This window comes from Variovorax gracilis, from assembly GCF_030317115.1.
GTDB lineage: Bacteria > Pseudomonadota > Gammaproteobacteria > Burkholderiales > Burkholderiaceae_C > Variovorax > Variovorax gracilis.
The window spans coordinates 1-84812 of the sequence record NZ_JASZYF010000025.1 but is presented as its reverse complement, the minus strand read 5'-3'; the positions used below and the strand labels follow the sequence as shown (position 1 = coordinate 84812).

Here is an 84812-nt window from a genome sequence, read left to right as displayed (position 1 = left end):
GCACCGTCGCAATCGCCGCCGTCAGCGTCGTCTTGCCATGGTCCACGTGACCAATCGTGCCCACGTTCACGTGCGGCTTCGTACGGGTGAATTTTCCTTTTGCCATTTTCTCGACTCCGAAAAATAACTAGATCAACACACTGACATGGGGTTGCAACCTGCCGATTGCAACCCCAAAACTGGTGCCCATTGCGGGAATCGGACCCGCGACCTCTCCCTTACCAAGGGAGTGCTCTACCACTGAGCCAAATGGGCGACATATCTAAAACCAACTGCGCCGAGCGCTGACGTGGACCTCTGGAGCGGGAGACGGGAATCGAACCCGCGTCATTAGCTTGGAAGGCTAGGGTTCTACCATTGAACTACTCCCGCATTGCGACACAACCAAACCGGATCAAACCTCCAGATCGGGCCGTACCGCAGCACGGTCAGAGCCTTTCGCTTTCGCCTCGGGCCCACAACATTCAAGCGCTCTGCAAAATCCATTCATCGCTGGTGGAGAGGGCTGGATTCGAACCAGCGTACTCGTAAGAGGGCAGATTTACAGTCTGCTGCCATTAACCACTCGGCCACCTCTCCAGCGAACCTCGGAATATAGCACGGTTTACCCGGGTGTGTCGATCGCACCCCCGGCAACTTGTGCCGCACCGCAGCAACTTCGCGACTGCCCCGATGGGCCTGGCCACTCAAAAGATGCGTTTTCTCCGAGCCCAAGATTCTCGCATGAAATCAAGCACTTACTCCGCAGGCTCAGGAACGTCCCGCCTCCCGCCAAGCCCGGGCCTGCCCGAAGTGGCCGCAGCCGATGAACGGCACCGGCGGGCGCAGCGCGGACAGCGGTGACGGGTGATTCGACATCAGCACCTTGTGACGATTCGTGTCGATCAGTGCCCGCTTGCTCTGCGCGTGCGCGCCCCACAGCATGAAGACGACGGCCCGTTCGCCATCGGCCACACGGCGGATCACAGCGTCGGTCAGTACTTCCCAACCGCGCCCGGCGTGGCTGGCCGCCTGCCCTTCCTCCACGGTCAGGCAGGTGTTGAGAAGCAGCACGCCATGGGTTGCCCACTTGACCAGACTGCCGCCAGGGTTCGGAAACGTCGGCGGTGGCGTGCCCAGGTCGCGCTCCAGTTCCTTGAAGATGTTGCGCAGCGACGGCGGCAGCGCCACGCCCGGCGCCACCGAGAAAGCGAGCCCTTCGGCCTGCCCGCGCCCGTGGTACGGGTCCTGCCCGAGGATCACGACGCGAACCTCTTCCGGCGGCGTCAGTTCGAGCGCTCGCAGCGGCTGCGGCGGAAAGATCGCCGCTCCATCGTCCAGCCTCTCGCGCAGAAAGCCCTGCAGCCTCTGGCCGACGGCACCGCCGAAGAACTCGTCCACCAGCGGCTGCCACCCTGGCGCGACCGGCCAATTGGCAGGGTCGCTGCTCGCCAGCTGATCCCCCGCGCTCATCGGAACAAGGTGGCGAGCGCTTCGCCCGGTTCGTCGGCGCGCATGAAGGCCTCGCCGACCAGGAAGGCATGAATCCCCGCGGCACGCAGCTTTGCGACGTCTTCGCGGGTCGTGATGCCCGATTCGGTCACCAGCAGGCGATCCGGAGGCACCTGCGCCAGCAGGTCGATCGTCGTCTGCATCGACACCTCGAAGGTCCGCAGGTTGCGGTTGTTGACGCCGACGAGAGGCGTCTTGAGCTTCAGCGCGCGCTCGAGTTCGGCGCCGTCGTGCACCTCGACCAGCACCGCCATGCCGAGCCCTGCTGCAATCGCTTCGAACTCGCGCATCTGCGCGTCGTCCAGGCAGGCGGCGATCAGCAGGATGGCATCGGCGCCCATCGAGCGCGATTCGTAGACCTGGTAGGCGTCGACGATGAAATCCTTGCGCAGCACCGGCAGGTCGCAGGAGGCGCGCGCCTGCTTGAGATAGTCGACGCCGCCCTGGAAGAACTGCCTGTCGGTCAGCACTGAAAGGCAGGCCGCGCTCACCGTGCCATCGCCTTCCGCGTAGCTCTGGGCGATGTCCGCCGGGATGAACTCCGCGCGCAGCACGCCCTTGCTCGGGCTGGCCTTCTTGACCTCGGCAATGACCGCTGCGGCGCCGGCAGCAATCTTCGCGCGCAGGGCGCCGGTGAAATCGCGCGTGAGCACGCGGCTTTCGGCATCGAAGCGAACGGCTTCGAGGGGCGACTTCTTTTTGGCCGCCGCGATTTCCTCGCGTTTGACGGCCACGATTTTCTCGAGGATGTCCGACATGTTTCTTTTCTCCCTACGCCTGGGCAGCCGCCGTGGCGGCGATCAGTTCGGCCAGCTTGGCCTTGGCCGCGCCCGATTCGAGCGCCGCGCGCGCGCGCTCGACGCCCGCTGCGATCGAATCGCACACATTGGCCGCATACAGCGCGGCACCGGCATTGAGCAGCACGATGTCCCGCGCCGGGCCCGGCCGGTTGTCGAGCACGTCCATCAGCATCGCCTTCGACTGCTCCGGCGTCTCCACCCGCAACGTGCGATTGCTCGACATCGCGAAGCCGAAATCCTCCGGATGCAGCTCGTACTCGCGCACCTCGCCGTCCTTGAGCTCGCCGACCATGGTGGCCGCGCCGAGCGAGATCTCGTCCATGCCGTCGCGCCCGTAGACGACCAGCGCATGCTCCGCGCCCAGCCGCTGAAGCGCCCGCACCTGGATGCCCACGAGGTCGGCGTGGAACACGCCCATCAGGATGTTGGGCGCCCCGGCCGGATTGGTCAGCGGGCCCAGGATGTTGAAGATGGTCTTGATGCCGAGTTCCTTGCGAACCGGCGCGACGTTCTTCATCGCCGGATGGTGATTCGGCGCGAACATGAAGCCGATGCCCACGTCGGCGATGCACTTCGCGATCTGGTCCGGCTTCAGGTTGATGTTGATGCCGAGCGATTCGAGCACGTCTGCGCTGCCGGACTTGCTGCTCACGCTGCGCCCGCCATGCTTGCTGACCTTGGCGCCGGCAGCCGCGACGACGAACATCGAGCAAGTCGAGATGTTGAAGGTGTGCGAACCGTCTCCGCCAGTGCCCACGATGTCGACGAGGTTCGTGGTGTCGGCCACCGGCACCTTGGTCGAGACCTCGCGCATCACCTGCGCGGCGGCGGTGATCTCGCCGATGGTCTCCTTCTTGACGCGCAAGCCGGTGATGAGCGCGGCCATCATCACGGACGAGCATTCGCCGCTCATGATGAGGCGCACGATGTGGAGCATCTCGTCGTGGAAGACCTCGCGGTGTTCGATGGTGCGCTGCAGCGCTTCCTGGGGGGTGATGGCCATGGTGTGTCTCCCTTGGATCAATGGACGGGGGGCGGGGCGAGAGGATTGTCGGCAAGCGCGAGCCCGAAGCCAAAGCCGACGAAGAGGGCGCCGGCGCCGCGCTGCAGCCAGTGCATGCCGCGCTGGACGAGACCGACGCGACGCGCCGTCCAGCCGGCGAGCAGCGCCCATGCCACGTTGACGAAGATCGCGTTGAAGTTGAACAGCACGCCCAGCAGGAAGAAGGCCAGCGGCTTGTTGTCCGTGCCGGGGGCAATGAACTGCGGGACGAAGGCCAGGAAGAACAGCGCCACCTTGGGATTCAGCGCATTGGTCCAGAAGCCTCCGAGAAAGACGCTCTTCATGCCGACCGGGCCCGCCGCATCGGCGCCGGCGACGGCCAGCGCCTGCTCGTCCTTCGAGGCACGCGAAAAAAGCATCCGCACGCCGACCCACAGCAGATAGGCCGCACCCGCCCACTTCAGGACGGTAAACGCGGTCGTCGATGCCGCCATCAGCGCACTCACGCCCAGCGCCGCCGCCGTGATGTGCACGAAGCACCCTGCCGTGATGCCGAAGCCGGCAACGATCCCGGCACGGGTGCCCGAACGCAGCGAGCGGGTCACGATGTAGAGCACGTCGGGGCCCGGCGTGAGGTTCAGCAGCAGCCCGGCCGCGATGAAGAGCAGCAACGAATGGGCATCAGGCATGGAAGAAGCTCCGGATGGCGCCGATGGCGCGCTCGATGCCCTTCGCATCGACGTCCAGATGCGTCGCGAATCGCAGCCGGTAGAGCCCCGTGGCCAGCACGCCGTTCTGCTTCAGGTGCGCCAGCAGCTCGGCGGAACGCGACCGCGCGGCGCCTGCCAGGTCGACGAACAGCAGGTTCGTCTGCGGCGCCTCGACCTTCAATTCGGCAATGCCCGCCAGCCCGTCGGCCAGCCGGCGCGCGAGCGCGTGGTCCTGCGCCAGGCGCTCGACATGGTGTTCCAGCGCGTGCGACGCCGCCGCAGCCAGCACGCCCGCCTGCCGCATGCCCCCGCCTGCCATCTTGCGAATGCGGTGCGCGCGCGCAATGAAGTCGCGCGGCCCGCACAACGCCGAGCCCACCGGTGCGCCGAGGCCCTTGCTGAAGCAGACCGACACGGTGTCGAAGCAGCCGGCGATGCGGCGCGCTTCGGTGCGCGCGTCGCTGCCGCGTTCCGCCGCCTGCGCCACGGCGGCATTGAAGAGCCGCGCGCCATCGAGGTGGCGGCTCAGCCCCTTGCGCTGCGCGAGTTGCGTCGCCTGCTCGACGTAGGCAAAGGGCAGCACCTTGCCGCCCAGCGTGTTCTCCAGCGCGAGCATTCGGGTGCGCGCGAAATGCGCGTCGTCCGGCTTGATGGCGGCTTCGATCTCGTCCAGCGCGAGCGTACCGTCCGGCTGGTGATCCAGCGGCTGCGGCTGCACGCTGCCGAACACCGCCGCGCCGCCGCCTTCCCAGCGGTAGCAATGCGCCATCTGGCCCACGATGAACTCGTCGCCCCGCTGGCAATGCGCAAGGATCGCGCAAAGATTGCTCTGCGTACCGGTGGGCACGAACAGCGCGGCCTCGAAGCCCAGCATCCCGGCGATCTGCTCCTGCAGCGCGTTGACGCTGGGGTCGTCGCCGAACACGTCGTCGCCCAGCGGGGCGGACAGCATGGCATCGCGCATCGCGGCCGTGGGCTGTGTGACGGTATCGCTGCGCAGGTCGACCACGGTCGATGAAGAAGTCGTCATTCGGCTCACCCCAGGAAGTTCCGCAGCATGGCGTGGCCATGCTCGGTGAGGATGGATTCGGGATGGAACTGCACGCCCTCGATGCGCACGGCCTGCTCGAAACCGGTGTGGCGCACGCCCATGATCTCGCCGTCGTAGGTCCATGCGGTGATGGCGAGTTCGCTCGGGCAGGATTCGCGCTCGATCGCGAGCGAGTGATAGCGGTTGACGCAGAACTTCTCCGGCAAGCCGGCGAACACGCCTTCACGCGTGGTCGTGATCTCGCTGGTCTTGCCGTGCATCAACTGCTGTGCGCGAATGATCTTCCCGCCGAAGGCCGCGCCGATCGCCTGGTGCCCCAGGCATACGCCGAGAATGGGCAACCGCCCCGCGAACTCCTGGATGGCCGCGACCGAAACGCCTGCCTCGGCCGGCGAGCAAGGCCCCGGCGAGATGACGAGCCGGCCGACGCCGCCGCCGATGCGCTCCCGGAGCCCTTCGAGCGTGATCTCGTCATTGCGATGCACCTCGACGTCCGCGCCGAGTTCGCCGAAATACTGCACCAGGTTGTAGGTGAAGCTGTCGTAGTTGTCGATCATCAGGAGCTTCATGGTTTGACTCCGATCCGGTGCACGCCCTTGACCACGGGGAACACGTTGAAATTGATGAGCAGGCCGAGCTTGAGCCCCGAGAGCCGCACCGCCGCCTGCGCCCGCGCGCGATGCAGGTCGGTGAGCGCATCGACCGCCTTCACGTCGACGACGACCGACTGCTCGATCACGAAGTCCGCGCGGCCGACCTCGCCGAGCGAGCGTCCCTTGTAGCTGGCCGACACCGGCACGTTGCGCACGAAGCCGATCTCGCGCTCGGCCAGCTCGATCTCCAGCGCGGCGGCGTAGACCTCCTCGGCCAGGCCGATGCCAAGCACCCGCTGCACCTCGACGGCCGCGCCGATGATCTCGTGCGAGAAGTCGTTGTTCTGAATGTCGTCGCTCATAGTGCCCCCATGCTTGCCACTTCGTGTGCTGCGCTGCCCCCCGAGGGGGCGCGAGCTTGCTTGGGACGGCCTGGCGCGGCGCTCATTCCAGGCCCTCCTCGACCAGTTCCGCCGCGCGCAGCAATGCCCGCGCCTTGGCTTCGGTTTCCTTCCACTCGAGTTCGGGCACCGAGTCCGCGACCACGCCGGCTGCCGCCTGCACGTGCAGCATCTGGTCCTTCACGATGCCGGTGCGGATGGCGATCGCCACGTCCATGTCGCCGGCATAGCTGATGTAGCCGCAGGCGCCGCCGTAGAGCCCGCGCTTGGTCGGTTCGAGCTGGTCGATCAGCTCCATCGCGTGCACCTTCGGCGCACCGGTCAGCGTGCCGGCCGGGAAGGTCGCCTTGAGCACGTCGATGGCGGTCATGCCGTCCTTCAGCGTGCCTTCGACATTGCTCACGATGTGCATCACGTGGCTGTAGCGCTCGATGGCGAAGGCTTCCGTCACCTTCACGCTGCCGGTCTTGGCGATCCGGCCGATGTCGTTGCGCGCGAGGTCGATCAGCATCACGTGCTCGGCGCGTTCCTTGGGGTCGTTGATCAGCTCGACCTCCGCCGCCTTGTCGAGCTCGGGCGAGGCGCCGCGCGGGCGCGTGCCGGCCAGCGGGCGGATGGTGATCTTCTGCTCGTCCTCGCCGGTGCGCTCCTGGCGCACGAGAATCTCGGGCGAGGCGCCGACCACGTGGAAGTCGCCCAGGTCGTAGTAGTACATGTACGGCGACGGATTCAGCGAGCGCAGCGCGCGGTACAGCGAGAGCGGCGACTCCGTGTAGCGCTTGCTGATGCGCTGGCCCACCTGCACCTGCATGAAGTCGCCGGCCGCGATCAGTTCCTTGGCGCGCTCGACCGCCGCGAGGTAGTCGGCCTTGGCGAAGCTGCGCTGCGCCGGATGCGCCTGCGTCGGCGCGACGCGCGGCGCGCTCACCGAATACTTGAGCTGGTCGCGCAGCCCGCGCAGGCGGCGCTTGGCGTTGGCATAGGCCTCGGGCTGGCCCGGGTCCGCGTAGACGATCAGGTAGAGCTTGCCCGAGAGGTTGTCGATGACCGCCAGCTCCTCGCACTGCAGCAGCAGGATGTCGGGGCAGCCCAAGGTGTCGGGCGGGCAGCTCTTCTCCAGCTTCTTCTCGATGTGGCGCACGGTGTCGTAGCCGAAGTAGCCGGCCAGGCCGCCGCAGAAGCGCGGCAGGCCCGGACGCAGGGCGACCTTGAAGCGCTGTTGGTAAGCCGCGACGAAATCGAGGGGGTTGCCCTGGACTTTTTCCACGACTTTGCCGTCTGTTACGACCTCCGTGACGGCGTCGGAACCGAAGCCGCTCGCCCGCAAAAGCGTCCGCGCAGGGAGCCCGATGAAGCTGTAGCGGCCGAAGCGTTCGCCACCCACGACCGATTCGAGCAGGAAGCTGTTCTTGCCGCTTTCCTTGGTGTAGGCGAGCTTGAGATAGAGGGAAAGCGGTGTTTCGAGGTCGGCAAAGGCCTCGACCATCAGCGGGATGCGGTTGTAGCCCTGCGCGCTGAGGCTTTTGAATTCGAGTTCAGTGATCACGGGTGGGGTCTCCGTCGGCCAGCAGACGCTCCATGGTCGCTGGCGGGGTCATTCAGGGTGGCCGGTCAGGATGATGACCGAAGGCCGCGGGCGCACGGCGTGCGCCGTGCAATCAAACAGGCAACGTCGATGGCGTGCGCCAAGGCCAGGCTCCCCGGCTGCCTTGACCTGTCTGAATGACGTGATGAATGAACATGGAATGGGGAGTTTAGCCGAGGGACAGAGCATGTACTAAAAGATACATTCGGAACTTTTGGAGCCCACGGAGACTATTTGATGCCCCAGTTCGCCTTGCAGCGCGCAGTCGCGCTGTCCACCCTCGCCCTCGCGTCGCTCGCCGCGTCGGCCGCCCAGATCGACGTCGGCGGCGTGAAACTCGATGACGCCATCGACCTGCGTGGCAGCAAACTGCATCTCAACGGCGCGGGCGTGCGCTACAAGGCCGTCTTCAAGGTCTACACGGCGGGCCTGTACCTCGGCAACAAGGTGGGAAGCACCGAAGAAGTGCTCGGCGCGCCGGGCTCCAAGCGGATGACCATCACCATGCTGCGCGACATCGACGCCAACGAACTGGGCAAGCTCTTCACGCGTGGCGTGGAGGACAACTCGCCCAAGGGCGAGATGTCGCAGCTGATCCCGGGGTTGCTGCGGATGAGCCAGGTGTTCTCCGAGCAGAAGCAACTGAAGGGCGGCGACTCGTTCACCATCGACTGGCTGCCCGGCACCGGCACCGTGATCTCGGTGCGGGGCGTTCCGCAGGGCGATCCGATCAAGGAACAGGCCTTCTTCAACGCGCTCATGCGCATCTGGCTGGGTCCCGCTCCCGCCGATTGGAAGCTCAAGGACGCGTTGCTGGGGAGGTAGGGCTCGCCCCCAGGCTCGCTCACTTCGTGTAGCCGCCCGCCCCCTGTTCGCGAAGGGCCTGCTGGGCGGCCCTTGCTGTCATGACGATTGTCCAGGGTGGGCCAGGTCGGCCAGCGAATCGATGAAGCCGTCCGCGTCGACGTCGCGGATGGGCTCGCCGTGGTTGTAGCCGTAGCTGACGAGGACGACGGGACAGCCGGCGGCGCGGGCGGCCTGGGCGTCGTTGCTGGAGTCGCCGAGCATCAGGGTTCGCGCGGGGCGCGTGCCGAGGGCTTCGCAGGCTTTCAGCAGCGGCAGAGGATCGGGCTTCTTCTTGTCGAAGGCATCGCCGCCGTACATCACCTCGAAGAACTCCGCGAGGCCCTTGGAGGCCAGCAGCGGGCGCGCGAAAGCGGTGGGCTTGTTGGTGAGGCAGGCGAGCCGCAAGCCGCGGGCGCGCAGGGCGGTCAGGCCCTGCACGACGCCGGCGTAGACCTCGGCATGCTGCCCGTTGATGGCCAGGTAGTGATGCTGGTAGCGGGGCCACGCGCGATCGAACCAGGCCTCGCCGTCCTGCGCGGTGCCGCGCACGTGGCGCAGCACCGAATAGATGAGGTGCTCGGAGCCCTTGCCCACCATCGCCTCGACCGTGGCCGCATCGATATGCGGCAGGGCGAGTTCGTCGAGCATGTGGTTGAGGGCAACGACGAAGTCGCCGATGGTGTCGACCATCGTGCCGTCGAGATCGACGATCGCGGCGTCGAAGTTTGAAAGATCCAGGGGCATCCCCCGAGGATAAGCCGCACCGACCGACGCCGGCGCGCGGACCTCAGGCCTCGGTGAGCGACTGGGCCGCGACCACCGCTTCGGTGCGGTTGCGCACGTTCAGCGCCCGGAAGATCGCTGCCAGGTGGATCTTGACCGTGCCTTCGCTGATGCCGAGCGCGCGCCCGATGAGCTTGTTGGGCTTGCCCTGCGACAGCAGTTGCAGCACCTCGACCTGGCGCTCGGTCAGCACATTGCGAAGGTGCTCCAGCGTCTGCGCGGAGGCAGCGGCCGAGCCGCGGTGCGCATCGGCGGCGGCACTGGCATTGGGAATGCCGGCGATCACGCCGGGCGGCAGTGCCGCGAGCATCATCGGCGGCACGTAGACGCCGCCCGCCAGCACCAGCCGCACCGCGGACAGCATGACCTCGGGCGAGTACGCCTTCGGGATGAAGCCGAGCACGCCGCGTTCGAGCGCGCTGCGCATGACGGAGGGGTCCTCGTAGCCCGACAGCACGATGACCGGCACCGCCGGATGCCGGCGGCGGATCTCGTCGATGTGGGCCTGGCCTTCAGCGCCAGGCATGTTCAGGTCGATCACGGCCAGGTCGATGTCGTCGGATGCACCGGCGAGCAGTTCGTCGACGCTCATTGCCAGAACGAACTCGATGTCGGCTTCGAGCTCCGACAGTTTGGCCTTGACCGCCTCGATGACGAGCCGGTGGTCGTCGGCGACCAGGATTTTCATGGCTTACCCCAGCGTCAGAAGTGACTCAGCAGGTTGAAGATACCGGCGAACGCACCGCACATCAAGCAGAAGCGCTCCCCGAACGACATAGCTCCCAAGCGGTATGGCGCGCGCCCGCGCGCGTGGAAAGAATCGATTCCATATCCAAGAAACGACAGGGGGACAAGCATGTGCCATCGAAGAAGGCGCACACACGGGACTCCCGTCGCCACTGAAGCATAGCCGCGAGCGATGCATGGCTCCCCGCATGCTCGACTGCTTCTCCGCGCTGCTGTCGTTCGGCCTCGCGCTGGACGCATCGATCGCCGCCGGCCGGGTCAGCGACTCGTGCGAGGCGGCACAGCGCAAGGCCCGCGCACTGCTCGACGAAGCGCGCGCCGCGGCCCGCAAGCTGGGCAGGCCGGCCGACAAGGTGGAGTCGGCCCTGTTCGCGATGGTCGCCTGGTTCGACGAGATCCTGGCGCGCCACCCCGGTTGCACCGATGCAGTGGCGCCCTTGCAGGTCGCGCTCTTCAACTCGCACAACGCGCAGACCGAGTTCTTCCATCACCTCTCGGCGCTGCAGGCCGGCGACGAGGAAGTCCGCGAGGTCTACTGGCATGCGCTGGTGCTCGGGTTCAAGGGCCAGTACTACTTCGAGAGCGGTGAAGGCGGGGAGCTCGGCAAGCTCAAGGACCTGCACGGGCAGCAGCTCGCGGTGCGACCCGTCGCGATCGAGACGCTCGCGCAGGACCGCATCACGCCGCAGCCCTACGGCGTGCCTGATCCGCCGGGACCGCGCGATCCCCAGTGGCGTCAGCGCGCCCTGTTGCGCACCGGCGGCGCGCTGGCGCTGCTGGTCCCGCTGGCCTATCTGCTGTGGTTCCTGCTGACGCGGCCGGGCGAACCGCAGCCCACGCTGGTGCAGCGCGTCGAGCAGCAGTTCCAGACCTTTGGCTGCTCCGACCTTGCCGTGACCGCGGCCAAGGACGGCGAAGTCCGCGTGAGCGGCTTCGTCTCGCGCCCCGAGGAGGTCGCCAGCGTCGAGCGCGCGGTGAGGGCCGTTCCGGGCGTCGGCACCGTGCGCTTCGACCTCCAGTTGCGCGTGTGGCCGCATTGCGAGGTCGTGGCGATCCTCAAGCCCTACCAGGCGCGCAACCTGGACAAGAAGCTCGGCCTGAAAGTCGCCGCCACCTCCGCGCGCGATGGCCGGCTTCGCGAAGGCGACCCGGTGCGCATCCAGGTCACGAACGCCAATGCCGAGGGCTATCTCTGGGTCGACTACTACACGGCGGATGGCGCGGTGATGCACCTCAATGCCGGCAAGTTGCAGCCCCGCATGCGCGCCGGCGAGACGCTCGAACTCGGCCGCGATATTCCTGCGAGCTGGCTGGTCGCGCCGCCTTTCGGCACCGTGCTGCTCACCGCGCTGTCGTCGCCGATTCCATTCAGCGAGCCCGCGGAAAGGCCGCCCTTCGAACTCGCCTCGGCCTATCTCCAGCGGCTGCGGGAGTCGCTGGCCGTCAGCGAGTTCGGCGCGCGAGTGATCGCCGACTTCGCGTTTCTCGAGACCGTCCCGCGTTGACGATGACCGCCATGACGCAACTGCCCGCCCACTTCTGGCCCTTGCTGGCGCTGTGCCTGCTGGCCTTCCTGAGCCTGTGGTGGTTCGTGCTGGGGTCGAGCCGTTCGGCGCGCCGGCGCATGCTGCGCCTGCGGATCGCGGCGCTGGGCCAGGAGAAGGAAGCGCCGTCGAGACCCGGCGAGTTGCAGCAATCCCTCGCCCAGGCACGCCAGGCGCTCCTGCATGCGCCCGCACCGCCCGTCGTGCGCAATCCCCTCTATGCGATTCCGTGGTTCGTCTTCATCGGCGATGCATCGGCCAATGTCGCGGGCCTGCTCGACGCCGCGGTCGGCTCATCGTCATCGGCACCGTATGCCGAGCGCGACGACGCCTTCTGGCACTGGCGCGGCCTGCCCTCGATGATCGCCATCGAGACGAGCCCCGCGGCGCTCGGCGATCCCGGGGACCCGCACGAACGAAGCCTCTGGTACCGCGCCTTGCTGGAGCTCGCGGAGCGCCGCGAGCGCCTGCCGCTCAACGGCATCGTGGTGTGCGTGGGCGCCTCCACCCTGCTCGGCGGCGCCGCCGAGAGAGAGGCCGTCGCGATGCGCTTGCGCACGCTGGTCCACGAAGCGGCGGAGCACCTGGGACTGCTCCTGCCGGTCTATTTCTTCGTGACCGGCCTGGAGCAACTGAACGGCTACGACGTCGTGCGCGCCGCCCTGCCCGACGAAGTGCTCGCGCAAGCCCTCGGTCACCGCCTGTCCCTCGACGCGGCGCCGCGCATCGGGGCCGGCGCCGAACTCGACGCGCTGTTCGGCGAGATCACGCAGCGTCTCCACGCGCTGCGCATGACACTGCTCCGTGGCGAGCGGGACCCGATTCGCCGGCAGGCCATCCATGTCTTCGTGGAGGAGGTCCGTTCGCTGCAACAAGGTCTGCGCGGGGTGACGCACCGCATCTTCGGCAACGGTCACGGTCCGCACTCGCCGCGCTGGCGCGGCCTCTACCTTACCGCCGCGCCGCACGAAGGCCGTGGCGGCGCCTTCGTGCGCGATCTGTTCGAGCGCTTCCTGCCGGCCGACCAGCCCCTCGCGCGCTCTCGAAACCCGGGTGGCTTGAGCGACAGCTACTTCGGCTCGACGCAGGTGTGAGGCCGATGGGGCCGGGCGCCCCTCATTCGTCGTCACGCACGCGGAACTGGCCCATCAGCGTCTGCTGCACCGCGGGCGGCACCGCCTCGTAGTGGGACAGCGCGATCGTGTAGCGCCCCTGGCCGCTCGTCATGGCGTTCAGGCGCGACTGATAGCTCGACAACTCGGACATCGGCACCTGGCCGCGAATGACCACGGAGCCCGCCGCCATGTTCGACGTGCCGGTGACGAGCCCGCGCCGCGACGAGAGGTCGCCGGTGACGTCGCCGATCGAGCCGTCGGGCGCAGCGATCTCGATTTCCACGATGGGCTCCAGCACGATCGCGCGAGCCTCGCGGATCGCGGCCATGAAGGCCTTGCGGCCCGCCGTGGCGAAAGCGATGTCCTTGCTGTCCACGCTGTGGTGCTTGCCGTCGTGCACCACCACGCGCACATCGACCACCGGGTAGCCCGCGATCGCACCGGTCACCAGCACCTCGCGCACGCCCTTCTCGACCGCCGGTATGAACTGGCCCGGGATCGTCCCGCCCTTGACCGAATCCACGAACTCGAAGCCAGCGCCGCGCGCCAGCGGTTCGATGCGCAGGAAGACCTCGCCGAACTGCCCGGCCCCGCCCGTCTGCTTCTTGTGGCGGTGATGGCCCTCGGCCGGGATGGTGACGGTCTCGCGGTAGGCGATGCGCGGCGGTCGCGTGTTGACTTCGAAGCGGTACACCTCGCGCAGTCTTTCGAGCAGCATGCGCAAGTGCAGTTCGCCCAGCCCGTAGACCACCGACTCGTTGGTCGTGGCCACGTGCTCTACCCTCAGGCATGGGTCTTCACCCACCAGCTTGCCGAGGATCTCCCACATGCGCTGCTCGTCGCCGTGCCGCTTGGGCTCGATGGCCAGCCCGTGCACCGGAATCGGAAAATCCAGCGGCGCGAGATGCACGTGGTCGTCCTCGGCGGCGTCGTGCAGCACGGAGTCGAAGCGGATGTCGTCGACCTTCGCCACCGCCACGATGTCGCCCGGCAGCGCACGCGGCACCTCCACGTGGTCCTTGCCCTGCAGCATGAACAGGTGGCCGACCTTGAAGGGTTTGCGGCCATCGCCGATATAGAGCTGGCTGTCGCGCGTGACCGTGCCCTGGTGCACCCGGAAAATGCCCAGCTTGCCGACATAGGGGTCCACCGTGACCTTGAACACGTGCGCCAGCACGTGCTTCGACGGGTCGGGCGTGGCCTGCATCGGCTTGGCCGCCGCGCCCTCGCCCACCAGGAAGTCCGGCGGGTTGGCTTCGGTGGGGTCGGGCAGCAGCTTGACGATCACGTCCAGCAGTTCCGCCACGCCGGCCCCCGTGCGCGCCGAGACGAAACAGACCGGAATCAGGTGGCCTTCGCGCAGAGCCTGTTCGAGCGGCGCGTGCAGTTCGCCGGGATCGACGTCGCCGTCGTTGAGATAGCGGTCGACAAAAGCCGCATCGACCTCCACCACTTGCTCGACCAGCGCGCGGTGGGCCGCATCGACGCCGCCGATGTCGCACTGCCCCTCGCGGTTGAAGAAGCAGTCGACGACGCGCGCGCCTGCGTCGCCGGGCAGGTTCAGGGGCAGGCATTCGCGGCCGAAGGTGGCCTGGATCTGCTCCAGCAGGCCTGCGAGATCGACACCCTGCGCGTCGATCTTGTTCACGATGATCATGCGGGTGAGGTGCCGCGAGGCGGCGTACTCCATCATGCGCACGGCCATCGGCTCGATGCCGGTGCTGGCATTGACGACGATCGCCGCCGTTTCCACCGCCTCCAGGGCCGGCAGGCTCTGGCCGAGGAAATCGGGGCCGCCGGGGGTGTCGATGAAATGGATCCGCGTGTCGGCGTGCGTCAGGTGCATCACCGAGGCATTGAGCGAATGCTGCATGCGTCGCTCGAGCGGATCATGGTCGCTCACGGTGCTGCCGCGTTCGATGCTGCCCGGCGCACCGATGGCGCCCGACTTGTGCAGCAGCGCTTCAGCAAGGGTGGTCTTGCCCGAGGCTGACGCCCCGACGAGCGCCAGCGTTCTCACCGCTTCCATTTCGGCCGCGAGGCCGTTCGATCGGCTTGCCATGGGTGGTCTCCTTGACGGGCGAATGAGGGTACGGGATTGACCGCCCCGGCGCAAGCCGACGCCTTTGCCGGACAATGACGGCGGTATGCGCACGCAATTCATGGCCGTCAAGATTCCGGTCGCCAAGGACGATGACGACCGCCTCCACCTCCGGGAAGACAAGATCGACCAGGCGCTCCGGAGCAAGAGCCTCGGATCGGTGCTCGGCTGGGGAGACTCTCTCGGCGAAGCTTCTCCCGGCGGCCAGCGCCCGGTGGCCTACACGCGGGTCGACCTCGACGTCGTGGATGTCGGCGCCGCCCGCACGGAACTGCAGGCCGCCCTCGTGGCGATCGGCGTACCCGCCGGCACCGAGATCCACTACGGCATCGAAGGCATCAGCCTGGCGGACATCTACACACCGCCCGGCTGGCAACTCGGACAGCCGGTGGTCCGCCGGCCGCAGCGGCCGCGGGGACGCACGCGCTAGAACCTAGCCGAGCCAGATCGCAACAGCCGTGTAGTTGTCGTACCCGGGCCTGGCGCGCGCCTTGACCTCGGCGTCGATCTTCTCGATCCATTGGTCCGGGCTGCGCGACGTCTGCAGCGCGCCGCGCAGAGATGCATCGCCCAGCACTTCCCAGATGCCGTCGCTGCACAGCAGCAATGCATCGCCGGCGGCGAGCGGCATGCGCTCGGACACCGCGATCTCCAGCATGCCGTCCGCATCGCCCAGGGCCGACAGCAGCAGGTTGCGCTGCGGATGCAGGCGAGCGCCTTCCTCGTCGAGGATGCCGCCGGCAACCATCTGCTGCACCAGGCTGTGGTCGACGGTGCGCGCCTCCAGCGCGCCGCCTCGGAACAGGTAGGCACGGCTGTCGCCGCTGTGGGCCCAGGCAAGTTCCTGGTCGCGCAGGTCGAGCGCAGCCATCACCAGGGTGGAGCGCATGTTCGCCAGGATGCCGCCCTCGGCCTGGCGCGTGACCACATCGCGGTTGGCCTGCTCGAGCAGACGGCGCAGGCAGGCGTTGTCGAGCCCCGGCGCCGCGGCGAAGCCGTCGAGCACGCTGGCGCGCGCGGTCGCAGCGGCCACGTCGCCGCCGCCGTGCCCGCCTGCGCCATCGGCCACCAGGCAGGCGACGAAGCGGCCGTCGCTCCATTGCCCGAACACGTCTTCGTTGTAGGGCCGGCCGCCCTTCTTCGACAAGGTGACGATCTCGATGTCCACTGAAGCCCCCTCACTTCATATGAATATGGTGCCGCTCTGCAGCAGCCACCATCCCGCCGCGATCGCGACGAGCGCCGCGATGGCGGCCGCCGCGATAAGGCGGTTCTTGTGGGTGGAGACAGGCGGCGCCGGGGCCGCCGCCTTGACGCCGCCTTTCGCCTTGGCAGCCATCGGCCGCTTCGTCGCCGGCACCGCTGCCAGCCCGAGTGCCTCGCGCAGCGCCGCCATCGACTGTGGCCGCGCTTCGGGCCGCACGGCGAGCCCCGCATCGATGGCCGCGAGCAGCCGCGGGCTGTAGTGCTGCAGCAGGGCCTCGTTGGTCGCGAGCGGCACATAGGCGTCGCTCAGCAGCCGCGCCACGGAGGGCGGCGGGGCCCGGCCGCACACCGCGACGTGCATCAGCGCCGCCAGCGCATACACGTCCGTCCACGCGCCCTGCGCCATGCCCGGCATGTCGGCGTACTGCTCGATGGGCGCATAGCCGGGCTTCAGGATGACGGTGATGGTCTGCGTCTTGTCGCTGATCACGCGCCTCGCCGCACCGAAGTCGAGCACCACCGGCCGGCCGGAGCCTTCGAGCAGGATGATGTTGTCGGGCGCGATGTCGCGGTGGTAGCACTGGGCCGCATGCATCACGGCCAGCGCCTGCGTCACGCCGTCCATCATGCGCAGCAGCCAGGCCTCCTCGACACCGCCCGGCGTGGCGGCCAGCACCTGCCGCAGCGTGTCGCCACGATAGAACGGCATGACCATATAAGTGGTGCCGCGCTCCTGCCACGACCGGTAGACCTTGAGCAGCGAAGGATGGTCGAACTGGGCCAGCAGGCGCGCCTCCTTGATGAAGCTGCGCATGCCGAGATCGAAGGTTTCGCGATGCCGCTCGGACAGCGGCACGACCGCGCCGTCCAACTGGCGCGCCGACAGCAGGGAGGGGAGGTACTCCTTGATCGCCACCACTCTTTCGAGCGTGGGGTCCCAGGCCTCGTAGACCACGCCGAAACCGCCCTGCCCGACGATGCGGGTCACCTCGAATTCGGCGAGCCGGCTGCCCACCGGCAGGCGGCCGGCTTCGACGTTGTCCATCGCCCTGCGCACGGTCGGCGCGACCGTGGGGGCATCGCTGGCCTTGGCATTCACGACGGCTCCAGACCTTGCGCCGAGGCGCCCGGCGGGTAGCCGAAGAGCGCCTCGAACTGGTCGTCCTGCGGCAGGGCCTGGCTGGCCATGCCGAGCCCGCCTTCCGCCCTTGGATCGGTGAACCACAGGGACTGGCCGACGACCGGCAGCGCGAGCGCGGCCCCGCTGTCCTGGTCCGCGACTCGCACCGCCTGGTTCGCGAACAGTTGGTGCAGCAGCACTTCGAAGGCGATGGCATCGAGGTTCCTGTCCAGCCCCTCCCGTGCGGCCTGGATCGCGACGCCCCACCATTGCCGAACGTCGGCCAGCGCCTCGCCCTTGAGTTCGGAGCGAGGAGCGACGAGTTCCTGCGTCAGCGTGAAGGGAAAGCAGCGCCCCTCGCCGTCGACCGAAGGCATCATCACGCCGACCCACGATGGCCCGCCGATGACGCCGTTGCCGAGCACGAAGCACCAGATCGGCGCTTCGAGATAGCGCTCGGTCCAGTCCTGGTGGGTGACGCGCAGGCGCGCCAGGCCGTGGCGCAACCAGCGCTCCCAGGCGTCGCGGAAATCATCGGGCAGGCGGCGATGCGCGAAGTCGGCCATGCCGGGCAGCTTGCCGAACCAGCCCGGCGCCGCGTCGGAAACGACAGGAGACGACTCGGCGCTCACATGACCTCCGACAAGCCTGATGGAAACATCCAGTTTCCGGCGCGCGGAGGCGCTCGCAAATCTGGCGAATGGCCTAGGACGGAGCGCGCAAAGGGCCTACGCCCGCATGCTGCGAAGCAGCAAGGCGCCTACTTCGCGCACTCCGGCGCGATCGTGTCCAGCGTCGTCGCCAGTTGCTCGACCAGGCGGTCGCTGTAGGTCTTGTCGGGGTGCACGAAATCCATCAGATCCGCGGGGCCATCGAAACGCACCGCGCCCCAATCTGCGAAAGCGACGTTCTGCTCGGCGGCGTAGTTCTTGAGGAGCGCGTCGTAGAGGTCCCGCTCGGTCACATCCTGCTGGCTCAGCAGGCCGCCCACTGCCTGGCGAGCGAAGCCCGTGAGCACCGGCACCCGGCCTTCGGCGCGAAGCTGCGAAATCATGGCGCTGTACGTGCTCAAGAACAGTGGAACGGGAATGCCCTGCCAGGAATCGATGACGCCGTTCTCGATGACCACGTAACGCGCGGTGCGCGGGGCGCCGTCGAAAGTCGGCGCCAGCATGGTGAGCATGGTGCCTGCCACCGCGTGGTCGGCCGTCACCTGCAGGTTGGGGCGAAGGCGCTGGAGCGTCATCGCGGGCGTTTCCTCGGTGCCGTTGCCCGCCATGATCGAATCGCCGTAGAGCTCGACGGTGCAACCCAGGACCTTCGTCGGCGCGGCTGCACCCTCCTGCTTGGTGTCGGTCGCCGGCTTCGAGACGGCTGCTGCGACGGAGCCGGTGTCAGCGCCTCCTTCGCCTCCTCCGCCGCCTCCGCAGGCCGTCAACACGGCCGCGAACAAGATGCTGATGGCCGTTTTCTGGCTCGAATGCTTCAACTGAATGCCTCTTTGGACTAGCTAATGGAAAACTGGGGGTGCGCGGAGGCATGCGCCCAAGGCGCTGCCGCGCAAGGCGCGTGATGGATCAGCAGAGGGGGAGGCGCAGCGTGATGCCCAGGCTGCCCAGCGGCGAAGGTGCCGCGTAGATGCGCCCCTGGTGCTCGCCCGCGATCCGGGCGCACAGCGCGACGCCTGCGAGCGGGAGCGCGTCGCGCCCATGCCGCCGGTTGCTTCTGAAGGCGGACGCCTCGTTGAAGCAGCGCCCGAGACGCCGCTCATGGGCTTCCGGCACGAGATCCATGAAGTTGACGACGGCATGCGGCCCGTCCGCGCGGACCAGCATTTGCAGCGTGCCGCCGGACGGCATCACGCGGCAGGCCAGGTCGACGACCTGGGCGAGCAGCACCCGCAGGCCCGATGGGTCCAGACGCACGTGCAACGGACGGGCGCAAGGCCTCAGCTCCATCGACATACCGGCAGCGCGCAAGCGCTCGCCCAGCGACTCGGACTCCTCGTGCATCACCTGGCAGATGTCTGCCCTGCTGCGGGCGCCCGCTGTCCAGGCGATCGCGGCCGCCTCATCGGGCGACCCGGTGTCCGAGGCCGTGGCACGTTTCCTCAGGAGCCGCCAGAAAACGGCGATCAAGAGCACGGCGACGATCGCCGCGCCAATTCGAACTGGATACATCCCGACGACTCAGAGTTGTTCGCGCAGGTAGCCGGCGATGCGCCGCGCGAGCGCGCGGGTCGCGGCGTCGTAGCCTTCGGTCAGGTCGCCCGCCTGGTCCGCCAGGGTGACGATGCACGGATAGCGGTGCCTCGCGTCGGCCGGGACGCTCCATGCGGTGTCGCCCGACGCGTCGGCGCCGTAGTAGAAGTGACCTCCGGTCAGCCAACCGGGCGCGTCCGGGCTGGCCAGAAGGTACGCGGACGCGTTCATCTTCGGCTCGTAACTCTCCGACCATGCCGAGGACGAGAGGCCCACGCCGCTGAACGCGACATGCAGGACCGCATCGCGCGTCGGCAGCGATCCATAGTCGACCGTGTCCTGCTGGCCCGGCTGGCGAGGGACATCCGCGAGCACGGCAACCTCGAAACCGCTCGCCGCCAGTTCCTGCACGAGCGCGTCGGTCAGCTTCGCCCCAAGCGTCTGGCGAATCGCTTCCATCTGCCGGTCCAAGCGGCGGCCTGTCCGGCGGTCGCCGATCGCCTGGAAGCCTGAAGTGGGGCCGAACGGCGCAGTCAGGGTCCTGTTTTCGACATGGAGGTCGCTGGGGGGCGCAACCTCGATCACGGCAATCCTGCGAATCGGTGTCCTTGGGGGCCGCCCGTCCGGTCCAGGCGGGGCTGCCGCTGCGCTTGCCGCGGAGAACGGCATGAACACCTTCAGCGCCTGAAGCTTGTTTCTTGTTTTGATTTTTCTTCCTCGTACCGCTGAGCTACCTGCACTTCACGAAGAAGTAACAGTGTTTAACAATGTTATTGATTGTAACTATACGGCTTTGCAGGAACGCCGGCCGCAAGCTGAACAGAACCTGATCGCGGGGCGTGCGTCGGCCATCAGCCTCGGTTTCCGTGACAAATCTCACACACTAATTCCCCGTTCTTGGACGGGAATCGGCGGAGCCGGCAATCAGCGGGTGCTGTTTCGCAACGCCGCGACCTGCTCGGCGTACTGGCTTTCGACCCTTTGAAGCCTCGCCTCGCGCGCGGCTTCGTTCACCCAGCGCGCGTTCAGGGCGCTCTGCCGGGCGAGCTGGTATTCGAGGAGGGCGGCCGGCAACAAGGCCTCGTTGTTCGCGGCGACGTAGCCGAGGCCCGCCCGCAGGGACTTCAGCGCCTCGCGCTCGCCGTCGGCGCGCGGGCCGGTCCCCTGGCCGTATTGCACCAGGAAGAGCTGGGCCTTCTTCTGGACGGCGTGCGGAACGCCCTGGCGCACCACGATCTGTGCGGGCGGGGTGGGCGCGGACCGCCAGATGACCTGCAGGCGGTCCGCCTCGAGCGGGAACTGCTGCCGGAAGCGCTCGAAGTCGGTGGTGTTGTTGGTCGCCACGTCCGCATCGCCGTTCGCCACCGCCAGCGCCGTCAACTGGTGGGTACCGATGATCTCGCCGCGGAAACGCGTCTCCATCTCGATGCGGTGGGGCAGGAAGAGCTGGACCTGCGGCAGGATGAAGCCCGACACCGAGCGGCTGTCACCGCGCGCCAGCCGCCATTGCTCCGGGCGCGCCAGCAGGGCGTCGAGGCTGTCGAGCGGGCCGGCCTTGCGCACGAGCAGGATGGCGCGATGCTCGGGCTCGCCCGCATGCCGCTTCACCTGGGCCAGCACGCTCATGCCGCGCCGGGAGACGGCGTCGAGCGCCATCTTGGCGGACAAGAGCGCGATATCCACCTCGTTGCGCTGGATGGCCTGTTCGAGGGATTCGTAGCTGGTCACCGACAGCGCGGCGACCGGTCGCCCGAGCGCGCGGCTCATGTCGGCAAGCACCGGCGCCCACTTGTCGCGCGATTCGACGGCGCCGCCGATGGGCAGCACGCCGAAGCGCAGCGGAACCGGCGAAGCCGGCGCGGCGGCACGGCCGGTCTGCGCCGGGACGGCCCGCCAGCCGAACGCGGCCGCGAGCACGATCAGCCGCCGCCTCAGCACGGATTCAAGGCGCACCGTCGCGCAGCGCCGCCTGCTGGTCGGCGTACGTGGTCTCGATGCGCTGCAGGCGGGCCTGCCGCGCCGCTTCGTTCACCCACTGCGAGGTCATCGCGCTTTGCCGCGCGAGCTGGTAGGCCAGCCTGGCTGCCGGCATCAGCGAGCTGTTGTCGGCGGCGACGAAACCGGCCAGGTCGTGCAGCGACTTCAGCACGGCGCGCTCGCCGTCGCTGCGCGGGCCCTTGCCTCGGGCGTACTCCACGAGAAACGCCTGCACCTGCTTCTGGAAGGCCGGGCCGTAGTCGCGCCGCATCACGATCTGGGCATGCGGGATCAGCTCGGATTCCCAGATCACCTGCAGCCGGTCGGCCTCGGCCGGAAACTGGAGCTTGAAGCGCTCGAAATCGGCGGTGTTGTTGGTCGCCACGTCGGCCTCGCCGTTGGCCACGGCCAGCGCCGTCACCTGATGCGTGCCGACGAGCTCGCTGCGAAAGCGCGTCTCCATCGCGATGTGATTGGGCAGGAAGAGCTGCAACTGCGGCACGATGAAACCCGACACCGAGCGGCTCTCGCCGCGCGCCAGGCGCCATTTCTCCGGCTCGGCGAGCAGGCTCTTCAAGGAGTTGTAAGGGCCCGTCTTTCGCGCCAGCAGCAGGGCGCGGTAGCCGGGCAGGCCGTCGTGGCGGGTGACCTGCGCCACCACCTTCATGCGGCGCAGCGTCACCGCATCGAGCGCCATCTTGCCGGACAGGAAGGCCATGTCGACCTGGTCGCGCTGGATCGCCTGCTCCAGCGCCTCGTACGAGGTGACCGAGAGCATGGTCACCGGGCGGCCGATGGCGCGGCTCATGTCGGCGAGGAGGGGCTCCCAGTCGTTGCGCGATTCGAAGGCGCCGCCCAGCGGAAGGATTCCGAAGCGAAGGGTCCCGGCGCCGACCGTGCTGGAGGCGCCGGCGGTCTGCGCCGTGGCCACCACCTGACAGCCGAGAAGCAATGCCAGCGCGCCGCGCACCGCCAGTCCCCACGCGCACCGCGCCATCGCCCGCCAGCGCCCGGGCCGGATCGCGAAAGGAAGGAGGGAAGCGCCGGAAGCGCGGTGGACAGGAGCCAGCATCCTTTTTTGAAGCGCGTCTGCCAGGAGGCTTATTGGCCCGGGCTGGTCAAACGAGTACTGTCGAGAACACAATTAGAAACCAACTTCAACAATCGTCGTGTCGTTTTTCTCCACCCATGTACTTCGGTCGGTAACGCATCGGCAGGGCCGCTGACCGATCGCACACCGTGTCCATGAACCGGCCCTTCCGCGCCCTTCGCCAACTGGTGCGTCTGACGCTGGCCCAGCAACTCGTCCTGCTGGCCCTGCTGCCGGCGATGGTCGCGACGATGGGCACGATCGCGGTGCTCACGCGGCAGCACCTGGCGAACGTGACCGAACTCATGCGCGCCAACGCACAGACCGTGGCGCTGCAAGTGGCGACGGTGGCGCAGGCCCAGATCCAGCACATGGACCGCCGGGCGCTGCAGCGCACCGCTCAGTCGGGCAGTTACCAGCCGCATGTGCAGCAGGTGCAGATCTGGTCGGACGACGGCGAGATCGTCGCCAACTCGGAGACGACGGACCGCCAGCGTGGCGAGGGCCTGCAGGTGGTGGCGCCGATCATCGGCGACGACGGCAAGCACACGGGCAAGGTGATGGTGGAGATGAGCCTCGACGCCGTGAGCAATGCCAAGAAGGCGGTCTGGTTCAACGTCGTGCTGGTGCTCGGCGCGAGTCTCGTGGGGGTCGGGCTGGCCGGCTGGTGGGCGGCGCGGCGCATCAGCGCACCGATCCGCGCGCTGGGCGAGGCGGTCGACCGGCTCGGCGCCGGCGAGGACGCGCAGGTGAAAGTCCAGGGCACGGCCGAAGTGCGGCGCCTGCAGGACGGCTTCAACCAGGCGGCGCGCGCGCTGTCGGAAAGCCGCAACCTGCTGGAAAGCCGCATCGTCCACGCCACCGCCGAACTCGCGAGCAAGAACCAGCAGCTCGAAGTCGCGAGCCAGGCCAAGACGCGGCTGCTGGCCGCCGCGAGCCACGACCTGCGGCAGCCGCTGCATGCGCTGACGCTGTTTTCCGACGGCCTGGCCAATGGCGAGACCGATCCGGCGCGCCTGCAGCGCATCGGCCACATCCGCGAGTGCGTCGAATCGCTCGACCGGCTGTTCACCGAGCTGCTCAACCTGTCGCAACTCGATGCGGGCGTGCTGCAGCCGCAGTGGGCGGACTTCGCGCTCGACACCCTCTTCGACGAGATCAGCCGCAACTTCCGCGCAGTGGCCGAGCAGCAGAACCTGCGGCTGGTGGTGCGCAAGACCGACGTCTGGGTGCGCTGCGACTACGTGATGCTGTCGCGCATCCTGAACAACCTGGTGTCCAACTCGCTGCGCCACACCGCCGAAGGCGGCGTGCTGGTCGGCGCGCGGCGGCGAGGCAAGGGCATCCGCATCGATGTCTGGGACACCGGCGTCGGCATCGCGGCGCATCACCAGGCGCGGGTGTTCGAGGAGTTCTATCAAGTGGAGCCGCACGGCCGCCAAGGCCGCGATGCGCGCGGCATGGGCCTCGGGCTGGCCACGGTGCAGCGGCTGGCCGCGCTGCTGAACACGCGCGTCGACCTCAGTTCGCGCCTTCACAAGGGCACCTGCGTGCGGGTGACGGTGCGTGGCACCGAGCCCGTGATCGGCCTGCCGCCGCAGCCCATGACCCTGCCCGGCGCCCTGCTCGACGACCACGGCAGCCTGCGCAATGTCCGCGTGCTGGTGATCGACGACGAGCGCACCATCCTCGAAGGGCTGCAGGTCGTGCTCACGAACTGGGGCGCCGAGGTGATGGCCGCGCAGACCCGCGGCGAGGCGCTGGCCCTCGCCGACGCCTGGAGCCGACCGCCCGACGTGGTCGTCAGCGACCTCCTGCTGCAGGGCGGCGACAACGGCCTGGACGTGCTCGCAGCGCTGGAGCGCCATCCGAACGGCATCGGCCCCGGCACCGCCCGCCTGCTCGTGACCGGCGAGACCAAGCCCGACCGCCTGCGCGAAGTGGCGAGCGCGGGCGTGTCGGTGCTCTACAAGCCGGTCTCGCCGAAGATCCTTCGGCAGGCCATCCAGGCCCAACTCGCCGCCGTCCGGGAGCCGGCCCTGTAGGGGATACGACCTCTGACATAGGCCGACAGGCTGCGGCTTCGGCCGCTGCCCTACGGCAACGGGACCGCCCGCTTGCCGACATAAGCCCTCTGCCTTATCGCGCCGCGCAGGCCGCATCCGTACATTGGGTTCTGTCACCCACTGCGGATGCAGTCCATGTTTGCCAACCGATTTCTTCCACTGCTTCGAAGGCAATGCGCCACCCTGGCGATGGGCCTGGCTTGCGCAGTGCTGCCCGGCACCGGCGCGGCGGCGGTGATCAGGGTGCTCATGGCGGACGAAAACGCAGCCCACACGGAATTCGTTCGCCAACTGCGCGAGACGCAGGAAGCGGGCAGCAGCCTGGAACTGATCCACGTCGCTGCCGGCCGGCCGTCCGGCGAGAGCGTCGAGGAGGACCACTCGGCCGGCATGCGCACGCGCGGCGTCAGGCTCGCGCCGACGGACACCCCGATCACGATGGCGGTCGGCGTGGACGCGTCGAGGACGGCGATCGAGCGGCCCGGGCAGGACCCGCTGGTGCTCGCGATGCTGAGCCGGCTCGACTACGAAAGCCTCAAGGACAACCCCGCCCTGCGGCGCCCCGACCGCTGGATCGGCGTGTTGCTGCGCGAGCCCGCCATGGCCGACCAGATCACGCTGATCGATGCCGTCATGCCGCAGCGGCGCAGGCTGGGCGTGGTGGTCACCGCCGAGTCGGAACCGATGATCCGCGAGCTGCGGCGCGCCGCGAACGGCTGGGACCTGCAGGTCGAATACGCGACCGATGCCAAGGCGCTGGCCGCCGCGCTGCGGCGGCTCGTGCCGCGCAGCGATGCATTGATGGTGCTGCCCGACCTGATCGGCGACAGCCAGCCTGCGACGCTCGCCGTGCTGCGCGCCGGTGCCAGCGCCGGCCTGCCGGTGTTCGGCACGAGCGACGGCCTGGTCCGCTCCGGGGGACTCGCGGCAGCGGTGTCCACGCCGGCGCAACTGGCGCAGCAGGCGCGGCTGCTCGGCCTGAAACTGGCCTCCAACACCGCCGCGGGCGGCCTGCTGGTCGAATGCGCAACGCCCTCGACCGTGCGCGTCAACCCCACGGTGGCGCGCGGCCTGGGCATGCGGCTGCCTGAAGAACGAGAACTCACGGAGCGGGTCACCGCGATTCGATGACCGCCCCGACACATCGCCTGATCGCGCCTGCCGTTGCGGCGGTGCGACCGACCCAACCGCCGGCAGCCGCCGACGACCGCGCCCTCGTGGTCGGCGGGAGCCTGCAGCGCGACCTGTTCCGCCTGGGTGTGGTGCCGTGCGCGGCGGTGGCCCTGGCGCTCACCGGCTGGTTCACCAACAGCCGGCTCGACACGCTCGAAGCCGCCTTCGACGCCGAAGGCCAGGCCGTCGCCCGCCAGGTGGCTGCGATGTCCGACCTGAGCCTCTATGCGGGCGACCTGCCCGCGCTGCAGAACGTCGCCAATGCTGCGCTGCGGGGCGGACAGGTCACGCGCGTCGAGATCAGCAACAGCGCCGGCGTCTTCGTGACGGCCGGCCCGAAGACCGCACCGCTCGCCAAGCTGCGCATGTTCACCGCGCCGGTCACGCTGCGCGAAGCCTCGCGCGCCATGGCTTTCGCGCCGGCAGGCTCCACCGCGGCCGGCGAAACGCCCATCGGCCTGGTGCAGACCTTCCGCGACACCACCGCCTACGATCGCGAACGCACGCGCTCGCTGATGGCCGGCATCGGCATCGCGATGATCGCCCTGCTGGTCGCCTGGGCCTGGGTGCGCCATACCGCACGTGCCGTCGCCCAGCCGCTGCGCCGCATCTCGCGCGCCGTGGCCGCCCTGCAGGCGGGCCAGTTCGATGCGCGCTGCAATGTCGTCACGCTGGCCGGGGACGACGGCGACGCCGAACCGGGCGCACGACGCGCCCAGCACGAGCTCGCGAACCTCGCGCACGACATCAACCGCCTGGCCGAGCGCCTGCAGCGCAACCGCCAGATCAGCGAGGAGCGGGTGTGCGAAGCCACCGCCGTGGCGCTGCAGCGAATGGCGGAGGCCGAGCAGGCCGCGTTGTCCCGCGCCCGCTTCCTGGCTGCCGCGAGCCACGACCTGCGCCAGCCGCTGCATGCGATGGGCCTCTTCATCGACGGCCTGCTGCCCACCGCGAGCCCGGCGCAGCGCCCCGCCGTGATGCGCCTGCAGGAGGCCACGGAGTTCATGACCCTGCTGCTCGACGACCTGCTGGAAATCTCGCGGCTCGATGCGCAGGTGCTGACGCCCACCATCTCGGGCGTTTCGCTGGCGACCGTGTTCGACCAGCTCGACGCCCAGCACGCCGCACCGGCCGCCGCCGCGCGCGTTCGCCTGCTTTGGGAAGATCGCGGCCTGGCGGTGCGCACCGACGCCGCGCTGCTGCTGCGCATCATCGGCAACCTGGTCAGCAACGCCATCCGCCACACGCCGGCGGACGGCACGGTGCTGGTGACGGCGCGCCACAGCGGCGACTCCATCCGCATCGAGGTGCGCGACAACGGCGTCGGCATCGCGCCCATCCACCAGGCGCGCATCTTCGAGGAGTTCTACCAGGTCGCGAACACCGAGCGGGACCGTCGCCAGGGCTTCGGCCTCGGCCTGGCGATCTGCGCGCGGATCGCCACGCTCCTCGGCACGCGCATCACCCTTCGCTCCGCGCTGCAGGCGGGCAGCACCTTCGCGATCGAGCTGCCGGCGGCCCATCCGCGCGAGGTGGCGCCGCCCGCGCCGGAGCCGGTGGCGACGGCACCGCTGGCTGGCGTGCGCTGCCTCGTCGTCGACGACGACCCGGCCATCCTCCACGGCAGCCGCACCTTGCTCGAACAATGGGGCTGCCAGGTCGAATGCGCGCCCAGCCGTGCGGAGGCGCTGATCCGGCTCGGTGATGCCGGCTCGCACTTCGACGTGGTGCTGTGCGACCTGCAACTGGCCGGCGACGACGACGGCATGGAAGTCATCGACGCCACGCGCCGGCTCCAGCCCGACGCGTTGGCCGTGCTGGTGTCGGGCGCCACCGGGCCCGAGATCCTGCAGCGCCTGCGCCAGGGCGGCGTGATGCTGCTCACCAAGCCGGTCGCGCCGGCCAAGCTGCGCGCGCTGCTGTCGACCCGGCGGGTCGCGGTTCCGGCCTGAAGGGGCGTCTTCAGTTCACCACGCCGAGGTGAAGGAAGCCGGCGGTGTTCACGTTGCCTCGGGCGCCGACCATGGCTTCGAGCTTGCCCATGCGCATGAAGAAGAAGCCGCCGGGGCCGGCGGAACCGCGCATGCCGAGCGGGCCGATCGCGCCCATGTCATGCAGCGCGAAGTCCGCCGAGGTCTGGGTGCCGGTCTCCGGGGTCGTCGACGTGATCGAGAAGCTCGTCGCAGAAGCGACGACGGTGTCCATGGTGCCGCCCGTCGATCCGCCGACCCCCTTGAATGCGCTCCAGCTCGACGCTTCGGGAAAGCCGATCGAGAAGACCCAGGTGCCCGCGACGGAGTTCGGCGACGAGCCTGCCGAAAGGTACACGTTCTCGCCCTCGACGCGGCCGATCGCGAACCGGCCCTGGAAGGTGCCGTCCGAGCCGGTCAGGTTCCACATGCCGGCCTCGGCGTCGGCGGTGATCGCGCTGACGCTGACGGATGCAACGGGGCACTTCTCCACGCGGTAGATCCCGCTGTCCACGCATTGCGTCATCGTCGTGCCGCCGCCGGAAATGCGGACCTGGCCGATGAAGGAGTCGCGTCCTGTGGGCGTCGAATCGACACGGAAGCGGTTGTACACGCCGTCCAGGTTCGCCTGCGCGGTCACGAGAGCGCGCGAGGCGATGAAGGGGTACGGGGCGTAGCTCACCGGGTTCGAGTTCGGCACCGCCAGCGGCACTGAGCCGACGACCGTGTCATTGAAGGCGAACAGCCCGGACGTGTTCGCCTGCGTGGTGATTCGGCCGCTCCGGACGCCATAGCGGGCCGTCGGCGCCGCGGGCTTGTCCAGCGTGCCCGAGCTCGATCCGCCGGCGTTGTCCGTCACGGTGTAGGTGAGCTGGTCGAAGTCGATCTTGAGCGATTGGCGGGTGCCGTTGGCGGCGAAGAACTTGAAGTCGCCATTTCGGGCGTCCGGCGCAGGCTTCACGTCGCTGCCGCCACCGGACACCGGCGGCAGGGCGCTGCCGCCCCCTCCGCCGCCGCCGCCACAACCCGCCAGGCCAGCCATCAAAACCGCGGCCACCAAGGCCCTCTTCAGATCCTTCATTCAAGCCCTCGCATTTCGTTGTGTGACATCCGAGCGACAGCCGCCCGAAATTTCTCGGCCGAAATGTAGCCTAAACGGATCATTTATGTATCAAGATGTACCTTTATCCCCAAAAAGGGGGGTGTCCGGACCAGCAGCCGTTGCTAGGATTCCACATCTTTTGGAACGGCGGACGCAGCGCACAGGAAGGACGAGGCGGACAAATGGAACCGATGCACTGGCAGTACATGGGCGCGCTCGGCGGCGTGATCGGCATCGGCTGGCTGGTCGTGGTGCCGATGTACCGGGGCTGGAGTCACCTCAACGAAAAGATGACGGGCAGCGTGGAGCAGAGCATCCGCACGGTGGCCGAATGCGAAGGCCGCACGGTCGCGTCCACGGCGACAGTGCCGGGCAAATAGGAACCCGGCAAGACCTCAGGCGGACGCCTGCCCCGCCACCAGCGCGAAGCGCACGGCCTGGGGCTCGACCGCGACCTCATAGCCCAGTCCGTCGGCCAGCGACTGCAGCGCGATGGCATCGATCGCCAACGCGCGTGGCGCCCGGTGCGCGCCGGCCACCGGATCGGCCGCCGACGGCTCGCCCGGCGTGGCCGAGAAGCGCAACCCGTCCGCGCCCTGCGCCTCGACATCGATCGCGCCCACATTCGGCACGCAATCGTGCAGGTAGCCCAGCGCGCCGAGGAACATGTAGCGCAAGGCCGCCGCCGCCGGAAAGTTCGGCTCTCCCTCCTCGGGCGACAGGTCTTCGCCGACGTGGAGTGCGACGCCGTTCAGATCGAAGGCCACGCGCATCAGCCCCGTGCACTGCGCGACGAGCGCGCTGCGGGTGATGCCGTCGTCGTGCGTGGCGAGTTCCCAGTCGCGCAGCGAGCGAACGCCGCTGGCGAGGGCATTGACCTGGTTTTCGATCATCGCGACCCGCTCCGCCCACGCCGGCGCATCGGGATTCTCAGCGGCAGTCACCTGGCGCTTCAGCAGCAGGATGCCCATGCGGATGACCGACACCGGCGCGGCCATGTCATGCCGCAACGCCGGCAGCGCACGCGTCAGCAACTCGTGCCGCACGCCGGCCGCCATCCAACTGCGCGCGCCGGGTGAAGCCTTCATCGGGCAGCGGCCCGCGTCAGGATGCGTTCGAGGACTTCGAAGTCGATCGGCTTTTGCAGGTGGTGGTCGAACAGTCCGGCGCCGCCGCTGGCGTCCTCCGCCGAGTAGCCCGAGATCGCCACCAGCAGCGGCGGTTCGCCCCGTGCGCTGGCGCGAAGTTGCCGCGCCACTTCGGTGCCCGGGAAGTCCGGCAGCGTGAGGTCCACGAGTGCAGCATCGAAGACTTCGCCCGCGGCAACATCCAGGGCCTGCTGACCGGTGTAGGTACAGCGCGCCGTGTGGTCCTGCAGCACGAGGAGCTCCTGCAGCAGATCCGCCGCGGCCTCGTTGTCGTCAACGATCAGAACGTTCACTTCCAAATCTCCCTGAACCAAATTTTCAGAGTATCGGACTGCATCCCGCATGCCCGATGTAGGACACGGTCGCACCCTGCGAGCACTGGCCCCACGTCAGGGCTCCGGCGGCGCCGCCTGCAGCGGCAGCACCACGCGAAACTCGGCGCCCTGGCCCGGCGCGCTCTCGAGACGGATTTCGCCGCCGTGCGAACGCACGATTTCCCGCGTGATGTAGAGGCCGAGCCCGAGGCCGGGCGCGTGCTTGCGGCTGTCGTCCGTGCGCTCGAACTGCTCGAAGATGCGCTCCTGGTCTTCCACCGCGATGCCGATGCCGTTGTCGCGCACGCTCATGTGCGCCGTCTCGCCGACCTGCGCCACCGTGACCTCGATCGGCTTGCCGCCCCCATAGCGCAGCGCGTTCGTCAGCAGGTTGGTGAGCACCTGCTCGATGCGGAAGTCATCCCACACGCCGTCGATGCGCGCGGGCGCCTTCAGCTCGACCATTGAGCCGGCCGCCTCGGCCTGCTGCGCCAGATCCGCGACCACGCCGCGCGCCAGCGCCGCGAGGTCCGTCGGCTTGGGCCGGATCGAAAGCGCGCCCCGCCGCATGCGCGTCACGTCGAGCATGTCGTCGATCAGCCGCACCATGTTCTGGATCTGGCGCTGGTCGCGCTCGATCATCGCGGGCAGCCGCTCCGGCCCGAAAGGCGCCAGGTTGCCCTTGGCGAGATGCAGCTTGCGCACCTGCGTTTCGAGGAACAGCGTGTTGAGCGGCGTGCGCAGTTCGTGCGAGACCATCGACATGAAGTCGTCGCGCATGCGCACGGCGCGCTCCAGCTCCCGCTGCGCGCATTGAAGCTGCTGCACCAGTGCGTCCTGCTGGCGGCTGGCCTCGGCGAGCGCGTCCATCTCGTGCCGCAGCGCCTTGCGGTGGCGATACAGGTCGACGAAGACGCTGACCTTGCTGTTCACCGCGTGCGCGTCCAGCGGCTTCTGCAGGAAGTCGACCGCGCCGCTCTCGTAGCCCTTGAAGGCGTAGTTCATCTCCCGGCCGGCCGCGCTGACGAAGATGATCGGGATGTGCCGCGTGCGCTCGGTGCCGCGCATCATCTCCGCCAGCTCGAAGCCGTTCATCCCCGGCATCTGCACGTCGAGGATCGCGAGCGCGAACTCATGCTCCAGCAGCAAAGCGAGCGCCTGCTCCGCCGACGTCGCCTGAAACACCCGCCGCGCCGGGCCGCGGATCAGCGCCTCCAGTGCCAGCAGGTTCTCCGGCAGGTCGTCGACGATCAGCAACTTGCTTTCGACATCAATGGGCATGGGCGGAGTCCAGTTGCAGAAGGAGCGCGCGAATGTCGCGCAGGGGCAGTACGTGGTCAGGGGAATGGGCGCCGAGCGCGGCGTTCGGCATGGTGGGAATCTCGGCCTCGGTCGGGTCCTGCACGATGGTCAGGCCGCCCGCCTGGTGGATGCGCAGCAGGCCTTCGGCGCCGTCGTCGTTGGCGCCCGTCAGCAGGACGCCCGCGAGCGAAGGCCCGAACGCGTCGGCGGCCGAACTCATCAGCACGTCGATCGCGGGGCGCGAATACAGCACCGGCGGCTCGCAGCTCAGCGAGAAGCACAGATCGCGCTCGATCGACAGGTGGTAGCCCGGCGGCGCGAAGTACAGCGTGCCGGCCTGGACCGGCGCCTTGTCCTCGGCTTCGAACACGGGGATCGGCAGCCGGTGCCTGAAGACTTCCGCCAGCCGGCTCTCGTGGGTCTCGGGCAGGTGGATGACCACCACCACCGGAAGCCGCCACTGCGCGGGCAGGTCGCCGAGCAAGGCGATCAGGGCGTCGACGCCGCCGGCGGACGCGCCGATCACGACCGCCAGTACCTGCCGCCGCGCCATGCCGGGAAACTGCTTCATGTCACCTTCCTGAAAATGCGCTCACCGCGCGACAGCACCTCGAAGCGATCGGCGTAGCTCGAAAAATCGATGCTCTCCTTCGCGCCGAGCCCCAGGAAGCCGCGATGGCACAGCGACTCATGGAACAGCCCCAGCGCCCGGTCCTGCAACTGCCGGTTGAAATAGATGAGCACATTGCGGCAGGACACAAGCTGCGTTTCCGCGAAAACCGCGTCGGTCGCGAGGCTGTGGTCGGCAAAGATCACGTCCACGCACAGCGATGGGTCGAAGCGCGCAGCGTCGTAGGCCGCGGTGTAGTAGTCGGAGAAGGCCCGCAGGCCGCCCGCACGCTGGTAGTTCGCCGTGTAGTGCCTGATCGACTCCAGCGGAAAGATGCCCAGCCGCGCCTTCTCCAGCGACGAGGGATTGATGTCGGTCGCATAGATCTGCGTGCGCTCCAGCAGGCCTTCCTCGCGCAGCAGGATCGCGAGCGAGAAGACCTCCTCGCCCGTGCTGCAGCCCGCCACCCAGACCTTGAGCGACGGATAGGTGTGCAGCATGGGCACGACCTGCCGGCGCAGTTCCAGGAAGTAGCCCGGGTCGCGGAACATCTCGCTCACCGGGATCGTGAGGAACTGCAGCAGCCGCGTGAACATCGCCGGCTCGCGCAGCACCTTGTCCTGCAGCGCCGAGATGCTCGGCAGCCCCAGTTGCCCGAGCGCATAGAGCACGCGCCGCTTCTGCGAGGCGCCGGTGTAGTTGCGGAAGTCGTAGCTGTACTTGAGGTAGATCGCCTCCATCAGCAGGCGCAGCTCGATGTCCGTGTCGCTCGGCGGATGCAGCGGCGGAGGCGGGGCGCCGGGATTCACAGCCGCTCCATCTTGGGCATCCACACCCGCAGCAGCGAGAACAGGCGGTCGAGGTCGACCGGCTTGGCGAGGTAGTCGTTGGCGCCCGCGGCCAGGCATTGCTCCTGGTCGTCCTTCATGGCCTTGGCAGTGACCGCGATCACCGGCAGCTTGCCGAAGCGCGGGTCCTGGCGAAGGCGGCGCGTGGCTTCGAGGCCATCCATCTCCGGCATCATCACGTCCATCAGCACGAGGTCGATGTCGCGCACCTGGTCGAGCTTCTCCAGCGCCTCGCGGCCGTTGCGGCCGATCTCGACGGTGGCGCCGCGCTGCTCCAGCGCGCTGGTGAGCGCGAAGATGTTGCGTACGTCGTCGTCCACCAGCAGGATGCGGCGGCCCTCGAAGACGCGGTCGCGTCCGCGCGCGGTCTTCAGCATGCTCCGGCGCTCGCTCGACAGGTCGGCCTCGACCTTGTGCAGGAACAGCGTCACTTCGTCCAGCAGTCGCTCGGGCGAGCGCGCCCCCTTGATGATGATCGAGCGCGAATAGCGCAGCAACTCGGCCTCTTCGTCGCGCGTGAGATTGCGGCCGGTGTAGACGATGACGGGCGGGAACGAGACGATCTCCTCCGTCGCCATGCGCTTGAGCAGTTCGGCGCCCTGCATGTCGGGCAGCCGCAGGTCGGTGATCATGCAGTCGAAGACGCGCGTGCGCAGCAGCTCCAGCGCTTCCTCGCCCGATTCGACGGCGGTGATGACCACGTCGTCGTCGCCGATCAGCTTGACCACGCTTTCGCGCTGCAGCGCATCGTCCTCCACCAGCAGCACGGCCTTGAGCTTCTGCGTGAGCTTGTCCTCGAACTTGCGGAACACCTCCATCAACTGGTCGCGCGACGTGGGCTTGAGTGCATAGCCGATCGCGCCCATGTGCAGCGCGGCTTCGGAGCTGTCCTGCGCGGAGACGACGTGGACCGGAATGTGGCGCGTCTGCGGATCGTCCTTCAGCCGCTGCAGCACGCCGAGGCCGGGGCTGTCGGGCAGGCGCATGTCGAGCAGGATCGCATCGGGCAGGAACTGCGTCGCGAGGCTGAAGCCATCGGCGGCGCCGTGCGCGACCAGGCAGCGGTAGCCGAGTTCGTGCGCGAGGTCGTAGAGGATGTGGGCGAACTGCGGCTCGTCCTCGATCACGAGCACGCGGCGGGTCTGGTCGGGCGGCAGCGAGCGGTCGTCGGCGAACTGCGGGGCCGGGACTGCCGGCGTGGCGGGCGCGGGCGGCGCCGGCGGCACGCCGGCTTGCGCACGCGGGGCCGGCGGTGTCGCCCTGGCGCCCGCCTCTGCCGGCTGCTCACCGGCCTGCGGCGCGCGCGCCGGCAACTCCAGCGTGAAGGTGCTGCCGGCGCCGGGATCGCTGCGCACGGCCAGCCTTCCGCCGAGCAGTTGGGTCAGATCACGCGAGATCGACAGGCCCAGCCCGGTGCCGCCGTAGCGGCGGCTGGTCGTGCCATCGGCCTGGCGGAAGGCTTCGAAGATCACCTCCTGCTGGTCGTCGGCGATGCCGATGCCGGTGTCGCTGACCGCGAAGGCCGCGCCGCCGCCGGGCAGGCCGGACACGGTGAGCGCCACCTCGCCGTGGTCCGTGAACTTGAGCGCGTTCGACAGCAGGTTCTTCAGGATCTGCTCGACCCTCTGCCGGTCGGTGACCAGCGTGGCAGGCACGTCGGGCCGGAGGTCGAGCCGGAACTCCAGCCCCTTCTGCCCGGACAGCGGCGTGAACATCATCTGCAGGCTGTGGGCCAGCTTCTCCGTCGCAACCTCCTCCGCCACCACTTCCAGCTTGCCGGCCTCGACCTTCGCGATGTCGAGGATGTCGTTGATCAGCACCAGCAGGTCGTTGCCCGACGCGTAGATGGACTCCGCGAACTTCACCTGCTCGGCGCTGAGGTTGCCCTGCGGGTTGTCGCCCAGCAGCTTGGCGAGGATCAGCGCGCTGTTGAGCGGCGTGCGCAGTTCGTGCGACATGTTCGCGAGAAATTCCGACTTGTAGCGGCTTGCGCGCTGCAGCTCGTCGGCCCGCTCCTCGAGGTCGCGCTGCGCGCGCCGCAAGGCGGCATTGCGCAGGTCCAGCGCCTCGGTGCGCTCCGAGAGCTGGCTGTTGGTCTGCTCCAGCTCGGCCTGCTGGTTCTCCAGCGTGGCCTGCGACACGCGCAGTGCGCGCGACTGCTCTTCCAGCTCCTCGTTGGCGGTGCGCAGCTCTTCCTGCTGCACTTGCAATTCTTCGTTGAGCTGCTGGGTCTCGGCCAGGGCGTCCTGCAACTGCTCCCGGTAGCGCACCGCGGCGATCGAGCTGCCGATGTTGCCGGCGACCAGGTCGAGCAACTGGTTCGCTTCCTCGCCCGGCGCCTTCAGGAGGCCGAGTTCGACGACGCCATTGACGATGCCGTCGTTCACCACGGGCAGGAGCAGGGCGGCCGCCGGCAACATCTCCCCGAGACCCGAGTTGACCTTGAGATAGTCGGTGTCGACCGGCTCGATGAGCATGCGGCGCTTCTCGGCGGCGGCCTGCCCCACCAGGCCTTCGGTCGGCGCGAAGACCTGCGGCGAGGCTTCGGCCTCGCTCGAAAAGCCATAGCTCGCGACCCGGCGCAACGCGCCGTGGCGCTCGCGCACGTACAGCGCGCCCACCGGGCTGCCGACGTGGCGGGAGAAGAAGGTGAGCACCTTACGGCCCATTTCCTGCGCGTTGAGCTCGCCCACCAGTTCCCCGGTCAGCTCGGTCTGCGCGCTGCGCAGCCAGGCCTGCCGCTGCAGCGTGCCGGCATGGGTCGCCTGCTCCTGGAGAACGTTGTCATAGCTTTCGGACAGGCGCATCAGTTGCCGCCTGCCGAAGTAGGCCAGCAGGCCGGTGGTGATCAGCGTGAAAAGCACGAACAGCGCGACGATCGCCATGCTGGTGCGGTTGGCTTCGTTGTTGCGCTCGAAGCGCAGGTTCTGCTCGGTGTTGCTGAAGGCGCCGTACTCGGCGCGCATCTCGTCGGTGAGCCGCTTGCCGCGGCCGAGGCGCACCGGCTGCTGGTAGTCGCCGCCGCTGCGGCGCAGGTCGATCATCTCGCGCGCGAACTGGTTCCACGTCTCCTGCAGCGCGGCGATGCGGTCCACCCGGTCGACCTGCGCCCGGTTGTCTGCCACCAGCGTCTTGAGCGCGCCCAGGTCGTTCCTGATTTTCGGCAGGTTGCTTTCGTAGGGCTCCAGGAAGCTCTCGTCACCCGTGATCAGGAAGCCGCGCATGCCGGTTTCGAGATCGATGCTGCGGCGCTGGACCTCGCTCGCGGCGCGCGTCACGCGGTCGGTGTGCTCGACCCAGCCGATCACCGACAGCAGGTACACGATGAGCGCGACGAAGACCACGGCGCCGATGACCCCGCCGGCGAGCGGGAGCTTCAGGTTGCGGCTGAGCAGGCGTTGAAAGTCCTCGGGATCGATCGCGGCGGGAGTGTTCATGAAGCAGTCTGTCGTCCAAGGAGGCAAAAGCCCCAGAGACTGCCAGAGCGCGGACCGCTTCCCTGTCGGATAAGGCCGCGAACCTGCGGACGGCCGGGCCGCGTCCCGAATTCAACCGCAGGCGGCACGCCCCGAAGGGCTCGAGTCCAGTTCGCCGAACGCACGCACCAGATCCGGCAGTGAGCGCGCACCCATCTTTTCCATCGCGTTGGCGCGATGCAGTTTCACCGTGCGCTCGGCGGTGCCGAGCGCCGCGCCGATCTCCTTGTTGAAAGCGCCCGCGACGACCATGGCCGCGACCTGGCGCTCGCGCGGCGTGAGCGTCGCGTAGCGCGCCTTCAGCGCCGCGACCTGCTGCAGCATGCGGCGACGCGACAGATGGTTGGTCAGCGCATTCGTCACCGCGCCGACGAGCGTCTCCTGATCGACCGGCTTGAGGAAGAAGTCCGCGGCCCCGGCCTTCATGGCGCGCAAGGTGTCGTGGGCGCTGGCCTTGGCCGTGAGCACGATGACCGGCAAGGGCTCGACGCTGCGTGTGACCACGTCCTGGAGGTCGAGCCAGTCGGGACCCGGCATGTGGAGGTCGAGGATCAGGCAGCCGGGTTCGTCGCCGATGCCCTGCCGGAGGAGCTCGCCGATGGAGCCGTAGTCCCGGACGCTGTGGCCGGCCGTCATCAACTGGTCGCACACTGCACGCCGGAACGCGCTGTCGTCATCGACCACGCGGATGACGGGTGTCTCTGCGTCCTGGTGGCCGGAAGCACCATCCTTGGAAAGTGTCATGTTCGGTTCGCTCGGTCCCGCGGCCTCGTTGCCGCCGGGTGCATCATACGAACTCGTGTCTCAGACCCATGGCCGATTGCGAGCCACCGGCAGCCGTGGTAGGCCCGACACGGCACGACTCACCCGAACGCCCATGACGACCATCTTCGAAGAACCCAAGATCGATTGCCACAATCACATCTTCGACCCCGTGCGGTTTCCCTATGGGGCGGACACGCACTATCGCCCGAGCGGCCAGGAGTCGGGGTCTGCCGATCTGTTCTTGGCGGTGATGGATGCCTACGGCGTGCGCCGCGCGCTGGTGGTGGGGCCCAATTCCGGCTACGGCACGGACAACCGGTGCCTGCTCGATGCGATTGCGCGCAGCCAGGGACGCTTCAAGGGCATCGCCGTGGTGGACAACGGCATCGCGCTCGATGCACTGGCGGACCTGAAGGCGCAAGGCATCGTCGGTGTCGCGTTCAATCCGTCCTTTCTCGGCGTGGACTACTACCTGCCCGCCGGCGAGCTGCTCCGCAAGCTGGGTGAGCTGGATCTTCTGCTGCAGGTGCAGGTCGAGCGGGACCAGCTCCCCGCGTTGCTGCCACTGCTCGATGGCTCCGATGTGCGCCTGGTGATCGACCATTGCGGCAAGCCGCATCCCGATGCGGGCCTGCATCAGCCGGGCTTCCGCGCGCTGCTGGAATTGGGGCGTTCGGGGCGCGCCTACGTCAAGCTGTCGGGTCTTGCGAAGTTCTCGCAGAAGGCGCATCCGCATGAGGATGTGTGGCCGTTCGTGCACGCGCTGGCCGATGCGTTCACGCTCGATCGCTGCGTGTGGGGTTCGGACTGGCCCTACCTTCGCGCGACCGAACGCATCGACTACGGCCTGCAGCTCAGCTTGATCAAGCAACTCTTTCCCGACGAGGCCGATCGCCGCAAGCTGCTGTGGGAATCGCCGCTGCGGCTCGTTGCATGGGATGAATGAGGCCTCGCGTCCGGCCTGATGTGTAGGACCGCGTCGGGTTGACAGGTCCTTTGCAATGGCGATGCTTTTTCCTGAGTCCCGCTGCCGCGTGCGGCGGGCACGAAAGGGGAAATCCATGAACTCGACGCCACTCGACTCGCCTTCGGTCGAACGCACTCCAGCTCGATCATCGCCCAAGGTACTCTGGACGGCCATCGGCGCACTGGCCGTAGCCGTGACCGCACTCGGCGCCGTGGTGCTGCACCAGCAGCGCCGTAGCGACGCGCCGGACCCTGCCGCCGTCGCCGTCGCGCCGGCGGTGCGGGCGCCGGCACCGGACGACTTCAAGCTCGACGAGCCTCGACCTGCCTCGCCGGTTCCGCCGGCGACGAACAGCGCGGCGCCTCCCGTTGCAACGCCCTTGCCGCCGCCCGTCAGGGCGCCCGAGGTCGTGTCGCCGAACGTGGCGCAAGCGCCGGGCCCTGCACCGGCGCCGGCGCCCGCGCGCGCCCATGTCTGCTCCGTCTGCGGTCACGTCGAATCGGTACGCAGCGTGGAACATCCCGCACCTGCAAGCGGGGTCGGGGCCGTCGCGGGCGGCGTCGTCGGCGGCCTCGTGGGCAACCAGATCGGCCATGGCGGCGGGCGTGCCGCAGCCACGGTGATCGGCGCAGTCGGAGGAGGCTTCGCGGGAAACGAGATCGAGAAGCGCACGCGAACGGTGAGCAGCTATCAGGTGAGCGTGCGCATGGAGGACGGGTCGCTGCGCACGGTCGAGACCAGCACCGCGCCACCCATCGGCAAGGCGGTCACGCTCCAGGGGAAGGTGTTGCGTCCGGCGGATGGGCGGAAGTGAACGGGCTGCGCGTGCCGAGTCCCGCCCATCGGGCGACCTGCTCGACCACCCACGGGCCATCGTCCAGCGGCAGGTCGTGGCCGGCGCCCGGGTGTTCGAGGATTGCCGTGTGCCATTGCCGAGCGAGTTGCCGCGAGCACTGCACGTTCACCAGCGCATCGCTGCGGCTCGCCAGCACGAGCAGCGGCACGGATGGCGCATCCGTCGGAGCACGGTAGCGCGCAGCCGCCAGCAACTGCCTCAAGGCGTTGGCGCCCGAGACCGGATGCGCCTCGCGCAGCGCCGTCCAGTCGTCGATCACGCCAGCGTCCGGCCCGAAACGCCGACTCGTGAGACGCAGGATCGTCTGCTCGCGCTGTCGATTCGTCTTCATGCCGGCCACGACGGCGAGCAGCGCGGCGTAGTTGGCGGGCCGCAACCGCTGGTACCAGCGGCTGAACGGACGCAGGCTGGTGTTGATCAGCACGCAGCCCGCGAGTTCTTCCGGGTGCCGGCATGCCCACTCGACCGCCACCATCGCACCCAGCGACATGGCGAGCAGGTGGAAGGGCGGCGCGTGGCCCGATGCGGCCATCTGCAGCCGGCAGTTGCGCATCGTCGCCTCGATGCTCGCCAGGCTTTGCACCTGGTTCATGCGCCCGTTGCCGGGCAGGTCGATGGTCAGCACGCGTGCACCGGGCAGCCGCGCGCGCAACATGTCCGGGAAGGCGCCCCAGTGCCCACTCTCTCGCGTGAGCCCGCGCAGCAGGACCCAGGTGCTCATGGCAGCGGCCCTCCACGCCCTGCGTACCAGCGCGCCACGGCCAGCGCCCGATGGCGCTCCCTGTCCATGCCTGTCGGCAGCCAGCGCTCGTGGCTGCATGCCGCGCGCGTGACGAAGTCCAGCCAACCGACGTGCCGCCGCAGCACGCGCTGCTGGCGATGCGCGATCACCGGATTGAACATGCCGTGACGCGAGAAGATCTGCAACGGATTCTTCTTGATCCACAGCCACGATCCCATCTCCAGCGTCAGCGGCAGGAACACCGATCCGGGCTTGGTGTCGCACGCGCGCAGGTACAGGTGGTCCCACAGGTCGCCGTTCGTCATGTACTGGCGGCTCTGCGGTTCCAGCACATAGCGGTGGTGCAGCAGCGCGCCGTCGACGATCTCGCCTAGCGCGTGCATCTCGGGCAGGTGGGCGATGGGACGCGAGCTGTGCGCGAACGGAAACCAGATGCGATCGCTCAGGCCGAAGCCCGAGTGGCAATCCACCGCGATGCTGAAGGGGCGCACCGTCAGTTCGGATTCGACCAGCTCGCACAGCGCCGCGCTCTCGCTTTCCATGGGCGCTCCCTGCGGGCCGCGATACCAGGGCAATGCGGCGCTGACGCGCTGTCCGCCGAGCAGGTGCGGCACGCGCTCGGCCGACTCCACCGGCGCGTTCCGCATGAGATCGACGCCATTGGGATTCGCGCGCGTGCCGCGCCACAGGCCGCCCGGATTGACGAGCGGCATGAACACCAGCCGCACGGTCTCCAGCTGCCGGTGCAGCGTGTCGTCCCATTGCAGCCGCATCACCAGGCTGCGCAGGTAGGCGATCGTGACTTCGGCGCCGATGCGCTCCAGGCCGTGCACGCCGCCGAAGAAGCCGACGGCCGGCGCGAGCGGGCTCGCGCTGCCAAGGATGAAGGCTTCCACCGGAAAGCGCGCCTCGCCCGCCATCACCTCGCACAGCACGCGCCGCGTCATGTGCACGCCGGCGAGTTCGGAGAGCCGCCGCAGCTCGATCAGTTCGGGGAGATCGGTGGGAATCACGCGCGCGAGGGATGACGGAAGTGCGCGCAGGATAGCCGCATCACCTGCCATCAGGCCGTCACAAAAGGCCGCTACGGTGGAGTGACCATGCCTCGAATCTTCCCTGCCTCGCCGAGCCATCCCTTGCGGGGTGTCGGGTCCGCCTTGTTGTGGGGCGCGATCGAACTGGTGGCGCTTGCGCGCTCGCGCTGGGCCTCGCGCTCGCATTCCGTGCGCTGACCCAGGCCGGTCGCTAGGCCGGCACGCCCTCGACATTGGGGCGATCCCAATGCCGGTGTTTCGCGATCGCGGCGATGAAGTCGTTGGCGATCTTCGTCGCCGCCGAGTCGTCGCCCAGGTTGGTCACGGGCGTGGCGGCCACGATCACGCCGGGGGGCGCGGACTTCGCGTCGGGGCCGATGCCGAGCGTCGCCAGCATCTGCACGCCCTCGCCCACCGCGCAGATGGCCTTGCAGTGCTTGTACGCCTCGAGCACGAAGTGAACCGCATCGCCGTTGCGCGACATCGCCTCGACCCCTTGCGCACCGGCTGGCACCAGCACGGCATCGAACATCACCGAAGGCATGTTGATGAAGGTCGCGTCGACGTCGAGCTGGCGCTTCGATGCGCTCGCGATCGTGCCCAGTCGCGGGCCGACCACCTTGCACTGCGCGCCAGCCTGCTCGATGGCTTCGCGAATGGGCTTCAGCGAGGCCGAATCGACGCCGTCCGCCACGAGGATCGCGACCTTGCGCGTCTTGATCGAGCCGTCGCCCGTGTCCAGCATGCTGAGCGCGCGCGACTCGTCGATCGGCATCGTGAAGCGATGCTCCCGAAAACCCGCGCGGCCGGCCGCCGCCTTCGCGTCCGGCGCATTGATGCCCAGCGGCTCCGCCACGCGGCGCGCGAGCTTCTCGTCGACGTGTGCCAGGTTGTCCACCATGCGCTGGCGCACGGCCGGCACCTCGACCTTCGACAACTCGAAGCGGAAGGCCGCGATGATGTGCTCCTTCTCGGACGCGCTCTGGCTGTTGAAGAAGAGCCGCGCCTGCGTGAAGTGATCGTCGAAGGACGGACTGCGCCGCCGCACCTTCGGCGGCTCCAGCGCTTCGGGGAACGACTGGAAGCCGCCGCTGCCGCCGTCGATCCGGAATTCCTTTCCGTCGATCAGCGAGTGGGGCTCGTAGGCCACCTGTCCGCGCGCGATGGTCTGGCGATGCATGCCGTCGCGCTGGAAGTTGTGGAACGGGCACACGCCCTTGTTGATCGGCAGTTCATGGAAGTTCGCGCCGCCGAGCCGCGAGATCTGCGTGTCGGTGTACGAGAACAGCCGCCCCTGCAGCAAGGGGTCGTTCGTGAAATCGATGCCCGGCACCACGTGGCCCGGATGGAATGCGACCTGCTCGGTCTCGGCGAAGAAGTTGTCCGGATTGCGGTTGAGCACCATGCGCCCGATGCGCTGCACGGGCACCATCTCTTCCGGAATGATCTTGGTGGGGTCGAGCAGGTCGAAGCCGAAGGCATGCTCCTTGTCCTGAGGGACCATCTGGACGCCAAGTTCCCATTCGGGGAAGTTGCCGCTCTCGATGGCCTCCCAGAGGTCCCGACGGTGGAAGTCGGCGTCCTTGCCTGCGATCTTCTGCGCCTCGTCCCAGGCCAGGCCGTGGATGCCGAGCTTAGGCTTCCAGTGGAACTTCACGAAATGGCTCTCGCCGCGCGAATTGATGAACCGGAACGTGTGGACGCCGAAGCCTTCCATCATCCGCAGGCTGCGCGGGATGGCGCGATCGGACATCGCCCACATCAGCATGTGGGTGCTCTCGGGCATCAGCGAAGCGAAGTCCCAGAAGGTGTCGTGCGCGCTCGCGGCCTGAGGCATTTCGTTGTGCGGCTCGGGCTTGACGGCGTGGATCAGGTCGGGGAACTTGATCGCGTCCTGGATGAAGAACACCGGGATGTTGTTGCCGACCAGGTCGTAATTGCCCTGCTGCGTATAGAACTTGACCGCGAAGCCGCGCACGTCGCGCACCGTATCGGCCGAGCCCCGCGAGCCGGCCACGGTCGAGAAGCGCACGAAAACGGGCGTCTTCACCGCCGGGTCCTGCAGAAACTCGGCGCAGGTGAACTGCGACATCGACTTGTAGACCTCGAAGTAGCCATGCGCCGCCGATCCCCTGGCGTGCACTGCCCGTTCGGGAATGCGCTCGTGGTCGAAGTGCGTGATCTTCTCGCGAAGGATGAAATCCTCGAGCAGCGTCGGCCCCCGGACGCCCGCCCGGAGCGAGTTGTGGTTATCCGGTATCTGCAGGCCCTGGTTGGTCGTGAGATGAGGCGTGTTGTCGGCGGTGAAGGCGGCCAGTTGCTCTTGCTTCGCACTGCTGCCGTCACCACCCTTGGCCGGGCGACGACCGGCGGCCGCCTTGTTCTGTTGCGTCATCAGGGATCCTTCGGTTTCTATCGGGAGGCGACGTGGCGCGCGCCGTCGGCATCAGCCCGTTTCTGTTTCGAAAAGCATGTTCAGCGCATTCACCACCGCCACCAGGCCGACGATGGCGGCTGCCGACGCCACGGCCCAGATCAGGAACTCGTCGATCCAGGATTCACCAAACAGGCCAAACAACGTGGAAAGGTCCATGGTTCGCTCCGGGCTTGTGGTTCGAGGGAAAGTTCGCTGCGCTGCACCGCTTGTCGGGCGCTTCGGCTGCGGACCGACTTGGAAGCTTAGGGAGTGCCGGCCGTCTCGTAAGTAGTGGCGGCGCGCTCCGGCGTGTCGGAGCGCCGAGGTGTCGGCAGTAGGACCGCGCTGACGAGCGCGCCCGTTGAAGTTGGACTACGCCGCTTCGCGGGATCGTCGACATCGGTCACGCGCGCCCCGAACTAGGATGGGACCGAACCGGGCACCGAACATGCTTGACAAGACTTCGGCCCTCAACGATCCCCCCAACGTCAGCGAACCATGCTCATCAAAATCGGTTTCGACATCGAACTCGGCGTCACGGCGCCCACGGCGCTGATCTACATGCTGAGGGTGCATCCTTCGCGTGCGGCGGACATTCAGGCGGGGGAAAGCTTCACGATCAGCCCGCCCCTGGCCACCGACCACTACACCGACGCATTCAGTAACCATTGCGCGCGGGTGCACGTGCCCTTCGGCGTCAGCAGGGTGCGCTTGCGCAACGAGGCCGTGGTGTTCGACACCGGCTGGCCCGACCCGGTTTCGCCTGCCGCCATCGAACATGCCCCTGCCGACCTGCCGGTCGAGACGCTGCAGTTCCTGCTGCCCAGCCGCTACTGCGAGGTCGACAGCGAACTGCTCCAGTTCGCATGGGGGAAGTTCGGCGGCGTGCCGCCCGGCTGGCAGCGCGTTCAGGCGATCTGCGATTTCGTGCATGGGCACCTGCGCTTCGACTACCAATCCGCGAGGGCCACGCGCACGGCCCTGGAGGGCTATCGCGAGCGAACGGGCGTCTGCCGCGACTTCACGCACCTGGCGATCACGCTGTGCCGCTGCATGAACATCCCGGCGCGCTACGTGACGGGCTACCTCGGCGACATCGGGGTGGCGCCCGTGCCCTACCCGATGGATTTCAGCGCGTGGTTCGAGGTCTACCTCGGCGATCGTTGGCACACCTTCGACGCGCGCCACAACATCCCGCGCATCGGTCGCGTGGTGATCGCACGAGGTCGCGATGCGGCCGACGTGCCGATCACGATGGTGTTCGGTGTCAACACGCTCGAGAGATTCGAGGTGATGACGGACGAAGTGCTGCCTGTCGCGGCCTGAAGCGCATCACTCCGGCGCGTACCCCAGCATCTTCATCGCCGCCCCAATGGACTTGCGGCTCTTCTCCATCCCCTCCCAAGGCTTGTTGCCCGTGGGAACGCGTCGCCCGATGTTCCGCACGGTCCATTGCGACGCACTCGTCAGCGTGGGAAGCTCATCCCACGCGAGCGGTACCGACACGCCAAGCCCCGGACGCGAGCGCGCCGACCAGGCGCTCACCGTCGTCGCACCGAATCCGTTGCGCAGGTAGTCCACGAAGATCTTGCCCACGCGGTTGCGCGGACCGCTCTTGGCGACGAAGCGGTCTGGAATGGTGTCCGCGAGATGCTGCACCACTGCCTGCGAGAAGCCCTTGACCGTGTCCCAGTCGTAGTGGCGCCGAATCGGCACCACCACGTGCAGTCCCTTGCCGCCGCTGGTCTTGAGAAAGGCCGGCAGGCCGAGTTCGGTCAGCAGCGTCTGCACCAGCAGGGCCGCTTCCTGCATGCGCGCCCAGGCGACGCCTTCGCCGGGGTCGAGATCGAAGGTCATGCGGTCGGGCTTGCCGATGGCACTGGAGGTCGCGTTCCAGGTGTGGAGCTCGATCACGTTCATCTGCGCGGCCGACATCAGTCCGCGCTCGGTGTCGATCTGCAGCAGCGGCTCGTGGCCCGGGTCGAGTGCCGGATCGAGCAGCTTGACCCCCGGCAGTTCGTCCTGCTTCAGGTGTTTCTGGAAGAACAGTTCGCCGCCGACACCCTCTGGCGCGCGCACCAGCGACACGGGCCGGCCCTTGAGATGCGGCAGGATGAGTTCGGCCACCTGGTGGTAGAAGGCCGCGAGTTCGCCCTTGGTGGTGCCGCTTTGCTTGTCGATCACGCGGTCGGCGTTGGTGATGCGCTGCGTCATGGGCTTGGTGGCTCCTTGGCCGGTGCGGGTGGCGGTACTCGCCGGCGCGAGTTCGGGCACCTCGGCTGTCTCGCGGCGGATCTGGCGGGCCGGCTTGTCGGCGCGCAGGCCCTGGAACACCGAATGGCGGATGCGCCCTTCGCGCGTCCATTCGCCGAAGGACACCTCGCACACCAGCGCGGGCTTGACCCATTGCGCCTTGACGCCGGTGGGCCGCGTTTCGAAGGGGCATGCGTCGGTTCGCTGCTTGTCGAGCTTCGCCTTGATGTCGGCGAGCCGGGTAGCGTCGAAGCCTGTGCCGACATTGCCGCAGTACTGCAGCGCGCCCTCGTCGTCGTAGACGCCCAGCAGCAGCGAGCCGAAGCCCGAGCGCGATCCCTGCGGCGCCGTATAGCCGCCGATCACGAACTCCTGCCGCCGCTGGTTCTTGAGCTTGACCCAGTTCGGCGAGCGGCGCGAGACGTAGCCCGACCCCTTGCGCTTGCCGATGATGCCTTCGAAGCCCAGGTGCGCGGACGACGCCAGCAGATCGCGCGGCGACGCCTCGAAGGCCTCGCTGAGCCGCAACGCTTCCGGCGCCTTCTCGCCCAGCAGGCCGGCGAGCTGCGCGCGACGCTCTTCCACCGGCAAGTCGCGCAGGTCTCGCCCATCAAGAAAGGGCGCGTCGAAGAGCCAGTAGACGATGGATGCCGTGGCACCGCTGTCGAACGCGTTCTGCAGCGCCTGGAAGTCGGGCGCGCCTTTCTCGCCGTCGACCACGATCTCTCCGTCGAGCCACGCCGAGCGCGTGGGCAGCTTCGCGAGCGCCTTCGCCAGCTTGGGCAGTTTCGCAGTCCAGTCGTGGCCGTTGCGCGTGATGCACTGGATCTTGTCGCCGTCGATGCGCGTCAGAAGTCTGTACCCGTCGAACTTCAGCTCGTAGATCCAGTCGTCCGGATCGGCGGGTGGCGCCGATGCGAGCGTTGCCAGTTGCGGCGCCAAGGCGACAGGCAACGCGGCCTTGCGTCCGGGCGCCTCGGTGCTCTTCGCGGCGGCCTTCCTGCGCGCGGCCGGCGCTTTCTCCTTGTCTTTCTTCTCCGCCGGCGCCGGCTTGCCGTAGGTGATGTGCGGCGGGTCGTCGACGTCCCTGCCGGTCAGCACGCTGTCGGGCAGGGCCTCGACGATGTCGTAGTCTGCGAGCGGGCGCGCTTCGGCATCTCTTTCCTTGATGAGCAGCCAGGGCTCCTGCTTTTCGCCATTGCCGCGCATTCGCACCAGTGTCCAGTGGCCCTTCAACTTGTCGCCACGCAGCTCGAACTTCAGCTTGCCTTCCGCCAGGGCCTTGCGCGCATCGCCTTCGGCGGCCCATTCGCCGCGATCCCACACGATGACAGTGCCGGCGCCGTATTGCTTGGGCGGGATGGTGCCCTCGAAGCTGGCGTAGGAAACCGGATGGTCCTCCACATGCACGGCCATGCGCTTGACGGTCGGATCGAGGCAGGGCCCCTTGGGCACCGCCCAACTCTTGAGCGTGCCGTCGAGTTCTAGCCGGAAGTCGTAGTGCAACCGGCTCGCGTGATGCTTCTGCACGACGAAGGACAGCGTGCCGCTGGCCGACTTGCCGCCGGTGCGAGGCTCCGGCGTCTTCTTGAAGTCGCGCTTGCGGTGGTACGGCGCCAGCGCTTCGCGTGCACTCGGCCTGCTCATGGTCGCGGCACCTCCGGCGGCCTTGCGCCGCGCGGTCTTCGGGGAGTGCTTGGATGCGGGCATGGCGTATTTCTCCAGGCTGGCACCCTAATTTGCACGCTCGCGCGCCGATGTAGGAACACGGCGTCCGCAGGCGTCAGGGCCGGACGGCGGCTACTTCGACGCCACCACCACGCCTGGCGGCTTCCAGGTGCCTTCGCCAGCGGGCAGGATCGACGGCTGCGATGTCTTGGGCCAGTACAGCCGCATCACGAGGTACATCGGGCCAGCGGGCGCCGGCAGCCAGTTGCTCTCCAGCGACTTGCCGGGCGACTTGTTCTGGATATACAGGGTGATCGAGCCGTCCGCGTTCTTCTTCATGCCCTGCAGCATGGGCGAGTTGAGCAGGTAGCGATTGATCGGGTTCTTGATGAGAAGCTGGCTCTTGCCGTCGTACATCGTGACCGACCAGAACGCATTCACCGGTGGCAGCTGCCCCGCCGGGAAGGTGACCGTGTAGTTGTGCCTGCTGCCGTCCAGCGTCTCGCCGGCCGCGGTCGTTCGCGTCATGGGGTAGGTGGCCTCCACCGCATCGTTGCCGTAGATGCCGCCCTTGGCCGCGGCGGCGCGCAGCAGCCAGTTGCCCTTGTAGAAGTTCCGGTCGCCGAAGGCCGAGCCCACTCTCCAGCCATTGATGTCCTTCGTCCCGCTGGTCAGTCGCTTCTCGATCTTCTCCTCGCCTTCCTTCATCCCGAGGCCGACGGCCGCCTTGTGCTCGGGCGACAGGTCCTTGAACTCGAAGGTCTTGCCCGGGCCGACGCCGATGCGCGCGATCCGGGCCCGTACGGCTGCGTCGTCCGGCGTCTGCGGAACGTAGAGGAGGGCGGCGTCGAGATACTCGAAGAAGTTGTCCTTGATCCCGGCGGTGGTGGCCGGAAGGAACTTGAGCGTCGGCGGGGCCGGCGGCGGCGCCTGCTTCAGGAAGGCGGACAGCGGTTGCGCCTTGTAGCCGGCCTGCACCTTCACCACCTCCGGCATGTCCTTCGGATTGAAGAGCTGCGTGCGGAAGATGGCCGCCGCAAAAGGAGTGGTCGAAGCGAACACCTTCCGGATGCCAGGGGGCGTCGGACCCTTCCAGTCGGGACCGGCCACCATGTAGCTGCCCGGATCATTGCCCGTGGCGCGGCTGCCGGCGTAGCCGAAGTTGTACGTGTTGCCGTCGACGAGCTGCACCGAGTAGTAGCGCTTCTTGTCCACCGCCGGTACCGAGATCACCATCGGCTCGGCCCGCAGGTCCATCCACAGCATGGAATAGGGCGTGTCGCTGTTGGGTGTGACGACGGCCGTGTCCTGGTAGGTGTAGACGCGCGCCTCGTTCTTGATCTGGTTGAACGGCGCCTTGAACTGCGGCCCGCCCTTGTCCACCGCGTACTCATTCATGACCGCGTAGTTCATGACGAGAGGCAGGCCGTAGATGAAGGCTTCCTCGGCGATGGCCTTGGTCTCGGCAATGCCTGGCGCAGCGATACCCGCGGCCTTGTCCGCCCGTGCGGCCTGGGAAACCGCATCATTCTTGCCGGCACAGCCGGCGGCGAGCATGGCCGCGACCAGTGCAAGCAGCAAGCTGCAGCCAAAGCGTTGGAATCGGATCATCGGAACTCCTTCGTCGCACCGGCGAAGTGTCCGCCTTCGCCCAGTCCATGCGCAATATGGGAAAGAACCCACCCGTGAGCGCGGGCATCCGGTCCGGCTTCGGCCCGGGTACGTGGCATCACGTACGCCTTCGCCCACGCCCCGGTCGCCGGCGGTTTCAGGGCTCGCCGGGCTGCAGCCCCTTGGTCGCGCCACGCACCGCCGCACGCAACCGTCGGGCATCACTGGGCCGCTCCAGGAAGTCCACCGCGCCGGCGCGCATGATGTCGACCGCGACGCACAGCTCATCGGTGCGCCCGAGCACGATCACCGGCAGGATGCGGCCGGCCGAGGCGACGAAATCGAGGATGTCCATGTCCGGCAGTTCGAGGGCGGCGAGCACGCAGGCGTATTCCTCGACCGGGCGCACGGCGAAAAAGGCGCGCGCGCCATCGAGGGCGACGACCGCATGCGTGAACCCGGCGAGCACGGCGGCCAGCCGCGCCTTTTCGTCAGGATCGGGCTCGATCAGATAGACGCTGGGGTTAGGGTAGGTCAACAGGGCACAGCTTGCGACAGGCCCTCACTTGCGCGGTATACGTGCGAATACCGTTTCCACGTAGGTAGCGCCCGACGCGTCAGGCGCGGCGCTCGGCGGCGAGGCGGATCAGCTCGACCATCGACCCCACGCCGAGCTTCTCCAGCAACCGGCTGCGATGCAGCTCGACCGTGCGGTGGCTGATGCCCAGCCGCTGCGCGATGACCTTGCTCGGCAGCCCCTGGACCGCCAGTTGCATCACCTCGCGCTCGCGTTCCGTCAACGCGTCGAGCATGCGCAGGTAGCTGTCGTCGCGGGTGGCGACGCTGCGGACGGCGGCGTCCCGCGACAGGGCCTCGTTGATGTTGTCCAGCAGCTCCTGCTCGCGGTAGGGCTTGGTGACGAATCCGACTGCGCCGTTGCGCATGGCCTCGACGACGGTGGGGATATCCGCATGCGCGGTGATGAAGACGATCTGGATCGGCGCCTTCATCTCGTTGAGCTTCGCCTGCAGCGCGAGGCCGCTGGTGCGGGCCATGCGCACGTCGAGCACGAGGCAGCCCGCCCGGCCCGGGTCGTAGGCGGCAAGGAACTCGTTCGCGGAGCCGAAGGCTTCGCCGGCAAGGCCGACCGATTCGACCAGTTCCTTGATCGAATCGCGAACCGCCTCGTCGTCGTCCAGGATAAAAACAGTCACGGGAACATTCATCAGCCGGCCTCGTCGATGCAGGGAAGGGTGAACTCGAAGACGGCGCCGCCCTCGTCGCCGCTGCGGGCGCTCAGGTGGCCGCCGTGCGCCTCCACGATGGTGCGGCAGATCGACAGGCCCACGCCGAGCCCCGCCGCCTTGGTGGATACGAAGGGCTCGAAGATGCGGTCGATGTCGCCCTTCGCAAAACCGGGTCCGCTGTCGGCGACGCGCACTTGGATGTGGCGCAGGTCGTCGGCGGTCCCCACGTCGATGATCAGCCGTTTCTCGGCCGTGTCGGGAAGATTCGCCATGGCGTCGCTCGCATTGCGGATGAGGTTGACCATGACCTGCTGGATCTGGATGTCGTCCCCGATCACGTCGGGCAGGCCATCGGCGAGCTGCAGACGGATCGCGACGTCATGCAGGTGGCCTTCCATCTCGGCGAAGCGCAGCGATTCCTTCACCGTCTGGCCGACGCCCAGGCGCGTCATCTCGAACTCGTGCCGCCGCACCATCGATCGCATCTTCCTCATCACCTCTCCGGCACGGCTCGACTGCGCGACGATCTTGTCGAGCAGCCCGGACACCCTGGCCAGCTCCGGATGGCCGATGGCCGACGCATGCCGGCGCGCCGCGAGGGCGTAGTTCTCGATCGCGACCAGCGGCTGGTTGACCTCGTGCGCGATGCCCGCGGACATCTCGCCCACCGTGTGCAGGCGCACCAGATGCGCGAGGCGTTCCCGGTGCTGCGCCGCTTCGGCCTGCGCCTCGGACACGCGCCGCTCCGCCTCCTTGCGGCTGAGCGCCGTCGCGAACACTTCGCCGAGCAGCCGCACACGCGGGACGAATGCACCCGACCATTCGCGGCCCGCATGCAGCGTCGCCAGCGAGAACGCGCCGACCACCACGCCCGCGATGCGCATCGGCACGGCCAGCATCGACACCGCATTCAGCGCCCGCAGCGTCGCCAGGTCCGTGTCCGCCTCCGGCGGCAAGTCGTCGAGGCGATGCACCTGCACCGCCTCTCCCCGGCCAAGCTGTTGCACGACCCACGGGAGCGTGTGCCTGCTGGCCGTCGTCGGCATCGACGGCCCCTCCGTGATCCAGAAGTGCGTGGGCGACATGCCCTTCCGGTCCGCGTCGAAGCGCCACAGCGTCGCGCGCTCCATGCCCAGGAAGCGGGCCGTGCGCTGCAGGCCGGCGTCGATGGCGCGATCCACTTCGCCCGAGGGCAGCGAGACCAGCGACGCGGTGATGTCCGCCAGCATCTGCTCGAAGGCGAGCATCTGCTCCAGTTCCTGCTGCGCGTGCTTGCGCGCGATGGCATTGCCGAAGATTTCCGCCACCAGCCGCAGCCGGGCCAGCAACTCGTCAGGCCACGTGCGGTGCGCGCCCATGGAGAGGAAGTTGAGTGCACCGAAAACCTCGCCCGCCACCACCAGCGGCATCGCGACCATCGACTTGGCCTCGCTGCGGTCGAAGGTCGCCTTGTCCTCGGCCGCCTCGGGCGGGAGTTCGTCCGTCGCCCTGAACACGACGGCCTGTCCGCGGTTGAGCATCGACGTGGACCACGGATAGGCCGTGACCCGCTCCCACAGGATCGCAGGCGGATAGCTGCCGCGCGTCCAGGTGTTCACGCGGGTGAAGGAGGCCTTGTCGGGATACAGGCGCAGCAGCGTGCAGCGATCGATGTCGAGGGTATCGACGATCGACTTCACCGCGGCATCGATGGCGGCATCGACTTCCGCCGGCTGCAGGCTGATGAAGCGCGCCGACAATTGGATCAACAGGCGCTCGAACCTCGGGAGGTCGTTCGGCGTGTCCAGTGGCAACGACGCACCCATGCTCGTTCAGGACTCCGCCTTGATGCCGCCGCGCCGGACGGTCTGTCCCCAGCGGTCGTAGTCCGCCGTCACGAGTGCGGCGAATTCCCCGAGCACGGCCGTGCCCGTCTCCAGGCCGTACTTTGCGAACGACGCCCGCACGGACGGCGTCACCAGCGCGGAACGGGCGGCATCGCCGAATCGCGCGATCGCCTCCGGCGGCGTGCCCGCGGGCGCAAACAGACCGGCCCATTCGCGCGCGACGAGATCGATGCCGCACTCCCGCATCGTCGGGACGTCCGCCAGCAGCGGAGAGCGCGAAGTGCCCGTCGTCGCCAGCACGCGGACCTTGCCGGCCTGCTTGAACGGCAGCGCCATCCACGGAATGACGGCCGCCGCCTTGAGACTGCCTTCGACGAGTGCGGCCATCTCCTCCAGCGCGCCGCGATAGTGGACCGGCCGCACGTCGGTGCCCGTCCTGGAGCCCAGCTCGACCATGGCGAGATGCGCCACGGTGCCCACGCCGGCCGTACCGCAGGTCGCCAAGGCCGGGTTCTGACGGAACCATCGCATCAGGCCCTGGATGTCTTCGGCGGGATGGTCCGCCGCCACCACGACGGACAGATCGGTGACGCCGAGGAGCGCAATCGGCACGAGCAGCTTCACCGGGTCGCCCGGCAGGTCGGGATAGAGGTGCGGCTGGATCGTGAGCGTCGCGCCGGGCGACAGCAGCAGCGTGCGCCCCGCAACGGGCGCGCGCGCAGCAGCCGACACGGCGATCCGGCCGCTCGCGCCGGTGCGGTTCTCGACGACGACGGGGCTACGAAGCCACTCCCGCAAGGGATCGGCGAGCACGCGCGCCATCCCGTCGGTGGGACCGCCAGGCGGAAAGCCGACCATGAGTGTCACGGCTGGCCCGGAGTCCTCAGCGCGCGTTGCGCTCGCCACCGAAGCGGCCAGGGCCCCTGAAGACATCTGCAAGAAAACTCGCCGCTTCATGGGACTTCATCCTCGCTCCGCCTTGTTGTTGAATCTTGAGCCGGGGAGCACGCGGATTTGAGCGCAGCCGCTTGCGCATTGCAAGGCGCCGCTATGCCGAACGGGCTAGGCCTTATGCCAGCCCCGGCGCGCGAACGCCGGTGCGCCAACCGCATGGCGCACCAGGCGGATGCCTCAGCCGCGCTTGGCGACCAGCGTCAGGATGTCGTAGCTCGCGACGAGTTCGCCGTCCTGGTTCGTCACTTCCACGTCCCAGGCCACCACCCCCTGGCCGACGCCGTTGGCGTCCTTCTTCTGGCGGTCGATCTTGCGCTTGCAGGTGAGCCGAGCACGGATCGTGTCGCCGATGCCCACCGGCTTGACGAAGCGCAGCGTGTCGAGCCCGTAGTTGGCGAGCACCGGCCCCGGCGCCGGCGAGACGAAGAGGCCCGCCGCCGCGGACAGCACGAAGTAGCCGTGCGCGATGCGCTTGCCGAAAGGACTCTCCTTCGCGGCGACCTCGTCGAAGTGCATGTAGAAATAGTCGCCGGAGATGCCACCGAAGGCGACGATGTCGGCCTCGCCCACGGTGCGGCGATGCGTCAGCAACGAATCGCCGATCTCCAGGTCCTCGAAGTGCTTGCGGAAGGGGTGCAGCTCCGATTCGCGCAACTTGGCGCCGCGCATGTACTCGCCGGTAATGGCCGCGAGCATCGTGGGCGAGCCCTGCACCGCCGCGCGCTGCAGGTAATGCTTGACCGCACGCAGGCCGCCCAGCTCCTCGCCACCGCCCGCGCGGCCGGGGCCGCCGTGCTTGAGGAAAGGCAGCGGCGAGCCATGGCCCGTCGATTCGACCGCAGCCTCGCGGTCGAGCACGAGCAGCCGGCCGTGGTGTGCCGCAGCCACGGGAATCGCCTTCGCTGCCGTCGCCGGGTCCTTGGTGACCAGCGTCCCGACGAGACTGCCGCGTCCGCGCGCGGCGAGCGCCAGCGCTTCGTCCAGGCCGTCATACGCCATGAGCGTGCTCACGGGGCCGAAGGCTTCCACGTCGTGCACCGCGTCGTGCCGCAGCGGGTCGCGCGACAGCAGCAACGTGGGCGAGAAGAACGCGCCTTCGGCCACGCCCTCACCCTGCGGCGAGAAGCCGTCGCGGTCGCCGTAGACCAGTTCCGCGCCTTCCATCAGCGTGCGGACGCGCTCGGCCACGTCGGCCTGCTGCGCGTGCGATGCGAGTGCGCCCATGCGCACGTCCTCGCGCGACGGATCGCCCACCACCGTTTTCGCGAGCCGTGCGCGAAGCTTCTCGGCGACCGCGTCCAGATGCTGGCGCGGCACGATGGCGCGGCGGATGGCGGTGCACTTCTGGCCCGACTTGACCGTCATCTCGCGTGCGACTTCCTTGACGAAGAGATCGAACTCCTCGTCGTCGGGCGACACATCGGGCGCGAGGATGGCGCAATTCAGCGAATCGGCCTCGGCGTTGAAGGGGATCGAATGCCTCACGATGTTCGGGTGCACGCGCAGCTTGGCAGCGGTGTCTGCCGAGCCGGTGAAAGTGACAACGTCGGAGCCGTCGAGCCGGTCGAGCAGATCGCCCGTGCTGCCGATCACGAGTTGCAGGCTGCCTTCCGGCAGCAAGCCCGAGCGGTGCATCAGGCGCACCAGCGCTTCGGTCAGGTAGCTGGTGGAGGTCGCCGGCTTGCCGATGCAGGGCATTCCCGCGAGGAAGCTGGGCGCCCATTTCTCCAGAAGGCCCCACACCGGGAAGTTGAAGGCATTGATATGCACCGCAACGCCATGGCGAGGCACAAGGATGTGCGTTCCGGCGAATCCGCCCTTCTTGCCGAGCGGCATCACGGGGCCTTCGTGCACGAGGTTGCCCGAAGGCAGCTCGCCGGCGCCGATGCCCGCATAGGCCGCGAGCGTGCCCGCACCGCCTTCGATGTCGATCCAGCTGTCGGCACGCGTCGCGCCGGTATGGGCCGAGATGGCGTACAGCTCTTCCTTGTGCTCCGCCAGGTACTTCGAGATGGCGCGCAGGCGCTGGGCCCGGTGCTGGAAGTCCATGGCCAGCAGCGCGGGCAGGCCGACGCTGCGCGCATGGTGGAGCGCCTCGCCGAAATCGATCGACTCGGCATGCGTGCTCGCGACCGGACGGCCGTTGACGGCACTGCGCAGCGTCTGCGCGCCCTGTTCGCCGAGCCAGCGGCCGCCGATGAAGCTTTGAAGGATCTGGGTCATGAATTTCTCCGAAGGAATCAGTTTTGCGTTCACGCGGGAGGCCGCGAACCCCGCGGAACCGGCTCGGCCGGACCGCCGGGGTTGCCCCCGGGGTGGGGGTGTCCGAGCCACACGAAGTGGGCGAGGCTGGGGGCGAGCTTCATGCCACAACCGCGTTCTTGTTGCCCAGCCCGAGGTAGGTGTCGATGATCCGCCGGTCGTGCAGCAGCGCGTCGGCCTCGCCGGTCAGCGCCACCGCGCCGGTCTCCAGCACGTAGCCGCGGTCGGCCACCTGCAAGGCGGCGCGGGCGTTCTGCTCTACCAGCAGCACCGAGACGCCGTGCGCACGCAGCGACGACACCACGTGGAGCACTTCGCGCACGATGAGCGGCGCGAGGCCGAGCGAGGGTTCGTCCAGCATCAGCAGGCGCGGCCTTGCCATCAGCGCGCGGCCGATGGCGAGCATCTGGCGCTCGCCGCCCGAGAGCGTGCTGGCGAGTTGCGCACGGCGCTCCTTGAGTCGCGGAAAGATTGCGAAGACCTCCTCCATGCGCTCCCGCTGGTCGCGCTTGCCGGTGCGCCAGCGATAGAAACCGCCCAGCAGCAGGTTGTCCTCGACCGGCATCTCGCCGAAGAGCTCGCGCCGCTCGGGCACGAGCGCCACGCCGCGCGCGACCATCGCCTCCACGCTGGGCCGCGCGATGCGCTCGCCCGCCAGCGTGAGGCTGCCGGTGGAAGGCAGCAGGCCCATCGCGGCGCACAGCAGGGTCGTCTTGCCGGCGCCATTGGGGCCGATGACGGTGACGATTTCGCCTTCGTCCACGCGCAACTCGATGCCGTGCACGGCCTCGACAGCACCGTACGCGACGCTGAAGTTCTGGAGTTCGAAGAGAGCTTTCATGCGGCCATCGGAATCGGTTCGTCGCTGCCGCCCAGGTAGGCGTCCAGCACACGGGGGTTGGATTGCACCTGCGCGGGCGTTCCTTCGGCGATGACGGCGCCGAACTCCAGCACCGTGATGCGGTCGGCAAGGTTCATGACGAACTCCATGTCATGTTCGACGACGAGGATGCCCAGGCCCTCGGCGCGCAATTGCGAAAGCAGCGTCGCCAGCGCCTGCTTCTCCAGATGGCGCAGGCCGGCGGCGGGTTCGTCGAGCAGCAGCGCGGCGGGCTGGCCCGCCAGCGCGCGGGCGATCTCCACCACGCGCTGCTGTCCCAGCGCCAGCGATGCGGCCGGCGCATCGGCATGCTCGCCCAGGCCGCAGCGCTCGATCTGCCGGCGTGCCTCGGCCAGCAGGGCGGCTTCCTCGGCGCGGTCCAGCCGCAGCATCGCGGACAGCCAGCCGCGGTGCCCGCGCCGGTGCGCACCGAGCGCCACGTTCTCCAGCACGCTGCGCGTGCCGAGCAGGCGCACATGCTGGAAGGTGCGGCCGAGCCCGCGCGCAGCGTAGTCGCGCGAGGGCTTGCCGTTCATCGTCTCGCCCATCAGGCGCACTTCCCCTTCGGTCGGGTCGTCCACGCCGGAGATCATGTTGAAGAAGGTGCTCTTGCCGGCCCCGTTGGGGCCGATGAGCGCATGCACCTCGCCGGCCTTGAGCGTCATCGCGACCGCGTTGTTGGCGACGAGTCCGCCGAAGCGCTTGGTGACCTTGTCGGCCTCCAGCAGCATCTCGCCGGATGCGGGCAGCTTGCGGCTGGCAAGGGGCGCAATGGCCTTGGCCTCGCGCACGGGCTCCGGCCTCAGGAAGCGCGCGGTCACGCGCGCGAGGGTCGGCCACAGCCCTTCGGCGAAGCGCTGCAGCACGAAGAGCATCAGCAGGCCGAACACGATCACCTCGAAGTTGCCGCTCGCGCCGAGCAGCTTCGGCAGGATGTCCTGCAACTGCTCCTTGACCAGCGTGATGAGCGTTGCACCCAGCACGGCGCCCCACAGATGCCCCGCACCGCCGACCACGGCCATGAAGAGGTACTCGATGCCGATGTTCAGGTTGAAGGGCGTCGGGTTCACGAAGCGCTGCATGTGCGCGTACAACCAGCCCGACAGCGCCGCCAGCAGCGCCGCGAGCACGAACACCTTCACGCGGTAGCGCGCGGTGTCGACGCCCATCGACTCGGCCATCACCCGGCCCGACTTGAGCGCCCGGATGGCGCGCCCTTCGCGCGAATCGAGCAGGTTGTGCAGCGCCCACAGCGCCAGCAGCAACGCGGCCCAGATCAGCGGTCCCAGCGCGCGCGGCGACGCGAGCGAGATGCCCGCGATGGTGAGCGCCGGCAGGCCGGTGATGCCGGTCTGGCCGCCGAGGAACTCCAGGTTGCCGAACAGGAAGTAGAGGCTCAGCCCCCACGCGATCGTGCACAGCGGGAGGTAGTGGCCGGAGAGCTTCAGGGTGATGGCGCCCAGCCCCCATGCGACGAGGAAGGTGAGCGCGAGACCCAGCACCAGTCCGACCCACGGCAACAGGCCCGGAGCGATCACGCCGCCCAGCGCCGCCGCGGCAGCGGGCGACGTGCAGACCCAAGCCGTGGCATAGGCGCCGATGGCAACGAAAGCGGCCTGCCCGAAGGAGGTCATGCCGCCGATGCCGGTCAGCATGACCAGCCCCGCGGCGACCATCGAATAGAGGCCGATGTAGCTGAACATCGTGACGGTGAACTCTGGCAGCCACGGCCAGCAGAGCGCAAGCGCCACGACGCACAGCAGGGTGAGATGGCGCCGCGTCATTCCTCGTCCTCCACGTGGCGGCTGTGCAGTGAACGCCACCACAGCACAGGGATGATCAGCGTGAACACAAGCACTTCCTTGAATGCGCTGGCCCAGAACGAAGAGAAGGCTTCGAGCTGGCCGACCAGCAATGCGCCGAGCAGCGCGATCGGATAGCTCGCCAGCCCGCCGACGATGGCGGCGACGAAGCCCTTGAGCCCGATGAGAAAGCCAGTGTCGTAATAGACCGTGGTCAGCGGCGCAATGAGCAGACCCGACACCGCACCGATCAATGCGGCCAGCGCAAAGCTCAGGTCACCCGACAGGTCGGTCGGAATGCCCATGAGCCGCGCGCCGACCCGATTCATCGCCGTGGCGCGCAACGCCTTGCCGACGATGGAACGCTCGAAGAAGAGGAACATCAGAACCACCAGTGCAAAGGCAACGCCCACCACCACCATCGACTGGCCAGTGATCGGCACGCCGCCCAGGTCGATGCGGGCTTCCGAGAAAGCCGGCGTGCGCGAACCTTCGGCGCCGAAGAAGAGCAGGCCCATGCCGACCAGCACGCCGTGCAGCGCGACCGAGACGATCAGCAGGATCAGCACCGTCGCATCCGCCAGCGGCCGGTAGGCCAGCCGGTACAGCAGCGGCCCGAGCGGCGTGATCAGCAGCAGGGTGGTGACCGCCTGCAAGGCCAGCGTCGTCGGCCGCAGGCCCAGCACCATGCCGCTGGCCAGCACGGGGAACGCGACCGTCCATACCAGCGTGGCCCTCCACTCCACCGTCGCGCCGCGCTTCCAGCGCCAGCCCTCGACCGCGAGCGTCGCGACAGCGAGAGCGAGCAGCAGCCACAGCGTGGCCGGCACGCGCCCGGCATGGAGTGCGGCCATCGACAAGGCGCCGAAGGCCACGAGTTCGCCCTGCGGGATGAAGATCACCCGCGTGACGGAAAACACCAGCACCAAGGCCAACGCCATCAGTCCGTAGACCGCGCCATTGACGATGCCATCCTGCCCCAGCAACAGGGCGATCTGCAAGTCCATCACCACACCCCCATGCTTGCCGACTTCGTGTGGCCGCACGCCCCCTTGCAGGGGGCAACACCTGCGGCCCGGCAAAGCCGGTTCCGCGGTATTCCTGGCAGGGTGCGACTCGACGGGCTCAAACTACGAACCCGATCCATGTCAGGGGCTCGGGGGAAGGTATTTCCACGCGCCGTTCTCGATCTTGACCATCACGCGCGCGCGTTGGTCCAGACCCAGGTGGTCGTTGGCCGTCATGTTGAACACGCCATGCGCACCCGGCAGTTCCTTGACCTGCTCCAGCGCGTCACGCAGTGCAGCGCGGAATTCCGGCGTGCCGGGCTGTGCCTTCTTGAGCGCGACAGGGACCGCGGCAGCCATCAGCAGGCCCGTATCCCACGCATGCGCGCCGAAGGTCGAGACCGTGCCCTTGCCGTTCGCCGCCTCATAGGCAGAGACGTATGCCAGCGCGGACTTCTTCACCGGATTGCTGGCCGGAAGCTGTTCCGCAACGAGCACCGGTCCGGCGGGCAGGAAGGTGCCTTCGACGTCCTTGCCCCCCACGCGCAGGAAGTCGGCATTGGCGACGCCGTGCGTCTGGTAGACCTTGCCCGTGTAGCCGCGCTCCTTCAGGCTCTTTTGCGGCAGCGCCGCCGGCGTGCCGGAACCGGCAACCAGCACCGCGTCAGGCTTCGCGGACATGAGCTTCAGCGTCTGGCCGGTGACGGAGGTGTCGGTGCGCGCATAGCGCTCGTTCGAGACGATCTGCAGCTTCTTCAGCTCGGCCGCCTTGGTGAACTCCTGGAACCAGCCTTCGCCGTACGCGTCGGCGAAGCCGATAAAGCCGACCGTCTTCACGCCGTTGGCGGCCATGTGCTCCGCAATGGCGAGCGACATCATGATGTCGTTCTGCGGCGTCTTGAAGACCCAGCGCTTCTTGGCGTCCACCGGCTCGACGATGCGTGCCGATGCCGCCATCGAGATCATCGGCGTCTGGGCCTCGGAGATCACGTCGATCATCGCGAGCGAATTCGGCGTGGTGGTCGAGCCCAGGATCACGTCGACCTTGTTCTCGGAGATCAGCTTGCGCGTGTTGTTCACCGCGGCGGTCGTGTCGCTTGCGTCGTCGAGCACGATGTAGTTGATCTTCTGGCCGCCGATGGTCTTGGGCATCAGCGCGATGGTGTTCTTCTCGGGAATGCCGAGCGACGCCGCCGGGCCGGTGGCCGAGACCGTGACGCCGACGTTGATGTCGGCCTGCGCGAGCGCCGAGGCCAGCAGCATCGCGGCCAGCGCGAGGGGTTTGAAGTACTTCATACGGTTGTCTCCGTTGTGGTTGGTTAAGAAATCGTTGGGGTTGGGAAACTGGGGCTGGCGGTCAGGCGTCGACCGGCACGATGCGCTGCGGCAGCTTCACGGCCGGCAGCCCGCCGAGGAAGAGATCCGCGACCACGGGCGCCATCGCGTCGTAGTCGAGTTCGCCGTCGGGGCGCATCCAGATGAACATCCAGTTGATCATTCCGAAGAGCAGCATGGTCAGCGGCTTGGCGAGCGAGGCTTTCTTGAGGTCGGGCCGCAGTTCGGCCACGGCGCGCGCGAATCCGTTGACCACCTTGCGCTGCGTGTCGAGCACCCGCCGGCGATCCTCCTCCTCCAGGAACTTGACGTCCTCGGTCAGCACGCGGTGGGCATTCTTGGCGCCGGCGTATTCCTCGACGAAGCGGCGGATCAGCTCGCGCAGCTTGGCCTCGGGCGCCAGCTTCTGCACTTCGACGTCAACCACGAGGTCTTCGAGGCGCGACACGTGGTTCTCGGCGATGCTCACGAGCAGGCTGTATTTGTCTCGGTAGTAGTGATAGAGCAGCGCCTTCGAGAAGCCGCACGCCTCCGCCACCTGGTTCATCGAGGTCGCGGAGTAGCCCCGGTTGGCGAAGAGCAGCGCGGCGCGCTCCAGGATCATTTCGCGCTGGTCGTCGTATCCGGGGGAGCGTCCGCGGGCCATGGGGTTCCTTGTGCTTGCTAGCGTTCGTCGAACGAGAGCACCACGCGCTCGGTCAGCGGGTGGGCCTGGCAGGTGAGAACGAAGCCGGCTGCGACCTCGTTCTTGTCGAGCGCGAAGTTTCGCTCCATTCGCACCTTGCCTTCGACGAGCTTTGCGCGGCAGGTGCCGCACACGCCGGAGGTGCACGAGAACGGCACTTCCATGCCGGCCGCCGAGGCGCAGTCGAGGATGCTCGGCTGGTCCTTGCGAAACTCGATCTCGCGCTGCAGGCCGTCACGGATGATGACGATCTTCGCCAGCTCGGCATCGCCGGGCCGGGCCTCGTGGATGACGGCGCCCACCGGCGCGCCTTCGGGCGCGGCAACGCCGAAGCGTTCGATGTGGATGCGCTCCTCCGGCACGCCGGCGGCGAGCAGCGCGGCCTCGGCTTCGTCGTTCATCTGGAAGGGGCCGCAGATGTAGACGTGGTCGATGTTGGCCGCGGGCACCACGCTCGACAGGAACTCGCCGAGCTTCTCGCGGTTCATGCGGCCCATGTTGAGCGGTGCGTCGGTCGGCTCGCCCGAGAACACATGGTGCAGCACGAGCCGTGTCATGTAGCGGTTCTTCAGGTCCTCGAGTTCTTCCTTGAACATCGTGGATTGCAGCTTGCGGTTGGCATAGATCAGCGTGAAGCGCGAGTGCGGCTCGCGCGCCAGCACGGTCTTCATGATCGACAGGATCGGCGTGATACCGCTGCCGCCGACGATGCCGACGTGCTGCCGGCGCGAGTGCGGCTCGATCGGCACGAAGAAGCGGCCCTGCGGCGCCATCACGTTGACGGTGTCGCCGGGCTGGAGCTTCTCGTTGATCCAGTTCGAGAAGGTGCCGCCCTTGACCTTGCGCACGCCGACGCGCAGCTCGCCATCGTCGACACCGGCGCAGATCGAATACGAGCGGCGCAGGTCCTGGCCGTCGATGTCCTTGCGCAGGGTGAGGTACTGGCCCTGGGTGAAACCGAAGACATCGCGCAGCTCGGTGGGCACGTCGAAGGAGACGATGACGGCCTCGTCCGTGTCGGGCTCGACAGCACGAACTTGCAGGGGATGAAACATGACGCTCATATTTTTTCTCCCCCCCAGGCTTGCTCGCTTCGCGTAGCCGCCCACCCCCTGCCGGAGGCGCAGCCTGCGGCCCGGCCAAGCCGGTTCCACGGCAGCTCCCGAACGGGAGCGTCCGCTTCGCGGGGCTCCCCTCGGGAAACACCCTGCAAGGGGGTGGGCGGCCACACGAAGTGGGCAAGCCTGGGGGTATGGTTCATAGTGGCTTGAAGTGCTCGAAAGGTTCGCGGCAGCTGATGCAGCGGTACATGGCCTTGCAGGCGGTGGAGCCGAAAGCCGAGAGGCGCTCCGTGTGCAGGCTGCCGCAGCGCGGGCAGGCGATGGCATCGGCCTTGCGACCGAAAAAGCGGATGGGCACGGCGCCATCGGGTGCGGCCGGTCCGGGCGGCGCGATGCCGTACTCGGAGAGCTTGCGGCGGCCGTCGGCGCTGATCCAGTCGGTCGTCCACGCGGGCGCGCGGCGCAGGGTGACGTGGGCGGGGCCGAGGTCGGCCTTCGCGATGGCGGCCAGCACGTCGTGCTCGATCACTTCCGTCGCGGGGCAGCCCGAGTACGTGGGCGTCAGCACGATCTCCAGCGCTTCGCCGTGGTCGATCACATCGCGCACGATGCCGAGGTCGCGCACCGACAGCGCCGGCACTTCCGGGTCAAGCACGGTGCCGAGCACGTCCCACGCCTGCTCGCAGCGCGCGGTGGCGAAGGCGGCAAGTGCGCTCACCACACGCCTCCGGGGAACGCGCGCTGCAGGTGCTGCATCTCGGCCAGGATGTAGCCCATGTGCTCGGTGTGCACGCCGCGCTTGCCGGTGCTGCGGAAGGCCGTCTCGTCGGGACGGCTCAGCGTCGCTTCATCGAGGATGGTGTCCATCTCCGCCAGCCAGGGCTCGCGCAAATCGGCCCAGCGCGGACCCAGGCCCTGCGCCTGCGCCGCATCGTCCACCGCGTCGGATTCGAAAAGCTCGGGCACGTAGAGCCACAACTCGCGCAACGCCTTCTCGATGCGCTGACGGGATTCGTCCGTGCCGTCGCCCAGGCGCACGACCCAGTCGGCCGCGTGCTGCTGGTGGTAGCGCGCCTCCTTGATCGCCTTGCCGGCGATGCCGGCCAGCTCCGCGTCGCCGGAATCGCGCAGGCGCTCCCACAGCAGCTTCATCCAGGTCGCGACCATCGCATTGCGCAGCACCGTGAAAGCGAAGTCGCCGCGCGGCAGCTCCACCAGCGTGAGATTGCGGTAGTCCTTCTCGTCGCGCAGGAAGGCGAGCTGGTCCTCGTCGTGGCCCTTCCCTTCGAGCTGGCCCGCGTGCGTGAGCACGGCGCGGGCCTGGCCGATGAGGTCGAGCGCCATGTTGGACATGGCGATGTCTTCTTCGAGGATGGGCGCATGACCGGACCACTCGGCGATGCGCTGGCCGAGGATCAGGCAGGTGTCGCCGATGCGCAGCAGATACTGCACGCCCGGGCTCTGGTCGATGGCAATGGAACCTTGCATCACTGCCACCTCACATGTGGTCCACCGAGCCAGGCAGCCGGTAGAAGGTGGGATGGCGGTAGACCTTGTCTTCCATCGGGTCGAAATACATGTCCTTGTCGGCCGGGTCGCTCGCGACGATCTGGTCCGAGCGGACGACCCACACGCTGGTGCCTTCCTGGCGGCGCGTGTAGACGTCGCGTGCCATCTGGATGGCCATCTTCGGATCGGCGGCATGCAGGCTGCCGCAATGCTTGTGGTCGAGGCCGGACTTGCTGCGCACGAAGACTTCCCACAGGGGCCATTCGGCGGCGAGGGCTGGATCGGGGTGGCTCATGAATGTGTTCCTAGGCGGCAATGGGTTGAGGGGCGGCGCGCTTGGCGGCGTGGGCGAGCGCGGCTTCGCGCACCCAGGCGCCGTCGTCCCACGCCTTGACGCGGGCGCCGAGGCGTTCACGGTTGCAGGGGCCGTCGCCACCGACGACGCGCCAGAACTCGGCCCAGTCGATCGGCCCGTGGTCGTGGTGCTGGCGCTCCTCGTTCCACTTGAGATCGGGGTCGGGCAGGGTCACGCCGAGCACCTTGGCCTGGTCGACGGCGGCGTCGATGAACTTGGCGCGCAGGTCATCGTTGGAGAAGCGCTTGATGCCCCAGCGCATCGACTGCGCCGAGTTGGGCGACTGGTCGTCCGGCGGACCAAACATCATGATCGACGGCCACCACCAGCGGTTGACCGCGTCCTGCACCATCGCCTTCTGCGCGTCGGTGCCCTGCTGCATCATCGTGAGCAGCGCCTCGAAGCCCTGGCGCTGGTGAAAGCTCTCTTCGCGGCAGATGCGGATCATGGCGCGCGCATACGGTGCGTAGGAGCAGCGGCAGATCGGCACCTGGTTCATGATTGCCGCGCCGTCGACCAGCCAGCCGATGGTGCCCATGTCGGCCCAGCTCAGCGTCGGGTAGTTGAAGATCGAGCTGTACTTGGCGCGGCCCGTGTGCAGCGCATCGACCATCTGGTCGCGCGAAGTGCCCAGCGTCTCTGCCGCCGAATAGAGATAGAGCCCGTGCCCTGCCTCGTCCTGCACCTTGGCGAGCAGGATCGCCTTGCGCTTGAGCGTGGGCGCACGGGTGATCCAGTTGCCCTCGGGCAGCATGCCGACGATCTCGGAGTGCGCGTGCTGGCTGATCTGCCGCACCAGCGTCTTGCGGTAATGCTCGGGCATCCAGTCCTTGGCCTCGATGAAATCGCCTGCATCGATGCGGGCGTCGAAGCGCTCCTCGAGCTGCATTTCCTCGGCGGAGCGCACGGCCTTCTTGCTGCCGTCGTCCTTGCCCATCGTGTCCATGGCTTGCGTGTACATGGTGTTCCTTTCAGGCTCGGGGCCTTATCTCGGTCGCTGGTCGATCACACGCCGGGCCTTGCCGGTCAGCGTGCGTTCTATGGAATCAGGTGTGAGCACGGTCACGCTCGTCGTGATGCCCACCAGCGTCTTGATGCGCTGCTGCAGCCATTGCGTGATCTCGCGCACTTCGTCGGCGCTGGTGCCCGGCGCCGCGAGCGGCTGCAACTCGCAGCGCACCTCGACGGTGTCGAGCAGCCCGTCGCGGCTCACATTGATCTGGTACTGGCCCGACAGCTTGGCGTGCTGCAGCACGATCTCCTCGATCTGCGTCGGGAACACGTTGACGCCGCGGATGATGAGCATGTCGTCGGAGCGGCCGACGATCTTGCCCATGCGGCGGAAGGATCGCGCGGTGGGCGGCAACAGGCGCGTGAGGTCGCGCGTGCGGTAGCGGATGATGGGCAGCGCTTCCTTGCTGAGCGAGGTGAAGACCAGTTCACCTTCCGAGCCGTCGGGCAGCACTTCGCCCGTCTCGGGGTCGATGATCTCGGGGTAGAAGTGGTCTTCCCACACCACGGGGCCGTCCTTGGTCTCGATGCATTCGCTCGCGACGCCGGGGCCCATCACCTCGGAGAGGCCGTAGATGTCGACCGCGTCGATGCCGGCCTTGCCTTCGATCTCGTGTCGCATCGCCTCGGTCCAAGGCTCGGCGCCGAAGATGCCGACCTTGAGCGAGCTTTCGCGCGGATCGAGGCCCTGCCGCACGAACTCCTCGATGATCACCTGCATGTAGCTGGGCGTGACCATGATGATGTCGGGCTTGAAGTCGCGGATGAGCTGCACCTGCTTCTCGGTCTGGCCGCCCGACATCGGGATCACCGTGCATCCGAGGCGCTCGGCGCCGTAGTGCGCGCCCAGGCCGCCAGTGAAAAGGCCGTACCCATACGACACATGCACGATGTCGCCCGCACGTCCACCCGCAGCGCGAATGGAGCGCGCCACTAGCGATGCCCAGGTGTCGATGTCGTTCTTCGTGTAGCCGACGACGGTGGGCTTGCCCGTGGTGCCGGAGGATGCGTGGACGCGCACCACCTGCTCGCGCGGCACCGCGAAGAGGCCGAAGGGATAGTTGTCGCGCAGGTCCTTCTTCGTCGTGAAGGGGAACTTCGCGAGATCGCTCAACTGCTTGAGGTCGTCAGGGTGCACACCCTTTTCGTCGAAGGCCTTGCGATAGTGCGGCACGTTGTCGTAGGCGTGCTTCAGGCTCCAGCGCAGGCGTTGCAGTTGCAGGGCCTGCACCTCGTCGCGGCTGGCGGTTTCAATGGCGTCGAGTTCGCCGGGGGCGGGTTGCTTCTTGGGCATGTGGGTGTCTCCTCGGGGCGCTCACTCGGCCACGGCCGGCTTGCCTTTGATGGTGTAGGAGCGGCCGCGAAACATGGCCACGCGCTCGCCCCGCTGGTTGGTGATCTCCGTGTCGTACACGCCGGTGCGGCCGGCCTTCGACACCTCGAAGCTGCGCGCGGTCAGCGCGTCGCCATGGCGCGCGGGCGCGATCAGGTCGATCGAGAAGCCCGAGGCCACGGTGAGTTCGTTGTACGAGTTGCAGGCGTACGCGAAAGCGGTGTCCGCGAGCGTTGCGAGAAATCCGCCGTGGCAGATCTCGTGGCCGTTGAGCATGTTGTCGCGGACCCGCATGGTCACGGTGGCGTGGCCCGGCGAGACCTCGACGACATCCATGCCCAGGCCCTGTACGGCGCGATCGTTGGCGTACATGCGTTCGCGGACCATCTCGGCGGTCTCCTGGGGCGTGCGTTCGGAAGGAAGTGCGGACATGGCGGTTCAGCGGTCGGTGAAGGTCGGTGCGCGCTTGGCGGAGAAGGCCGCGACGCCTTCGAGGTAGTCGTGCGCGCGGCCGAGTTCGGCCTGCACCGTGGCTTCTTCGTCAAGGGCCTGGTCGAGCGTGAGGTGCTGCGCACCGTCGATCGCGTGGCGCGTGGCGGCGAGTGCCTTCACTGGCATCGCGGCAAGGCGCTGGGCGAGCTTGCTGGCTTCATCGGCCAGGGCTGCGTCCTCCACGCATTTCCAGATCAGGCCGAAGCGTTCGGCCTCGGCGGCGGAGAGCTTGTCTCCCAGCATCGCAAGGCCCATGGCGCGCGCGCGGCCGACGATGCGAGGCAGCAGCCATGTGCCGCCCGTGTCGGGAATGAGGCCGATCTTGGCGAAGGCCTGGATGAAGCTCGCCGACTGGCCGGCCAGCACGAGGTCGCAGTTGAGCGCGAGGTTCGCGCCCGCGCCGGCAGCGACGCCGTTGACGGCCGCGATCACCGGAACGGGCATCGAGCGCAGCCGCTGCACGAGAGGCTTGTAGAGCAACTCGATCGTGCGCCCCAGGTCTTTCGGCGGCTCGCCGGCGGGCGAAGGCGCGACCATCGGGTCGGCCAGATCCTGGCCCGCGCAGAAGCCGCGCCCGGCGCCCGTCAGGACGATGCAGCGCACCTCCCCGCTGGCCGCGGCGGCGTCGAGCGCGGCGCGAAGCTCTTCATGCATGGCGCCGGTGAAGCTATTGAGCGCGGCGGGCCGATTCAGCGTGAGGGTCAGAACCGGGCCTTCTCGGGAGGCGAGAACGAGTGAGTCGGACAAGCTGTGTCTCCAGTGTGGGGATGGGAGCTGCCGTGTCGATGCGGGTTGTTTGTATTGTTGACCGACCGGTCGGTTTATCTTAGGATCGACTTCGACAGGACGCAAGTCCTCTTTCGCTGGGGTAAACCCTTGGCGCACACTCAATCACTCATCTGACAACGGAGACAACCGTGCCTTGCTATTCCATCGAAGGGGTGGTGCCGGTCATCGACCCGAGCGCCTTTGTGCATCCCGAGGCCGTGCTGATCGGCGACGTCATCGTCGGCCCGGACTGCTACGTCGGGCCGTGTGCCGTGCTGCGCGGCGATTTCGGGCGCATCGTGCTGGAGCGCGGCTCCAACCTGCAGGACACCTGCGTCGTGCACGGCTTTCCCGCGCACGACACGGTGGTCGAGGAAAACGGCCACATCGGCCACGGCGCCGTGCTGCACAGCTGCATCGTGCGACGCAATGCGCTGGTGGGCATGAATGCGGTCGTCATGGACGACGCCGAGATCGGCGAAGCGGCGATCGTTGCGGCCTGCGCCTTCGTGCCTGCGGGCAAGAAGATCCCCGCGCGCTCGCTCGCGGCCGGCATGCCGGCCAAGGTGATGCGCGAACTGACCGATCAGGAAGTGGCGTGGAAGCTGGAAGGCACGCGCACGTACCACGACCTCACGCGGCGCAGCCTGGGGAGCATGAAGAAGGTGGAGCCGCTGGCAGAGATCGAGCCGGATCGCCCGCGGGTGCAGGCGCCGGATGTGAAGCCGTTGATTGCGACGAAGCGGGGGTGACGCCGACAAGCGCTCGCATCGAAGCAACGAGCGCTTGGCTCGTCCGGGTGCGGCGCTCGAATTCCGTGTTGAGCACGGTCACCAAGGCGTTCAGCTCGACGCGGCTGTAGAGGCGCTCGTCCTTGCTCACCGCCGGGGGAAGCGTTTATGGATGAAGGCGCCCCGCGCTTCGTCCGCCATCCCGATGACCTGCACCCGCCGCCGCGTGACGTCGACGCGGGGGAGGCCCGCTCATCCATTCGTGAAGCGACGCAACATCAAGTTACAGGCATTCGCCATGTCTGCCACGGTCGCGACACGGAGACCCGTCATCGTGGGAATGCACTATGGCCGTCATAGACAAAGCATTTGCCCCATTCGTGCGTGCAGCACCAGAATGCACAGTTCCCAACCAATGAACTGGAGACCCCGATGACCCAGAATCCTGAAGCCAAGTGCCCTGTCCACCATGCGGTGGGCCGCGGCACCGCCAATCACCACTGGTGGCCCAACCAGTTGCGGGTGGATCTGCTTCACCAGCATTCCTCCAAGTCCGATCCGATGGGCAAGGACTTCGACTACGCGAAGGAGTTCAAGAGCCTCGACTACCAGTCGCTGAAGAACGATCTGCGTGCGCTGATGACGGACTCCCAGGACTGGTGGCCGGCGGACTTCGGCCACTACGGGCCTCTGTTCATCCGCATGGCCTGGCACAGCGCCGGCACCTACCGCACCGGCGACGGGCGTGGCGGCGGCGGACGGGGCCAGCAACGCTTTGCGCCCCTCAACAGCTGGCCCGACAACGTGAACCTCGACAAGGCTCGGCGTCTGTTGTGGCCGATCAAGCAGAAGTACGGCCGCAAGATCTCGTGGGCCGACCTCATGATCCTGACCGGCAACGTGGCCCTGGAGTCCATGGGCTTCAAGACCTTCGGCTTCGCCGGCGGCCGCCCGGACACGTGGGAACCCGACCAGGACGTCTACTGGGGCAACGAGACGACGTGGCTCGAAGACAAGAGGTACACCGGTGACCGCGACCTGGAGAACCCGCTCGCGGCCGTGCAGATGGGCCTGATCTATGTCAACCCCGAAGGTCCGAACGGCAACGGCGATCCGGTCTCGGCGGCTCGGGACATCCGCGAGACTTTCGCCCGCATGGCGATGAACGACGAGGAAACCGTTGCCTTGATCGCCGGCGGCCACACCTTTGGCAAGACCCACGGCGCCGGTCCGGCGGACCTCGTCGGGTCAGTGCCTGAAGCGAATGACCTGGAAGAAATGGGGATGGGCTGGAAGAGCACCCATGCCAGTGGCATAGCGGGCGACGCCATCAGCAGTGGCCTGGAAGTCACCTGGACCCAGCAGCCGACGAAGTGGACCAACCTGTTCTTCGAGAACCTGTTCAAGTTCGAATGGGAGCCGGTCAAGAGCCCGGCCGGCGCTGGACAGTGGCAGGCCAAGAACGCACCGGCCGACATTCCGCATGCGCACGATCAGTCGAAGAAGCGCGTGCCGACCATGCTGACCACCGACCTCTCGCTGCGCTTCGACCCGGCCTACGAGAAGATCTCGCGGCGCTTCCTCGAGCACCCCGAGCAGTTCGCCGACGCCTTCTCGCGCGCGTGGTTCAAGCTCACGCATCGCGACATGGGTCCGCGCGCGCGCTACCTCGGCCCGGAAGTGCCGAAGGAAGAGCTGATCTGGCAGGACCCGATCCCGAAGGTCGATCATCCCCTGATCGACGACAAGGACGCTGCGGCTCTCAAGGCCAAGATCCTGGGCTCGGGCCTGTCGGTCTCCGACCTCGTGCTGACGGGCTGGGCCTCGGCCGCCACCTACCGGGGCTCCGACATGCGCGGCGGCACCGATGGCGGCCGCGTCCGGCTGGCGCCCCAGAAGGACTGGGAAGTCAACGAGCCCGCGAAGCTGGCCAAGGTGCTCCAGACGCTGGAAGGCATCCAGGGCGAGTTCAACAAGGCGCAAACCGGCGGCAAGAAGGTCTCGATGGCCGACCTGATCGTGCTGGCCGGCTGCGCCGCCGTCGAGCAGGGCGCCAAGAACGCAGGTCACAACGTGACGGTGCCCTTCACCCCCGGCCGCATGGATGCGTCGCAGGAGCAAACCGACGTGGAAGCCATGAAGGTGCTCGAACCCGTGGCCGACGGCTTCCGCAACTACCTGAAGAAGGACTATGCGATTCCCGCCGACGCGCTGCTGATCGACAAGGCCCAGCTGCTGACGCTGACGGCGCCCGAGATGACTGTGCTGGTGGGCGGCTTGCGCGCGCTGGGCGCCAACGTCGGTGCCACCAAGCACGGCATCTTCAGCCAGAAGGAACACACGTTGACCAACGAGTTCTTCGTGCGCCTGCTCGACCTGAACACGACCTGGAAGCCCGTGTCCGGCGAGAACAACCTGTACGAGGGAGTCGACCGCAAGACGAACGAGCGCAAGGGCAGCGCGACGCGCGTGGACCTGGCCATCGGCTCCAATTCGGTCCTGCGTGCCGTCGCCGAGGTCTACGGCAGTTCGGACGCGCAGGAGAAGTTCGTCAAGGACTTTGTCGCGGCATGGACCAAGGTGATGAACCTTGGGCGGTTCGACCTGGCGTAGACGATCCTCGCCACTGGACCCCGCAGGAGGCCAACGAACGTTGGCCTCCTGCCTGTTTGCAACTTGACGCCGCCAGGCCTATGCAGCCAAGCGCGCAGGAGACAACGATGACGGCCAGCTACGTAGAAATACAAGGCGCCCAGGCGGATATCGACCTCTGGGACGGGTTGATCACGGATCAGAACGCCCTCATCGGCGTCATGATGCAGAAGATGTCCCAAGCGGGATGCGCGGATGCAGCATGGCTCGACGAGCGAATCACGGAGGCGGAGAGCATCGAGAACCGCCTGGTCGTCGGACTCGACCGCGCCCAGCGACGATTGCGGACGTTGATCTAGCCCCCGCGGACTCAGCCCACTGCCTTGGCCCGCGGAACGGTCCAGCTGCCGTCGAGCAGCGAGGGCGGGGTGTCCTTCGGCCAGTAGAGACGCATCATCAGGATGAAGCCGTCTTTCGGCGCGGGCAGCCAGTTCTCTTCCTTGTCTGGCCCCGGCGACTCGTGCTGGATGTAGAGGTCAATCGAGCCGTCCGCGTTGGGCCTGAGCTTGTTGCGCTGGCTGACGGTGTAGCGGTTGATCGGATTCGGCACGAAGAAGTAGCCCGTGTCATACATCGTCAGTGACCAGAAACCATTGACCGGCGGCATCTCTCCCTTCGGGAAGTGCATCACGTACTTCTTGGAGCCGTCGTACTTCTGCAGGATGTCCGGCCCGGTGGACGTGGGATAGACCGCGTCCTGAGGCCGGTTGGCGCCCAGGCCGATGGCGGTAATGAGTGCGCGCTGGATGTAGTTGGTCCCGTAGAGGCCTGTCTTGGTGGTGAACGTCCAGCCGTTCTTGAGCTTCAGGTCGCCGGCGATCAGGCCCTTCTTCATCCAGCCCATGATCTTCGCCTGCGCCGGCTTGGGCGCTTCGGCGAGGCCCTTGCTGACCGCGGGGCTGAGCTTGGAGGCGTCGAAGTCCTTGCCCGGCACGATGCCGATCTTCGCGAGCTTGGCGACCATCGGTGCGTCGGCCGCGGCCGGCGGGTTGGTCTTGAGCAGCTGCGCGAAGAGCGCGAAATAGCTTGCGGCATCCATCGCGTCGACCTGTTCGCGCACCGCGGTCTTGCTGTCGATGTTCGGGTCGACCGTGCCGGGCGGCGGCGTGAACGGCTTGCCGTAGGACGACAGCGGCACCGCCTTCATCTGGTCCTGCAGCGCATGGACCTCCGCGTAGTCTTCGGGCGTTCCGGTGCAGTAGATGCGCCCGAGCATCCACACCATGCCGGTGGGCGACTTGTACTGCTTGACGCCCGGCGGCAGGCTCCCCTTCCAGCCGGGCCCCGTGATGGCGAACTTCTGTGCGCCGGTGCCGGTGGTGCGCTTGCCGGGAACATCGAAGACGTTGGTCCAGCCGTCCAGCATCGGCAGCAGGAAGTAGCGGCCCTTCATGTCGGGCGTGGAGACGACCCAGGGGTCCTTCGTCACATCCAGCCAGAGGATGGTGTAGAGCGTGTCGGCATTGGGCGCAGTCACCGCATGGTTGTCCACCGCCGGATAGCCGCGCAGCTTGAGGAACTGGCCCATCGGCGCCTTGGTCGCGTCGGGCTCCACAGTGTTGACGAAGGTGCGCCGGGTCAGTTCCATCGTGACCAGCGGATAGGCATAGACGTAGGCGTCGATCGCGAGGTCGCGCGCCTGCCGCGCCTTGATGTCGCCCTTGAGGCTATCGACGCTGTCTTCGACACCCTCCTTGAGGTCGAGCATCAGGCCTTCGGCCGCGCGAGCGACCCCCACGCCGCCCAATGCGCCCAGGGTCATGGCTATGCACAGGCTCCGGCGCGTTTCGTTTGAATCCATGGCGATTTCCTCTTCCGTTGACAAGGATGGTTCAGCCGCGATGCAGTCTTCGCTCCGCGGGTTCTTCATGTCTGCCCGGGGCTCTGGAGTGCACGGCGTCAAACGATCGTAGGAGCCGGTCTTCGACCCGACAATCGCAACAAACTCGTGCCGCTGCAGGTAGAGGCACGCAGCCCTGTACGTGATGCCACGTAGCCTGCTTGCATTCCGGTCACCGTCAGCACCGAGAAAGGCGGGCAGGATTCGATCGACGTCCGCGACGGGATAATCTCGGCCCCGATGACCTCGCCGCCGGCCCACCCACCCTCGATCTGGAAACGCTTCTGGTCGCCCACCAGCTTGCTGGAGCAGGTGCCGCCAGATGCTTCGCCAAGGGAAGCCGAGGCGATCCGGCACAGGAACAACATCTGGCTCAAGACCTACATGGACATGTACATCCTCCGATGGGGCGGTCTCTGGGCCGCAACGATGGTGCTGGCAGTGCTCGCGGCGGACGAGAGCGTGTCGGGGTTGCTGTTCGCGGCTGCGATTGCCGCGGCCATCGGCGCGTTCGCCGGCCTCGCCGCGATGGTCTGGACCTATCGGCGGGCCGCCAAGGCCATCGCCCCAGCGAAGCCGTAAGGGTCTCGCCGATTGGGGGAAATCAACGCCCTCCGCATGTATCGAATTGTTCCCGGGTAAAATGTAGCCCCCTATGGCCGACACTCAACTCACCCAGGATGGTCTGCGCTACCTCAAGAAGGCGCCAGGCTCCATCATCACCACGCCACGCGCTGAATCCATGATGTCGTGCTTCAAGTGCGGCAAGTTCGTGCTTCGCACGGCAATGACTTCGAAGCGCTTCCTCGGCAAGAACCACCTCGTCTGCGCGCCAAAGTGCGGTTAGGCGCGGCCCGCGTGTGACACATGGCCTCGGTCCCGCCCTTGGATGCCTTCTCGCGGACCCTTGAGACGAAGGGTCTTGCAGGGGGGCTAGCCTTCCTGAACGACGGGGTTCCCCACCGCTTCACGGGGGTCTACCGTTACGCCGGTCTCATCCTGAAGAACGTCGGTCTCCACGACGCTCTGGGAAAGAGGCTGCCACCCTTCTTGACGGCGGTGCCGCTGAACAAGAGCCTCGCGCAATTCGTCCAGCCGGGCGCGCCTTTCCGCACGGACGATTCGTCCAAGGACCCGCGACTGGCAGGGCACGCGTACGACGGGATTCTGTTTTCGTACCACGGCACCGCGCTCGTGGCGCCCAGCGGTCATTCGTGGGGCGTCGTCTGCCACTTCGATTTCGCGCCGGTCGCGCTGTCAGATCCCGACTTCGAATTCCTCGAGGCGGCGGCGCCCATCGTTGCCGCCTTTGCCGTCGATCCCCATCGGTAGGCGAGACTTCAGCGCGCCGTGAACGGATGGGTGATCAGGCTGTAGATGGTCCGCACGCCATCCACGTAGTTGCCCATGCGCATGTTCTCGTTGCTTGCATGCTGGTTGTTGTCGGCATTCACCAGCGGCACGATCGCGAACGGAACCTGCAGTGCCCCGACGATCTCGGCCGTGGGCACGGTGCCGCCCATCATGCGGATGCGCACCGGTTCAGGTTTGGCGCCGAAGGTGTCGACCATCGCCGCATAGGCCCACTGGCCGACGGCTGAATCCATCGGGGTGCCGGCCGCATCGCCTCCTTCGGTCTGCATGGCGAAGCTGGCGAGCTTCTCGTAGCGGCTGCGGTCTTCGTCGGTGGGCGTGCCCCTGACGAGGTGATAGCCCTGCTTCTGGATGTGGGCCTCGACCAGCTTGCCGAGGTAGGCCGCGTTCGAATCGGGCGTGGTGCGCAGGTCGAGTTCCGCCACCGCCTGGTCGGGGACGATGTTCGCTGCCTTGTCGCCCACCGCCGCCGAGGACATGCCGCGGACGTTGAGCGAGGGGTACTGCATGGCCTCCTGGTAGTTGGCACCGACCTGATCCGTGCGCGCGATACCGAGGCGCTTCTTCAGCGCCGCTTCGTCGTCCGGCACGGCGGCCATGATCTTGCGCTCCGCATCGCCGAGCTTCACATGGTCGTAGTAGCCCGGGACCGAGACCCGGCCGGTGTCGTCCTTCATCGAAGCAAGCAGTGTGGCCAGGCGCTGCGCCGGGTTCGGCGAGTAGTTGCCGTAGTGGCCGCTGTGCAGCGACACCTTGGCGCCGTACACCGTGATCCGCGCCATGGCCGCGCCGCGGTTGCCGAAGATCAGCGTGGGCCGGTTGGTCGCGTGCATGGGGCCGTCGTGGATCACGATCGCGTCGCTGCGCAACAGGTCGCGGTGCGCGAGCATGACCTTGCCGATCGAGGGCGAGCCTTTTTCCTCCTCGCTGTCGAGTACGACCTTGACGTTGACTCCGAGCTTGTCGCCACTCGCCTTCAGCGCGTCGATGGCAGCCAGGAACATCATGATCGGCGCCTTGTCGTCGGCCGAGGAGCGTCCGAACACACGCCATTCGGGATCGACCGGGCCGCTGAAGAGCTGCGCCGAGTCGATCTCTTCCCAATCGCCCTTGGCCGTCTTGCGCTTGAGCACGGGCACCCAGGGACTCTTCTGTGCCCACTGCTCAGGGATGACCGGCTGGCCGTCCAGGTGCATGTAGAAGAGCACGGTCTTGCGCGCCGGGTCGCTGCCGGGCAGCTCCGCAAAGAGCATGGGCTTGCCGTCGTTGGCCAACTGCGTCGTGCTGAAGCCGCGCTTGCGGAAGGCCGCTTCGAGCCACTCGACGTTCTTTCGGATGTCGGCCGGCACGATGGCGTCGTTGGGCAGCGCCAGCAGTTCGAAGTAGTCGCGGAAGGTGGCCTGCGCGTACTGAGTCGCCGCGGCCGGCGAGAGTTCGGCGGCATGGAGGGAGGGGCAGGCGGCGCCGACGAGCAGCGACGCAACGAGGGAGAGGTGGCGGATCGAGCGGTTCATGGCCGAGGAAGATAGCACGCGCTCCCCGGGGCTCAGGCCAGCCATCCAGGGTCGGCATCGAAGGCAGAATGCCGGCTGGAGCCGTCCAGATGGAGCGTACGGCCTGAAGGAAGATCAAGATGCCCGCTAGCATGTTTGCCGCCCTGGCCTTCACGGTTGCACTCCTCGTCACGACGGCCTACTTCATCATGGGATCGATTCCGCTTCTGATCCTGAAGCACGACACGCCGCTGGACGCGCGCTTCGTGCGGGGCTTCTTCAACATCTACTACGTCGCCGCGTTCATCACTGCGACCGCGACGGCGGTGAGCTATGCGATCGCGGGCCACCCGGGGCTCGCGGCGGGTGCCGCTGCGCTGGCGTTGATTGCCATCGTCCTGCGCAAGAAGGTCATTCCCAAGATGGACGCGCTTGGAGCGCAGATCCAGTCCAACTACATGGATGCGATTCCAGGATTCCGCAGAACGCACATCACTGCGATCCTGATCAACATCGCCCAACTCGCGGCGATCGTCTGGAGCCTGATCGCCATGAGCCGGTAGCAGGTGCCGCCTGGGGTTTTCCCCTGTCTTGCGGCATGTCGATTTCCCGCAGGCTCGTTCGTCGTCTCAAGCAGAGGGCCGTCCTCTGCACTTCAGGAGTAACAACATGGCTACCAACACCGTCCGCCTGCACCGCGTGCTGCGCGCCCCGCCGGACCGGCTCTACCGTGCCTTCGTCGAACCCGGTGCTTTCGAGCGCTGGCTGCCGCCGTTCGGATTCACCGGCAAGGTCCACAGCATGGAGCCCGTGGTCGGGGGCGCCTGGCGCATGTCCTTCACCAACTTCGGCACCGGCCACAGCCACTCGTTCGGCGGGAAGTACCTGGAGCTCGTCCCCGGGCAGCGCGTTGCCTACGACGCGGCCTTCGACGACCCCAACCTGCCGGGCACCATGAAGACGACCGTGACGCTCACCCCGGTGTCCTGCGGCACGGAAATGTCCGTCGTGCAGGAAGGCATTCCCGATGTGATCCCGACCGAGATGTGCTACCTGGGCTGGCAGGAGTCGCTTGTGGCGCTGGCCCAGTTGGTGGAGCCGGACATTCCGGGCTGACCCGGGGCGGCGCGTCACCCGTCCGCCGGGAAGTCGAAGCTGAAGGTCGTACCGGCGGCGCGCGATGAACTCACTCTGACGTCGCCGTGGTGCGCCAGCGCGATCGCGCGCACGATGAACAGGCCCAGCCCGACACTTCGCCCGGCGCCCTCCCCGGGGTCGCCGCGCACCATCGGCTCGAAGAGCGAAGCCTGCATGTCCTGCGGGATGGGCTCGCCCCAGTTGTGAACGGACAGGCTGGCCCTCTGCGCCTCGCGCTTGGACTGCACGGTGACCACGCTTCCTGGCTCGCCGTAGGCCATGGCATTGCCCACCAGGTTCCCGAGAAGCTGGGCCACGCGGTCCGCATCTGCGGTGCATTCCCGTTCGCCTTCTGCATGGTGAACGATGGTGCGTCCGGGAAAGGCCAGTCTCAGTTCGTCCACGATGCCTGCGACCAATGCGTGCAGGTCCAGGACTGCGGGCGAGACGGTAAGACCGCGGCCCACGCGCGCGAGCGTGAAATCCAGCAACTCCTCGATGAGGCGATGCGCTCGCGTCGCGGAGTTCGTGACATGGCCGAGCACGCGCAGCCTGGCTGGAGCGGTCTCCCCGTGCGCGAGAACCTTGGCGCCCGTGAGAATCGCGGACAGCGGGTTTCGCAGGTCATGGCTCACGATGCCGACCATCTGCTCGGCGAACAGTGCCCGGTCCCGCGCCCTGGCGCGTTCGAGCGTTGCCTCGGTGATGTCGCTCAGAACGCCGACGAAGTAGGCCAGCGTGCCGTCTTCGTTGTAGAAGCCATGCCCCGATGAAACGACGGTTCGCTGCATCCCGTCGACGCCGTTGAGCCGGTAGGTGCAGTTCGAGACCTCTTCGGTCCGGCCGAGGGCGCAGTCCATGGCCCGTCGCTCGCCGTCCCTGTCCGCGGGTTCGACCGCTGCAGCGTACAGCGCGTCGTCGACCGGCCGCGGCGAAGCGAATCCGAGCAGCCGCGCCACATCGTCCTCGTAGCGGCGAGTGCCCGTCGCGGTATCGACGTCCCAGAGAAAGAGATTGCCAAGCCGCAAGGCCTGGCGAAGCCGCGCCTGGGTGACCTGCAGGGTGGCCTGCACCTCGCGCTCCTTGACCACCAGTTCGTCCGCGCGCTTGCGGGCGAGAAGAAGCTCCCGCTCGTACTTGTTGCGCTCTTCGGCGACCACCATCGAGATCACGTCATAGCTGCCGGCCGCCGTGATGCGGCGGATGGCATTGAGCATCATCGGAAGGGTGTGTCCATCGCGGTGGCGCACGTCGAGCTTCACCTCCGACAGCGAGCCCTGCATCTGCAGGGTCGGCAGCCAATGGGTCTGGTGGAAGATGCGCCCGCCCATCGTGAAGAGTTCCTGCAGGCGCTTCTTTCCGACCAGCTCTTCGCGCTCCATGCCCAGCCACGTGCAGAACGTGGCGTTGACTTTCAGGATCGTTCCGGTGAGGCTGGTGACGAGCAGGCCCGTCGGAAATTCGTCAAGGAGCTTCTCGGCATCGGGGAGCTTGGGAATGTCTTCCTGCATTCATCGATGGCCCAGCGTTGCGAGAAACTCGTCCATGGCGTCCCCGCTCGCGCAGGGCGCGCTCAGGTGCGGGCAATGGCCCACGTTGTCCACCACGCGAAGCATGCAGTTCGGCAGCGTGCGCTGCAGGTAGTCGCCCACCGCCACGGGCGCGATGAGGTCGTCGCTGGACTGGATCACGAGGGTCGGCGCATCGAGCCTGGAAACGTCCGGTCGGTTGTCCGACAGGAAGGTGACCCGCGCGAATTGCCTGGCGATGTCCGGGTCGGTCCGGCAGAAGCTCTGGGTGAGCTCCACCCCGAGCTCGGGTTGTTCCGGCGCGCCCATGATGGCGGGCGCCATGCTGCTCGCCCAACCCAGGTAATTGGATTCGAGCGTGTCCAGCAGCGAATCGATGTCCTCGCGGGTGAAGCCGCCGACGTACTCGCCATCGTTGATGTAGCAGGGCGACGGACCGACCATCACGTGGCCGGCGAAGCGTTCCGGCGCACGAATTCCGGCCAGCAGTCCGATCATGGCGCTCACGGAGTGCCCGACGAAGATGACGGGGCCCTGCGCGAATTCGCCGACGATTTCCAGCACGTCCTCCGCGTAGCCGGACAGGCGGTTGTACTTGACCGGGTCATAGGCACCCAGGTCGGATCGACCGGCACCCACCAGGTCGAAGGTCACCGTCCTGAAGCGCTCCGCGTACTGGGGCGCCAGGAAGCGCCACATGTTCTGATCGCAGCCGAAGCCGTGCGAGAAGACCATCGTGGCCGGGCCTTCCCCGAGGACCTTGACGTTGTTGCGCTTCCCGACCGACATGCATGGCTCCTTCGACTGCTTCCGGTTCAGGCGCCGGGACGGCTCTTGCGCCGCCGGCTCACCGCACTCGCCAGGTCGTCCAGCACAGGGACCGTCTGCGCGAAGCTGATGCAGGCATCCGTGATCGAGACGCCGTGCCGGGGCGGCACGCCGGGGATCAGGTCCTGCCGGCCCTCCTCCAGATGGCTTTCGATCATGACGCCGGTGATTCGCGCGTCGCCCGCGGCGATCTGCTCCGCCACGTCGTGCGCCACGGCGATCTGCCGATGGTGCTGCTTGCTGCTGTTGCCGTGCGAGACGTCGATCATGACCTGCTCAGCCAGGCCATTGGCGCGCAGGGCCGCGCAACTCGCCGCCACGTCGTCGGCCGAATAGTTCGGCGCTTTTCCGCCGCGAAGGATCACGTGGCAGTCGTCGTTGCCGCGGGTCTCGAAGATCGCCGCCATTCCCATCTTGGTCATGCCCATGAAGGCGTGCGGAGCCCGCGCGGCGAGGATGGCATCCGCAGCCACCTTGATGCTGCCGTCGGTCCCGTTCTTGAAGCCCACCGGGCAACTGAGCCCCGAGGCGAGCTGGCGATGGCTCTGGCTCTCGGTGGTGCGTGCGCCGATGGCGCCCCAGGCAATCAGGTCGGCGATGAACTGGGGACTCAGCAGGTCGAGAAACTCGGTGCCCGTCGGGAGGCCCAGCAATGTGAGTTCCAGCAGCAGGCGACGCGCGCGTTCGAGGCCTTCGTTGATCGCGAAGCTGCCGTCGAGGTGCGGATCGTTGATGTAGCCCTTCCATCCCACCGTCGTGCGCGGCTTCTCGAAATAGGTGCGCATGACGATCAGGAGGTCGTCTTCGAGATCGTCGGCCACCTTCTTCAGCCGGTGGGCGTATTCGATGGCCTGGTCGTGGTCATGGATGGAGCAGGGCCCCACCACGACGATCAGCCGGTCGTCGCGACCATGGAGGATGTCGGCGATCGCCGCGCGGCTCTGCTCCACGAGCGCGAGCGTGTTGTCCAGGACCGGAACCCTCTCCTGCAGGAGCGCCGGCGTCATCAGCGGGCGAACCGCGCCGATGCGGACGTCGTCGATGCGGGTGGTGTCGATCGTGCTGTCCCGAGAGCCGATCTCGGCGTCGTGAAGGGGGTCGTCGAGCTTCGGCATGTCGTGCGTGTCTTTGGAGAAACCCACCATTCTCCATCAGCGGCGCCAGAGTGCGAGATCATCCCTGCCCATGGATCCACACCAAGGCCGCCGCTGGCGCGGGTTGCCCGTCGAGGGCAGTTGGCGCTACCACCTGCTCCTGGCGGGCATGGGCATGTTCGTCCTGGGTCCGTTGGCCGGCGTGACGGCGGCCTACATGAACTTCTCGCTCGGCTTCTTCGTGGGCGGGCAGGTGCTGGCGGGCCTCCTCGGCTCCGCCGTCACCGCGGGCTATGGCGCGGACGGGCGCCACGGCGCCAACTACATCCAGACCGCCGCCGCCTCGGTGGCCAGCATGAGCGGGATGGGCGTGCTGCTCCAGGCCATGGCGTGGATGGGCCTGCCGCAGCCACCGGCCTGGCACATGGCGCTGTACCTCGCCTGTGTCGGCATGTTCGGCGTCGGCGTGGGCATGCTCTACACGCCGGTGCTGGTGGACCGCATGCGCCTGGCATTTCCTTCCGGACTGGCGGTTGCCAACATCCTGCGGGCGCTGACCGATCCCCTGCTCTTGCGGCGCTCGGTGCGGCAGCTTGGGGGCGGCGTCACCGTCGGATTGATCGCGGGGCTGGCCGCCGCCCGCCTGCCGCTGCTGGGCGCCATCGGGCTGTCCGCGTCCACCTTCGGCGCGGGACTCATCGTCGGTGCGCGCATCGGCATCCCGGCGGTAATGGGGGGCCTGGTCGGCGTGGCACTGCAGCCGACATTCGTCTCGATCGGCTGGCTCCAGGCCGGCGACCCGCCGCGCAAGATCATGTTCCTCATCGCCCTGGGAACGATCATGGGCGCGGCGCTGGTCGACATGGCGCTGATCTTCGCGCGTGCCCTGCCGCGCGCGCGGCGGCGGGCTGCGCAGAACGAACCACCGCCGGTCGCCGACGACTGGCGCCGCGTCAACAGCATGCGCCTCGTGGGGTGGGTGCTCTTCTGGGCGGCGGCCACGGTGGCCTGCGGCCATTGGCTGATGGGGCAGCCCGTCTTCTACCTCGCGGTCGCGGTGGCGCTGGTCTTTCTCTTCGCGCTGGTCAACGGCATCTCGGTGGGAGTCAGCGACTCCAATCCGATCTCCTCCGCTTTCGTCGTGACGATCGTCATCCTCGCCGCCCTGGGCCTGCGCGACCCCGGCGTGGGCCTGATGGCCGGCGCGGTACTGCTGGTGGCGACCAGCGTGGCCTGCGACATGCAGCAGGACCGCTCCACCGGCTGGCGGCTCGGCACCCCACGCGCAATGCAGTTCCGCTACCAGGTGCTGGGCATCGTCGTGGGCGCTGTGCTGGCGGTGGTCTTCGCGCGGCTGTTCATGGCGGCCTACTCGGTGCTGCTGCTGGACCAGACGGTGCTGAAGGCCGACCAGCAGCCGGCCGAATGGAGTTCGGCCATGACCTACAAGTTCGTGGGCGTGCTGCGCAGCCTGACCGACGACCTGCCGTTCCAGCGAACCGCCATCGGCCTGGGCATAGCGGCGGGCCTGGGCATCGAGCTACTGCGCAAGTGGGTACGCCCGCGCGGTTTCGTGCTCGATGCCATCGTGCTGCCTTCGCCCTATGCGCTGTCCTTCGGCGGCTTCGTCAACCTGCCCACCTCGCTGTGGCTCGGCGCGGGGGGAGTCGCAGGCAGTTGGTGGGCGGCGCGCGCGCCCGCACGGCGCGATGTGCCCGAGGACATGAGCAGTGCGTCGCTGTTCGGCGGAGGGTTGATCGCGGGCGATGCGCTGGCGGCGGTGGCGATCGGCGTGGCCAGCCTGCTGGCGGTGTTGACCTAGGTCAACCCGCACTCGCAAAGCGAGCCATTCACCGTGCCCGGGCTGTAAAGTGCGAGGGCCCGGGCACTGACGCCGGCCGGGGGAGACACCTTGAGAGACAACTCCATTGCCGCCTTGGCAACAGCCCCACTGGGTCGGTACCAGACCCTCCAGGCGGGGCTGGACCTGCTCGACCAGGGACTGTCGATCTTCGATGCCGACCTTCGGCTCGTGGCATGGAATCGAGCCTACGAGCGGCTGCTCGATTTTCCGGAAGGCATGGCGCACCTCGGCACGCCCTTCGAGACATTCATCCGATACAACGCGCGGCGCGGCGAGTACGGTCCGGGCGATCCGGAGGCGCTGGTGGCCGAGCGCGTGGCCGCCGCGCGCACTTTCGAACCGCATGACATCGAGCGCACCCGTCCCGATGGCCGCGTCCTGCACATCCACGGAGAGCCCTTGCCCGGCCATGGGTTCGTGACGCTCTATTCCGACGTCACCGCGCAGCGCGGCGCCGAGCGCACCATCCGCGAACAGAATGCCGATCTCGAAAACCGTGTGGCGGCCCGTACGGCCGAACTCGTGAGCAGCGAGCAGCGCGTGCGGCTGGTGATGGACTCGATCCCGGCGTTGGTGGCCTATTTCGACCGGCGCCGCGTCTATGGCTATCTCAACCGTGTCTACCACGACTGGTTTCGAGTCGATACCTCGCGCCCCGAGGGCGTCAGCGCGAGGGCCTTCCTGGGCGAAGAGGTCTATGCACTGGTCAAGCCGAACGTGATGCGGGCGGTGGCGGGTGAATCGGTGAGCTTCGAGTACGAGTTGGGCATTCACACCGGCGAGCGGCGGACGGTGCGAACCTCGCTGGTCCCCGAGCGCGCCGGCGACGGCACGGTGGCCGGCTGCTTCGAATTCACTTTCGATATCACCGAGCAAAGACGTTCACAGGAGCTCATCGTGCGAGCCCAGAAGCTGGAGGCGTTGGGCCATCTGACCGGCGGCCTGGCGCACGACTTCAACAACATCCTGACGGTCGTGATCGGGAATCTCGCAGCGTTGAAGGAAGCACGGCCGAACGATGCGCTCGTGCCCGAATACATCCAGCCGGCGCTCGATGCCGCGCGTCACGGGGCGCGCCTGGTGGAAGGGCTCATGCACTTTGCGCGCCGCCGGCCGCTGCAAGCCCATGCCGTCGGTGTCGTGAGCGTGCTCCACTCGGTCGAAAGCCTGCTCAGGCATTCCCTGCCGGAACGAATCCGGCTTGCCGTCGACGCCACCGGTTCCGACGCGCATGCGCTCAGCACCTGGATCGACGTCGGCCAGTTCGAGCAGGCGCTCATCAACCTGATCCTCAATGCGCGCGACGCCATCGCCTCGGAAGGCTGCATCAGGCTGCGCGCGTGCCCGGCCTCGCTCGATGCCGATACGGCCGCAACGCTGCAGACCTCGCCTGGCGACTGCGTTCGCATCGACGTGCAGGACGACGGCGCCGGCATGGACGAGCACACGCTGGCGCACATGTTCGAGCCTTTCTTCACCACCAAGCAGCCGGGCAGCGGCACTGGCCTCGGCATGGCGATGGTCTACGGCTTCATCAAGCAGTCGGGCGGCGCGATCGACGTTCGGAGCGCCCCGGGACGCGGCACCACCATCTCGCTGTGGCTGCCTGCGGCCGCAGGCGCCGCCGATGGCCGATCCATTGCCGCGGCCCAGCCGGCGGCGTCGGGCCAGCGCGGACTCGCGCTGCTCGTGGACGACGACGCGCAAGTGCGTCATGTCGTGCGTCGCGACCTGCTGGGTCTGGGCTACGCGGTGCTCGAAGCCGGCGATGGCGCCGAGGCGCTGGCCCTGCTCAGGCAAACACCCGACATCGCACTCCTGCTGTCGGATGTTTCCATGCCGGGTGGCGTCGATGGCAAGGAGGTGGCGCGCACGGCACGGCAACTGCATCTCGCGCGAGCCGTGGTGCTGATGAGCGGCGACGTCGCCGAAGAGTGGTCGGTGCCCGGGGTGCCGTGGTTGAGCAAGCCCTTCACGGCTGCCCAGCTGGCGACCGCGATCGAGGCAGCGCACGCATGAACACGCACACGACGCGCCCCCCGCTGGACGAGAGTGCACCGCGGTCACTGATCTTCTTGGTCGAAGACGACCCGGCCGTGACGAAGCTCGTGCTGAACGCGCTGAACGAATTCGGATTCACGGCCGAAGGCTTCCAGACCGGCGCCGCGGCGTTGCGCCGCATGCAGACCGAGAAGCCTGACTTGTGCATCGTCGATCTCGGCCTTCCGGACATGGACGGCATCGACCTGATGCGCCGCATCACGGCGCACTGCAGCGCCGGCGTGCTGATCCTCACCGGCCGCGGCCACACGGCCGATCGCGTGATGGGCCTCGAGCTCGGCGGCGACGACTACATGACCAAGCCTTTCGAATCGCGGGAGCTGGTCGCACGGGTGCGCAGCATCCTGCGGCGGCGCATGGCCGCGAACGGGCCGACCGGCGTGCGGCAACGGCGCTATGCATCGTTCCTGGGCTGGCGCATCGACTGTGCGACCAACATCCTGCGCGCGCCGGATGGCGAGGAGCACCTGCTGGGCACTGCCGAGACGCAGGTGCTGCGCTGCTTCGTCGAGCGGCCGCACCAGATCCTCACGCGCGAGCAGTTGACGGGAGCGCGGGACCTGCTGCCGACCGACCGCAGCATCGATGTGCGCATTTCACGCCTGCGTCGCAAGATCGAGACCGACCCGCACGACCCGGTCATCATCAAGACGGTCTATGGTGCGGGCTACATGTTCGCCGCGGCCGTCACCTGGGATTGAGATGGGAGGCTGGCATCCGCTTCGCCCCGCGTCGTACGCGCAATGTGACGAATGTTTGCATGCGTCCCCAGCGCGGAATGCGTCGGTCAAGAATCATGTCGACACCATCCCGGAGACATGTCCATGCAGGAAGAAGCAGTCTTTTACCCGGCACCGGACGCCGTCATGAACGGCGCCCACATCAGCGGCATGGCGGCCTATCAGGCGCTGGTGGCCGAGGCCGAGGCCGATCCTGGCGCCTACTGGGCGCGGCTGGCCCGCGAGTTCGTGAGCTGGAAGACCCCCTTCACGAAGTC

General features: G+C 67.7%; 81 protein-coding genes and 3 tRNA genes. 24 read left to right on the top strand and 60 right to left on the bottom strand.

Going from position 1 to position 84812, the window contains the following annotated elements; all coding sequences use genetic code 11:
• The 12 genes from QTH97_RS29235 to trpE form a co-directional block, all read right to left on the bottom strand.
• Nucleotides 1–106: GTP-binding protein (locus tag QTH97_RS29235; protein WP_007829589.1), on the bottom strand; the 106-nt coding region annotated here is incomplete at its 3' end.
• A 74-nt stretch (nt 107–180) separates the two neighbouring features.
• Nucleotides 181–255: transfer RNA gene (locus QTH97_RS29230), tRNA-Thr, on the bottom strand.
• A 43-nt stretch (nt 256–298) separates the two neighbouring features.
• Nucleotides 299–372 (bottom strand) — tRNA-Gly (locus QTH97_RS29225).
• Between the two features lie 121 nt (nt 373–493).
• A tRNA-Tyr gene (locus QTH97_RS29220) sits at nt 494–579 on the bottom strand.
• 171 nt (nt 580–750) lie between these two features.
• Nucleotides 751–1452 (bottom strand): uracil-DNA glycosylase, encoded by a 702-nt coding sequence (locus QTH97_RS29215; protein WP_286572073.1) that lies wholly within the window; start codon nt 1450–1452, stop codon nt 751–753.
• On the bottom strand, nt 1449–2249 hold the full coding sequence (gene trpC / locus QTH97_RS29210) for an indole-3-glycerol phosphate synthase TrpC (RefSeq protein WP_286572072.1): 801 nt from the start codon (nt 2247–2249) through the stop codon (nt 1449–1451). Before trpC ends, QTH97_RS29215 begins: the two co-directional genes overlap by 4 nt.
• Nucleotides 2250–2262: 13 nt before the next feature.
• On the bottom strand, nt 2263–3294 hold the full coding sequence (gene trpD / locus QTH97_RS29205) for an anthranilate phosphoribosyltransferase (protein ID WP_286572071.1): 1032 nt from the start codon (nt 3292–3294) through the stop codon (nt 2263–2265).
• Between the two features lie 17 nt (nt 3295–3311).
• Nucleotides 3312–3983 carry a LysE family translocator gene (locus tag QTH97_RS29200; protein WP_286572070.1) on the bottom strand — a complete coding sequence of 224 codons (672 nt, stop codon included), beginning with the start codon at nt 3981–3983 and terminating at the stop codon, nt 3312–3314.
• Nucleotides 3976–5034, bottom strand: a complete 1059-nt coding sequence (ltaE, locus tag QTH97_RS29195) for a low-specificity L-threonine aldolase (RefSeq protein ID WP_286572069.1) — start codon at nt 5032–5034, stop codon at nt 3976–3978. Before ltaE ends, QTH97_RS29200 begins: the two co-directional genes overlap by 8 nt.
• Nucleotides 5035–5039: 5 nt before the next feature.
• Nucleotides 5040–5624, bottom strand: coding sequence for an anthranilate synthase component II (locus tag QTH97_RS29190; protein ID WP_286572068.1), 585 nt, complete (start codon nt 5622–5624; stop codon nt 5040–5042).
• The gene (locus QTH97_RS29185; protein WP_286572067.1) at nt 5621–6010 is read right to left on the bottom strand and encodes a GxxExxY protein; all 390 of its coding nucleotides are present in this window, start codon (nt 6008–6010) and stop codon (nt 5621–5623) included. The genes QTH97_RS29190 and QTH97_RS29185 overlap by 4 nt, the downstream gene beginning before the upstream one ends.
• Before the next feature lie 82 nt (nt 6011–6092).
• Entirely contained in the window at nt 6093–7595 is a 1503-nt protein-coding gene (gene trpE, locus QTH97_RS29180) for an anthranilate synthase component I (RefSeq protein ID WP_286572066.1), read from the bottom strand.
• A gap of 276 nt (nt 7596–7871) precedes the next feature.
• On the opposite strand from trpE, the gene QTH97_RS29175 reads away from it, so the two are divergent.
• The gene (locus QTH97_RS29175) at nt 7872–8459 is read left to right on the top strand and encodes a chalcone isomerase family protein (RefSeq protein WP_286572065.1); all 588 of its coding nucleotides are present in this window, start codon (nt 7872–7874) and stop codon (nt 8457–8459) included.
• Nucleotides 8460–8537: 78 nt separating this feature from the next.
• Here QTH97_RS29175 and QTH97_RS29170 read toward each other — a convergent pair whose 3' ends face one another.
• The gene (locus tag QTH97_RS29170; RefSeq protein WP_286572064.1) at nt 8538–9224 is read right to left on the bottom strand and encodes a phosphoglycolate phosphatase; all 687 of its coding nucleotides are present in this window, start codon (nt 9222–9224) and stop codon (nt 8538–8540) included.
• A 43-nt stretch (nt 9225–9267) separates the two neighbouring features.
• Complete coding sequence (locus tag QTH97_RS29165) at nt 9268–9951, bottom strand: response regulator transcription factor (RefSeq protein WP_286572063.1); 684 nt, start codon at nt 9949–9951, stop codon at nt 9268–9270.
• A 235-nt stretch (nt 9952–10186) separates the two neighbouring features.
• Here QTH97_RS29165 and QTH97_RS29160 point away from each other — a divergent pair, with 235 nt between their 5' ends.
• Together QTH97_RS29160 and QTH97_RS29155 are read left to right on the top strand one after the other, a co-directional pair.
• On the top strand, nt 10187–11515 hold the full coding sequence (locus tag QTH97_RS29160; protein ID WP_286572062.1) for a DotU family type IV/VI secretion system protein: 1329 nt from the start codon (nt 10187–10189) through the stop codon (nt 11513–11515).
• A gap of 11 nt (nt 11516–11526) precedes the next feature.
• Nucleotides 11527–12648: a type VI secretion system protein gene (locus QTH97_RS29155; protein ID WP_286572061.1), complete on the top strand. Its 1122-nt coding sequence runs from the start codon at nt 11527–11529 to the stop codon at nt 12646–12648.
• Between the two features lie 22 nt (nt 12649–12670).
• Here QTH97_RS29155 and fusA read toward each other — a convergent pair whose 3' ends face one another.
• A complete protein-coding gene (gene fusA, locus QTH97_RS29150; protein WP_286572060.1) occupies nt 12671–14731 on the bottom strand; it encodes an elongation factor G in 2061 nt (686 codons plus the stop codon).
• A gap of 85 nt (nt 14732–14816) precedes the next feature.
• Between fusA and QTH97_RS29145 the strand changes: the two genes are divergently transcribed.
• Nucleotides 14817–15200, top strand: a complete 384-nt coding sequence (locus tag QTH97_RS29145; protein WP_286572059.1) for a hypothetical protein — start codon at nt 14817–14819, stop codon at nt 15198–15200.
• Nucleotides 15201–15203: 3 nt separating this feature from the next.
• Here the strand turns inward: QTH97_RS29145 and QTH97_RS29140 are convergent, their stop codons facing one another.
• The 8 genes from QTH97_RS29140 to phnD (QTH97_RS29105) all read right to left on the bottom strand — a co-directional run bounded on the left by QTH97_RS29140 (nt 15204) and on the right by phnD (QTH97_RS29105) (nt 22271).
• Entirely contained in the window at nt 15204–15938 is a 735-nt protein-coding gene (locus QTH97_RS29140) for a PP2C family protein-serine/threonine phosphatase (protein WP_286572058.1), read from the bottom strand.
• A gap of 15 nt (nt 15939–15953) precedes the next feature.
• The gene (locus QTH97_RS29135) at nt 15954–17075 is read right to left on the bottom strand and encodes a serine/threonine-protein kinase (protein WP_286572057.1); all 1122 of its coding nucleotides are present in this window, start codon (nt 17073–17075) and stop codon (nt 15954–15956) included.
• Complete coding sequence (tagF, locus tag QTH97_RS29130) at nt 17072–17728, bottom strand: type VI secretion system-associated protein TagF (protein WP_286572056.1); 657 nt, start codon at nt 17726–17728, stop codon at nt 17072–17074. Before tagF ends, QTH97_RS29135 begins: the two co-directional genes overlap by 4 nt.
• A 128-nt stretch (nt 17729–17856) precedes the next feature.
• A complete protein-coding gene (locus QTH97_RS29125; protein WP_286572054.1) occupies nt 17857–18585 on the bottom strand; it encodes an SGNH/GDSL hydrolase family protein in 729 nt (242 codons plus the stop codon).
• A gap of 88 nt (nt 18586–18673) precedes the next feature.
• Nucleotides 18674–19276: a sensor histidine kinase gene (locus tag QTH97_RS29120; protein ID WP_286572053.1), complete on the bottom strand. Its 603-nt coding sequence runs from the start codon at nt 19274–19276 to the stop codon at nt 18674–18676.
• Nucleotides 19277–19285: 9 nt separating this feature from the next.
• Nucleotides 19286–19882 carry a hypothetical protein gene (locus QTH97_RS29115; protein WP_286572052.1) on the bottom strand — a complete coding sequence of 199 codons (597 nt, stop codon included), beginning with the start codon at nt 19880–19882 and terminating at the stop codon, nt 19286–19288.
• 339 nt (nt 19883–20221) lie between these two features.
• Nucleotides 20222–21250, bottom strand: a complete 1029-nt coding sequence (gene phnD, locus QTH97_RS29110; protein WP_286572051.1) for a phosphate/phosphite/phosphonate ABC transporter substrate-binding protein — start codon at nt 21248–21250, stop codon at nt 20222–20224.
• Entirely contained in the window at nt 21240–22271 is a 1032-nt protein-coding gene (gene phnD, locus QTH97_RS29105) for a phosphate/phosphite/phosphonate ABC transporter substrate-binding protein (RefSeq protein ID WP_444813483.1), read from the bottom strand. The genes phnD (QTH97_RS29110) and phnD (QTH97_RS29105) overlap by 11 nt, the downstream gene beginning before the upstream one ends.
• A 248-nt stretch (nt 22272–22519) precedes the next feature.
• Here phnD (QTH97_RS29105) and QTH97_RS29100 point away from each other — a divergent pair, with 248 nt between their 5' ends.
• The 3 genes from QTH97_RS29100 (at nt 22520) to QTH97_RS29090 (ending at nt 27555) form a co-directional block, all read left to right on the top strand.
• Entirely contained in the window at nt 22520–24409 is a 1890-nt protein-coding gene (locus QTH97_RS29100) for an ATP-binding response regulator (RefSeq protein WP_286572049.1), read from the top strand.
• Nucleotides 24410–24565: 156 nt separating this feature from the next.
• On the top strand, nt 24566–25561 hold the full coding sequence (locus QTH97_RS29095) for an ABC transporter substrate-binding protein (RefSeq protein WP_286572048.1): 996 nt from the start codon (nt 24566–24568) through the stop codon (nt 25559–25561).
• A complete protein-coding gene (locus QTH97_RS29090; RefSeq protein ID WP_286572046.1) occupies nt 25558–27555 on the top strand; it encodes an ATP-binding response regulator in 1998 nt (665 codons plus the stop codon). Before QTH97_RS29095 ends, QTH97_RS29090 begins: the two co-directional genes overlap by 4 nt.
• Before the next feature lie 10 nt (nt 27556–27565).
• Here QTH97_RS29090 and QTH97_RS29085 read toward each other — a convergent pair whose 3' ends face one another.
• Nucleotides 27566–28654, bottom strand: a complete 1089-nt coding sequence (locus QTH97_RS29085) for a hypothetical protein (RefSeq protein WP_286572045.1) — start codon at nt 28652–28654, stop codon at nt 27566–27568.
• Between the two features lie 203 nt (nt 28655–28857).
• Here QTH97_RS29085 and QTH97_RS29080 point away from each other — a divergent pair, with 203 nt between their 5' ends.
• A complete protein-coding gene (locus QTH97_RS29080) occupies nt 28858–29055 on the top strand; it encodes a hypothetical protein (RefSeq protein ID WP_286572043.1) in 198 nt (65 codons plus the stop codon).
• A gap of 15 nt (nt 29056–29070) precedes the next feature.
• Here QTH97_RS29080 and QTH97_RS29075 read toward each other — a convergent pair whose 3' ends face one another.
• From QTH97_RS29075 to QTH97_RS29045, 7 genes are all read right to left on the bottom strand, one after another.
• Nucleotides 29071–29763, bottom strand: a complete 693-nt coding sequence (locus QTH97_RS29075; RefSeq protein WP_286572042.1) for a hypothetical protein — start codon at nt 29761–29763, stop codon at nt 29071–29073.
• Nucleotides 29760–30116, bottom strand: a complete 357-nt coding sequence (locus QTH97_RS29070) for a response regulator (RefSeq protein ID WP_286572041.1) — start codon at nt 30114–30116, stop codon at nt 29760–29762. The genes QTH97_RS29075 and QTH97_RS29070 overlap by 4 nt, the downstream gene beginning before the upstream one ends.
• 96 nt (nt 30117–30212) lie before the next feature.
• Entirely contained in the window at nt 30213–31418 is a 1206-nt protein-coding gene (locus QTH97_RS29065; protein WP_286572040.1) for a hybrid sensor histidine kinase/response regulator, read from the bottom strand.
• A complete protein-coding gene (locus QTH97_RS29060) occupies nt 31408–32010 on the bottom strand; it encodes a chemotaxis protein CheB (protein WP_286572039.1) in 603 nt (200 codons plus the stop codon). The genes QTH97_RS29065 and QTH97_RS29060 overlap by 11 nt, the downstream gene beginning before the upstream one ends.
• Entirely contained in the window at nt 32007–32858 is an 852-nt protein-coding gene (locus QTH97_RS29055) for a CheR family methyltransferase (protein ID WP_286572038.1), read from the bottom strand. The genes QTH97_RS29060 and QTH97_RS29055 overlap by 4 nt, the downstream gene beginning before the upstream one ends.
• Entirely contained in the window at nt 32855–36334 is a 3480-nt protein-coding gene (locus QTH97_RS29050) for a response regulator (RefSeq protein WP_286572037.1), read from the bottom strand. Before QTH97_RS29050 ends, QTH97_RS29055 begins: the two co-directional genes overlap by 4 nt.
• Nucleotides 36335–36445: 111 nt before the next feature.
• On the bottom strand, nt 36446–37117 hold the full coding sequence (locus QTH97_RS29045; RefSeq protein WP_286572036.1) for a response regulator transcription factor: 672 nt from the start codon (nt 37115–37117) through the stop codon (nt 36446–36448).
• Here QTH97_RS29045 and QTH97_RS29040 point away from each other — a divergent pair.
• Nucleotides 37116–38084, top strand: coding sequence for an amidohydrolase family protein (locus QTH97_RS29040; RefSeq protein ID WP_353655668.1), 969 nt, complete (start codon nt 37116–37118; stop codon nt 38082–38084). The genes QTH97_RS29045 and QTH97_RS29040 overlap by 2 nt on opposite strands.
• Before the next feature lie 115 nt (nt 38085–38199).
• A complete protein-coding gene (locus QTH97_RS29035) occupies nt 38200–38919 on the top strand; it encodes a glycine zipper 2TM domain-containing protein (RefSeq protein ID WP_286572035.1) in 720 nt (239 codons plus the stop codon).
• Here QTH97_RS29035 and QTH97_RS29030 read toward each other — a convergent pair.
• The gene (locus QTH97_RS29030) at nt 38873–39682 is read right to left on the bottom strand and encodes an alpha/beta fold hydrolase (RefSeq protein WP_286572034.1); all 810 of its coding nucleotides are present in this window, start codon (nt 39680–39682) and stop codon (nt 38873–38875) included. The two genes, QTH97_RS29035 and QTH97_RS29030, sit on opposite strands and share 47 nt — an antisense overlap.
• Nucleotides 39679–40767, bottom strand: coding sequence for a M14 family zinc carboxypeptidase (locus tag QTH97_RS29025; protein WP_286572033.1), 1089 nt, complete (start codon nt 40765–40767; stop codon nt 39679–39681). The genes QTH97_RS29030 and QTH97_RS29025 overlap by 4 nt, the downstream gene beginning before the upstream one ends.
• A gap of 36 nt (nt 40768–40803) precedes the next feature.
• Here QTH97_RS29025 and QTH97_RS29020 point away from each other — a divergent pair, with 36 nt between their 5' ends.
• Nucleotides 40804–40935: a hypothetical protein gene (locus QTH97_RS29020; protein WP_286572032.1), complete on the top strand. Its 132-nt coding sequence runs from the start codon at nt 40804–40806 to the stop codon at nt 40933–40935.
• 13 nt (nt 40936–40948) lie between these two features.
• Here QTH97_RS29020 and katE read toward each other — a convergent pair whose 3' ends face one another.
• Nucleotides 40949–43132, bottom strand: a complete 2184-nt coding sequence (katE, locus tag QTH97_RS29015) for a catalase HPII (RefSeq protein ID WP_286572031.1) — start codon at nt 43130–43132, stop codon at nt 40949–40951.
• Between the two features lie 51 nt (nt 43133–43183).
• Complete coding sequence (locus QTH97_RS29010; RefSeq protein WP_286572030.1) at nt 43184–43330, bottom strand: hypothetical protein; 147 nt, start codon at nt 43328–43330, stop codon at nt 43184–43186.
• 321 nt (nt 43331–43651) lie between these two features.
• Here QTH97_RS29010 and QTH97_RS29005 point away from each other — a divergent pair, with 321 nt between their 5' ends.
• On the top strand, nt 43652–44479 hold the full coding sequence (locus QTH97_RS29005; protein WP_286572029.1) for a transglutaminase-like domain-containing protein: 828 nt from the start codon (nt 43652–43654) through the stop codon (nt 44477–44479).
• 6 nt (nt 44480–44485) lie between these two features.
• Here the strand turns inward: QTH97_RS29005 and ligD are convergent, their stop codons facing one another.
• The 20 genes from ligD to paaG form a co-directional block, all read right to left on the bottom strand.
• The gene (gene ligD / locus QTH97_RS29000) at nt 44486–47116 is read right to left on the bottom strand and encodes a DNA ligase D (RefSeq protein WP_444813482.1); all 2631 of its coding nucleotides are present in this window, start codon (nt 47114–47116) and stop codon (nt 44486–44488) included.
• A 90-nt stretch (nt 47117–47206) separates the two neighbouring features.
• Nucleotides 47207–48685 (bottom strand): DUF1254 domain-containing protein, encoded by a 1479-nt coding sequence (locus tag QTH97_RS28995; protein WP_286572028.1) that lies wholly within the window; start codon nt 48683–48685, stop codon nt 47207–47209.
• A gap of 157 nt (nt 48686–48842) precedes the next feature.
• Complete coding sequence (locus tag QTH97_RS28990) at nt 48843–49223, bottom strand: response regulator (protein ID WP_286572027.1); 381 nt, start codon at nt 49221–49223, stop codon at nt 48843–48845.
• Nucleotides 49224–49302: 79 nt separating this feature from the next.
• A complete protein-coding gene (locus tag QTH97_RS28985) occupies nt 49303–49899 on the bottom strand; it encodes a response regulator transcription factor (RefSeq protein ID WP_286572026.1) in 597 nt (198 codons plus the stop codon).
• 11 nt (nt 49900–49910) lie between these two features.
• Complete coding sequence (locus QTH97_RS28980; protein ID WP_286572025.1) at nt 49911–51680, bottom strand: GAF domain-containing sensor histidine kinase; 1770 nt, start codon at nt 51678–51680, stop codon at nt 49911–49913.
• A 63-nt stretch (nt 51681–51743) separates the two neighbouring features.
• The gene (locus QTH97_RS28975) at nt 51744–52616 is read right to left on the bottom strand and encodes a Bug family tripartite tricarboxylate transporter substrate binding protein (RefSeq protein ID WP_286572077.1); all 873 of its coding nucleotides are present in this window, start codon (nt 52614–52616) and stop codon (nt 51744–51746) included.
• Between the two features lie 273 nt (nt 52617–52889).
• Nucleotides 52890–54935 carry a phenylacetic acid degradation bifunctional protein PaaZ gene (gene paaZ, locus QTH97_RS28970; RefSeq protein WP_286572024.1) on the bottom strand — a complete coding sequence of 682 codons (2046 nt, stop codon included), beginning with the start codon at nt 54933–54935 and terminating at the stop codon, nt 52890–52892.
• A gap of 139 nt (nt 54936–55074) precedes the next feature.
• Nucleotides 55075–55815, bottom strand: coding sequence for an ABC transporter ATP-binding protein (locus QTH97_RS28965; protein WP_286572023.1), 741 nt, complete (start codon nt 55813–55815; stop codon nt 55075–55077).
• Complete coding sequence (locus QTH97_RS28960) at nt 55812–57638, bottom strand: branched-chain amino acid ABC transporter ATP-binding protein/permease (protein WP_286572021.1); 1827 nt, start codon at nt 57636–57638, stop codon at nt 55812–55814. Before QTH97_RS28960 ends, QTH97_RS28965 begins: the two co-directional genes overlap by 4 nt.
• On the bottom strand, nt 57635–58663 hold the full coding sequence (locus tag QTH97_RS28955) for a branched-chain amino acid ABC transporter permease (RefSeq protein WP_286572076.1): 1029 nt from the start codon (nt 58661–58663) through the stop codon (nt 57635–57637). The genes QTH97_RS28960 and QTH97_RS28955 overlap by 4 nt, the downstream gene beginning before the upstream one ends.
• Nucleotides 58664–58804: 141 nt before the next feature.
• Nucleotides 58805–59959 (bottom strand): ABC transporter substrate-binding protein, encoded by a 1155-nt coding sequence (locus tag QTH97_RS28950; RefSeq protein ID WP_286572020.1) that lies wholly within the window; start codon nt 59957–59959, stop codon nt 58805–58807.
• Between the two features lie 61 nt (nt 59960–60020).
• Complete coding sequence (locus QTH97_RS28945; protein WP_286572019.1) at nt 60021–60644, bottom strand: TetR/AcrR family transcriptional regulator; 624 nt, start codon at nt 60642–60644, stop codon at nt 60021–60023.
• Nucleotides 60645–60661: 17 nt separating this feature from the next.
• Nucleotides 60662–61747 (bottom strand): 1,2-phenylacetyl-CoA epoxidase subunit PaaE, encoded by a 1086-nt coding sequence (gene paaE / locus QTH97_RS28940; RefSeq protein WP_286572018.1) that lies wholly within the window; start codon nt 61745–61747, stop codon nt 60662–60664.
• Nucleotides 61748–61940: 193 nt separating this feature from the next.
• On the bottom strand, nt 61941–62462 hold the full coding sequence (gene paaD, locus QTH97_RS28935; RefSeq protein ID WP_286572017.1) for a 1,2-phenylacetyl-CoA epoxidase subunit PaaD: 522 nt from the start codon (nt 62460–62462) through the stop codon (nt 61941–61943).
• A complete protein-coding gene (gene paaC, locus QTH97_RS28930) occupies nt 62459–63232 on the bottom strand; it encodes a 1,2-phenylacetyl-CoA epoxidase subunit PaaC (protein WP_286572016.1) in 774 nt (257 codons plus the stop codon). The genes paaD and paaC overlap by 4 nt, the downstream gene beginning before the upstream one ends.
• 10 nt (nt 63233–63242) lie before the next feature.
• A complete protein-coding gene (gene paaB / locus QTH97_RS28925; RefSeq protein ID WP_286572015.1) occupies nt 63243–63548 on the bottom strand; it encodes a 1,2-phenylacetyl-CoA epoxidase subunit PaaB in 306 nt (101 codons plus the stop codon).
• A gap of 10 nt (nt 63549–63558) precedes the next feature.
• Complete coding sequence (gene paaA / locus QTH97_RS28920; protein WP_286572013.1) at nt 63559–64569, bottom strand: 1,2-phenylacetyl-CoA epoxidase subunit PaaA; 1011 nt, start codon at nt 64567–64569, stop codon at nt 63559–63561.
• Nucleotides 64570–64593: 24 nt separating this feature from the next.
• Nucleotides 64594–65913: a phenylacetate--CoA ligase PaaK gene (gene paaK, locus QTH97_RS28915; protein WP_286572012.1), complete on the bottom strand. Its 1320-nt coding sequence runs from the start codon at nt 65911–65913 to the stop codon at nt 64594–64596.
• Between the two features lie 21 nt (nt 65914–65934).
• The gene (gene paaI / locus QTH97_RS28910; protein WP_286572011.1) at nt 65935–66384 is read right to left on the bottom strand and encodes a hydroxyphenylacetyl-CoA thioesterase PaaI; all 450 of its coding nucleotides are present in this window, start codon (nt 66382–66384) and stop codon (nt 65935–65937) included.
• 6 nt (nt 66385–66390) lie between these two features.
• Nucleotides 66391–67191, bottom strand: coding sequence for a 2-(1,2-epoxy-1,2-dihydrophenyl)acetyl-CoA isomerase PaaG (gene paaG, locus QTH97_RS28905; RefSeq protein ID WP_286572010.1), 801 nt, complete (start codon nt 67189–67191; stop codon nt 66391–66393).
• 170 nt (nt 67192–67361) lie between these two features.
• Between paaG and QTH97_RS28900 the strand changes: the two genes are divergently transcribed.
• The 3 genes from QTH97_RS28900 (at nt 67362) to QTH97_RS28890 (ending at nt 70894) form a co-directional block, all read left to right on the top strand.
• Nucleotides 67362–67964, top strand: coding sequence for a phenylacetic acid degradation protein PaaY (locus QTH97_RS28900; protein ID WP_286572009.1), 603 nt, complete (start codon nt 67362–67364; stop codon nt 67962–67964).
• A gap of 411 nt (nt 67965–68375) precedes the next feature.
• Complete coding sequence (gene katG / locus QTH97_RS28895) at nt 68376–70556, top strand: catalase/peroxidase HPI (protein ID WP_286572008.1); 2181 nt, start codon at nt 68376–68378, stop codon at nt 70554–70556.
• A gap of 107 nt (nt 70557–70663) precedes the next feature.
• Nucleotides 70664–70894: a hypothetical protein gene (locus tag QTH97_RS28890; protein ID WP_286572006.1), complete on the top strand. Its 231-nt coding sequence runs from the start codon at nt 70664–70666 to the stop codon at nt 70892–70894.
• A gap of 11 nt (nt 70895–70905) precedes the next feature.
• Here the strand turns inward: QTH97_RS28890 and QTH97_RS28885 are convergent, their stop codons facing one another.
• Nucleotides 70906–72396 (bottom strand): DUF1254 domain-containing protein, encoded by a 1491-nt coding sequence (locus tag QTH97_RS28885; protein WP_286572005.1) that lies wholly within the window; start codon nt 72394–72396, stop codon nt 70906–70908.
• A gap of 279 nt (nt 72397–72675) precedes the next feature.
• Here QTH97_RS28885 and QTH97_RS28880 point away from each other — a divergent pair, with 279 nt between their 5' ends.
• The 3 genes from QTH97_RS28880 (at nt 72676) to QTH97_RS28870 (ending at nt 73767) form a co-directional block, all read left to right on the top strand.
• Entirely contained in the window at nt 72676–73017 is a 342-nt protein-coding gene (locus tag QTH97_RS28880; RefSeq protein WP_286572004.1) for a hypothetical protein, read from the top strand.
• A gap of 73 nt (nt 73018–73090) precedes the next feature.
• Entirely contained in the window at nt 73091–73282 is a 192-nt protein-coding gene (locus QTH97_RS28875) for a hypothetical protein (RefSeq protein ID WP_286572003.1), read from the top strand.
• A gap of 20 nt (nt 73283–73302) precedes the next feature.
• The gene (locus QTH97_RS28870; RefSeq protein ID WP_286572002.1) at nt 73303–73767 is read left to right on the top strand and encodes a hypothetical protein; all 465 of its coding nucleotides are present in this window, start codon (nt 73303–73305) and stop codon (nt 73765–73767) included.
• Between the two features lie 8 nt (nt 73768–73775).
• On the opposite strand, the gene QTH97_RS28865 is transcribed toward QTH97_RS28870, so the two are convergent.
• Complete coding sequence (locus QTH97_RS28865) at nt 73776–75368, bottom strand: M20/M25/M40 family metallo-hydrolase (RefSeq protein ID WP_444813481.1); 1593 nt, start codon at nt 75366–75368, stop codon at nt 73776–73778.
• Nucleotides 75369–75442: 74 nt separating this feature from the next.
• Here QTH97_RS28865 and QTH97_RS28860 point away from each other — a divergent pair, with 74 nt between their 5' ends.
• The gene (locus QTH97_RS28860; RefSeq protein WP_286572001.1) at nt 75443–75865 is read left to right on the top strand and encodes a hypothetical protein; all 423 of its coding nucleotides are present in this window, start codon (nt 75443–75445) and stop codon (nt 75863–75865) included.
• A 106-nt stretch (nt 75866–75971) separates the two neighbouring features.
• On the top strand, nt 75972–76418 hold the full coding sequence (locus QTH97_RS28855; RefSeq protein WP_286572000.1) for an SRPBCC family protein: 447 nt from the start codon (nt 75972–75974) through the stop codon (nt 76416–76418).
• Between the two features lie 14 nt (nt 76419–76432).
• Here QTH97_RS28855 and QTH97_RS28850 read toward each other — a convergent pair whose 3' ends face one another.
• From QTH97_RS28850 to QTH97_RS28840, 3 genes are read right to left on the bottom strand one after another with little or no spacing between them, the layout of a single operon-like run.
• Complete coding sequence (locus tag QTH97_RS28850) at nt 76433–77950, bottom strand: sensor histidine kinase (protein ID WP_286571999.1); 1518 nt, start codon at nt 77948–77950, stop codon at nt 76433–76435.
• Nucleotides 77951–78757 (bottom strand): alpha/beta fold hydrolase, encoded by an 807-nt coding sequence (locus QTH97_RS28845; protein ID WP_286571998.1) that lies wholly within the window; start codon nt 78755–78757, stop codon nt 77951–77953.
• Between the two features lie 26 nt (nt 78758–78783).
• Nucleotides 78784–79911 carry a 3-deoxy-7-phosphoheptulonate synthase gene (locus tag QTH97_RS28840; protein ID WP_286571997.1) on the bottom strand — a complete coding sequence of 376 codons (1128 nt, stop codon included), beginning with the start codon at nt 79909–79911 and terminating at the stop codon, nt 78784–78786.
• Nucleotides 79912–79981: 70 nt separating this feature from the next.
• Between QTH97_RS28840 and QTH97_RS28835 the strand changes: the two genes are divergently transcribed.
• From QTH97_RS28835 to QTH97_RS28820, 4 genes are all read left to right on the top strand, one after another.
• The gene (locus QTH97_RS28835) at nt 79982–81712 is read left to right on the top strand and encodes an OPT/YSL family transporter (RefSeq protein ID WP_286571996.1); all 1731 of its coding nucleotides are present in this window, start codon (nt 79982–79984) and stop codon (nt 81710–81712) included.
• A 90-nt stretch (nt 81713–81802) separates the two neighbouring features.
• Entirely contained in the window at nt 81803–83773 is a 1971-nt protein-coding gene (locus QTH97_RS28830; protein ID WP_286571995.1) for a hybrid sensor histidine kinase/response regulator, read from the top strand.
• On the top strand, nt 83770–84516 hold the full coding sequence (locus QTH97_RS28825; protein ID WP_286571994.1) for a response regulator transcription factor: 747 nt from the start codon (nt 83770–83772) through the stop codon (nt 84514–84516). The genes QTH97_RS28830 and QTH97_RS28825 overlap by 4 nt, the downstream gene beginning before the upstream one ends.
• A 51-nt stretch (nt 84517–84567) precedes the next feature.
• Nucleotides 84568–84812 (top strand): acetyl-coenzyme A synthetase N-terminal domain-containing protein (locus tag QTH97_RS28820; RefSeq protein ID WP_444813480.1); only part of this gene is annotated, 245 nt, incomplete at its 3' end.

Coding starts and splice junctions, on each gene's coding strand:
- QTH97_RS29045 (WP_286572036.1), bottom strand. CDS start 37,117: ATGACACTTTCCAAGGATGGTGCTTCCGGCCACCAGGACGCAGAGACA.
- QTH97_RS28850 (WP_286571999.1), bottom strand. CDS start 77,950: ATGCAGGAAGACATTCCCAAGCTCCCCGATGCCGAGAAGCTCCTTGAC.
- paaA (WP_286572013.1), bottom strand. CDS start 64,569: ATGTACACGCAAGCCATGGACACGATGGGCAAGGACGACGGCAGCAAG.
- trpD (WP_286572071.1), bottom strand. CDS start 3,294: ATGGCCATCACCCCCCAGGAAGCGCTGCAGCGCACCATCGAACACCGC.
- QTH97_RS29160 (WP_286572062.1), top strand. CDS start 10,187: ATGGCTCCCCGCATGCTCGACTGCTTCTCCGCGCTGCTGTCGTTCGGC.
- QTH97_RS29040 (WP_353655668.1), top strand. CDS start 37,116: ATGTTCGGTTCGCTCGGTCCCGCGGCCTCGTTGCCGCCGGGTGCATCA.
- QTH97_RS28855 (WP_286572000.1), top strand. CDS start 75,972: ATGGCTACCAACACCGTCCGCCTGCACCGCGTGCTGCGCGCCCCGCCG.
- QTH97_RS29165 (WP_286572063.1), bottom strand. CDS start 9,951: ATGAAAATCCTGGTCGCCGACGACCACCGGCTCGTCATCGAGGCGGTC.
- paaI (WP_286572011.1), bottom strand. CDS start 66,384: ATGTCCGCACTTCCTTCCGAACGCACGCCCCAGGAGACCGCCGAGATG.
- QTH97_RS29005 (WP_286572029.1), top strand. CDS start 43,652: ATGCTCATCAAAATCGGTTTCGACATCGAACTCGGCGTCACGGCGCCC.
- QTH97_RS29025 (WP_286572033.1), bottom strand. CDS start 40,767: ATGGCAGGTGATGCGGCTATCCTGCGCGCACTTCCGTCATCCCTCGCG.
- QTH97_RS29050 (WP_286572037.1), bottom strand. CDS start 36,334: ATGAACACTCCCGCCGCGATCGATCCCGAGGACTTTCAACGCCTGCTC.
- paaC (WP_286572016.1), bottom strand. CDS start 63,232: ATGCAAGGTTCCATTGCCATCGACCAGAGCCCGGGCGTGCAGTATCTG.
- QTH97_RS28860 (WP_286572001.1), top strand. CDS start 75,443: ATGCCCGCTAGCATGTTTGCCGCCCTGGCCTTCACGGTTGCACTCCTC.
- QTH97_RS28885 (WP_286572005.1), bottom strand. CDS start 72,396: ATGGATTCAAACGAAACGCGCCGGAGCCTGTGCATAGCCATGACCCTG.
- QTH97_RS29190 (WP_286572068.1), bottom strand. CDS start 5,624: ATGAAGCTCCTGATGATCGACAACTACGACAGCTTCACCTACAACCTG.
- QTH97_RS29175 (WP_286572065.1), top strand. CDS start 7,872: ATGCCCCAGTTCGCCTTGCAGCGCGCAGTCGCGCTGTCCACCCTCGCC.
- QTH97_RS28865 (WP_444813481.1), bottom strand. CDS start 75,368: ATGGCTGGCCTGAGCCCCGGGGAGCGCGTGCTATCTTCCTCGGCCATG.
- QTH97_RS29065 (WP_286572040.1), bottom strand. CDS start 31,418: ATGCCCATTGATGTCGAAAGCAAGTTGCTGATCGTCGACGACCTGCCG.
- QTH97_RS29085 (WP_286572045.1), bottom strand. CDS start 28,654: ATGAAGGATCTGAAGAGGGCCTTGGTGGCCGCGGTTTTGATGGCTGGC.
- QTH97_RS28875 (WP_286572003.1), top strand. CDS start 73,091: ATGGCCGACACTCAACTCACCCAGGATGGTCTGCGCTACCTCAAGAAG.
- QTH97_RS29215 (WP_286572073.1), bottom strand. CDS start 1,452: ATGAGCGCGGGGGATCAGCTGGCGAGCAGCGACCCTGCCAATTGGCCG.
- QTH97_RS28975 (WP_286572077.1), bottom strand. CDS start 52,616: ATGGTCGGCTTTCCGCCTGGCGGTCCCACCGACGGGATGGCGCGCGTG.
- paaK (WP_286572012.1), bottom strand. CDS start 65,913: ATGCCCAAGAAGCAACCCGCCCCCGGCGAACTCGACGCCATTGAAACC.
- QTH97_RS29145 (WP_286572059.1), top strand. CDS start 14,817: ATGCGCACGCAATTCATGGCCGTCAAGATTCCGGTCGCCAAGGACGAT.
- QTH97_RS28840 (WP_286571997.1), bottom strand. CDS start 79,911: ATGCCGAAGCTCGACGACCCCCTTCACGACGCCGAGATCGGCTCTCGG.
- QTH97_RS29100 (WP_286572049.1), top strand. CDS start 22,520: ATGAACCGGCCCTTCCGCGCCCTTCGCCAACTGGTGCGTCTGACGCTG.
- QTH97_RS29095 (WP_286572048.1), top strand. CDS start 24,566: ATGTTTGCCAACCGATTTCTTCCACTGCTTCGAAGGCAATGCGCCACC.
- QTH97_RS29075 (WP_286572042.1), bottom strand. CDS start 29,763: ATGAAGGCTTCACCCGGCGCGCGCAGTTGGATGGCGGCCGGCGTGCGG.
- QTH97_RS28835 (WP_286571996.1), top strand. CDS start 79,982: ATGGATCCACACCAAGGCCGCCGCTGGCGCGGGTTGCCCGTCGAGGGC.
- QTH97_RS29155 (WP_286572061.1), top strand. CDS start 11,527: ATGACGCAACTGCCCGCCCACTTCTGGCCCTTGCTGGCGCTGTGCCTG.
- QTH97_RS28995 (WP_286572028.1), bottom strand. CDS start 48,685: ATGATCCGATTCCAACGCTTTGGCTGCAGCTTGCTGCTTGCACTGGTC.
- trpC (WP_286572072.1), bottom strand. CDS start 2,249: ATGTCGGACATCCTCGAGAAAATCGTGGCCGTCAAACGCGAGGAAATC.
- QTH97_RS28965 (WP_286572023.1), bottom strand. CDS start 55,815: ATGAAAGCTCTCTTCGAACTCCAGAACTTCAGCGTCGCGTACGGTGCT.
- QTH97_RS28955 (WP_286572076.1), bottom strand. CDS start 58,663: ATGGACTTGCAGATCGCCCTGTTGCTGGGGCAGGATGGCATCGTCAAT.
- QTH97_RS28890 (WP_286572006.1), top strand. CDS start 70,664: ATGACGGCCAGCTACGTAGAAATACAAGGCGCCCAGGCGGATATCGAC.
- QTH97_RS29080 (WP_286572043.1), top strand. CDS start 28,858: ATGGAACCGATGCACTGGCAGTACATGGGCGCGCTCGGCGGCGTGATC.
- QTH97_RS28945 (WP_286572019.1), bottom strand. CDS start 60,644: ATGGCCCGCGGACGCTCCCCCGGATACGACGACCAGCGCGAAATGATC.
- QTH97_RS29120 (WP_286572053.1), bottom strand. CDS start 19,276: ATGTATCCAGTTCGAATTGGCGCGGCGATCGTCGCCGTGCTCTTGATC.
- QTH97_RS29010 (WP_286572030.1), bottom strand. CDS start 43,330: ATGGACCTTTCCACGTTGTTTGGCCTGTTTGGTGAATCCTGGATCGAC.
- paaB (WP_286572015.1), bottom strand. CDS start 63,548: ATGAGCCACCCCGATCCAGCCCTCGCCGCCGAATGGCCCCTGTGGGAA.
- QTH97_RS29200 (WP_286572070.1), bottom strand. CDS start 3,983: ATGCCTGATGCCCATTCGTTGCTGCTCTTCATCGCGGCCGGGCTGCTG.
- QTH97_RS29090 (WP_286572046.1), top strand. CDS start 25,558: ATGACCGCCCCGACACATCGCCTGATCGCGCCTGCCGTTGCGGCGGTG.
- QTH97_RS29185 (WP_286572067.1), bottom strand. CDS start 6,010: ATGAGCGACGACATTCAGAACAACGACTTCTCGCACGAGATCATCGGC.
- QTH97_RS28960 (WP_286572021.1), bottom strand. CDS start 57,638: ATGACGCGGCGCCATCTCACCCTGCTGTGCGTCGTGGCGCTTGCGCTC.
- QTH97_RS28825 (WP_286571994.1), top strand. CDS start 83,770: ATGAACACGCACACGACGCGCCCCCCGCTGGACGAGAGTGCACCGCGG.
- fusA (WP_286572060.1), bottom strand. CDS start 14,731: ATGGCAAGCCGATCGAACGGCCTCGCGGCCGAAATGGAAGCGGTGAGA.
- QTH97_RS28845 (WP_286571998.1), bottom strand. CDS start 78,757: ATGTCGGTCGGGAAGCGCAACAACGTCAAGGTCCTCGGGGAAGGCCCG.
- QTH97_RS29030 (WP_286572034.1), bottom strand. CDS start 39,682: ATGAGCACCTGGGTCCTGCTGCGCGGGCTCACGCGAGAGAGTGGGCAC.
- QTH97_RS29170 (WP_286572064.1), bottom strand. CDS start 9,224: ATGCCCCTGGATCTTTCAAACTTCGACGCCGCGATCGTCGATCTCGAC.
- QTH97_RS29020 (WP_286572032.1), top strand. CDS start 40,804: ATGCCTCGAATCTTCCCTGCCTCGCCGAGCCATCCCTTGCGGGGTGTC.
- paaZ (WP_286572024.1), bottom strand. CDS start 54,935: ATGACCCAGATCCTTCAAAGCTTCATCGGCGGCCGCTGGCTCGGCGAA.
- QTH97_RS28950 (WP_286572020.1), bottom strand. CDS start 59,959: ATGAAGTACTTCAAACCCCTCGCGCTGGCCGCGATGCTGCTGGCCTCG.
- QTH97_RS29060 (WP_286572039.1), bottom strand. CDS start 32,010: ATGAAGCAGTTTCCCGGCATGGCGCGGCGGCAGGTACTGGCGGTCGTG.
- paaE (WP_286572018.1), bottom strand. CDS start 61,747: ATGAGCGTCATGTTTCATCCCCTGCAAGTTCGTGCTGTCGAGCCCGAC.
- katE (WP_286572031.1), bottom strand. CDS start 43,132: ATGACGCAACAGAACAAGGCGGCCGCCGGTCGTCGCCCGGCCAAGGGT.
- ligD (WP_444813482.1), bottom strand. CDS start 47,116: ATGCCCGCATCCAAGCACTCCCCGAAGACCGCGCGGCGCAAGGCCGCC.
- phnD (WP_444813483.1), bottom strand. CDS start 22,271: ATGGCGCGGTGCGCGTGGGGACTGGCGGTGCGCGGCGCGCTGGCATTG.
- QTH97_RS28870 (WP_286572002.1), top strand. CDS start 73,303: ATGGCCTCGGTCCCGCCCTTGGATGCCTTCTCGCGGACCCTTGAGACG.
- katG (WP_286572008.1), top strand. CDS start 68,376: ATGACCCAGAATCCTGAAGCCAAGTGCCCTGTCCACCATGCGGTGGGC.
- QTH97_RS29035 (WP_286572035.1), top strand. CDS start 38,200: ATGAACTCGACGCCACTCGACTCGCCTTCGGTCGAACGCACTCCAGCT.
- QTH97_RS28880 (WP_286572004.1), top strand. CDS start 72,676: ATGACCTCGCCGCCGGCCCACCCACCCTCGATCTGGAAACGCTTCTGG.
- ltaE (WP_286572069.1), bottom strand. CDS start 5,034: ATGACGACTTCTTCATCGACCGTGGTCGACCTGCGCAGCGATACCGTC.